This window comes from Bacteroides sp. L008 (assembly GCF_040812255.1).
GTDB classification, from domain to species: Bacteria; Bacteroidota; Bacteroidia; order Bacteroidales; family Bacteroidaceae; genus Bacteroides; species Bacteroides vicugnae.
The window spans coordinates 1,326,447-1,441,789 of sequence record NZ_JBFNXO010000001.1 but is presented as its reverse complement, the minus strand read 5'-3'; the positions used below and the strand labels follow the sequence as shown (position 1 = coordinate 1,441,789).

The 115,343-nt window shown below is 42.6% G+C and carries 89 protein-coding genes, 6 tRNA genes and 3 pseudogenes (2 of these 98 cut by a window edge); 62 read left to right on the top strand and 36 right to left on the bottom strand.

Going from position 1 to position 115,343, the window contains the following annotated elements; all coding sequences use genetic code 11:
- The 9 genes from AB3G73_RS05850 to AB3G73_RS05810 all read left to right on the top strand — a co-directional run.
- On the top strand, nt 1-622 hold the 3' portion of the coding sequence (locus AB3G73_RS05850; RefSeq protein ID WP_195649591.1) for a DUF1573 domain-containing protein. It extends 254 nt beyond the left edge of the window; 622 of the gene's 876 nt are visible here — the last part of the coding sequence; the start codon falls outside the window, past its left edge; its stop codon occupies nt 620-622.
- Nucleotides 623-628: 6 nt separating this feature from the next.
- A complete protein-coding gene (locus AB3G73_RS05845) occupies nt 629-2,629 on the top strand; it encodes a transglutaminase domain-containing protein (protein WP_195649590.1) in 2,001 nt (666 codons plus the stop codon).
- Nucleotides 2,620-4,500, top strand: coding sequence for a DUF4965 domain-containing protein (locus AB3G73_RS05840; protein ID WP_367743584.1), 1,881 nt, complete (start codon nt 2,620-2,622; stop codon nt 4,498-4,500). Before AB3G73_RS05845 ends, AB3G73_RS05840 begins: the two co-directional genes overlap by 10 nt.
- On the top strand, nt 4,497-5,372 hold the full coding sequence (gene lepB, locus AB3G73_RS05835; protein WP_195649588.1) for a signal peptidase I: 876 nt from the start codon (nt 4,497-4,499) through the stop codon (nt 5,370-5,372). Before AB3G73_RS05840 ends, lepB begins: the two co-directional genes overlap by 4 nt.
- Nucleotides 5,373-5,396: 24 nt before the next feature.
- Nucleotides 5,397-7,022 (top strand): O-antigen ligase family protein, encoded by a 1,626-nt coding sequence (locus AB3G73_RS05830; protein ID WP_367743577.1) that lies wholly within the window; start codon nt 5,397-5,399, stop codon nt 7,020-7,022.
- 14 nt (nt 7,023-7,036) lie between these two features.
- Nucleotides 7,037-8,128, top strand: coding sequence for an efflux RND transporter periplasmic adaptor subunit (locus AB3G73_RS05825; RefSeq protein ID WP_320979802.1), 1,092 nt, complete (start codon nt 7,037-7,039; stop codon nt 8,126-8,128).
- 100 nt (nt 8,129-8,228) lie between these two features.
- Nucleotides 8,229-11,321: an efflux RND transporter permease subunit gene (locus tag AB3G73_RS05820; protein ID WP_367743571.1), complete on the top strand. Its 3,093-nt coding sequence runs from the start codon at nt 8,229-8,231 to the stop codon at nt 11,319-11,321.
- A gap of 23 nt (nt 11,322-11,344) precedes the next feature.
- A complete protein-coding gene (locus tag AB3G73_RS05815) occupies nt 11,345-12,853 on the top strand; it encodes a TolC family protein (RefSeq protein ID WP_217722076.1) in 1,509 nt (502 codons plus the stop codon).
- Between the two features lie 118 nt (nt 12,854-12,971).
- Nucleotides 12,972-16,217 carry an efflux RND transporter permease subunit gene (locus AB3G73_RS05810; protein ID WP_367743569.1) on the top strand — a complete coding sequence of 1,082 codons (3,246 nt, stop codon included), beginning with the start codon at nt 12,972-12,974 and terminating at the stop codon, nt 16,215-16,217.
- A gap of 50 nt (nt 16,218-16,267) precedes the next feature.
- On the opposite strand, the gene AB3G73_RS05805 is transcribed toward AB3G73_RS05810, so the two are convergent.
- Nucleotides 16,268-16,825, bottom strand: coding sequence for an NAD(P)H-dependent oxidoreductase (locus AB3G73_RS05805; RefSeq protein ID WP_148366951.1), 558 nt, complete (start codon nt 16,823-16,825; stop codon nt 16,268-16,270).
- A 176-nt stretch (nt 16,826-17,001) separates the two neighbouring features.
- On the opposite strand from AB3G73_RS05805, the gene nspC reads away from it, so the two are divergent.
- The 9 genes from nspC to nagA (AB3G73_RS05760) all read left to right on the top strand — a co-directional run bounded on the left by nspC (nt 17,002) and on the right by nagA (AB3G73_RS05760) (nt 21,427).
- Nucleotides 17,002-18,141, top strand: a complete 1,140-nt coding sequence (gene nspC, locus AB3G73_RS05800; RefSeq protein ID WP_367743568.1) for a carboxynorspermidine decarboxylase — start codon at nt 17,002-17,004, stop codon at nt 18,139-18,141.
- Between the two features lie 118 nt (nt 18,142-18,259).
- Nucleotides 18,260-18,332: transfer RNA gene (locus AB3G73_RS05795), tRNA-Gly, on the top strand.
- Between the two features lie 34 nt (nt 18,333-18,366).
- Nucleotides 18,367-18,448: transfer RNA gene (locus AB3G73_RS05790), tRNA-Leu, on the top strand.
- 23 nt (nt 18,449-18,471) lie between these two features.
- Nucleotides 18,472-18,555: transfer RNA gene (locus AB3G73_RS05785), tRNA-Leu, on the top strand.
- Nucleotides 18,556-18,574: 19 nt separating this feature from the next.
- Nucleotides 18,575-18,647 (top strand) — tRNA-Gly (locus tag AB3G73_RS05780).
- 32 nt (nt 18,648-18,679) lie between these two features.
- Nucleotides 18,680-18,761, top strand: a tRNA-Leu gene (locus AB3G73_RS05775).
- A 37-nt stretch (nt 18,762-18,798) separates the two neighbouring features.
- Nucleotides 18,799-18,874: transfer RNA gene (locus AB3G73_RS05770), tRNA-Gly, on the top strand.
- 189 nt (nt 18,875-19,063) lie between these two features.
- Complete coding sequence (gene nagA, locus AB3G73_RS05765; RefSeq protein WP_008648092.1) at nt 19,064-20,230, top strand: N-acetylglucosamine-6-phosphate deacetylase; 1,167 nt, start codon at nt 19,064-19,066, stop codon at nt 20,228-20,230.
- Between the two features lie 21 nt (nt 20,231-20,251).
- The gene (gene nagA / locus AB3G73_RS05760) at nt 20,252-21,427 is read left to right on the top strand and encodes an N-acetylglucosamine-6-phosphate deacetylase (protein ID WP_367743566.1); all 1,176 of its coding nucleotides are present in this window, start codon (nt 20,252-20,254) and stop codon (nt 21,425-21,427) included.
- 240 nt (nt 21,428-21,667) lie between these two features.
- Here nagA (AB3G73_RS05760) and AB3G73_RS05755 read toward each other — a convergent pair whose 3' ends face one another.
- Nucleotides 21,668-22,030, bottom strand: coding sequence for a co-chaperone YbbN (locus AB3G73_RS05755; protein WP_004295721.1), 363 nt, complete (start codon nt 22,028-22,030; stop codon nt 21,668-21,670).
- 235 nt (nt 22,031-22,265) lie between these two features.
- On the opposite strand from AB3G73_RS05755, the gene AB3G73_RS05750 reads away from it, so the two are divergent.
- From AB3G73_RS05750 to AB3G73_RS05740, 3 genes are read left to right on the top strand one after another with little or no spacing between them, the layout of a single operon-like run.
- Nucleotides 22,266-23,531, top strand: a complete 1,266-nt coding sequence (locus tag AB3G73_RS05750; RefSeq protein WP_148366948.1) for a TolC family protein — start codon at nt 22,266-22,268, stop codon at nt 23,529-23,531.
- A 22-nt stretch (nt 23,532-23,553) separates the two neighbouring features.
- Entirely contained in the window at nt 23,554-24,648 is a 1,095-nt protein-coding gene (locus tag AB3G73_RS05745) for an efflux RND transporter periplasmic adaptor subunit (RefSeq protein ID WP_367743564.1), read from the top strand.
- Nucleotides 24,649-24,662: 14 nt separating this feature from the next.
- Nucleotides 24,663-27,788, top strand: coding sequence for an efflux RND transporter permease subunit (locus AB3G73_RS05740; protein ID WP_217723211.1), 3,126 nt, complete (start codon nt 24,663-24,665; stop codon nt 27,786-27,788).
- An 89-nt stretch (nt 27,789-27,877) separates the two neighbouring features.
- Here AB3G73_RS05740 and AB3G73_RS05735 read toward each other — a convergent pair whose 3' ends face one another.
- Complete coding sequence (locus AB3G73_RS05735) at nt 27,878-29,209, bottom strand: ATP-binding protein (RefSeq protein ID WP_367743562.1); 1,332 nt, start codon at nt 29,207-29,209, stop codon at nt 27,878-27,880.
- A gap of 19 nt (nt 29,210-29,228) precedes the next feature.
- Nucleotides 29,229-29,903, bottom strand: a complete 675-nt coding sequence (locus AB3G73_RS05730; protein ID WP_074557019.1) for a response regulator transcription factor — start codon at nt 29,901-29,903, stop codon at nt 29,229-29,231.
- A 118-nt stretch (nt 29,904-30,021) separates the two neighbouring features.
- On the opposite strand from AB3G73_RS05730, the pseudogene AB3G73_RS05725 reads away from it, so the two are divergent.
- A pseudogene (locus AB3G73_RS05725) lies at nt 30,022-30,325 on the top strand (hypothetical protein); the annotation flags it as partial.
- 251 nt (nt 30,326-30,576) lie between these two features.
- Here the strand turns inward: AB3G73_RS05725 and AB3G73_RS05720 are convergent.
- Both AB3G73_RS05720 and AB3G73_RS05715 read right to left on the bottom strand, forming a co-directional pair.
- Entirely contained in the window at nt 30,577-32,241 is a 1,665-nt protein-coding gene (locus tag AB3G73_RS05720) for a long-chain fatty acid--CoA ligase (RefSeq protein WP_074557018.1), read from the bottom strand.
- Between the two features lie 280 nt (nt 32,242-32,521).
- The gene (locus AB3G73_RS05715) at nt 32,522-33,988 is read right to left on the bottom strand and encodes a potassium/proton antiporter (RefSeq protein WP_074557017.1); all 1,467 of its coding nucleotides are present in this window, start codon (nt 33,986-33,988) and stop codon (nt 32,522-32,524) included.
- Nucleotides 33,989-34,154: 166 nt separating this feature from the next.
- Here AB3G73_RS05715 and AB3G73_RS05710 point away from each other — a divergent pair, with 166 nt between their 5' ends.
- Nucleotides 34,155-35,339 (top strand): uracil-xanthine permease family protein, encoded by a 1,185-nt coding sequence (locus AB3G73_RS05710; protein WP_148366944.1) that lies wholly within the window; start codon nt 34,155-34,157, stop codon nt 35,337-35,339.
- Between the two features lie 172 nt (nt 35,340-35,511).
- Here AB3G73_RS05710 and hcp read toward each other — a convergent pair whose 3' ends face one another.
- From hcp to AB3G73_RS05680, 6 genes are all read right to left on the bottom strand, one after another.
- Complete coding sequence (gene hcp / locus AB3G73_RS05705; RefSeq protein ID WP_234133603.1) at nt 35,512-37,143, bottom strand: hydroxylamine reductase; 1,632 nt, start codon at nt 37,141-37,143, stop codon at nt 35,512-35,514.
- 174 nt (nt 37,144-37,317) lie between these two features.
- The gene (locus AB3G73_RS05700; RefSeq protein WP_148366943.1) at nt 37,318-37,986 is read right to left on the bottom strand and encodes a Crp/Fnr family transcriptional regulator; all 669 of its coding nucleotides are present in this window, start codon (nt 37,984-37,986) and stop codon (nt 37,318-37,320) included.
- A gap of 10 nt (nt 37,987-37,996) precedes the next feature.
- Complete coding sequence (locus AB3G73_RS05695) at nt 37,997-39,310, bottom strand: PAS domain-containing sensor histidine kinase (RefSeq protein ID WP_148366942.1); 1,314 nt, start codon at nt 39,308-39,310, stop codon at nt 37,997-37,999.
- Nucleotides 39,307-40,647, bottom strand: coding sequence for a sigma-54 dependent transcriptional regulator (locus AB3G73_RS05690; RefSeq protein ID WP_234133602.1), 1,341 nt, complete (start codon nt 40,645-40,647; stop codon nt 39,307-39,309). The genes AB3G73_RS05695 and AB3G73_RS05690 overlap by 4 nt, the downstream gene beginning before the upstream one ends.
- A 97-nt stretch (nt 40,648-40,744) precedes the next feature.
- Nucleotides 40,745-41,425 carry a hypothetical protein gene (locus tag AB3G73_RS05685; RefSeq protein WP_148366940.1) on the bottom strand — a complete coding sequence of 227 codons (681 nt, stop codon included), beginning with the start codon at nt 41,423-41,425 and terminating at the stop codon, nt 40,745-40,747.
- Nucleotides 41,406-42,209, bottom strand: a complete 804-nt coding sequence (locus tag AB3G73_RS05680) for a metallophosphoesterase (protein WP_074557058.1) — start codon at nt 42,207-42,209, stop codon at nt 41,406-41,408. The genes AB3G73_RS05685 and AB3G73_RS05680 overlap by 20 nt, the downstream gene beginning before the upstream one ends.
- A 267-nt stretch (nt 42,210-42,476) precedes the next feature.
- Between AB3G73_RS05680 and AB3G73_RS05675 the strand changes: the two genes are divergently transcribed.
- From AB3G73_RS05675 to AB3G73_RS05665, 3 genes are read left to right on the top strand one after another with little or no spacing between them, the layout of a single operon-like run.
- Nucleotides 42,477-44,786, top strand: a complete 2,310-nt coding sequence (locus tag AB3G73_RS05675; RefSeq protein ID WP_367743542.1) for an ABC transporter permease — start codon at nt 42,477-42,479, stop codon at nt 44,784-44,786.
- A gap of 23 nt (nt 44,787-44,809) precedes the next feature.
- Entirely contained in the window at nt 44,810-45,484 is a 675-nt protein-coding gene (locus AB3G73_RS05670) for an ABC transporter ATP-binding protein (protein WP_004303508.1), read from the top strand.
- 18 nt (nt 45,485-45,502) lie between these two features.
- Nucleotides 45,503-47,821, top strand: coding sequence for an ABC transporter permease (locus AB3G73_RS05665; RefSeq protein WP_367743539.1), 2,319 nt, complete (start codon nt 45,503-45,505; stop codon nt 47,819-47,821).
- A gap of 39 nt (nt 47,822-47,860) precedes the next feature.
- Here the strand turns inward: AB3G73_RS05665 and AB3G73_RS05660 are convergent, their stop codons facing one another.
- Nucleotides 47,861-49,225: an MATE family efflux transporter gene (locus AB3G73_RS05660; RefSeq protein ID WP_148366937.1), complete on the bottom strand. Its 1,365-nt coding sequence runs from the start codon at nt 49,223-49,225 to the stop codon at nt 47,861-47,863.
- 150 nt (nt 49,226-49,375) lie between these two features.
- Here AB3G73_RS05660 and AB3G73_RS05655 point away from each other — a divergent pair, with 150 nt between their 5' ends.
- The 3 genes from AB3G73_RS05655 to AB3G73_RS05645 all read left to right on the top strand — a co-directional run bounded on the left by AB3G73_RS05655 (nt 49,376) and on the right by AB3G73_RS05645 (nt 52,257).
- Nucleotides 49,376-50,023, top strand: a complete 648-nt coding sequence (locus AB3G73_RS05655) for an HAD family phosphatase (protein ID WP_298045457.1) — start codon at nt 49,376-49,378, stop codon at nt 50,021-50,023.
- A 245-nt stretch (nt 50,024-50,268) separates the two neighbouring features.
- Entirely contained in the window at nt 50,269-51,090 is an 822-nt protein-coding gene (panB, locus tag AB3G73_RS05650) for a 3-methyl-2-oxobutanoate hydroxymethyltransferase (RefSeq protein ID WP_148366935.1), read from the top strand.
- A gap of 9 nt (nt 51,091-51,099) precedes the next feature.
- A complete protein-coding gene (locus AB3G73_RS05645) occupies nt 51,100-52,257 on the top strand; it encodes an MFS transporter (protein WP_367743534.1) in 1,158 nt (385 codons plus the stop codon).
- A 14-nt stretch (nt 52,258-52,271) separates the two neighbouring features.
- Here the strand turns inward: AB3G73_RS05645 and AB3G73_RS05640 are convergent, their stop codons facing one another.
- A complete protein-coding gene (locus AB3G73_RS05640; protein WP_367743532.1) occupies nt 52,272-54,488 on the bottom strand; it encodes a bifunctional (p)ppGpp synthetase/guanosine-3',5'-bis(diphosphate) 3'-pyrophosphohydrolase in 2,217 nt (738 codons plus the stop codon).
- A 106-nt stretch (nt 54,489-54,594) separates the two neighbouring features.
- Between AB3G73_RS05640 and AB3G73_RS05635 the strand changes: the two genes are divergently transcribed.
- From AB3G73_RS05635 to AB3G73_RS05615, 5 genes are all read left to right on the top strand, one after another.
- Nucleotides 54,595-56,112 carry a DUF4301 family protein gene (locus tag AB3G73_RS05635; protein ID WP_367743529.1) on the top strand — a complete coding sequence of 506 codons (1,518 nt, stop codon included), beginning with the start codon at nt 54,595-54,597 and terminating at the stop codon, nt 56,110-56,112.
- A 167-nt stretch (nt 56,113-56,279) separates the two neighbouring features.
- Nucleotides 56,280-56,903 (top strand): chloramphenicol acetyltransferase, encoded by a 624-nt coding sequence (locus AB3G73_RS05630; protein ID WP_217723226.1) that lies wholly within the window; start codon nt 56,280-56,282, stop codon nt 56,901-56,903.
- Between the two features lie 33 nt (nt 56,904-56,936).
- A complete protein-coding gene (locus AB3G73_RS05625) occupies nt 56,937-58,331 on the top strand; it encodes an acyloxyacyl hydrolase (RefSeq protein WP_367743525.1) in 1,395 nt (464 codons plus the stop codon).
- 23 nt (nt 58,332-58,354) lie between these two features.
- Nucleotides 58,355-58,918, top strand: coding sequence for a Crp/Fnr family transcriptional regulator (locus AB3G73_RS05620; protein WP_148366929.1), 564 nt, complete (start codon nt 58,355-58,357; stop codon nt 58,916-58,918).
- Between the two features lie 97 nt (nt 58,919-59,015).
- The gene (locus AB3G73_RS05615; protein WP_074557004.1) at nt 59,016-60,170 is read left to right on the top strand and encodes an acyltransferase; all 1,155 of its coding nucleotides are present in this window, start codon (nt 59,016-59,018) and stop codon (nt 60,168-60,170) included.
- A 117-nt stretch (nt 60,171-60,287) separates the two neighbouring features.
- Here the strand turns inward: AB3G73_RS05615 and AB3G73_RS05610 are convergent, their stop codons facing one another.
- Complete coding sequence (locus AB3G73_RS05610; RefSeq protein ID WP_074557003.1) at nt 60,288-61,160, bottom strand: Rpn family recombination-promoting nuclease/putative transposase; 873 nt, start codon at nt 61,158-61,160, stop codon at nt 60,288-60,290.
- Nucleotides 61,161-61,417: 257 nt separating this feature from the next.
- A pseudogene (locus AB3G73_RS05605) lies at nt 61,418-61,570 on the bottom strand (phage integrase SAM-like domain-containing protein); the annotation flags it as partial.
- An 11-nt stretch (nt 61,571-61,581) separates the two neighbouring features.
- On the opposite strand from AB3G73_RS05605, the pseudogene AB3G73_RS05600 reads away from it, so the two are divergent.
- Nucleotides 61,582-61,806 (top strand): annotated as a pseudogene (locus tag AB3G73_RS05600) (N-acetylmuramoyl-L-alanine amidase); the annotation flags it as partial.
- Between the two features lie 240 nt (nt 61,807-62,046).
- A complete protein-coding gene (locus AB3G73_RS05595) occupies nt 62,047-65,181 on the top strand; it encodes an ATP-binding protein (RefSeq protein WP_367743520.1) in 3,135 nt (1,044 codons plus the stop codon).
- Between the two features lie 141 nt (nt 65,182-65,322).
- Here the strand turns inward: AB3G73_RS05595 and purT are convergent, their stop codons facing one another.
- The gene (gene purT, locus AB3G73_RS05590) at nt 65,323-66,489 is read right to left on the bottom strand and encodes a formate-dependent phosphoribosylglycinamide formyltransferase (RefSeq protein ID WP_217723261.1); all 1,167 of its coding nucleotides are present in this window, start codon (nt 66,487-66,489) and stop codon (nt 65,323-65,325) included.
- Nucleotides 66,490-67,162: 673 nt separating this feature from the next.
- Between purT and atpD the strand changes: the two genes are divergently transcribed.
- The 10 genes from atpD (at nt 67,163) to AB3G73_RS05540 (ending at nt 78,109) form a co-directional block, all read left to right on the top strand.
- A complete protein-coding gene (atpD, locus tag AB3G73_RS05585) occupies nt 67,163-68,680 on the top strand; it encodes a F0F1 ATP synthase subunit beta (protein WP_074557001.1) in 1,518 nt (505 codons plus the stop codon).
- A 12-nt stretch (nt 68,681-68,692) separates the two neighbouring features.
- Nucleotides 68,693-68,938, top strand: coding sequence for an ATP synthase F1 subunit epsilon (gene atpC / locus AB3G73_RS05580; RefSeq protein WP_074557056.1), 246 nt, complete (start codon nt 68,693-68,695; stop codon nt 68,936-68,938).
- A gap of 83 nt (nt 68,939-69,021) precedes the next feature.
- Entirely contained in the window at nt 69,022-69,456 is a 435-nt protein-coding gene (locus tag AB3G73_RS05575) for a hypothetical protein (RefSeq protein ID WP_074557000.1), read from the top strand.
- Nucleotides 69,440-70,582, top strand: a complete 1,143-nt coding sequence (atpB, locus tag AB3G73_RS05570) for a F0F1 ATP synthase subunit A (protein WP_367743511.1) — start codon at nt 69,440-69,442, stop codon at nt 70,580-70,582. The genes AB3G73_RS05575 and atpB overlap by 17 nt, the downstream gene beginning before the upstream one ends.
- A 108-nt stretch (nt 70,583-70,690) precedes the next feature.
- Nucleotides 70,691-70,948: an ATP synthase F0 subunit C gene (atpE, locus tag AB3G73_RS05565; RefSeq protein WP_004295758.1), complete on the top strand. Its 258-nt coding sequence runs from the start codon at nt 70,691-70,693 to the stop codon at nt 70,946-70,948.
- A gap of 102 nt (nt 70,949-71,050) precedes the next feature.
- Complete coding sequence (gene atpF / locus AB3G73_RS05560; protein WP_004295759.1) at nt 71,051-71,554, top strand: F0F1 ATP synthase subunit B; 504 nt, start codon at nt 71,051-71,053, stop codon at nt 71,552-71,554.
- Between the two features lie 5 nt (nt 71,555-71,559).
- Nucleotides 71,560-72,120: a F0F1 ATP synthase subunit delta gene (locus AB3G73_RS05555; RefSeq protein WP_148366925.1), complete on the top strand. Its 561-nt coding sequence runs from the start codon at nt 71,560-71,562 to the stop codon at nt 72,118-72,120.
- A complete protein-coding gene (atpA, locus tag AB3G73_RS05550) occupies nt 72,120-73,703 on the top strand; it encodes a F0F1 ATP synthase subunit alpha (RefSeq protein ID WP_148366924.1) in 1,584 nt (527 codons plus the stop codon). Before AB3G73_RS05555 ends, atpA begins: the two co-directional genes overlap by 1 nt.
- 39 nt (nt 73,704-73,742) lie before the next feature.
- Entirely contained in the window at nt 73,743-74,654 is a 912-nt protein-coding gene (locus tag AB3G73_RS05545) for a F0F1 ATP synthase subunit gamma (protein WP_217723235.1), read from the top strand.
- 857 nt (nt 74,655-75,511) lie between these two features.
- Nucleotides 75,512-78,109, top strand: coding sequence for a helix-turn-helix domain-containing protein (locus tag AB3G73_RS05540; protein WP_367743488.1), 2,598 nt, complete (start codon nt 75,512-75,514; stop codon nt 78,107-78,109).
- A gap of 27 nt (nt 78,110-78,136) precedes the next feature.
- On the opposite strand, the gene AB3G73_RS05535 is transcribed toward AB3G73_RS05540, so the two are convergent.
- The 3 genes from AB3G73_RS05535 to AB3G73_RS05525 all read right to left on the bottom strand — a co-directional run bounded on the left by AB3G73_RS05535 (nt 78,137) and on the right by AB3G73_RS05525 (nt 80,354).
- Nucleotides 78,137-78,757 (bottom strand): lysine exporter LysO family protein, encoded by a 621-nt coding sequence (locus AB3G73_RS05535; protein ID WP_148366921.1) that lies wholly within the window; start codon nt 78,755-78,757, stop codon nt 78,137-78,139.
- Nucleotides 78,754-79,032, bottom strand: coding sequence for a LysO family transporter (locus tag AB3G73_RS05530; protein ID WP_004303461.1), 279 nt, complete (start codon nt 79,030-79,032; stop codon nt 78,754-78,756). Before AB3G73_RS05530 ends, AB3G73_RS05535 begins: the two co-directional genes overlap by 4 nt.
- 410 nt (nt 79,033-79,442) lie before the next feature.
- Nucleotides 79,443-80,354 carry an NAD(P)-dependent oxidoreductase gene (locus AB3G73_RS05525; protein WP_367743477.1) on the bottom strand — a complete coding sequence of 304 codons (912 nt, stop codon included), beginning with the start codon at nt 80,352-80,354 and terminating at the stop codon, nt 79,443-79,445.
- A 138-nt stretch (nt 80,355-80,492) separates the two neighbouring features.
- On the opposite strand from AB3G73_RS05525, the gene AB3G73_RS05520 reads away from it, so the two are divergent.
- Entirely contained in the window at nt 80,493-81,662 is a 1,170-nt protein-coding gene (locus tag AB3G73_RS05520; RefSeq protein ID WP_367743473.1) for an RtcB family protein, read from the top strand.
- A gap of 255 nt (nt 81,663-81,917) precedes the next feature.
- Here AB3G73_RS05520 and AB3G73_RS05515 read toward each other — a convergent pair whose 3' ends face one another.
- Complete coding sequence (locus AB3G73_RS05515; protein ID WP_367743469.1) at nt 81,918-82,817, bottom strand: helix-turn-helix domain-containing protein; 900 nt, start codon at nt 82,815-82,817, stop codon at nt 81,918-81,920.
- A gap of 30 nt (nt 82,818-82,847) precedes the next feature.
- Nucleotides 82,848-83,750, bottom strand: a complete 903-nt coding sequence (locus AB3G73_RS05510) for an AraC family transcriptional regulator (RefSeq protein WP_004295775.1) — start codon at nt 83,748-83,750, stop codon at nt 82,848-82,850.
- Between the two features lie 203 nt (nt 83,751-83,953).
- Between AB3G73_RS05510 and AB3G73_RS05505 the strand changes: the two genes are divergently transcribed.
- A complete protein-coding gene (locus tag AB3G73_RS05505) occupies nt 83,954-84,961 on the top strand; it encodes an SDR family oxidoreductase (RefSeq protein WP_320978981.1) in 1,008 nt (335 codons plus the stop codon).
- Nucleotides 84,962-85,101: 140 nt separating this feature from the next.
- On the opposite strand, the gene AB3G73_RS05500 is transcribed toward AB3G73_RS05505, so the two are convergent.
- The 4 genes from AB3G73_RS05500 to AB3G73_RS05485 all read right to left on the bottom strand — a co-directional run bounded on the left by AB3G73_RS05500 (nt 85,102) and on the right by AB3G73_RS05485 (nt 88,754).
- Complete coding sequence (locus AB3G73_RS05500) at nt 85,102-85,650, bottom strand: occludin (RefSeq protein ID WP_234133589.1); 549 nt, start codon at nt 85,648-85,650, stop codon at nt 85,102-85,104.
- Between the two features lie 81 nt (nt 85,651-85,731).
- Nucleotides 85,732-86,505 carry a hypothetical protein gene (locus tag AB3G73_RS05495; RefSeq protein ID WP_367743458.1) on the bottom strand — a complete coding sequence of 258 codons (774 nt, stop codon included), beginning with the start codon at nt 86,503-86,505 and terminating at the stop codon, nt 85,732-85,734.
- A 23-nt stretch (nt 86,506-86,528) separates the two neighbouring features.
- Nucleotides 86,529-87,224 (bottom strand): response regulator transcription factor, encoded by a 696-nt coding sequence (locus AB3G73_RS05490; protein ID WP_004295780.1) that lies wholly within the window; start codon nt 87,222-87,224, stop codon nt 86,529-86,531.
- A gap of 12 nt (nt 87,225-87,236) precedes the next feature.
- On the bottom strand, nt 87,237-88,754 hold the full coding sequence (locus AB3G73_RS05485; protein ID WP_259023038.1) for a sensor histidine kinase KdpD: 1,518 nt from the start codon (nt 88,752-88,754) through the stop codon (nt 87,237-87,239).
- A gap of 132 nt (nt 88,755-88,886) precedes the next feature.
- Between AB3G73_RS05485 and AB3G73_RS05480 the strand changes: the two genes are divergently transcribed.
- The gene (locus AB3G73_RS05480; RefSeq protein ID WP_367743454.1) at nt 88,887-90,995 is read left to right on the top strand and encodes an outer membrane beta-barrel family protein; all 2,109 of its coding nucleotides are present in this window, start codon (nt 88,887-88,889) and stop codon (nt 90,993-90,995) included.
- 9 nt (nt 90,996-91,004) lie between these two features.
- Here AB3G73_RS05480 and aspD read toward each other — a convergent pair whose 3' ends face one another.
- Nucleotides 91,005-92,639 carry an aspartate 4-decarboxylase gene (aspD, locus tag AB3G73_RS05475; protein ID WP_217723257.1) on the bottom strand — a complete coding sequence of 545 codons (1,635 nt, stop codon included), beginning with the start codon at nt 92,637-92,639 and terminating at the stop codon, nt 91,005-91,007.
- 22 nt (nt 92,640-92,661) lie between these two features.
- Nucleotides 92,662-94,356, bottom strand: coding sequence for an aspartate-alanine antiporter (gene aspT / locus AB3G73_RS05470; RefSeq protein WP_367743445.1), 1,695 nt, complete (start codon nt 94,354-94,356; stop codon nt 92,662-92,664).
- A gap of 168 nt (nt 94,357-94,524) precedes the next feature.
- On the opposite strand from aspT, the gene AB3G73_RS05465 reads away from it, so the two are divergent.
- Complete coding sequence (locus tag AB3G73_RS05465) at nt 94,525-96,192, top strand: formate--tetrahydrofolate ligase (protein WP_367743442.1); 1,668 nt, start codon at nt 94,525-94,527, stop codon at nt 96,190-96,192.
- Between the two features lie 336 nt (nt 96,193-96,528).
- On the opposite strand, the gene glyA is transcribed toward AB3G73_RS05465, so the two are convergent.
- From glyA to AB3G73_RS05425, 8 genes are all read right to left on the bottom strand, one after another.
- Nucleotides 96,529-97,809 (bottom strand): serine hydroxymethyltransferase, encoded by a 1,281-nt coding sequence (gene glyA, locus AB3G73_RS05460; RefSeq protein ID WP_122137591.1) that lies wholly within the window; start codon nt 97,807-97,809, stop codon nt 96,529-96,531.
- A gap of 175 nt (nt 97,810-97,984) precedes the next feature.
- Nucleotides 97,985-98,722 carry a porin family protein gene (locus tag AB3G73_RS05455; RefSeq protein WP_367743434.1) on the bottom strand — a complete coding sequence of 246 codons (738 nt, stop codon included), beginning with the start codon at nt 98,720-98,722 and terminating at the stop codon, nt 97,985-97,987.
- A 16-nt stretch (nt 98,723-98,738) separates the two neighbouring features.
- On the bottom strand, nt 98,739-99,308 hold the full coding sequence (locus AB3G73_RS05450; RefSeq protein WP_367743432.1) for a flavin reductase family protein: 570 nt from the start codon (nt 99,306-99,308) through the stop codon (nt 98,739-98,741).
- A gap of 131 nt (nt 99,309-99,439) precedes the next feature.
- A complete protein-coding gene (gene pyrI, locus AB3G73_RS05445) occupies nt 99,440-99,901 on the bottom strand; it encodes an aspartate carbamoyltransferase regulatory subunit (protein ID WP_032843517.1) in 462 nt (153 codons plus the stop codon).
- A complete protein-coding gene (gene pyrB, locus AB3G73_RS05440) occupies nt 99,898-100,839 on the bottom strand; it encodes an aspartate carbamoyltransferase (protein ID WP_122137587.1) in 942 nt (313 codons plus the stop codon). The genes pyrI and pyrB overlap by 4 nt, the downstream gene beginning before the upstream one ends.
- Before the next feature lie 112 nt (nt 100,840-100,951).
- Nucleotides 100,952-101,731 carry a DUF4373 domain-containing protein gene (locus AB3G73_RS05435; protein ID WP_320974613.1) on the bottom strand — a complete coding sequence of 260 codons (780 nt, stop codon included), beginning with the start codon at nt 101,729-101,731 and terminating at the stop codon, nt 100,952-100,954.
- A 23-nt stretch (nt 101,732-101,754) separates the two neighbouring features.
- Entirely contained in the window at nt 101,755-102,099 is a 345-nt protein-coding gene (locus AB3G73_RS05430; RefSeq protein WP_008648001.1) for an SH3 beta-barrel fold-containing protein, read from the bottom strand.
- A 228-nt stretch (nt 102,100-102,327) separates the two neighbouring features.
- Nucleotides 102,328-102,738 (bottom strand): DUF4119 family protein, encoded by a 411-nt coding sequence (locus AB3G73_RS05425; RefSeq protein WP_004295796.1) that lies wholly within the window; start codon nt 102,736-102,738, stop codon nt 102,328-102,330.
- A gap of 131 nt (nt 102,739-102,869) precedes the next feature.
- Here AB3G73_RS05425 and AB3G73_RS05420 point away from each other — a divergent pair, with 131 nt between their 5' ends.
- The 12 genes from AB3G73_RS05420 to AB3G73_RS05365 form a co-directional block, all read left to right on the top strand.
- Nucleotides 102,870-103,823 carry a tyrosine-type DNA invertase cluster 3b gene (locus tag AB3G73_RS05420; protein ID WP_032851914.1) on the top strand — a complete coding sequence of 318 codons (954 nt, stop codon included), beginning with the start codon at nt 102,870-102,872 and terminating at the stop codon, nt 103,821-103,823.
- A 354-nt stretch (nt 103,824-104,177) separates the two neighbouring features.
- The gene (locus tag AB3G73_RS05415) at nt 104,178-104,753 is read left to right on the top strand and encodes a UpxY family transcription antiterminator (RefSeq protein ID WP_004295799.1); all 576 of its coding nucleotides are present in this window, start codon (nt 104,178-104,180) and stop codon (nt 104,751-104,753) included.
- A gap of 80 nt (nt 104,754-104,833) precedes the next feature.
- Nucleotides 104,834-106,369: an oligosaccharide flippase family protein gene (locus AB3G73_RS05410; RefSeq protein ID WP_217723480.1), complete on the top strand. Its 1,536-nt coding sequence runs from the start codon at nt 104,834-104,836 to the stop codon at nt 106,367-106,369.
- Nucleotides 106,348-107,340: an acyltransferase gene (locus AB3G73_RS05405; protein ID WP_004295801.1), complete on the top strand. Its 993-nt coding sequence runs from the start codon at nt 106,348-106,350 to the stop codon at nt 107,338-107,340. The genes AB3G73_RS05410 and AB3G73_RS05405 overlap by 22 nt, the downstream gene beginning before the upstream one ends.
- Nucleotides 107,337-108,485 (top strand): Coenzyme F420 hydrogenase/dehydrogenase, beta subunit C-terminal domain, encoded by a 1,149-nt coding sequence (locus AB3G73_RS05400; RefSeq protein ID WP_004295802.1) that lies wholly within the window; start codon nt 107,337-107,339, stop codon nt 108,483-108,485. Before AB3G73_RS05405 ends, AB3G73_RS05400 begins: the two co-directional genes overlap by 4 nt.
- 1 nt (nt 108,486) lies before the next feature.
- Nucleotides 108,487-109,569 (top strand): polysaccharide pyruvyl transferase family protein, encoded by a 1,083-nt coding sequence (locus AB3G73_RS05395; RefSeq protein WP_367743426.1) that lies wholly within the window; start codon nt 108,487-108,489, stop codon nt 109,567-109,569.
- Nucleotides 109,570-110,198: 629 nt separating this feature from the next.
- A complete protein-coding gene (locus AB3G73_RS05390; protein ID WP_229095204.1) occupies nt 110,199-110,765 on the top strand; it encodes a hypothetical protein in 567 nt (188 codons plus the stop codon).
- Complete coding sequence (locus tag AB3G73_RS05385; protein WP_367743425.1) at nt 110,740-111,957, top strand: glycosyltransferase family 4 protein; 1,218 nt, start codon at nt 110,740-110,742, stop codon at nt 111,955-111,957. Before AB3G73_RS05390 ends, AB3G73_RS05385 begins: the two co-directional genes overlap by 26 nt.
- Nucleotides 111,958-111,960: 3 nt before the next feature.
- Entirely contained in the window at nt 111,961-113,097 is a 1,137-nt protein-coding gene (locus AB3G73_RS05380) for a glycosyltransferase (protein ID WP_004295806.1), read from the top strand.
- Nucleotides 113,098-113,108: 11 nt separating this feature from the next.
- Nucleotides 113,109-113,657, top strand: coding sequence for a DapH/DapD/GlmU-related protein (locus AB3G73_RS05375; protein ID WP_004295807.1), 549 nt, complete (start codon nt 113,109-113,111; stop codon nt 113,655-113,657).
- A 109-nt stretch (nt 113,658-113,766) separates the two neighbouring features.
- A complete protein-coding gene (locus AB3G73_RS05370; protein ID WP_004295808.1) occupies nt 113,767-114,888 on the top strand; it encodes a glycosyltransferase family 4 protein in 1,122 nt (373 codons plus the stop codon).
- Between the two features lie 18 nt (nt 114,889-114,906).
- On the top strand, nt 114,907-115,343 hold the beginning of the coding sequence (locus tag AB3G73_RS05365) for a nitroreductase family protein (protein ID WP_004295809.1). The gene runs 550 nt beyond the window's last position; 437 of the gene's 987 nt are visible here — the first part of the coding sequence; the start codon lies at nt 114,907-114,909; its stop codon lies beyond the right edge, outside the window.

The window sequence follows — 115,343 nt, the reverse complement described above, 5'->3', positions numbered from 1 at the left end:
CAATTATATTAATAATATTGATTCTATTTATCCTAATAAAGTTCAGTTTTTATTTTTCTTTTTTCCAAAAAATGGACGTGATATATATCTTACCTTAAGAGTGGAAAGATTCGTATATCCAATTTGTATTGATACATTAGATGTCTTAAATAAAATAAACCACTTTCCTTCTGATATGCAATACCAAACTTTTTTATTAGATAAAAATAATAAAGTTATGGCAATTGGTAATCCGATGCAGAATCCGCGTATTAAAGAACTTTATTGGAATATAATCTCAGGTAGACAAGACTCATCTATGTTGGATAATCAACCGCTAACTACAGTTTCACTTTCTTCGTCTCAAATAGAAATGGGTAATTTTTCTTGGGAGCAGAAGCAAGAAGTAGAATTCGAAATCTGCAATACTGGAAAAATCCCATTAGTAATTAATGATGTGATTACATCTTGTGGTTGTATTACTGCAAAATACGTTAAGAAACCACTTAACCCTCATGAAACATCAAAGGTGAAAATAATTTATAAATCAGAGCGCCCGGAACGTTTTGATAAGACTATTACAGTTTATTGTAATGCATCTAATGCACCATTACGAGTGAAAGTTACTGGAAATGCTCATTAAAAATGTATGAACAGGAATTTTAAATATACTTTAGTTATTGTACTTGTTATCATGTTAATTGGAAAAGTAATAATAAACTCTCTTAGAAAAGAGTATGTTACTTCTTTGGAAACAGTATTACAAGTGGCTGGTGAAAATAGAAAAGAATTAGAAAAGGTGCTTCATTATTATCGAATAAATTTGGCAGACAGCCTAAAATATAAAGCAGCTTGTTTCCTTATAGAAAATATTCCTTTTTATACTTATTCCGATAGTGAACAATTTGAAAATTATAAATCTTACTATACATGGCTGAAGAAAAGTAAAGGAAAAACTCCGCAACAAGTAGCTGATTCTATTAAGAAGATATATGGTCCTATGAAGGAGCCCAGCAAGAAACGAGATATTATGGAAATAGATTCTGCCTACCTATGCCATAATATTGACTGGGCATTTAAGGTTTGGCAGGAACAACCTTGGGGAAAGAATATCTCATTTGAAATGTTTTGTGAGTACTTATTGCCTTACCGAATAGGTGATGAACCATTAACTTATTGGCGTGAAATGTATTATGACAAATATAATTCGTTACTGGATTCATTACGTATGTCTGATTCATTGGATATTGAAGACCCGGTGGTTGCCGCTAATTATCTAATAAGTAAATTGCCTGATAAGAGCTATTATTATACTTCTGTAACGCCCTATCCATTTGGACATATAGGGCCGGAATATGTACAATACTTATCCGGTACATGTAGGGAAGTGACCGATTTTGCTGTGTATCTATTCCGTGCTTTGGGCATTCCTTGTGCCATAGATTTTGTTCCTGTACGAAGTTACATAAATGCCGGGCATTTTTGGTTGACAACATGGAATAAGGATGGAGAGGAATATATGACTGATTTCCCGCAAAAATTGCGACCTGTACGGAAGAACTGGTGGTATCGGTGGGATGACAGTTCCAAAGTGTATAGATATACTTTTAGTGTGAATAGAGACCTGTATGAGCAAATGGCAAAGTATGGTGAAGAAGTATATCCTTTTTGGCGTTTGCCGAAATTTACAGACGTAACTTATGGATATGGCTATAATTTTAAGAAAGAATTGGTTATCCCTTTAGAAAAACAGTATAAAACGAAACGGAGCGGGAAAATGGCTTATCTATGTGTCAGTGACAGGGATCGTTGGACTCCTGTTGACTGGACTGCATATGATGCGGGGCATTTGGCATTTCAGTATGTACGGAATGGTTCGTTTATGAGAGTGGCTACTTATGAGGATGGAACATTATGCTTTCTGACCGATCCTTTTTATGTTGATAAACAGAGTAATGAGAACTGTTATTATCCTGCAGGAAAGGGGAAGGAAGATGTAGTATTATATGCCAAGTGTGATATTGGGAGAGAAAATATGTTCAGAGACCGGATGATAGGCGGTGTTTTTGAAGGGAGCAACCATCCTGATTTTTTGGAAAAAGACACTTTGTTCATAATACAGGGCAGACCTAATCGTTTGAATACAACTGTAAAGAGTTGGTCTGATAAAAAATATCGTTATCTAAGATATTTTGGTCCACCCAGAAGCGCATGTAATATTTCAGAAGTCGCTTTTTATGAGAAGAATGATACTGTTGCTCTGTCAGGGAAAGTGATAGGGACTCCCGGATGCTATCAACATGACGGAACGCATGAATATACCAATGTGTTTGACGGGAAAACATGGACTTCTTTCGACTATTTTAAGCCTACCGGAGGATGGGCAGGACTTGATTTAGGCAGAAAAGTCTGCGTAGACCGTATTGTCTATACTCCGCGCAATAGGGATAATTATGTTCGTCCTGATGATGTATATGAGTTATTTTATTGTGACCGGGATTGGAAGTCTGCCGGAAAAATAAAAGCAACTGCCGATTCACTGGTATTTCGGGATATTCCCGTAAATACACTGTTACTTCTGAGAAATCATACGCGCGGACTGGACGAGAGAATCTTTATTTATGAAAACGGAACTCAGCTATGGAAATAAGAACTCATATCAGGCTTGTCGTGGCATGGAGAATAATTATAATCTCGGGTATTATTTCTCTAATATATGCTTGTTCTTATTCGGATAAGAAGATTTCGCATCTTTCCGGTATTGCTCCTTCTGAACATACATTATTGGCGATTACTCCCGATGTTAGTATCAAAGTAATAGGTGATTCGCTAAATAAAAGTTATCCGCAGTTGAGAACCGGGAAAGTATTCCCGATAACAGGTCTTTTGCGTGTAGACGGTAAAGCTTATCGTTTCATGGGAGACGATTCTTTGCGTATATCTCCTTTAGCTCCTCTTTCAGAGGATACTATCGGATGGATGGGGAAATATTCTTTTTTGTATCCGGGAAAAGGATGGGAATTGAGAGAATATGATGATTCTTTGTGGAATGAAGGTAACGGAGCTTTTGGTCCGACAAAGGGATATTATTATCCGGCTCATACTCTGTGGGGAGCGGAAAATTTTTATGTTCGCAGGCATATCAAGGTGGACAATAAAGATGTTTTGAAGAATCATAAGGTGTATGCCCGTTATGTATGTGACGATCAAATAAAGCTTTTTTGTAATGGGGGATTTCTGTTAGAGAATGGATTTACGCATCGAACGAAATGTCAACGCTTGACTGATGAAGCTGTTAGTCAAATAGTTGATGGAGATAATGTTCTGGCTGCATACTGTCGTAATACGGGTGGTGCCGGCTTGTTGGATTTTGGCTTGTATATAGAAAATAAAACATATGCTGATGCAGAACCGGCAACTTTGAAAGAAATGGAAGTGCAAGCTACGCAGACTCAATTTATTTTCCAATGTGGAGATGTGGAACTTCAGATTGACTTTGTTTCCTCTTCCTTATCGGAAAAGTGGAATATGACAGGATGGCCTGTCGGTTTTCTGACCTATCAGGTTCGTACGAAAAGCGAAAAGGAACATACGGTGGAAGTTTTGTTCGACGTGGACACTGAATGGATGTTTGGCAAAAGGAAAATTGATAGTTGGGTCGATAAGGATTGGTGTTTTGTGAAGTCCGACAGTTTGTATTTGGCTATGGCAGCAGATGAAACAACCTTTTCGTGTGAAGATAATCATATCATTCTATCTCAAAAATTGTGTGCGGGAAATGAAAATAGGGGGGTATTGCTTCTCGGATATGAAGAAGGGAAAACTTTCCAGTATAGTGGTGAGAGTTTACGCCCACTTTGGAATAAGGATGGAACAAGAGAAATAAAAGAATTGATGATGTCTGTAGGAAACAGGTATCAGGAGTTGAAAGCAGAATGTAATAAATTGGATTATCGGTGGAATATCAAGGCGTTTCAAGCAGGGAATAAAGCTTTTGCCGAACAAATGCTTCCTGCTTATCGTAATTTTATATCCTCTCATAGGTTTGTGTTATCCTCGGATAATAAGCTTTTTTGTTTTGGTGATACTTTGAGTAATGTCAGAGAAGCTTATGAAAATTTTCCAACGTTGTTGTTTTTTAACTGTACTGACTGGATGAAAGGCTTGTTGAATCCAATATTTGCATATTGTGAAGATATTTATTGGGTGAAGAAGTATCCACCTTACGATATAGGTTTGTATCCTATTGCTAGTAAACAAGTAAAATTGGAAGACTGTGCTGTAGAAGCGGCGTCTAATATGTTGATGATGACAACTGCTATTGTAGAAGCGGAACAGGATTTCGGTTACGCTGATATGCATTGGAAACAGTTGTGCTTGTGGGCGGATTATTTGCAGGAAAGAATGAAGAAAATGACTTTTCCATCTGTTGGATTATTGGATAATGATGACGAACGTGTGAAATGTGTGTTAGGACTGATGGCTTATCACAAATTGGTTCAATTAAAGGGAAACTTATGAGTAAAGTAAAGAGAATTTGGGCGATACTGGAGAATTTAGCATTCTTCATATTCTGTATGGTAGTAGTTCTATTCTTGATGCAACTGTTCTGCTTTACTTCATTCAGGATACCTTCGGATTCTATGGAACCGGCGTTGAAGGATGGCGACCGGATATTAGTTAATAAGATGATAAAGGGGGCTCGTTTGTTCGATGTGTTTGCAGCTTTGAATAATGAGGATGTTGTTATTCACCGAACGCCCGGATTTGGGAATTTCAAGAGAAATGATATACTGGTTTTTAATTTCCCATATCAAATGAATCGTTGGGATAGTGTACGGATGGATGTAATGCAATATTATGTAAAGCGTTGTATTGCTTTGCCGGGAGATACATTAGAGATTCGGGGAGGATTTTATAAAATACGTGGTTGTGATGAACAGTTGGGAAACTATAAGGCTCAACAATATCTCGCTGGATTACAGTATCCGAAACAGCATGGCATTGTAGTAGGTACATTTCCGTATGACAAACAAATTGGATGGACTATTTGTGAGTTCGGACCTTTGCCGATTCCCAAGAAAGGTCAGATAGTAATGATGAACCGTACGAATTGCCTTTTGTACAGGCAGTTGATAGGTTGGGAACAGAAGAAGAAACTACGTATAAAAGACGGACAGATAGTATTGGGGGACAGCGTGATTATCCAGTATCGCTTTAAAAAGAACTATTATTTTGTTTCCGGTGATAATATGGCAAATTCACAAGATTCAAGATACTGGGGGATGTTGCCTGAAGAATATATTGTAGGTAAGGCTACCCGTATTTGGTATTCGGAAGATAAATTTACGGAGAAACCCCGTTGGGACAGAATTATGAAGAAAATCAAATAAAGAACGAAAATAAAGTTGGAATTGATGCGGATGACACAGAAGAATATGGCGGATGTAATAACTCTTACAGGAGTTGCGGCAATCTTGAGCGTAGTAGTTTTTGCTACTTCGAATGATATTCCTGTCGGTGAAATGGCATATCAAATACTATGGTTGGGACGCATGACTTTTGTTTTTGTCGTTTGCTGTCTATTATCCTTTTGTCTGAATAGAAAAAACTATTTGTCTTTTCCAACCATCGTGACATGGGTATTGATTATATTGGGAGGAATGGAAGCTATCTGGGGATTGAGGCAGATATATGGCTTGGCTGTTTCCAATCACTCTTTATATGCACTTACGGGCTCTTTCTATAATCCGGGACCTTATTCGGGATATTTGGCGATGATATTCCCGCTTTGCCTGTATGAATGGCTAAATTTGAAAGAAAAAACAGAACGTACATGGGGAGAACAGGGGGAATATTATATGGCATTGGGAGTGATGCTGTTGATTCTTTGTGTACTACCTGCCGGAATGAGCCGTTCGGCTTGGATTGCTGCCATTATATCGGGTGTATGGGTATATGGGATGCACGCTTCATGGGGAAGCAAATTAAAGGAGATTAGAGAGAGAGATAAAAGAAAGGTAGGACTGGTTTGTATCGCAGGCGGTGTTATAATCATAATGATTGGTTACGCACTTTTCCAACTGAAAGCCACTTCCGCCAACGGACGCTTGTTCATGTGGAAAGTCAGCACTCTTACTATTGCCGAAAGTCCCGTTATCGGACATGGAACTGGGAATTTTGTTTCGGCCTATGGCAGAGCGCAGGAAGATTATTTCGCCAACGGAGAATATTCGGAAACGGAAGAATTGGTGGCAGGAAGTCCGGAATATGCTTTTAATGAATATCTGCAAGTAGCAGTGGAATATGGGATTCCTTTCTTATTAGTTGTCTCTTTAGTTATTGGATTTTGTCTTTGGAAGGGGAGCAGTGAAGGAAGAATAGGTCTTTGTGGGAGTGTAATTTCTGTTATGGTATTTGCCTTTTCCTCTTATCCGATACAGATTCCTGGATTTGCAGTGACATTTTATTTTTTATTGGCGGCTTGTGTTATCGGGCGTTCAAAGATAATACTATTATTTTTTGTTTCGCTGATGGTCCTATTGGGAGCGTATTATTGGAAAAACAACCAATATGATGCGTGTAAGGACTGGCATCGTGGTAAGATGCTCTATAATATAGGGGCTTACCAGTCAGCTAAAGAAGACTACGAGAAGTTATATCCCGAATTAGCAAATCGTGGAGCATTTCTTTTTGAATACGGATATTCTCTGCATAAATTGAAAGAATATGATAACTCGACAAGGATATTGGAGGAAGCGATGACACACAGTAATGATCCCATGATTCTGAATATTATCGGCAAGAATTATCAGGCATCAGGAGATTATGAGCAAGCGGAAGAATACCTGATTCGGTCTACGCACCGGCTTCCGGGGCGGATTTATTCCTATTATCTGTTGGCGAAACTTTATGCGGAGCCAAAATATCGGCAACCTGAAAAATTAAAATATGTTGCTGAAATAGTGTTGACGAAAGAACCGAAAGTGCAGTCTACGGCAGTCAGAGAAATGAGAGAAGAAGTAAAGAAATTATTGAAATAAAAGAACCAATAAATATGAAGAAACACGATTGTATATGGTTACTGTTATGTTTGGCATTAGGAGCAAACACCTCTTGCTCTGGCAAGAAAAATAGTGCTGATGAACAGGAGAAAGGAGTGACTACCGTTCTTCCTGACACAAAGAATGAAGTTACTACCCAAATTCTGAAGAAGCGGAATTTTGACCATGAACTGGTAAGCAACGGAAAGGTGAATGCCCGCAGTAAAGCCGATTTGCGCTTTGAAACGGGCGAAGTCATTGCCCGTATTTATGTGAAGAATGGCGACCGTGTACATAAAGGGCAGAAACTGGCGGAATTGGACAGATTTCGTCTGGAGCAGAAACTGTCCCAGGCGGAAGACGCTCTGTTGAAAGCTGAGCTAGAATTGAAAGATGTACTCATCGGGCAGGGATATACGCCGGATGATTTCAGCAAGGTTCCTGTGGAGACAATGAAGATTGCGAAAGTGAAGAGCGGTTACGAGCAGTCGAAATCCCAGTACGAACTGGCAAAAAGGGAGACGGAGCATGCGACGCTTGCCGCGCCTTTTGACGGGGTGGTGGCTAATCTTTTTTCAAAGCCTTATAATCCGGCCAATACCTCGGAAGTATTCTGTACTATTCTTGATGCCAAAGGAATGGAAGCTGAATTTACCGTATTGGAGAATGAACTTGCCTTTATTAAAAAAGGTGATAAGGTGACGGTCATTCCTTATGCCGGGGGAAGCTCGTTTGAGGGTAGGGTATCTGAAGTCAATCCGTTGGTGGATACCAATGGAATGGTGAAGGTGAAGGCTGACGTAAACGGTGAAGGCAGGCTGTTCAGCGGTATGAATGTGAGGGTCAGTGTCAGGCGGAATCTGGGTGAACAGTTGGTGATTCCCAAGACGGCTGTGGTACTGCGCTCCGGCAAGCAGGTGGTGTTCACATTGAAAGAAGGCAAGGCTATGTGGAACTATGTGCATACGGGACTGGAGAACGCAACGGAATACATCGTTTCTGATAAATCCCAGAAAGGTGTTGAAGACGGTTTATTGGAAGGAGACACGGTTATTGTGACCGGAAACCTGAATCTGGCGCATGAAGCGGAAGTAAATGTAAGATAATCAAAAAGGCACGGATTACACGGATTTCACGGTTTTAGAATTGTGATAGCATAAAGCAACAGCGTAATCCGTGTAATCCGTGACTAAAACTAAAGTAAGTATGATAAAATTTTTAATCCGGCGTCCTATCGCCGTATTGATGGCGTTCACCGCCTGTTTTATAATCGGTCTGGTGACTTATTCCACACTGTCGGTATCGCTGCTTCCGAATATCGCCATTCCGGAGATTACCGTACAAGTGTCTGCCGCGAATACATCCGCCCGCGAACTGGAAAACACGATTGTGAAACCTTTGCGCAGCCAACTGATTCAAGTTTCCACTTTGAAAGACATTCATAGCGAATCAAGGGACGGGGCGGGCATCATCCGCCTGTCTTTTGAGTTCGGCACTAATACGGACCTTGCTTTTATCGAGGTCAATGAGAAGATAGACGCTGCGATGAACTATCTCCCCAAGGAAACGGAACGTCCGAAAGTCATCAAGGCGAGCGCAACGGATATTCCCGTGTTCTACCTGAATCTGACTTTGAAGAATGACAGTGCTTATAGTACTGCTACCACGGGACAGCAATCCTTTCTTGACTTGTGTGAATTTGCCGAATCGGTTATCAAGCGCCGGATAGAGCAGCTTGAAGAAGTGGCTATGGTGGACGTGACCGGACTGGTGGAACGTCAGGTACAGATTGTGCCCGATGAGGACAAGCTTGCCATGATGGGACTTGCCATCGAGGATATTGAGTCCGCCCTGTCGTCCAACAATGTAGAACCGGGCAGTATGACGGTACGTGACGGGTACTATGAATATAATATCAAATTCTCGACATTACTGCGTACGGCGGAAGATGTGGAAAATATCTATCTGCGTAAGGGCGACCGCATTGTGCAGTTAAAGGATTTCTGCAAGGTCAATATCGTGCCTGTGAAAGAGAAGGGCGTGTCCTTATCGAACGGAAAGCGTGCGGTGACACTGGCTGTCATCAAGCAGGCGGATGAGAATATGGACAAGATGAAGAACTCCTTGGTAGGGACGATGGAGCATTTTAGGCGGTTATATCCTGATATTGACTTCAATATCAGTCGCAACCAGACGGAGCTACTGGACTACACCATCTCAAATCTGCAACAGAATCTTACTTTAGGTTTTTTCTTTATCTGTCTGGTAGCTGTCCTGTTTTTGGGAGATGTGAAATCTCCGTTGGTGATCGGACTTAGTATGGTGGTTTCTATCGTGATTAGTTTTGTTTTCTTCTATCTGTGCAATATGTCCCTGAATATCATCTCGCTTGCCGGATTAATTCTGGCATTGGGTATGATGATTGACAGTTCGATCATTGTGACCGAAAATATTTCACAATACCGGGAACGGGGATATTCATTGCGCCGCGCCTGTATAACAGGGACAAGTGAAGTGGTGACACCCATGTTGAGTTCTTCCCTGACTACCATTTCTGTATTTGCTCCCTTGATTTTTATGAGTGGTATTGCCGGAGCTATTTTCTATGATCAGGCCTTTTCGGTTACAGTGGGACTGATGATTTCGTATTTCACAGGTATTATGCTTCTTCCGGTGCTTTATCTGCTGGTTTATCGGACAGGTATTCATACCCGGAAATGGAAATGGCTTTCTTTTAAATTCAATAACCCGATAAAGGATCATACATTGGATCGATTCTATGATGCCGGTGTGGATTGGGTGTTCTGTCACAAAACATTTAGTGTATTGTTTTGTATTATCTCTATTCCGCTTTGTGTATTCTTCTTTTTCTTTATAGACAAGCAGCGGATGCCTGATATAGAAGAGAATGAATTGATCGCCCGAATCGAGTGGAATGAAAATATTCATGTGGATGAAAACAGGCGGCGTGTGGATGAGCTTTTTAAGGATTTAAAAGAACAGGTATTGGAGCACACGGCATCGGTTGGCAGACAGGATTTTCTTCTGAATCGTGAAAGGGAACTTTCTTCTTCCGAAGCAGAACTCTATTTCCGAACGGAGACATCAGAAACAATCAATCCTTTGCAGCAGGAAATATATCATAAACTGAAAGAAGATTATCCGCTTTCCGTTATTTCTTTCTCTCCACCGGAGACGGTATTTGAGAAGCTTTTTGTAACGGGAGAACCGGATATCATAGCCGAATTTTACACCCGTAATAAGGCAAAAGCACCGGAAGCGGGAGATATCCGGATGCTGGAACAGGAGTTATTCCGAAGAACGGGAATCGCTCCTACAGGTATTGCTTTTGAAAATCAGTTGAACCTAAGTATCAATAAGGAAAAGCTACTGCTTTACCGTGTTGCTTACAATGAACTTTATCGAGTCTTGAAAACTGCTTTCCGGGAAAATAGTGTGACTATGCTGCATTCCTACCAGCAATATCTTCCGATTAACGTTGCGGGCAGTGAGAAGACTGTGAATGAAATATTACAGGAAACATTGATACAGACTGAACCGGACAATAAAGGCAACAGAGAGTATATTCCACTCCGGGAGCTGGTGACGGTCACTCCTGCCGAAGACTTGAAGAGTATTGCTGCCGGACGTAACGGGGAATATATCCCTTTTGATTTTTACGGTGTATCGGACGGGAACAAACTCATAAGAGAGGTGAAACAAACAGCGGAAGAAATGAAGGATTGGGATACCGGTTTTTCCGGCAGTTTCTTTTCCAATAGCGAGATGCTGGATGAATTGGTGGTAATCTTATTTATTTCGTTGTTGCTGATGTATTTTATTCTTGCCGCACAGTTTGAAAGTTTTTTGCAGCCTTTGCTTGTTCTGGCGGAGATACCGATTGACCTTGCATTTGCCTTGCTTTTGCTTTGGATTTGTGGACATACGCTGAATTTAATGTCTGCTATCGGACTTATTGTTACCTGTGGTATCGTAATCAATGACTCTATTCTGAAACTGGATGCTATTAATGAATTACGTAAGGAAGGTGTCCCGCTATTAGAAGCTATACATGAAGCTGGCCGAAGACGTTTACGACCGATCATCATGACTTCATTGACTACAATATTCGCAATGGTACCACTGCTTTTTTCTTCGGATATGGGTTCGGAATTGCAAAAACCTCTGTCTATTGCTATGATAGGAACGATGTCGATTGGTACGGCGGTGAGTCTGTTTATCATACCATTGCTTTACTGGTTTATTTACCGGAACAAGAAAATAAATATTAGGTATTAAGTATTAGTCCAAAAATGAGAGTTATGAATAGATTAAAGAAAAGAATTCCCGTTTTCCTCTGTGCCCTCTGTGTCCTCTGTGGTGAATCCCAGCTTCGAGCACAGAAACACCTGGTATTGGATTTGAACCGGACTATTTCTCTTGCCAACGACAGTTCGTTGGAGTCCTTCCGTACGCAGAATATGTATTTATCCGGTTATTGGGAATACAGGACTTACCGGGCAAATCGTTTGCCTAGTCTGACACTGGATGTTACTCCGGCACAATATAACCGGGATATAACGAAACGATACGATTCGGGACAGGATTTGGATGTATATCGTACGCAACAGTCTTACTATGCTTATGGAGGGTTGAGTGTGAAACAGAACTTTGATTTGACTGGAGGTACATTCTATCTGGAATCGAATCTTGCCTATATGCGTAATTTCGGAGGGAACAGTGCGACACAGTTCACGAGTGTCCCTATACGAATTGGATACTCACAAAGTCTGGTGGGATATAATTCCTTTAAATGGGAACGGAAGATAGAGCCGTTAAAATACGAACGCGTAAAAAAGGAATTTCTCTATAATGTGGAAAAGGTGTCGGAAACTGCTACTAATTATTTTTTCTCTCTGGCTATGGCACAGGCGGAATATAATCTAGCCAAAGAAAATCTGGCTTCTACGGATACGTTGTATCGTATAGGGCAACAGCGTCATCGAATTGCGGCTATTTCGCAGGCTGATTTGTTGACGTTGAAGCTGGATCGTGTGAATGCGCAGAATACGTTACAAAATAAAGCGAGTGACCTGAAACGGGCTATGTTCTCACTGGCATCTTTCCTCAATCTGGATAAGAATACGCAAATTGAATTAAAACTTCCTTCCCGTCCGGAAAGGATGGAAATTCCGATAGATGAGGCTTTGAAGTGGGGTAGGAATAATAACCCGCAATTGTTGGGCCTGAAACAGAATGTACTTGAAGCGGAACGAAGTGTGGATAAGACAAAAAAGGAATCTCGCTTTAATGCAAGTGTGAATGCAAGTATTGGCTTCAACCAGGTGGCGGATAACTTCGGGGATGTGTATCATAAGCCGATGCAGCAGGATTTGGTGGCAGTCAGTGTTTCTATTCCGCTACTGGACTGGGGTGTTCGCAAGGGAAAGTATAATATGGCGAGGAATAATCTGAATGTAGTGAAGATATCGGCACGTCAGGATGAGATAAGCATCGAGGAGGAAGTAATCATGACGGTAAGCGATTTTAATATCCAGCAGCAGTTGATAGCCAGTGCGGAAGAAGCGTTGGATCTGTCCATACTTGCTTACAATGAAACAAAACAGCGTTTTATTATCGGTAAAGCAGATATTAATAGTCTGACTCTTTCTCTCAACAGACAGCAACAGGCACAACGCAATTTTATCTCTGCCTTACAGAACTATTGGCTGAATTATTATAAGATACGAAGGCTCACTCTATTTGATTTTGCTTCGAAACTTTCGCTTTCGGACAGGTTTGATTTTAACGGAGGGAAGTTGATCAAATGATAATTTTAATTTAGGCACGGATTACACGGATTTCACGGTTTTCTGATATATGATTGTACAAAGCAACAGCGTAATCCGTGTAATCCGTGCCTAAAAATTCCCATTCATATAAATAATAATGCAAAATATAGATTCTGAAATAAAAAAGTCTTCAAAAGCCTCCGCTTTCACACTGATTGTGGCTTTTGTCTGTGTGGCATTGGTTGGGGTGGCGATTATTCCGTTGCTGCCTGTCAAACTGAATCCGTCACGCACATTACCCGGTTTCACGGTACGTTTCAGTATGCCGGGCACTTCGGCACGTGTGGTGGAAATGACGGCTACCAGTAAATTGGAGGCAATGCTCGCCCGTGTGAAAGGGATTCGGGGAATTTCTTCTACGTCAGGAAATGGATGGGGAAGCGTCAGTGTGAATCTGGATAAACATGTGGATGCGGCGGTTGCCCGTTTTGAGGCTTCTACTATTATTCGCCAGACATGGCCGGAACTGCCGGACGGGGTGAGCTATCCGTATATTCAGATGCATAGTCCGGGGCAGAGTAGTCAGGGACCTTTTATGGCATTTACGATCAATGCGCCCGCTACTCCTATCTTAATTCAGCAATATGCGGAGGAACATATAAAAACACGTCTTGCACAGATTCAGGGAATTTATAGGATTAATCTAAGTGGAGCTACTCCGATGGAGTGGAGATTGGAGTATGATTCAGAACAATTGTGTATACTTGGGGTAAGTACGGATGATATTCGTCAGGCCGTCCGGTTGCATTATCAGAAAGAATTTCTGGGTACTTATGATATGGAACAGGGAACTGCGGGCAGACAATGGATACGTCTGGCATTGGTTCCCGAGAATGAGATTCGGGAGTTTGATGCGGAGCAGATAAAGGTGAGAATGAAGGATGGTAAGATCATAGGTCTGAATGAGTTGGTAAAGGTTTCCCGCATGGAGGAACAACCTCAGAGCTATTACCGGATTAATGGGCTGAATTCGATCTATCTGTCGATTGTTGCAGAGGAAACGGCAAATCAACTGGCATTGAGTGAAAAGGTGAAGGCATCTATGGACGATATCCGGTTGTTACTTCCGGCAGGATATGAAATTCATGCCAGTTATGATGCAACGGAATTTATTCAGGAAGAACTGGGCAAAATCTATTTGCGTACAGGAATGACTGTAGCCATTTTGCTTCTGTTTGTATTGTTGATAACCTTCAGTCCTAAATATCTTTTTTTGATTGTGATTAGCTTGATTGTCAATATGACGATAGCTGTAATCCTTTATTATGTATTCGGATTGGAAATGCAACTGTATTCGTTAGCTGGTATTACGGTCTCATTAAATCTGGTGATAGATAATACAATTGTAATGAGTGATCATTATCTGCGACGCAGAGACCGGAAGGCATTTATGTCTATTCTTGCAGCTACGTTGACAACAATGGGAGCCTTGGTTATCATTTTCTTTTTGGATGAGAAGATACGGCTTAATTTACAGGATTTTGCAGCAGTAGTCATTATAAATCTGGGGGTATCACTGCTGGTTGCCTTATTCTTTGTTCCTTCTCTGATTGATAAAATAGGATTGAAACGAAGAAAGAAGTCTTCTTTTTCAATAGTTAGATGGAGGATTGGGAATATACATTTCTTTGTGTGGATGCGTTCAAGAATACGCCGGATTCCGGTTTATTTTAGCCGTTTTTACAGGTGGTTGATACAAGTTCTTTGCCGTTGGAGGGTGGCAGTGTGTATTTTGTTATTATTGGCATTCGGATTACCGGTATTTCTATTACCGGAAAAGATGAAAGGTGATGATAAATGGGCGATAGCTTATAATAAGACATTGGGTACTTCCACTTATAAGGAAAAGGTGAAACCAATAGTGGATAAGGCATTGGGCGGCACTTTGAGGTTATTTGTGCAAAAGGTGTATGAAGGAAGTTACTTTTCAAATAATGAAGAGGTAGTGCTTCACGCTAATGCCAATTTGCCGAATGGAAGTACACTTGAGCAGATGAATACACTGATTAAACGAATGGAGACTTATTTGAGTGAATTTAAAGAGATCAAGCAGTTCCAGACATCTGTGGAAAGTGCCCGCAGGGCATCTATTCATATCTATTTTACGAAAGAACACCAGAAAAGCGGTTTTCCTTATACATTGAAAGCTAATATGATTAGTAAAGCTCTTCAACTGGGAGGTGGAAATTGGAGCATATATGGCTTGCAGGACCAGGGATTCAGTAATGATGTACGTGAGAATGCGGGGTCTTTCCGGGTGAAGATGTATGGATATAATTATGATGAACTGTATGGTTGGGCTGAAGAGTTAAAAGCAAAGTTGTTGTCTCACCGTCGGATTAGAGAAGTGACAATCGGTTCTGATTTCTCTTGGTGGAAAGATGATTATATGGAATTCTATTTTAATCTGGATAAACAGCGAATGGCAGAGGAGGAGATTGGAGCCGGAAAGTTGTTTGCCGCTATCCATCCGATATATGGACGGAATATGGAAATTGGTTCAGTGATGGCGGAAGAGGGTACTGAAAAGATAAAGCTTTCTTCGCGTCAGTCGGTGGATAGGGATGTGTGGGCGATGCAGTTTTATCCTTTTCAAATAGGAGGGAGAGAATATAAGTTGTCGGAATTGGCAACTGTGGAAAAAGGGCAGATGCCGCAGGAAGTGGCCAAGGAGAATCAGCAGTATCGGTTATGCCTGCAATATGAGTATATCGGCTCTTCGGAACAGGGAAATAAACTACTGAAAAAGGATTTGGAAGAGTTTAATGAGATCCTTCCGATGGGATATACTGCTAAATCGGAAGATAATAACTGGTCATGGGGCGGAAAGGATAATAAACAATATCGCCTGCTTTTGATTGTGATTGCTATTATTTTCTTTATTACGAGTATTTTGTTCAATTCATTGAAACAGCCATTGGCAATAATCTTTGTGATTCCTGTATCTTATATCGGCGTGTTTCTGACATTCTATTGGTTCAAATTGAATTTCGATCAGGGAGGATTTGCTTCCTTTGTTTTGCTTTGTGGAATTACGGTAAATGCGAGCATTTATATCTTGAATGAATATAATTCCGTTCGTAAACGTTTTCCGCGTCTTTCACCGCTTCGGGCTTACGTGAAAGCCTGGAATACGAAAGTGATTCCTATCTTCCTGACGGTGACTTCTACCATTTTAGGATTCATTCCTTTTATGGTAGGTTTGGAGAAAGAAGGCTTTTGGTTTCCATTGGCAGCAGGCACTATCGGAGGATTGATAATGTCTGTAATCGGAGTATTTATTTTCCTGCCGGTGCTGACGTTGAAAAAGAAGTGGTTGATGATACCTAAAGCTAAGCTTTAGCACTTGTAAAGCGTAGCTTTAGATAGGATAAAGCTACGCTTTGTATAGTCTTACCAATTATTCCCGGCATTACTGCTACCGATAAGCATCTCCACACGTTGTTTATACAGGTTTGCTCCTTCAGCAATATTCTTCCCTGCGTCTGCCGTTCCCATTCCGTAAACAACAATAGGAGTTTGCCATGACATTCCCGAATGAATGGCACTAACCTGATAAGGACGTAATAATTCGTCCGTAGTGAAACGGTTTCTGCCGCCACTACGATAGGCTTCGTATTCGGACCCCGTAGTTGTTACTACTGTCAATGTCTTGCCGGCGACTGCCGGAGTCTTGGATAGGAAAGTAAAGACTTCATCCTGCCATTTCTTTAGCAATGACGGCGCAGACATCCAATAGAAAGGAAATTGATAGATGACAGCCGAGGCATCGGAAATGATTTTACTCCATTCATCTACATTGAAAGCGATTTCCTGCGACAGCTCGTAAAGATTGAAAACTGCCACCCCTTCCATGTCACTGACAGCATCAATTAATGCTTTGTTTGCTTGGGATCCCTTTATGTTTGGATGTGCCAGCAGAATCACTACTTTTCTTAAATCTTTATTCATATTCAATCAGGTATTTAGGATGATATAACTACTTATAGATTATAAAGGTGTAAAAATAAGAAAAAGTTCGCGAAAACCAATATCTTAATTAAAAATAAAACAATCCCTCTTTGCTTTTGAATTTGTATTTTTGCATTCACGTTCATAAGGCGTTATTTTAGATAATATTTTTATATATGATAGATTTTAATCAGTTCCCTTCTCCTTGTTACATCATGGAAGAAGAACTTTTAAGAAAGAACCTGTGTTTGATAAAAAGCGTAGCCGACAGGGCGGGAGTGGAGATCATCCTTGCTTTCAAGTCATTTGCCATGTGGCGTTCTTTCCCTATATTCCGTGAATATATAGATCATTCTACGGCAAGTTCGGTGTATGAAGCCCGTTTGGCATTGGATGAGTTCGGCAGTAAGGCGCATACATATTCTCCTGCTTATACGGAACAGGATTTCCCGGAAATCATGCGTTGCAGCAGTCATATCACATTCAACTCAATGCAGCAGTTTGAACGTTTCTATCCGATGGTGGTTGCAGAAGGAAGCGGTATTTCTTGTGGTATCCGCGTAAATCCTGAATATTCGGAAGTGGAAACCGAACTTTATAATCCATGTGCACCCGGCACACGTTTTGGGATAACGGCCGATCTGCTCCCCGAAGCATTACCGCAAGGGATTGAAGGCTTTCATTGCCATTGTCACTGTGAATCTTCTTCTTATGAGTTGGAACGTACATTAGAACATCTCGAAGCTAAATTTGCCCGCTGGTTTTCACAGATCAAATGGTTGAATCTGGGTGGTGGACACCTGATGACCCGCAAAGACTATGATACTGATCATTTGATAAGACTGTTGCAAGGGTTAAAAGCACGTTATCCTCATTTGCGCATTATTCTGGAGCCCGGTTCGGCCTTTACCTGGCAGACGGGAGTGCTGACTTCCGAAGTAGTGGATCTGGTGGAAAGTCGTGGCATCAAGACGGCAATTTTGAATGTCAGTTTCACTTGCCACATGCCTGACTGTCTGGAAATGCCATATCAACCTGCCGTGCGTGGTGCGGAAATGGGAAATGAAGGAAAATATATTTATCGTCTCGGAGGAAATTCCTGTTTGAGCGGTGATTATATGGGGCTGTGGAGCTTCGATCATGAGTTACAAATCGGAGAGCGTATTGTGTTCGAAGATATGATTCATTATACGATGGTCAAGACAAATATGTTTAACGGAATTCATCATCCTGCCATTGCCATCTGGACAAAAGAGGGGAAAGCTGAAATATACAAGCAATTTTCTTATGAAGATTATCGTGACCGAATGAGTTGATAATCAAAATGATTGTTTTGCGGTCGATGCAAAGTGAACAGATTTCTGTGAAAAAAGTAGGCAGAATGTTTGCAGGTTTACGGAAAATCCCTACCTTTGCAACCGCAAACGGAAAAATGCGGAAATAGCTCAGTTGGTAGAGCATAACCTTGCCAAGGTTAGGGTCGCGAGTTCGAGTCTCGTTTTCCGCTCATGTTTCTTTGAAATGTTGGAACAATAATCTTTGCCCAGGTGGCGGAATTGGTAGACGCGCACGTTTCAGGTGCGTGTGTCGAGAGGCATGCAGGTTCGAGTCCTGTTCTGGGCACAAAGGTTAAACTTTAAAATTATGGAGAGGTGGCGGAATTGGTAGACGCGCTACTTTGAGGGGGTAGTGACAGTTATGTCGTGGGAGTTCGAGTCTCCTTCTCTTCACAGTTTATAAAAGTGAAATGCGGAAATAGCTCAGTTGGTAGAGCATAACCTTGCCAAGGTTAGGGTCGCGAGTTCGAGTCTCGTTTTCCGCTCTTGTTTCTTTGAAATAATGGAACTAAGTTTTGCCCAGGTGGCGGAATTGGTAGACGCGCACGTTTCAGGTGCGTGTGTCGAGAGGCATGCAGGTTCGAGTCCTGTTCTGGGCACCCATCTTTCAGATTTCTGAATGACGAAATTTAGTTTGCGGAAATAGCTCAGTTGGTAGAGCATAACCTTGCCAAGGTTAGGGTCGCGAGTTCGAGTCTCGTTTTCCGCTCCATATAGAATGAGGTTGTCAGTCGATAAGATTGGCAACCTTTTTTTGTATAATATTGGAAGTTTACCGGACGATTTTAGCGATAGATTGAACGGAAAAACGTAATTTTGCAAACGAAAAAATCAATGTACTCCCCCCAAAAAGAGCGTCATTGATTCACACAGACCTTTAATTAATTTAACTATTTGTGATATGTTAACACAGATCATTAATGCACGCATCCTCACTCCGCAAGGCTGGTTGAAGGATGGGTCAGTTCTTATTCGTGACAATAAAATTCTGGAAGTAACCAATTGTGACCTTGCAATTATCGGAGCCAAACTGATTGATGCCAAAGGAATGTATATTGTTCCGGGCGGTGTAGAAATCCATGTTCACGGTGGTGGTGGAAGAGACTTTATGGAAGGCACGGAAGAGGCTTTCCGGACAGCAATCAAAGCTCATATGCAGCATGGCACTACCAGTATTTTTCCTACTCTTTCTTCTTCTACCATTCCCATGATCCGTGCAGCTGCGGAAACTACTGAAAAAATGATGGCGGAGCCTAATAGCCCTGTGCTCGGACTTCATCTGGAAGGACATTATTTCAATATGGCGATGGCAGGCGGACAAATTCCGGAAAATATCAAAGATCCCGATCCCGAAGAATATATTCCGTTGTTGGAAGAAACTCATTGTATCAAGCGTTGGGATGCCGCACCGGAACTTCCCGGAGCCATGCAATTTGGTAAATATATCACGGCGAAAGGGGTGTTGGCTTCGGTAGGACATACCCAGGCCGAGTTTGAGGATATACAGACAGCCTACGAGGCGGGATATACACATGCCACTCATTTTTATAATGCGATGCCGGGATTCCATAAACGGAAAGAGTACAAGTATGAAGGTACGGTAGAAAGTATTTATCTGATTGATGATATGACAGTGGAAGTGGTGGCAGACGGAATTCATGTGCCTCCAACAATCTTGCGCCTTGTTTACAAGATAAAAGGAGTGGAACGCACTTGCCTGATAACGGATGCATTGGCTTGTGCGGCCAGCGATAGTCAGGTGGCTTTTGATCCGCGTGTGATTATCGAGGACGGTGTATGTAAGCTGGCAGACCATTCAGCACTGGCGGGAAGTATTGCAACGATGGACCGCCTGATTCGTACCATGGTGCAGAAGGCGGAAATACCTTTGGAGGATGCCGTGCGCATGGCTTCCGAAACCCCTGCCCGGATCATGGGAGTACTCGACCGCAAAGGAACGCTGGAGCGTGGCAAGGATGCCGATATGATTGCTTTAGACAGAGACTTGAATGTGAGAGCTGTATGGGCAATGGGAGAACTGGTGGAAGGCACCAATAAACTGTTTTAAATCTGATAAATAACGAAGACTATGTTGACTCAAATAATAAATGGAAGAATATTGACCCCGCAAGGCTGGTTGAAAGATGGTTCCGTATTGATTTGTGATGGAAAAATATTAGAGGTGACCAACAGTGATTTGGCGGTTATCGGTGCAACGGTTATTGATGCCAGAGGGATGACGATTGTGCCCGGATTTGTAAGTATGCATGCACATGGAGGTGGCGGACATGATTATACGGAAGCAACGGAAGAAGCATTCCGCACGGCAACTACAGCACACTTGAAACATGGTGCTACCGGGATATTTCCTACATTATCATCTACCTCGTTCGAAAGAATCTATCAGGCTGTCGATATCTGTGAAAACCTGATGAAAGAGAAGGATTCTCCTGTTCTCGGCCTGCATATTGAAGGTCCTTACCTGAATCCGAAGATGGCGGGAACACAATATGACGGTTTTCTGAAAACTCCGGATGAAAATGAATATATTCCTTTATTGGAGCATACCTCTTGTATCAGACGTTGGGATATCAGTCCTGAACTGCCCGGCGCGCATGATTTTGCAAAGTACACCCGTTCGAAAGGAATTATGACTGCCGTAACACATACGGAAGCCGAATATGATGATATCAAGGCTGCGTATGCAGTGGGTTTCTCTCATGCTGCCCATTTTTACAATGCGATGCCGGGTTTCCACAAACGTCGTGAATATAAATATGAAGGTACGGTGGAGAGTGTATATTTGACGGATGGGATGACAGTGGAAGTGATTGCAGATGGTATTCACTTGCCTGCCACGATTCTAAAATTAGTTTATAAGTTGAAAGGTGTAGAGAATACGTGCCTCGTTACCGATGCTTTGGCTTATGCTGCTTATGAAGGGAACGAACCGATTGATCCTCGCTATATCATAGAGGACGGCGTATGTAAGATGGCAGATCATTCTGCACTGGCCGGTAGCTTGGCTACGATGGATGTATTGGTTCGCACCATGGTGAAGAAAGCGAATATACCTTTGGAAGATGCCGTGCGCATGGCTTCTGAAACTCCTGCCCGTTTAATTGGAGTGAGTGACCGGAAAGGGGCGTTGGCAAAGGGAAAGGATGCCGATATTGTGATTCTTGATAAGGAGCTGAATGTGCGATGTGTATGGTCGATGGGGAAGATTGTTCCAGGAACTGATATTCTGTTGCATAAAGAATAGTTGAAATAATCCCCAAAGAGGAGGGGCATAATGAATAATAAAACGCAGATTAACGCGAATTATCGCAGAAATAATTTTATAAGTCGTTGATTAATATATCAATATAAATGAAATAATCTGCGATAATTTGCGTTAATCTGCGTTTTGACACACTCCCTATATAAAAGCCAATGTTCTGTATGATATCAAAAGTCCGGCAGTTTATCATCATCAGAAGTTTCCCGGACTTTTAATGTATTTTTATTCTGAAAGTAAACTGGTTTCTATCAGTTCTTTCAATTGGTTTTTATTCATTGTACCTAATTTCATTGTCGGTTTGCCGTTCAGCGGGCAAAGTAACAGATTGGGAATGGTGCGGATTTTAAATGCACTTTCCAATTCCGGTTCCTGATCGACGTCTACTTTATAAATATCTAATTTCCCTTCGTATTCTTTAGCCAGTTGGTCTAATATAGGCGATAACGCTTTGCAATAAACGCACCACGGAGCATGAAAATCGACCAGGCAAGGTTTATTCCCTTTGAAGTTCCAGTTGTCAGGATAAGATTGATAATCAGCTACTTTTTCTACAAAACTATCTTTGGTTAAATCTATTATTTTCATATATTCTATTTTTAATGGTTCATTTCATTTTCTCTTCTGCAAAGATAGGGGAGTTGGGATGAAAGAAGGATAGCCATTTTTCCTGTTGTGTTTACAATTCTTCCTTTATAGCTATTTTCTAATCGAATTCTAATCTGATATGAGAGGCTTATAATCGCTTTTTCCCATCTCTCCGGTTACAGAATTGTAATTTTGCCACGACAACTACAATAAGGTAATAAAGATAAATAGAGTAATGAATAGAGTATTTCTAATTTCTTTTTTTCTTCTGTTGACAGGAGAAGTCTGTGCGCAACAAGTTACCACAGGAACATTAACCCTGAAAGAGGCGGAACAGCGTTTTCTGGAACGTAACTTATCGCTGATAGCTGAACGGTACAACATTGATGTGGCACAGGCACAAGTGCTGCAAGCCAAATTATTTGAGAATCCGGTAATCTCGTTGGAACAGAATGTCTATAACCGACTGAACGGGAAGTATTTTGATTTTGGTAAGGAGGGCGAAGCGGTTGTGGAGATTGAACAGGTGATTCATCTTGCCGGACAGCGAAATAAACAGGTGAAGCTCGAGAAAATCAATAAGGAAATAGCGGAATATCAGTTTGAAGAGGTGATGAGGACACTTCGACAGGAATTGAATGAGAAGTTCGTACAAGTCTATTTTCTTTCGAAATCCATATCTATTTACGAGAAAGAAGTGAACTCTCTGCAAGAGTTACTTGCCGGAATGAAACAGCAACAGGAGAAAGGAAATATTTCGTTGATGGAAATGTCCCGTCTGGAATCTATGCTGTTCTCTTTGAAAAAAGAGAAGAACGAACGGGAAAACGAGTTGCTGACCCTTAGAGGGGAACTCAATGTCTTGTTAAATCTTCCGGGAGATACTGTGATTAAGCTATCGCTGGATGAAGAAGTGTTAAAACAATTGGATCTGTCTCAATTATCGTTTGCCGACTTGAAAGCGATGGTGAATGAGCGTCCGGATCTCAAGATTGCCCGGAGCATGGTAAGTGCTTCCCGTGCGAACTTGAAATTGCAGAAATCGATGGCATTTCCGGAATTCTCGGTGAAAGGTAGTTATGACCGTGTCGGAAACTTTATCAATGACTATTTTGCAATAGGAGTGAGCCTGTCAGTGCCTATTTTCAACCGCAACCAGGGAAATATTAAAGCTGCCCGTTTTAGTATCCGGCAGGCGGGAGCGGAACAAGAAAATGCGGCTAACCATGCGGATATGGAGCTTTATACCGCTTATGCTTCACTGGATAAAGCTGTTCAGCTTTATCAATCTACCCATATGGAACTGGAACGTAACTTCGAAAAACTGATAGAAGGAGTGAATGAAAACTTTAAGAAACGGAATATCAGTTTGTTGGAGTTTATCGATTACTATGACAGCTATAAAGAAACTTGTATTCAGCTACATGAAATAAAGAAAGACGTTTTCCTGGCGATGGAAAACTTGAATACAACTATCGGACAAACCATATTGAACTACTAATATTCATAAATTATCAAAGACTATGAACTGGAATAAATTCCTTCCTTGCATATTGCTTACTACCGTATTGGGAGCATGCTCCGGTAAAGGAGAACAAACGAATGTTGAACCGACTGCCTTATGCCTGACAGATAGCTTGTTGAGAATTGTATCTGTCGATACGGTTCACGTTCAAGAGGTGATTGATGAACTGACATTGAACGGACGGGTGACGTTTAATGAGAATCAGGTGGCACATGTATATCCGATGTTTGGAGGTACGGTAACGGAACTGAAGGTTGAAATAGGAGACTTTGTTCGTAAGGGAGAGGTATTGGCAGTCATCCGCAGTGGAGAAGTGGCAGATTATGAAAAGCAATTGAAGGAGGCGGAACAACAGTTATTGCTGGCACGCAGAAATATGGATGCTACGCAGGATATGTATGCTTCCGGCATGACCTCGGATAAAGATGTACTTCAGGCGAAGCAGGAGTTGACAAGTGCCGAAGCCGAAGAAAGAAGAATAAAGGATGTTTTCTCTATTTATAATTTCTCCGGAAATGCTTATTATCAGCTGAAATCTCCTGTTTCGGGGTTTATTGTGGAGAAACAAATCAGCAGGGATATGCAGTTGCGTCCGGATCAGGGCGAAGAGCTGTTCACGATTTCGGGGTTGTCAGATGTATGGGTGATGGCGGATGTGTATGAAAGCGATATCAGTAAGGTTTCTGAAGGTGCTTCCGTACGCATTTCTACGTTGGCTTATCCGGATAAGATGTTTGCCGGTACGATTGATAAGGTGTATCATTTGCTGAACAGTGAAAGTAAAACGATGAATGTCCGTATCAAATTAAAGAATGAAGAGTATTTGTTGAAACCGGGGATGTTTACGAATGTAAGTGTGAAATGTAAGGCAGATGGAACTTCCATGCCCCGTATCGATGCTCATGCACTGGTATTTGAAGGAGGAAAGAATTATGTGGTCGTGGTGGAGCCGGATGAGCGTTTGCAGGTGAAAGAGGTGGATGTGTACAAGCAGTTGAGCAAGGAGTGCTATATCCGTTCCGGACTTTCCGAGGGAGACAGAGTGCTGAATAATAATGTATTGTTGGTATATAATGCGTTGAATGCAGATTAAAAACAGAAAATAGTATGCACAAATTCATAGATAATATAGTGGCTTTCTCGCTGAAGAATAAATTCTTTATTTTCTTCTGTACAGCGATTGCCGTTATAGCCGGAGCTGTTTCCTTTAAACATACTCCGATAGATGCTTTCCCGGATGTGACGAATACGAAAGTGACGATTATCACGCAATGGCCGGGACGTAGTGCCGAAGAGGTAGAGAAGTTTATCACCATTCCTGTTGAGATTGCGATGAATCCCGTTCAGAAGAAAACGGATATTCGTTCCACCACTCTTTTCGGGCTTTCTGTCATCAATGTAATGTTTGAAGATCGTGTCGATGATTTCACCGCACGTCAACAGGTATATAATTTATTGAATGATGCCGACCTTCCGGACGGGGTGACTCCGGAAGTACAACCTCTGTACGGACCGACGGGAGAAATATTCCGTTATACGCTTCGTAGTGACAAGCGCAGTGTGCGGGAACTGAAAACGATTCAGGATTGGGTGATTGAACGTAATCTTCGTTCGGTGTCCGGTGTGGCGGATATTGTGAGCTTCGGCGGGGAGGTGAAGACGTTTGAGGTAAGTGTGAATCCTCACCAGTTGATTAATTATGGCATTACCTCTTTGGAACTTTATGATGCGATTGCCAAAAGTAATATTAACGTAGGAGGTGATGTCATTACTAAAAGCTCACAGGCATATGTCGTTCGTGGAATCGGTCTGATTAACGATTTGGACGAATTGAGAAATATCGTAGTGAAAAACATCAATGGCACTCCCATTCTGGTGAAGAATCTTGCCGATGTACACGAATCCTGTCTGCCTCGTCTGGGGCAGGTAGGGCGAATGGATGAGGATGATGTTGTTCAGGGCATTGTAGTCATGCGGAAAGGAGAGAATCCGGGTGAGGTGATTGCAAACCTGAAAGATAAAATAGAAGACTTGAATCAGAATGTGCTTCCGAAAGATGTGAAGATAGTGGCGTTCTATGACCGGGAGGACTTGGTGAATCTGGCGGTAAAGACTGTGACGCATAATCTGATCGAAGGAATATTATTGGTTACGTTTATTGTATTGATCTTTATGGCAGATTGGCGGACTACCGTGATTGTTGCTGTCGTTATCCCATTAGCCCTTTTGTTCGCTTTTATCTGTTTACGGGTGATGGGAATGTCCGCCAATCTGCTTTCTATGGGAGCCATAGACTTCGGTATTATTATTGATGGGGCTGTGGTGATGGTGGAAGGAGTGTTTGTGGCTTTGGACAAGAAGGCAAGGGAAGTGGGGATGCCTGCTTTTAATGTGATGTCTAAAATGGGATTGATCCGCAACACGGCAAAAGACAAGGCGAAAGCGGTTTTCTTCTCCAAATTGATTATCATCACTGCATTGATCCCTATTTTCTCTTTCCAGAAGGTGGAAGGAAAAATGTTCTCTCCTTTAGCCTACACACTGGGCTTTGCACTGTTGGGAGCACTGATCTTTACATTGACATTGGTTCCCGTGATGTCTTCCATGTTATTGAAGAAGAATGTCCGTGAGAAGAATAACCGTTTTGTCCATTTTATCAATACGAAGTGTTCGGCTCTTTTTGATTTATTCTATGCGCACAGGAAGCTGACTATCGGGTTGGCAACGGTCATAGCTGGTGTCGGATTATGGCTTTTCTCTTTCCTGGGTACGGAGTTTCTTCCGCAGTTGAATGAGGGATCTATCTATATTCGTGCCACCTTGCCACAAAGTATTTCGTTGGATGAATCGGTGGTTCTCGCCAATAAAATGAGAAGGAAACTTTTGACGTTTCCGGAAGTGCGGCAAGTGCTGTCGCAAACCGGACGGCCGAATGACGGTACAGATGCTACCGGATTCTATAATATCGAGTTCCACGTTGATATCTATCCCGAAAAGGAATGGGAGAGCAAGTTGACAAAACTGGAACTGATTGATAAGATGCAGGAGGATTTATCCATTTATCCCGGCATTGACTTCAATTTCTCACAACCGATTACCGATAATGTGGAGGAAGCTGCTTCCGGTGTGAAAGGATCTATTGCGGTGAAAGTGTTTGGTAAAGACTTGTATGAGTCGGAGAAATATGCGGTTCAGATTGAAAAAATTCTTAGTACGGTTCAGGGAATTGAAGACTTGGGTGTGATTCGGAACATCGGTCAGCCGGAGCTTCGTATAGAGTTGAATGAACGTCAGTTGGCGCGTTATGGGGTTGCCAAGGAGGATGTGCAATCGATTATAGAAATGGCTATTGGCGGAAAATCGGCTTCACTGTTGTATGAGGATGAGCGGAAGTTCAATATCATGGTAAGATACAGCGAACAATTCCGTCAGAATGAAGAGGAGATAGGTAAGATATTGGTTCCGGCGATGGATGGAACGATGGTTCCTATCAAGGAATTGGCAGATATAACGACGATTACGGGACCGTTATTGATATTCCGTGATAATCACGCTCGTTTCTGTGCGGTGAAGTTCTCGGTGAGAGGCCGTGATATGGGTACGGCAGTTGCCGAGGCGCAGAAAAAGGTGAATGCTTCCGTGCATCTGCCGGCAGGCTATTCGCTGAAATGGACGGGGGATTTTGAGAACCAGCAACGTGCCACAAAACGTCTGGCACAGGTTGTTCCTATCAGTATTGCTATCATCTTTATCATCCTGTTTATTCTATTCTCTAATGCGCGGGATGCGGGACTGGTATTGCTGAATGTACCATTTGCCGCCGTGGGGGGTATTGTGGCTCTTCTGATAACGCAGTTCAACTTCTCCATTTCTGCCGGTATCGGTTTCATTGCTTTGTTTGGCATCTGTATTCAGAATGGGGTGATTATGATTTCCGATATAAAGGCGAATCTAAAACTCGGCTCGCCCTTGGAGAAAGCCACTAAGGAAGGAGTGCGCTCGCGTATCCGCCCTGTGATTATGACAGCGGCAATGGCAGCTATCGGTTTGATGCCCGCCGCCATGAGTCATGGAATTGGTTCGGAATCACAGCGTCCGTTGGCGATTGTCATTATCGGTGGATTGATAGGAGCGACTTTCTTTGCGCTGTTTGTCTTTCCTCTTATTGTGGAAGTGGTATATGAACGAATGTTATATGATAAAAATGGAAAGTTATTGCAAAGACGTATTTAGTTCATTTCTATTCTGTGAAAAAAACTCTCATAGATTAAATTTGTAGGTTTTCAGTAGGTAGAGGGAGAAAGGGATAAAAGAAGGGTGAATTAAAAAATCACCCGTACTTTTGTTCCTTTTTCTATTTCTGAAAATATATCCAACTTTGCGTGATAAGCAGAGATGATTTTCAGGGTCAGGCTAAGTCCGATGCCTTGTCCGGCATAGTCCCGGGTATTACTGCCCCGATAGAAAGACTGGAATATGTGTTCTATTTCTTCTTGTGGAATACCGATTCCCCGGTCTTCTATATCAAGAATGATTTGTTGTTGCTCCCGGTAGAGAGTCACATTGACTTCTCTATCAGAGTATTTGCAGGCGTTATCTATTATATTCTTTAATGCTATCTTCAATAGATATGGATTGGCTTTTACGGTCATCTGCCGGTCTGTCTCTTCCAAATGAAGATGGATCCTTTCATCGGAAGCCGTCAACTCTTTTAATAGATCGGCCAGAATAATCTCTTCAATATTGTTTTTCAGGAGTTCTTCTTCTTGTCGTGAAAGAAAAAGAAGGTGCCGGATGAGGCTGGACAATCGTTTGCTTTCCGAAGAGATTCGTTGAAGGGATTCAATGTATTCTCCCGTACTTCTCTCTTTCAGCAGACTGATTTCGCATTCTCCCTGAATGGCGGTAATCGGATTGTTCAACTCATGTGAAGCATGACTGACAAAGGACTTCTCTGCCTTGAATGCACTGTCCAGACGGTCGAGCATACTATTTAATGTCTTTATCATGTCTTCCAGCTCGTCATTATTGCCGGTGGTCTTTAATCGGCGGTTCAGACTGTTGGCACGTATTCTTTTCAGCTCCTTTAATATGTGTTGCAGGGGAACCAGAATACGGCCGGAGTATATTTTTCCGATGAAAAAGATCAGGACGGAACTGGCTAAGATGAGAAATATGGAAAGCAACAATAGGTGTTCCTTGATTTCTGTTCCGTAGGCATTCCGGGACATGACGAGTACGATAAAGTTTCCTTCATTGTCCGGATAATAAAGGGCGGCTCCCAGTTGATCCTTATATTTGAAGGAGAAAGGGATGCTGTCCTGTACTGCCAGCAGAAGAGCCTGCTGGTGTTGCGTGAGGTATTTATTCAGTGTATCACGCACTTCGGAGAGACTATCCATATTTAAAAGAATCTCATGGGCTTCGGGCAGGAGTTCGTCATATTTGCGTTGGATAATCTGGTAGCTCTGTTCGTCTACTTCATCTTTTTCCCAATGCTTCTGTGCGGTCAGGTAGGCTTTTTCACGCAGGTAAGAAGCATAGAGCTTATTGATGTACTGTGTACTGAAAATATAAAATACGGCAATGATAATGACAGTGGTCAGTACACTGATTAATGTATAAAAAAGAGCTATTTTAGAACCTATTTTCATAGCCGGGGTGCTTGGGAGTTTAAGTATTCATGATATATCCTAGTCCTACGACTGTATGGATCAGCTTTTTATCAAAGTCACGATCAATCTTTACCCGGAGATAGTTCACATAAACATCTACGATATTGGTATTGGTGTCAAAGTTCTTGTCCCATACATCTTTGAGCAAGGTGATACGTGAGAGGGCAACCCCTTGATGGGTCATGAAATATTCGAGCAGGCGGTATTCTTTAACGGTGAGGTCGATGTCTGTCTCACCTCTTCTGGCTTTCCGGGTATTGCAGTCCAGCACCAGATCGTCGCAAGTCAATAGATTGGAAGCTGCTTCCTTGTTGCGTCTCAATAGGGCTTTGATGCGCGCTTCCAGCTCCTGAAAACTAAAAGGTTTGACGAGATAATCGTCTGCTCCCGCATCCAGTCCTTTAACAATGTCTTCCGTTGTACCCAAGGCCGTCAGCATAATAACCGGAGTCTGATACCCGAACATCTGGCGGTAAAGGTGGCAAAGTTCCAGACCGTTTATTTTAGGCATGATAATGTCCAGTATCAAAAGGTCGAAAGGCTCGTCCTGAAGGATTTTCCAACCGGCGTTCCCGTCATGGCAGACGCTTACCGAATGCCCGAATTCTTTGAGTCCCCGTTCGATGAAAGAGGCGATATTAATTTCATCTTCAACCAATAGTATCTTTGCCATAATTCAGATTGTTTATGTGCAAAGATACTTTTTTCCTGGCATCCGGAGAAAGAAATCTGCGCTACATTTAAGTGTTTCTTCTTTTTGAGTTGTACTATATACAAACAATAGATATGCTATGAAAATAAATTGTGTCATTGGAGCTTTTCTGTGTGCTGGGATGTTATGGGTGTAGCAGTCCGAAAACAGAAGTGAAATCACCGGACGGTCATATCAAAATGGCTTTAACAGTAGACGACAACGGCAAACCGTTATATAATGTTTTAGTAGGTGACTCATTGTTGATTGAAAATAATGAAGGCCATCCGGTTTTCCAGTTCTTCCGCGACTTCGATCCGGATTGTGACGAATCGAAAGCATTGGCAGGAGAACCGGGTGAATTTGTAGCCATCGTGCGTAAAGCAAAGGGGAACTATTTTCTGAAAATACGTTGAACATACGAATGGCTCCGGAGGCGGACAGGCTATTTCATTTATAGCACTTTAAAAAGACTGATTGATTATAAAGTTAGACTGTTAATAATGGAAATAGGATTCGTTTTTAGGTAGAAAGATAGAAAACAGGTAGTATAAATAAAGTTGGTTAGAGGTTAGAAAAAAACGGTGGACAGTGTTGAGGTTGTTCACCGTTTTTGTTTTTATTTGCGAGAATACTTATCTTATTATTTGAGATATTATCCCTTTGCTTCCTGATACATAAAGCGTTTGATTGACTTTTTCGCAGTCTTTTCAAATTCTTCAAAATGGATTTTAATCTTGCTTATTTGAGAATAGTTAGGAAGCTGTTGATTCAATTCGATACGGTTTTGCTCCATTACTTTCTGAATATCCGTCTGCTGCAATCCATGAGCGAAAGCATCGTCGAAATCCGGGTAGATCAGGGCTACCAGCTTTTCGTGCTGTAAGACGATCAGTGACTCCGAAACATACGGCATGTTGTTCAGCTTGCTTTCGATTTCTTCGGGATAGATATTCTGTCCGCTAGAGGTGAGAAGCAGGTTCTTGCTACGTCCGCGGACTGTCACATAACCCTCTTCATCCAACGTACCGAGGTCACCGGTATGCAGCCAACCGTTAGCATCAATAATTTGTGCCGTAGCTTCCGGATTTTTATAATACCCCAGCATCATATTCATTCCTCTGCATACGATTTCTCCGGCATGCGTTTTCGGGTCCGGTGAGTCTATGCGGACTTCCATCCGGCTGGTTGCCTTTCCGCAGGAAGCAAGTTTCAGTGTTTCCCAACGGCTGGAACAAATAATCGGACCGCATTCCGTCATACCGTAAGCGATGGTGTAGGGGAACCCTATCTTTTTAAGGAAATCCTCTACTTCCGCATTGAAAGGAGCACCTCCGATAATAATCTCGTCAAAGTTTCCACCGAAGATTTCCATGGCAGCCTGTCGTGCCAATGATTTGATTTTATCATTCACAATAGGCACTTTCAGTAATAACTTGCCGATTTTGCTGTCTACTTTAGGAAGAATGTCTTTCTTGATAATCTTTTCCACAATCAACGGTACACAAGAAATCACTCTGGGTTTGATTTCGGAGAAAGATTGGGAAATGATTTTCGGAGACGGCATACGCGTCAGGAAATAGATGTGTGCACCTGCAGAGAATCCGTAAAGGAAATCATATACCATACCGAACACGTGTCCCATAGGCAACATGGAAACGATATGGTCTCCCGGTTTAACGGGAAGCATTTCGAAGCAATAAGCCACGTTCGACCAAAGACTGCGATAGGGGAGCATCACTCCTTTAGAGTAACCTGTGGTACCGGAAGTATAGTTGATGATAGCCAGTTCTTCCGGACGATCTTTCCGGTAACAAATATGTTCCGGGCGAAAGTTCTTGGGATACTGTTGGCCGTAAATAGCGTTCCGGTGTTCAAAAGCGTAAGTGAGTTTTTCGTTCCGGGACACTAATGCCGAGAAATCTGTCAGTGAAGCGATGCCCTCTAACAAAGGCATGGCATCTTCATTCAGATTCTCCCATGCCTGGTCGCCGACGAAAAGTAATTTGGCCTCGGAATGGTTGACGATATTATGAATATTATCTGCCTTGAATTCATGCAAAATGGGAACAATAACAGCTCCGTAAGTGATGGTCGCCAAGAAAGTAACCGCCCAATGAGCACTGTTACGTCCGCAAACGGCTATTTTATCTCCCGGCTGGATGCCGGCACTTTCCAAGACGATGTGAAATTTAGCGATTTTACGCGCTACATCCTTATATTGGAGGGTAATTCCTTTATAGTCAGTTAAGGCATCTTTGTCCCAGTTTTTGATGATGCTTTGCTCAATATAATCAATGAACTGATGTTCTTGTTCCATTCGATTTTTGCACATTTAGTTTAAAACTGCGCAAAATTAATACTTCGTAGATGTAAACCGAATTTTAAATTCAAGTTTTACGGTTAATTAACGGAGGGGAATGAACAATTTTACCAGCCGGATAAAGGTCTTTCGTGTTTCTTCCTTAAAACTAGTTCATTGGCCTGTATAAAACGTTTCGTCTCCATGCATGAAGATGAAACGAATGTCTTGCAAAGGCAAGAGGTTTCATGCGTGGAGACGAATCAATTATGGTGTACTGAATAACTCTTTTCTGATGTTATTCTGAATCAGCATCTTCTTCTTTGGACTTTTCGGAAATAAGTAACAGTTTATCTCCTTCATGCAGTTTCAGCGTTCCGTTGGGAATCAGGAACTCATCTCCGCGCTTCACAATCATTACCAGCGTGCCTTTCGGAAGATTCATATCTTTCAATGTATCTGCTTCTTCCAGCATACTTTTAGTGATAGTCATATCACTAAGGTCAGAGTCAATTTCTTCCGGAAGTTCCACTCCGAAGTCGTTACCGGTTTTTTCCAGCGGTTTGGAAAGATTCAAAATCCGGGCGACGAAAGAAATGGTTGTTCCCTGTACGACCAATGAGACAATGGTAATAAAGAATACAATGTTGAAAATGAGGTTCGAACCTTCTACGCCCGCCACTACCGGATAGGTAGCAAAGATAATAGGAACTGCACCGCGTAATCCTACCCAAGACACGAAAATACGTGATTTCATCGTGATTTTCCGGAATGGAAGCAGACAGAGGAACACGCTTAACGGGCGACCGATAATAATCATGAAGACACCAATCAACAATGCCACGGAAGCTACTTCCAGCATTTCGTGCGGGTTGACAAGCAATCCCAGGCAAAGGAACATGATGATTTGGAACAACCAGGTCAGTCCGTCCATAAAGGTGTAGATGTCTTTACGATGCATGATTTTATTGTTTCCTACCATGATACCCGCAATATATACGGCAAGGTAACCGTTACCTTTCAGTAAGTCGGTGATGGAGAAAGTGAAAAATACAAATGCAAGTAATAAGATAGGATACAAGGCCTGATTATCAATATTGAGCTTATTCAACATTCGGATGGCTAGCTTTCCAAGTATATATCCGGCAGCGGCACCAACGATGAACTGGATAATGAAAGATCCGACGATGGCTCCGACTCCCATACCTGCCGACTGAATGAATTGTATCAGGACAATGGTCAGCATATAGGCCATCGGGTCATTACTTCCGCTCTCCAGTTCCAGCATGGGACGAAGGTTGTGTTTCAAGTTCATCTTCTGTGAGCGGAGGATAGCGAATACTGAAGCCGAGTCGGTAGACGACATGGTAGAAGCCAAAAGCAGGGAAGTAGTGATAGGTAAATAGATATTAGACCAGCTCATACCTGATATCCACCAGATAAAGAGTCCGGTGAAAAGGGCTGTGAGTAGTACTCCGACAGTGGAAAGCACGATACCGGGACCTAGAATAGGTTTGATTTCTCTGAATTTCGTATCCATACCTCCCGAGAAAAGGATAATACTAAGGGCCACCATACCGATAAATTGGGCGTCTTTCGCGTCGTGGAACTGCAGGCCGAGGCCGTCACTTCCAAACAACATTCCTACTACGAGGAACAATAATAAGGTAGGTACTCCAAAGCGGTATCCGGTTTTTCCAACAACGATGCTGACGAAAAGTAAGATAGAACCGATAAGTAGAGTGTTTTCTGCTGTAAATATCATAGGCAATATATTATAAAGTTATAAAATTGTCGTATTAATTCTCACCGTGCGAAGTTACACATTATTAACAACAAATAAAAACCCTTTTTGGATGTATTTTTGTGAAAAAAGGGAGTTAAATTGTCTAAAAAGACTAATTTTGCAAAGAATAATCTACATTATACTTATGGATTCAAATAATCTTACACCTTTGAGGAAAGGGATGGTGGGGGTACAATTCTTATTTGTAGCTTTCGGTGCTACGGTACTCGTGCCGTTATTGGTGGGGCTTGACCCTTCTACAGCTCTGTTTACAGCAGGTATTGGTACGCTTATCTTTCATGCGGTTACGCGTGGAAAGGTTCCTGTCTTTCTGGGGAGTAGTTTCGCATTTATTGCACCTATCATTAAAGCGACAGAACTTTATGGATTGCCCGGCACCTTATCCGGCATGGTTGGAGTAGCGTTAGTTTACTTTGTGATGAGTGCGCTTGTCAAATGGCAGGGAGTGAGGGTGATTGAACGGCTGTTTCCTCCTGTTGTCATAGGGCCTGTCATCATTCTGATAGGTTTGTCATTGGCGGGAACGGGAGTGAATATGGCAAAAGAGAACTGGGTACTGGCACTGCTTTCGTTGGTTACCGCAGTCGTTGTTTCAATGAAGGCCAAGGGGCTTTTGAAACTGATTCCTATCTTCTGTGGGATTGTTGTAGGGTATCTGGCTGCATGGCTTTTCTACGATTTGGATTTGTCCGGTGTCAGAGATGCTGCCTGGATTGGATTGCCGCAGTTTGTCTTTCCTAAATTCTCATGGGAACCTGTGTTGTTTATGATTCCGGTAGCCATTGCTCCGGTGATAGAACATATTGGTGATATCTATGTCGTTAATACGGTCACCGGAAAAGATTTCGTGAAAGATCCGGGGTTGCACCGTACTTTATTGGGGGATGGTCTGGCATGTTTCTGTGCCGGATTATTGGGTGGCCCTCCTGTGACAACTTATTCGGAAGTGACCGGAGCCATGTCTCTGACAAAGATAACCAATCCGCAAGTGATAAGAATAGCTGCCATTTCCGCTATCTTATTTTCTGTTATCGGTAAAATCAGTGCATTATTAAGATCCATTCCTAGTGCGGTACTGGGCGGCATCATGTTATTGCTTTTCGGAACGATTGCTTGCGCGGGAATTGGTAATCTTGTGAATAATTGCATTGATTTGAGTCGTACAAGAAATATAGTCATTGTATCTTTGACACTGACTGTCGGTATTGGCGGCGCTGCTTTTAATTGGGGCGATTTTTCATTGTCCGGCATTGGACTGGCAGCTTTGGTGGGAGTGCTTCTCAATTTAATATTGCCAAAAGAAGATTGATATTCTATTTAAAAAGAAACTATTCAAAAAGATTCCATCGACTATGCGTGCGGGATAAACATAGAAATCCTGTTCAATATAGAAAAAGATAGTGACGGTATTGTTGTCGTATACCGTCACTATTTTGCAGCCGGGAATCTCCAATTGAAATTTCCGGCTATTCCATTGTTGTTTAGGATAGGAACTTCACAATATCCTCATCTACTGTGCTGATGCCTCCGATTCCGAATTGTTCGATCAATACGTTCTTTACGTTCGGTGAAAGGAAAGCGGGGAGAGTAGGACCCAGATGAATATGTTTCACTCCTAAAGCCAGTAATGCCAATAAAACAATGACTGCCTTTTGTTCGTACCAGGCGATGTTGTATACGATAGGCAACTGATTTACATCATCCAGTCCGAAGATTTCTTTCAGTTTTAAAGCGATGACGGCCAGTGAGTAGCTGTCGTTACATTGTCCTGCATCCAACACTCTCGGAATCCCGTTGATATCACCTAAAGCCAGTTTATTATATCTGTATTTGGCACAACCGGCAGTAAGAATCACGGTGTCACCAGGTAATTTTTGAGCAAATTCCGTATAGTATTCACGGCTTTTCATACGTCCGTCGCATCCTGCCATTACAAAGAATTTGCGGATAGCTCCGCTCTTCACGGCGTCCACCACTTTATCTGCCAGGGCTGTCACCTGTGCATGAGCGAATCCTCCGATAATCGTTCCGTTTTCAATGGCTATCGGTGGCTGACATTGTTTGGCGTGAGCAATCAGGGCAGAAAAATCTTTCGGTTTTCCGTCTTTGCGTTCGGGGATGTAATGTGCCCCTTCCAAACCACAGGCTCCTGTGATGTAAATACGATCCTTGTAGCTGGCATTTGCACGTGGCGGAACGATACAGTTACTTGTGAACAAGATAGGACCGTTGAAACTTTCAAATTCCTCTTTCTGCTTCCACCAGGCATTTCCGTAATTTCCTGCCAGATGCTTGTACTTCTTTAGTTGAGGATAATAGTGTGCAGGCAACATTTCGCTGTGAGTATATACATCTACTCCTGTGCCCTCCGTTTGTTCCAATAGCTCTTCCAGGTCTTTCAAATCATGTCCGCTGATTAATATACCCGGATTATTGCGTACACTGAGACTCACTTGTGAGATTTCCGGATTTCCGTAGCTGCTGGTATTCGCTTTATCCAACTGTGCCATTGCTGATACTCCATGCTTTCCTGTTTCCAAAGTCAGCTGAACCAGTTCTTCCACTGTAATATCATTGCGGGTCAGTTCGGACAAGGCATGTTGCATGAAAGCAAATATTTCCGGTGACTCGTAGCCTAGGTTATGTGCATGCTCTACATAGGCAGCCATTCCTTTCAGGCCATAGTGTACAAGTTCTTTCAGTGAGCGGACATCCTCGTTGGGAGTGCGAAGCACACCGACAGTTTTTGATTTTTCTTCAAACTCATCTTCGCTTCCATTCCAAAGACATTCGTCGGGAGCATTTTCAATCTTTACCTTGTTGGCAAGTTCCTTTTTCAGTTTCAGTCCTTCTTTGATTTTTTCAGTGATAGCCGCTTTATCAAAATTGGCGTTGGTGATGGTGATGAACAATGCATCATAGATAAATTTGTCTGCTTGTTCGGAAGGATGTCCATCTTTACGCAGATGTTCGTTGTAGACAGCAATTCCACGTACTACGAAGAGTAGTAAGTCTTGCAGGTTAGCCACTTCAGACGTTTTACCGCACACACCTTTCAAGGTACAACCGGTACCCATTGCGGTTTCTTGACATTGATAACAGAACATACTCATAACTTTTACGTTTTTAATTAGTCCAATAGTTTATTTCTTGAACGCAAAAGTAGAGGAAAGGTTTCAGGTGATTCTGTAACCAATGTTACAACAATGAATATTTTTTATATAGATACTCACTATTTGATTATTATCCGGTCAATATTCAATCCATGAATTTTTAAGTCGATTCCATTATTGGATAAGCCGGACCAGTTCTTCTTTCTGTAAGATAGTGATATGCTTACGATCGGCTATCAATAATCCGTCTTCCTGCATATGCGCCAGTTCACGGGCGAGGGAAGGACGGGATACCCCGAAGTAATCACTCAATTCCTGTTGTGAACGGTCGAGGGTGATATGTGCCTGTTGCTGCTGTTTATGTAGTCGGAGCAAGTACGAAGCAAGTTTCTGACGAATCGTCTTAAATGACATGAAGAAAAGCTTATCCGATAAGGTCCGTGCATAATTGGCAGAAAGATTCATATAGTTTTCCAAAAACTGCTCGTTTTTGCGGAATAAACTCAATACACTTGATTTAGGAAGTTCGATAACCTCTGTCGGTTCGTTGGCCGTCACTTCCACCGGATAGCGGTTCTCCTCACCGAACAGGAACAGAGGGGCAATCGCTCTTGGAGCAGCGATGTCCTCCACTTTGATAAGACGCCCCGAATAATCGATCATCTCTCCACGCACACTTCCTTTGGTCAGGATGACAAGGCGGTTGCACACAGCCCCCTGTTGAGCCAGGATTTCCCCTTTCTTATAAGAACGTGTATGGAAACTGATCTCTTCCAGATCGGCAGAAAGTCTTTCCGGAGTGATTCCCCGGAATAAGGGATTGTTGACGAGTGCAGGTATCATATATCAATAGTTATTTGAATTTTAAAATAAACGTTGTTTCTTTCTCCCGCAGCAAAGTGAGACTTCCTCCCGAAAGACGCATGATCTGGCGTGAAATGCTAAGTCCGATTCCACTACCATTTTCTTTGGTGGTGAAGAAAGGTATAAAGATATGCTCTGCTATCTCCGATGGGATTTCAGGGCCGTTGTTCTTGATCTCGATCCATATTTCTTCCATGTCATTGCAATAAGCCCGGATCTCGATTCTACCATCCGGCTGGCTGCCGATTGCCTGAATGGCATTCTTTAGAAGATTGATAACCACTTGGGCGATGAGGTTTTCATCTGCATACAGGATTAAGTCCGCAGGAGAAATCTCCGTGTGGAAACAAATGTTGTCACACGGATTCTGATGGCGGGCAAGTTCAATCATCCTTTCTATGAACGCTTTCACGTAGAACAGCGACGGTTCCGGTGCAGGTATGCGTGTAAACTGCCGGTAAGATTCTACAAAAGAGAGCAACCCTTTTCCTGTGGTGCTGATGGTCTGCAACCCGTGACTGATCTCTTCATCTTTGCCCTCGGACATGGAAAGAAGAGTGTCACAAAGGGAAGTGATAGGAGTGACCGAATTCATGATTTCATGCGTCAGAACTCGTGTCAGGCGAATCCATGAATCTATTTCCTTTTCATCGAGTTCGGTATTGATATCGTTCAGGGCCAGGATACGCAGATGTTCTTTGCGCACATTGATTTCCGATACACGTATGGATAGATTAACGGTTCCCCGTTCGTTGTGAAACATCACTTGCAGTTTGTCTCCGGGACGGCAGTTCTCTATTTTCTCCATGAGCGTAGTGTCTACTTTACTTAACTGATGGATATGCGTGAATATATTCAGCCCCAAAAGACGGAGTGCTTCCTTGTTCTTCTGATAAACCGCCCCATTGTCATTGAGTACCAGCAATCCTGTACTGACAAAATCCAGAATCAGCTCGTAATATTTCTCTTGCTGGGCGGTTTCCGCTTTTACATTATATAAAATGTGTCCCACCCGGTTGAGTGCCCGGTTGATCTTTAGGCTTTCGGGAGTACCGTTTTCTTCGGGAAAATGAAAGGTGTTATCATTGTTTTCAAGCGCGTTAATCATGAAAAGCACCTGCTTGGTGTGAAGTTGGTACAGGCGGATTTGCCAGATGATGCTAAGCACCAGCAGACAAAGACTGACGCCCAACCAACCGTATGATTGATGAATACCGAACCAGACAGTCGATATACAGAAAAGTACAGTCAGCAAAACTCTGAACCAGTACCGAATCCCCAGTTGTTGGATCTGTGAGTTCATAATCCGAATTTTTTCATCTTGTTATAGAGCGTTTGCCGGGTTATTCCCAGTTGAGCGGCCACTGCCGATAAATTTCCCGCACAGGCATCGAGTGCTTTCCGTATCATCTGCACTTCCATTTCTTCCAGGGTGGAGATGTTTTGTTCCTGAATGGCTATCCGTGGTACGGATAATTGGAATAATTCAGCAGGAATCAGCGGACTGTCATTGATGATAACCGCTTTTTCGATGACGTGCTCCAATTCGCGGATATTCCCATACCAGGGATGCGCAGTCAATTTATCCTCTGCTTCGGGAGTGAACTTCATCAACGACTTGTCATATTGCTTGCAGAAGTGAGACAAAAATCGTTCGGCCAATGGGATAATATCCTCTTTCCGTTCGCGCAGGGGAGGAATTTCCACATGAATGGTATTGATGCGGTAGAGCAAGTCCTCCCGGAATTCGCCTTTCGCTACCATCTCTTGCAAGTTCCGGTTCGTGGCACATATCAGTCGGATATCAATAGGAATTGGCGTGTTACTTCCCACTTTTACAATGCTTCGCCGTTGGATGGCAGTCAGTAGTTTTGCTTGCAGATGGTAGGGCAAGTTTCCTATTTCGTCCAGAAACAGCGTACTCTTTTCGGCAGCCTCGAACTTACCTGTCCGGTCGGTATGTGCATCAGTGAACGACCCTTTTATATGTCCGAAAAGCTCACTCTCGAATAAAGATTCCGTGATGGTTCCCATATCCACAGCAATCATTTCCTTATGTTTGCGGTTGGAAAGCGCATGGATTTCACGTGCCAGCATCTCTTTTCCTGTTCCGTTTTCACCCGTTATCAGGAGGTTGGCATCGGTGATGGCAACCTTTTCAATCAAAACCCGTAACTGTTGCATTACTTTGCTTTCTCCCCAGTACATAGGCGAGTGAGCAGGCTTTTCTTTGCTTGCTGTTTTCCTGTCATTGTGCGTAGAGGTTGCTGCGGTTTGCAGCGTTTCCACTAGTTTCTGGTTGTCCCAGGGTTTAACGATAAAGTCTGTTGCTCCCTCTTTAATCCCCCGGATAGCCAGTTCAATATCGGCATAAGCCGTAAAAAGTACGACCGGAAGATCCGGACGTACTTTTTTTATTTCATGTAACCAGAATAATCCCTCATTGCCGGTATTGATGCCCGATGTGAAATTCATGTCCAGCAATACCACTTCCGGCATTTCCTCCCGCAGGACGCTCGTCAGGGTGACAGGCGAGGAGAGGGCAACGACCTTTGAAAAATAACTTTTTAAAAGGATTTGTATGGCAGTCAGCACTCCTTTATTGTCGTCTACAATGATGATTGTTCCAGATTTACTCATTTTCGTTCAAGTTTGTACAGCGCAAACTTACGAAAAAAGGATGTGATAATTCAAGAATCATAATTCAAAATTGATTTTAGACTCCTTGTGCCCCCAATCAAAACCACTGGAACTTCAATCCGAATGATAAACTAAGGTAATCACGCGGACGGAGATAACTATTGTTTACCGCACTAATCACATAAAGGTCGCACGTACTTATTTCATAGAAAAAGGTTACGGACTTGGCCATAAATCTGCGTTGCGGGTCAATATCATAGGTCAGGCGTTGTCCCATAAAGACATGGAAACGCACTTTGCTTGAGAAACCATAATACCCTTTCGGATAACGTTCCGGCTCATTCACCCAGAACTGATTTCCAAATACGGTATTCACATAAAGACCACAGGTAAGAGGCTCCGTCGAGAATCCTTTTCCAATGTTAATGCTCCAGGGCATATAGTTCTGCTTGAGCGTCATGGTCACTTTTGCTTTCTTCGAAGAATATTTCGGGATGAATCCGAGCAATACATCCGTTTCCCACTGATTACGCTTTCCATAATCCCATCCTGTGCCGAAAGAGAGTAATCCCATATTTCCGGCATATTGTATTTTGGAATGAGTCGGGATAATCCGCTCCCAGTTTCTGCGGAAACGGTGAACCCGATTGTCATAACGGGTATGTTGGGTCTGTTCCGGTGCGTTTGTCTGGCAGGTGGCAGACATCAGACCGGAAAGCAGGAGAAGCACGTACAGTACTCCTGCGCGTAAGATATAATTAGTATTTAACCAGCTCATATTCGTATTTTTCCGGAGTTATTGTAAATACCAGATAAGTACGGTAATCCATACAATCACTGGTAACATAATGTATTCCATCATCAAAAATCACATCGTCCTGATAGTGATGGGTATGGGCGGCCGTGCAGAACTGTATTCCTGCATACTGTTTGACATAGTGCTGGAATACTTTTGCCACATTATCATTGAACACATCCGTATAGGGACGCGCGTGCATACAAATAACTGTCTTTTCAAACTCCTCCCGCCTGTTCGTTATCTCATTTTCCATAAAGGTAAAGTCCGGTACCGGTTCGGAGTAATCATACTCCAAAGCGTTGGTATTCAAGCAGACAAACTTCACATTTCCTGCGATGAAAGAGAAGTTTGTGGAGCCGAATACAGCCTTGTAGGTTTCCGCTCCCGTGCCCAGGCAGTCATGATTTCCGATCAGAGCCACATAAGGAACATGAAGTCCGTTCATGATATCCCTTTGCCAAAGAAATTCCTTGGTCAGTCCGAAGTCACTCATATCCCCTCCGTGGATGACGAAGTCAATATCATTCCGTTGATTGATCGCTTTTACAAAATCTTCCGTTTCGTCATACCATCGTTGTGAGTCGCCCATTGTCACGAACCGTATCGTAGTTTTACCCTGGCAGCTCGCTTCTATTCTTTCGATGTTGTGTGCATTGACCTCTGTTTCTCCGCTGATGCGGACGTCATACGGATGATAGTCTATCATACCGCATCCCGAAAGGAACAGGCACGAACACAGTGCATATAAATTCTTCCTCTTCATCATTACTTTAATAGTTTATAAAACTGAATGCAAAGATAAAGTTTTCTACCGGGATGAACAATCTCCCCATGGATAATAGAGACTGTTGGAACAATTTAAAGGAGAAATGGAATAGTCTCCCGGTTGTCTAAAAATTAGACGGTACTGTCTAATTTTTAGACAATATTCAGAAAGGTTGAAATGATAAACACTTGATAATGAATTGTTATTCTTTTTTGGCATGCTTTCTGCATGATTGAAAATAGAAAAACAAAAATAAAATATAATATGAAACAAATCTATTATGTGATCCGTACTTTATTGCGGGGGCATGGTTCCAACGTTATTAAAATCCTCTCCTTGGCGTTGGGGCTGACGATGAGCATCCTGTTGTTTGCCCGTGTGGCTTTCGAACAGAGCTTTGACAAATGCTTCAAAGATTATGATAACCTGTATCAGATCTTCTCCGTCTTTTCCGCCAATGGCCAAACCTTTGAGCCGCAGGAAATGAACTGCGGACCGGTGGCGGGTGCCATACTGGAGAATTTTCCTAAAGAAGTGGAAGCAGCCACCAGCTATTGCGTCTGGATGAGTGCCCCTCTTTATCATGGAAGTGTCCGTTTTGAAGCTAACAAAGTGACAGCCGATTCACTATTCTTTCAAACTATGGGTATCGACGTTTTGAGCGGTGTTCCGGAAAAAGAACTGATGCAGAAAGATGTTGTCTTTCTTAGTGACCGGTTGGCTCGTAAGATGTTCGATCAAGAAAACCCGATAGGCAAAGTAATCTCCTATAATAAAGAGATAGAACTGACGGTGAAAGGCACATACGCCGACATACCCGAAAATGCCACCGTCAGACCGGATGCAGTGATTTCTCTGCCTACCGTATGGAGCCGTGGATGGGGAAACTACTCCTGGAGAGGAGGCGATAGCTGGATCGCATTTATCCGTTTCCGTCCCGGAGCAGACAAATCCGTGGTGAATGCCCGGTTGAATGACCTGATAAAGAAATATCGTCCTGCGGAAGACCAGAAAGTGGTAGGTTATACCGCTTTTGTAAAGCCGATCCGTGATGTATACAGGGAAGAACCGGACGTGAAGCGGATGCGGAACATCATGTCTATCTTGGGAATAATCATCCTTTTCATCGCTACCTTGAACTACGTACTGATCTCCATTTCTTCACTCTCATACCGCGCCAAAGCCATCGGCGTACATAAGTGCAGCGGTGCAGGCAGCGGCAAAATTCTGGGAATGTTCCTATTGGAAACAGCTATCATTATTCTCTTCGCCTTACTACTGATGGGATTAATCTTACTGAACTTCCGCGACTTTATAGAAGATACAACCGCCGTTGAACTCGGAGCTCTGTTCTCTTTAGACCGTCTTTGGGTACCCCTGCTGACGGTAGCTATCCTGTTCCTCATAGGAGGAGCACTGCCCGGACGCATCTTTGTCAAAATCCCCGTTTCACAAGTCTTCCGCCGCTATACAGAAGGAAAGAAAGGCTGGAAACGCCCGCTATTATTCGTGCAGTTTGCCGGCGTAGCTTTCATCTGCGGACTGATGTATGTGGTGATGCTGCAATACTACTATGTCTTAAACAAAGACCTGGGATACAATCCGAAGCGCGTTGTCGTAGCCAATACCGGTTTCGGCAATAAAGAAAACCAAGACTATGCCCTGACTTTCTTCCGCGGCCTGCCTTATGTAGAGTCCGTGTCCAGTGCCGATTCCCATCCCGTATATAGTTATAGCGGAACGATGATTCAGGATGAAAGTGGACAATCACTTTTCTCTTCCCGTTTTTGTAAAATGATGGAAGACTATCCGAAGATGATGGGTATGGTGATGAAGGAGGGGCGTATGCCACGAAATGAAGACGAAGTAGTCATCAATGAAACATACGGCGAATGGATGCACTGGGGAACCGAACTATTGAACCGTACCGTCTATAATTCAGGCTACGTATGTAAAGTAGTGGGAGTGATTAAAGACTTCCGGATCGGTAATTTCACCAACCCGCAAGCACCTTTCATCCTGATGAGTACCAAGAATTTCGGGAGCTGTGTTCATGTCCGGCTGAAAGAACCTTTTGCGGAGAATCTTCAGAAACTGAATAAAGTATCGGCAGATGCTTTCCCCGATAAAACGGTCGATTTCCGTTCGATGGAGCAGATGATAAAAGAGAGTTATAACTCCATCCGCGTCTTCAGCAATGCTACCATACTGGCAGCGGTTACCATGTTCTTTGTGATGATGATGGGATTGATAGGCTACACAACCGACGAAGTCCGCCGCCGTTCCAAAGAGATTGCCATACGCAAAGTCAATGGCGCCGAAGCCTCCGGTATTTTGGAAATGTTGGTGAAAGATGTGCTCTATGTAGCCGTTGCAGCCGTTGTGATCGGTGTGGCGGCATCATGGTACGTCAATGATATGTGGATGGATATGTTTGCCGAACACGTGCCCGTCAGCTGGGCGGCGTATGTACTGATAGCGATTGTAAATCTTCTCGTTATCGTAGCCTGCGTACTTTGGAAATCGTGGCGGATTGCCAATGAAAATCCCGTGAGTAGCCTTAAAAGTGAATAATTAAAAACATAAATAAAAAGATTATGATTGAAATAAACAACATCAGTAAAGTATTCCGTACTTCCGAAGTGGAGACAGTTGCCTTGAATCACGTAAACCTTGAAGTAAAAGAGGGAGAGTTTGTAGCCATTATGGGGCCCTCCGGTTGTGGTAAATCCACTTTGTTGAACATTCTGGGGTTGCTCGATAACCCTACCGAAGGTTCCTACCGCTTGATGGGTGAAGAAGTGGGCGGATTGAAAGAGAAAGAACGTACCCATGTGCGTAAGGGCAAACTCGGATTCGTATTCCAGAGCTTTAACCTGATCGACGAACTGAATGTTTACGAGAATGTAGAACTTCCTCTGACATATTTGGGCTTTAAAGCATCCGAACGCCGCCGCATGGTAGAAGATATTCTGAAACGGATGAACATCAGTCATCGTGCCAAACACTTTCCGCAACAACTTTCCGGTGGTCAGCAACAACGTGTCGCCATTGCCCGTGCCGTAGTGACCAATCCGAAACTGATTCTCGCCGATGAACCGACCGGTAACCTCGATTCAAAGAATGGGGCAGAAGTGATGAACCTGTTGACCGAACTGAATAAAGAAGGAACAACCATCATCATGGTGACACACTCACAACATGACGCATCCTTTGCCCATCGTACAGTTCATTTGTTCGACGGCAGCGTGGTAGCCAGTGTGATAGCATAAACCAGATCAGAAGCAAGTATGAGACAAATCTATTATAGCATACGTACATTACTGCATGAGCGTACTTTGAATATCGTAAGAGTGCTCTCCCTTTCTTTAGGACTAACAGTTGGCATCTTGCTTTTCTCGCAAATAGCTTTTGAGATGAGCTATGAGAAATGTTACCCGGAAGCGGAGAATCTGATAATGGCGAGAATAGCGGCACAGAATATGACGACCGGCGAAGTGCAGGGCGATGACGGAATGAATTATGACTATACCGTCTGCGATCCGGTAGCTTTTACCCTGGCGCAGGATATGCCTGAAGAAATAGAGTCGGCCACCTGTGTACTTCCTTCCCAGTTTTATCATATTTATAAAGAAGACAAACTGCTGTCAAAAGCAAATTACATGAGGGTTGACACCTGTTTCTTTGAAACGATGGGTATACCCGTACTAAAAGGGAACGCGAAAGATCTCATCATTTCGAATAGCATATTTGTTTCAGAACATTTTGCCCGTGAAACATTCGGCAGTGCAGACCCTATTGGGAAAACCCTTTCGGCGGACAAACAGTTGGAACTGACAATTCGCGGCGTCTATAAAGACATACCCGAAAATTCGATGCTCTCCCGTGACTTTGTGATTACCATTCACCGCGATGGTCACTATGCGAGTGGTAACGGTTGGAATGGGAATGATATCTTTTATGCCTTTGCACGCTTGCGTCATGCGTCGGATATAGACAAGGTGAACAGCAAAATCCAACAAGTAATGGCAAAATACAGCCCCTTGCAATGGGATGACTGGAAGTTGGAATACAGCGTTGTTCCTCTTTCGGAACGTCATCTGGATTCTGCCGATACCCAGAAACGTTTGATGATATTCGGCTTCCTCGGCTTTTCAGTGTTTTTTGTAGCCATCATGAATTATATGTTGATTTCAATAGCCACTATCAGTCGTCGTGCAAAAAGCGTAGGAGTACATAAATGCAGTGGAGCCAGTTCAGGGAACGTCTTTGGTATGTTTCTGGCAGAAACCGGAGTCTTGGTTCTACTATCCATTCTATTTAGCTTCCTGTTGATAATCAACATGGGCGAATTGATCGAAGACCTGCTGGGAACCAGCCTTGCCTCACTGTTTGCCTGGGACATCATTTGGATACCGTTGCTCACTGTAGCAGTCCTTTTCCTCCTGGCAGGAGGCATACCGGGGAAACTGTTTTCACGTATTCCCGTCACGCAAGTATTCCGGCACTACACGGATGGGAAAAGAGGATGGAAACGTTCATTGCTATTTGTCCAGTTCACGGGTACCTCCTTTGTACTCGGACTATTGCTGGTTACCCTGTTACAATATTCTCACCTGATGAATGGAGATATGGGAATCAAGATTCCGGGACTGGTAGAAGCCGAAACCTGGATGTCAGGCGAAACAGTAGAACATGTAAAAGACGAGTTGCTTCGCCAACCGATGGTGGATGGGGTATCGGCATCCACACACAGCGTACTGGGAGAGTACTGGACACGTGGATTGATTGGCAACGACGGCAAACGCATTGCTACCCTTAATTTCAATATGTGCGACTATGATTATCCGAATGTGATGGGAATCAGAATAACAGAAGGCACCACCATCAAGAAAAAAGGCGATCTATTGGTGAATAAAGAACTCGTCCGTTTGATGAAATGGACCGATGGTGCCGTAGGAAAATCCGTGAGTGGGGTAGAAGGTACCATCGTAGGAGTGTTTGATGATATTCGTAATAGAAGTTTCTATTCCAGTCAGTCTCCTATTGCATTGATTGCCGATAAAGAATCGGCCAATCACACCATCAATGTCCGTCTAAAAGAACCCTATGACGAGAACCTGAAACGCTTGAACGAATGTGTGGCAAAAACATTTCCGAATGTAGCTCTGAACTTCAATTCAGTAGACAGCAAGATCCGGGAAGGCTATAAGAGTGTATATCGTTTCCGTAATGCAGTCTGGATTTCGTCCTGCTTCATCCTGCTTATTGTCATCACGGGATTGATTGGCTATGTGAATGGAGAAACTCAACGCCGCAGCAAGGAAATAGCCATACGCAAAGTGAATGGGGCAGAAGCCTCCGGCATCCTGAAATTATTGATATACGACATTCTGAACATCTCCGTAATCTCTGTTCTGATAGGTACTGCCGCTTCCTATTTTACAGGCCAAATATGGTTGGAACAGTTTAGCGAACGAATTGATATGGATCTGTTACTTTTTATAGGAATAGCCCTGCTGGTACTATTGGTTATCGTGGCTTGCGTGGTAGTGAAAGCCTGGCACGTTGCCAATGAAAACCCCGTAAAGAGCATTAAAGCAGAATAAATAATAAAAACCAATAGGCGGAGTAAAGCTGCTAATGCTTTATTCCGCTACCGTTTCCGGATGTTGTTTAGATACTTTCTTAATGTAAATCATCAGACTGACAACCGCCGTAATAAATGCCAGTGCATCCGATACCGGCATACTAATCCAGATACCTTTCAATCCCCACCAGTTGGGAAAGAGTAGCAAGCAAGGCAAAAGATAAAGCAACTGCCGCGTCAGCGAAAGGAAAATACTTATTTTAGCCTTCCCGATACTTTGGAAGAAGTTACCAATCACAATCTGCGCCCCTACAAACGGGAACATCAATACAGCCAGCCGGATACCGTCTACGGCCAAATCAATCAATTCATCGCTATCCGTGAAAAGAGCCGACACAGCATGCGGGAAGAACTCGCAGATAATAAACCCGCTACTGGTAATCACAACCCCGGAGATAATCCCCAGTCGCAACGTCTGTTTCACGCGGTCTATCTTCTGCGCTCCGAAGTTATACCCCACGATAGGCTGCATACCCATCGTCAGACCTAACACAATCATCACATAAAGCGTCAGCAAACGGTTGATGATCCCATAAGCTCCAATCGCCATATCACCTCCGTAATTTTGCAGGCTGTTATTGATGATAATCACAATGGCACACGCACACACATTCATCAGGAAAGGAGACATACCAATGGCGAAGATACTCTCCACAATTCTCCGTTTCATCTTCCAGATATTCCCCTCAAAATGCACCGTACTGTCTTTCTTGACAAAGTGGCTCACCACCCACACCATACCGATCAACTGCGAAATCACCGTTGCCGTAGCAGCTCCCCTCATTCCCCATTCAAAGTGGAAAATAAAGATAGGAGCGAGGATAATGTTCGCCACCACCGTCACCATCGAAGTCAACATCGCCTTTTTCGGGTATCCGGTAGCACGCATCACGTTGTTCAACCCAATCATCGTATAAGTGATAGGAGTACCCAATAAGATCACCTGCATAAAGCTCCGCGCATAAGGAAGCGTCTCGTTACTGGCCCCGAAGAAAACCAATATATCATCCAGAAAGATGAAAGACAAAATACCAAAGAAGAACGAATTAGTGATACAGAGCATCAACGTGTGTGACAAGATTTCCGTAGCCCCCTTCATATCCTTTTGTCCCAGACGGATAGACGCCAGCGTAGAACCGCCCGCCGATACCAATGTACAGAAAGCCACCACCAGATTCATCAGCGGAAAGCTGATGGCCAGTCCGGCAATCGCCATCGGGCCTACGCCATGTCCGATGAAGATACTATCGATAATATTATAGATAGAAGTAATCGTCATTCCTATAATTGCAGGAATGGAATATTGTAACAGCAATTTGCCGATACTTTCTTTGCCTAAGATATGTGGGTCGTTCTTGCTCATGCGCTAGTAGATTTTGTTGGATAAAAACGTATGTTACGTTTTTTTTAGCTTTGCAAAGGTACGAATTATTTGCCTGATTCGATGATTATTCGGAACTTTGCAGCGATGGATACACAAGGTTTAACGTTTAGGTAAAAAGAAAGTTTATATATGAATACAACGAAAACGATTGCGGCACTCTTCGATTTTGATGGTGTCATTATGGATACAGAAACGCAGTACACAGTCTTCTGGGACGAGCAGGGACGGAAATATCTGAACGAAGAAGATTTCGGCCGCCGGATCAAGGGACAGACATTATTGCAAATCTATGAAAAGTATTTCTCGGACAAACCCGAAGCCCAGCTTGAAATAAGCGCTGAACTCTACGTTTACGAGCAAAAGATGTCCTACGAATATATCCCCGGAGTAGAAGCCTTTATAGCCGATCTTCGCCGTAACGGTGCAAAGATAGCCGTAGTCACCAGCTCCAACGAAGAGAAGATGGCCAACGTCTATAATGCCCACCCCGAATTTAAAGGAATGGTAGACCGCATTCTGACCGGAGAGATGTTTGCCCGTTCCAAACCGGCTCCCGACTGCTTCCTGCTCGGAATGGAAATCTTTGAAGCCACTCCCGAAAATACCTATGTCTTTGAAGATTCTTTCCACGGTCTGCAAGCCGGAATGACTTCCGGGGCAACAGTGATCGGACTTGCCACCACCAACTCACGTGAAGCTATTACCGGCAAAGCACATTATATAATAGACGACTTCACCGACATGACCTACGACAAGCTCCTGACTCTGCATCGTTAAGAGAAAGAATAAATCCGAAACGCATTATTGCACTTGATAAATTGCTTCCTTATATCGTTAAGGAGTTTTTATTATACCTCACAGAATCCTTTCAACCGCCTCCCCAGCTACCTAAGCGAGGCGTTTGAAAGGATTTTTTGCATTTCCTTCTCTGTTATGAATTAAATGTTATAACTTTGCCGCGATTTTTGAAGGCGCTTGGCGTCGTTTTAATATTTAATCATTAATTTTTAATTTAAAAAGACATGGCTGGTTATATATCGGATGATACAAGAAAGGTGACTACTCATCGCTTGGTTGAAATGAAACAGAGAGGTGAAAAAATATCTATGCTGACTGCATATGATTACACAATGGCGCAGATTGTAGACGGTGCAGGAATGGATGTAATTCTGGTAGGCGACTCTGCTTCTAATGTAATGGCAGGTAATGTGACTACACTACCTATCACACTCGACCAAATGATTTATCATGCTAAATCCGTGGTACGTGGTGTAAAGCGTGCGATGGTAGTGGTTGATATGCCTTTCGGATCCTATCAGGGCAACGAGATGGAAGGACTTGCTTCTGCCATCCGCATCATGAAAGAAAGCCACGCTGACGCTTTGAAGATGGAAGGTGGTGAAGAAATCATAGACACGGTGAAACGCATCGTATGCGCCGGCATTCCGGTAATGGGACACTTGGGACTCATGCCTCAATCCATCAATAAATACGGTACCTATACCGTGCGTGCCAAGGACGACGCCGAAGCCGAGAAGCTGATTCGCGACGCCCATCTATTGGAAGAAGCAGGCTGTTTTGCCATTGTACTCGAAAAGATTCCCGCAACCCTTGCCGAACGCGTAGCTTCCGAACTGACCATACCTATTATCGGTATCGGTGCCGGTGGACACGTAGACGGTCAAGTATTGGTGATTCAGGATATGCTTGGCATGAACAACGGATTCCGTCCCCGTTTCTTGCGTCGTTACGCTGACTTGTACACGGTGATGACCGATGCCATCAGCCGTTATGTTTCTGACGTGAAGAATTGCTACTTCCCCAACGAGAAGGAACAATATTAAATATAGTATATGGCAGTTAAATTGTGGACAGTTCATTTTATGCGGATATGTGTAGCTAATTTGCTGTTGTTTATATCCTTGTATGTGTTATTTCCGGTGCTTTCCGTAGAGATGGCCGACCGTCTCGGAGTGCCGGCTGCACAGACAGGAGTAATCTTTCTCTTTTTCACCTTGGGGATGTTCCTCATCGGTCCTTTCCATGCCTATCTGGTAGATGCATACAAGCGTAAATACGTGTGTATGTTTGCTGCCGCCCTGATGGTAGTGGCGACCATCGGATACGCCTTTGTCACCAACCTCACAGAACTGATTCTGTTGAGCACCGTGCAAGGGCTTGCCTTTGGCATAGGCACAACAGCCGGCATCACATTGGCCATCGACATCACCAACTCCACGCTGCGCAGTGCGGGAAACGTCAGTTTCTCCTGGATGGCACGTATGGGGATGATCGCAGGCATTATCCTCGGGGTATGGCTTTATCAAAGCCAATCCTTCCAAACCCTGCTCACTGTATCTGTCATAACCGGAGCTGTCGGAATCCTCATTTTATCAGGAGTCTACGTACCTTTCCGTGCGCCGATTGTCACCAAACTCTATTCCTTCGACCGCTTCTTATTGCTTCGTGGATGGGTTCCTGCCATCAATCTGATCCTGATAACCTTCATTCCGGGACTGCTGGTTCCCATGGTACACCCTTTCCTAAACGATTTCGTACTCGGAAACACAGGAATCCCCGTACCGTTCTTTGTAGGAACAGCCCTCGGATACATTGTTTCCCTGTTCTTTGCACGTCTGTTTTTCCTGAAAGAGAAAACCTTGCGACTGGTCATTATGGGAATCGGATTGGAAATGATAGCCATGTCTTTATTGAATACAGACATCTCCATAGGCATTTCCTCCGTACTCTTGGGATTGGGCTTAGGCTTTATCCTGCCGGAATTCCTGGTGATGTTTGTAAAGCTATCCCACCATTGCCAACGCGGAACAGCCAACACTACCCATCTGCTGGCAACCGAAATCGGCATTTCTCTGGGAATCGCTACCGCCTGCTACATGGAACTGGATACAGATAAGATGCTACATACCGGACAGATAGTAGCATCCATTGCTTTACTCTTCTTTGTATTGATTACCTATCCTTATTATATAAAGAAGAAAGTAAGATAGGAGAGTAGCCGGAATTAATTCCGGCTAACTTGTTTTACTCCCTTTATAGTACGTAATTTCTTGATAAGAGCCTCCAAACGTCCCGTATCACCCACCATGACCGTCAGTGTTCCGGAGAACAAACCGTCGTGCGAGTCAATACCGATGGAGCGCAGCGTGATACCATTCTCTTTGGATATAATAGAAGTGATATTAGTCACGATACCAATATCATCGTGTCCTACAACCCGCAGCGTGATAGGATATTGTGTACCCACCGATTTCCCCGCCCAACGAGCCTTCACAATACGATAACCGAAACGCTCACGCATCTGGTTGGCATTCGGACAATCCGCCCGGTGTATCTTGATACCACCGCTTACCGTAACGAAACCAAACACATCGTCCCCGTAAATCGGATTACAACATTTAGCCAACTTGAATTCCAACCCTTTCAGATTCTGGTCGATCACCAGTACATCTTCCTTAGACGTCGTTTCCTCCTGCGTAGCCTGCAAGTTATACCCTTCGGCACTGCGATACACAATTTCGTCGTGCGTATCACTGTCCCGTTTCTGTTGCTCTACGTATTTATCCAGAATCTCGTTAACGTCCAGTCCACCGTCGGCAATCCGCTGATAAAACTCCGTCACATTCTTGAAGCCCAATCGCTTGATGAGGCGCATCATGGTCGCTTCATCATATTCCAGCTTACGGTTCTTGAATTTCCGTTCCAGCGTCTCCTTGGCAAAAGCATGCTGGCGTGCCACCATCTCCTTGAGAGCCTGCCTTATCTTGGTGCGCGCTTTGGAAGTCGTCACGATGTTCAGCCAGTCCTGCTTCGGAGTCTGGGTGTTTGAAGTCATGATTTCCACTTGGTCGCCACTGTTCAGTTTCTGTTTAAGCTGTGCATTTTTGCCGTTCACTTTCGCGCCGATACACTTGCATCCCAACTTACTATGGATATGGAACGCAAAATCCAATACCGTAGCCCCCTTGCCGAGCTTGAACAAATCCCCCTTGGGCGTGAAGACAAACACTTCATCCTCGTAGAGATCCATTTTAAACTGATCCATCACTTTCAGCGAGTCGTTGTCCGCATTCTCCAACGCCTCCCGCACAGAAGTCAACCACTCGTCCAGACCCGTTTCACCCTTGATACCTTTATATCTCCAGTGAGCAGCCAAGCCGCGTTCCGCGATCTCGTCCATGCGGCGGGTACGTATCTGCACTTCCACCCATTTCCCTTCCGGGCCCATCACAGTGATGTGCAACGACTCGTAACCATTGCTTTTCGGAATAGAGAGCCAGTCGCGCAGACGCTTCGGGTTCGGCTGGTACATATCCGTAACAATCGAATAAACCTGCCAGCATTCCTGCTTCTCTTTAGCCGGATCCGGTTCCGAATCGAGGATGATACGGATGGCGAACAAGTCATAAATCCCCTCAAAAGACGTTTTCTGCTTCTGAATCTTGTTCCATATCGAATGAATCGACTTGGTTCGCCCCTTGATGTCGAACTTCAATCCTGCTTCCGACACCTTCTTCTGGATCGGCTCGATAAAAGCAGCGATATACTTGTCGCGGGAAGCCTTCGTCTCATTCAGCTTATCCTTGATAAAATAATACGTTTCCTTCTGCGTATATTTGAGAGACAAATCTTCCAGTTCCGATTTCAGCTTATACAGTCCCAGCTTGTGCGCCAGCGGAGCATACAGATATGCAGCTTCGTTCGCCACTTTGATCCGGTCCCCCTCGTTGCCCGTATCTTTGATTTTGCGCATCACGTTCACGCGGTCCGCAATCATTATCAGGATTACACGCATATCCTCCGCGAAAGAAAGCAGCAGATTACGGAAGTTTTCCGACTCGATAGCCGGACTCTTCGCATAAAGCTCGTTTGTTTTCACCAATCCCTTGATGATACTTGCCACGTCATCCCCATATTCGGCGTTCACCTCGTCGATAGACAAGACATGCCCTTTCACGATTTCGTGCAACATGATACCGATCAGGCACGAACCTTTCATACCGATTTCCTCGGCAACGATCACTGCCGTTTGTAAATCTCTGATGACGGGATTCATCCCGAAGTTATTGCGTTGCAGACCGTTACACTGGGCCGCTTTGATAAGATGTCTCTTTAACTTTAGGCAATCCTTCCAGGAAATACTATCTCCTGCGGAATGCAACAAATGCCGGTAGAGTGAAAAAAGCTCCTTTTTTTCCTCCGATGTAAAAAAGTCGTCCATATTCAATCTTGTTAATTCGATGTAAAATTACTTTTTTTCCCGGTTATTCGGCAAGAAGTAAATAACATTTTGTATTTTTGGGCATCAATTAATAAAATTAGATATTATGATAACGACACAGGACAAAGAGTTGCTTGCCAAGAAAGGCATTACGGAAAAGCAAATTGCAGAACAATTAGCATGCTTCCAGACGGGTTTCCCCTTTTTGAAACTGGATGCAGCCGCTTCCATCGAAAAAGGAATATTGGCTCCCGATGCAGAAGAACAGAAGGCTTATCTGGCCGCTTGGGATGCGTATACAAACACAGGTAAGACTGTTGTGAAGTTCGTGCCCGCTTCCGGTGCAGCGAGTCGTATGTTCAAGAACCTATTCGAGTTCCTGTCCGCCGACTATGACCGGCCGACTACCAAGTTCGAACAGGCATTCTTTGACGGAATCAAGGATTTTGCTTTCTATGACGATCTGAATGTAGCCTGCCAGCGTATCGACGGAAAAGATATTTCCGGACTGATCGAAGAAGGTAACTATAAAGCAGTGGTGTCCGCCCTGCTCGAAACTGCCGGACTGAATTATGGCGCATTGCCGAAAGGTCTGCTCAAATTCCATAAGTACCCTGAAGGTTCACGCACACCGATGGAAGAACATCTCGCCGAAGGAGCCATGTATGCTGCCGGAAAGAGCGGTAAAGTGAATGTGCACTTCACGGTATCTACCGAACATCGCGAACTTTTCAAGAAATTGGTAGCCGAAAAGGTAGACGAATTTTCCAAACGCTATGGAGTGGATTATTACATCACCTTCTCCGAACAGAAGCCGAGTACCGACACGATTGCCGCCGACATGGACAACCAACCTTTCCGCGACAACGGCAAACTGCTGTTCCGTCCCGGTGGCCACGGTGCACTGATTGAGAATCTGAACGACCTCGATGCAGATATTATCTTCATCAAGAACATCGACAATGTAGTGCCCGACAGACTGAAGGCCGACACCGTTACTTATAAGAAACTGATTGCCGGAGTGCTCGTGACTTTGCAAAAACAAGTATTCGAATATCTTACCCTGCTCGACAGCGGTAAATACACCCATGACCAGATGATGGAAATGCTTCAATTCCTGCAAAAGAAACTCTTCTGCAAGAATCCGGAGACGAAAGACCTCGAAGATTCCGTACTCGCCATCTACCTGAAAAACAAGTTCAACCGCCCGATGCGTGTCTGCGGAATGGTGAAGAACGTAGGCGAACCCGGTGGTGGCCCGTTCCTTGCTTACAACAGCGACGGAACCATCTCCCTGCAAATCCTCGAAAGCTCACAGATTGACATGGACGATCCGGAGAAGAAAGAAATGTTCGAGAAAGGCACACACTTCAATCCGGTAGACCTCGTATGTGCTGTGCGCGATTATAAAGGACATAAGTTCGACCTGGTGAAGTACGTAGATAAGGCAACAGGCTTCATCTCCTACAAATCGAAGAACGGCAAAGACCTGAAAGCTCTCGAACTTCCTGGCTTGTGGAACGGTGCGATGAGCGACTGGAATACCGTCTTTGTAGAAGTGCCACTTTCCACCTTCAACCCGGTAAAAACAGTGAACGACCTGTTGCGTGAGCAACATCAGTAATTTATTCACCACAGAGGACACAAAGGACACAGAGATTTTATAGAGCTTTTATAGAACTTTTTCACCGGATTAATGCAATTGATTCCATTACTTCCGGTCTTACCTTACCGAAAAAACTCTGTGTCCTTTGTGTCCTCTGTGGTGAAACTTAAAAAAGAGTGTTTAGAATGAATCAGATAGAGAAGATCATCGATATTGCTACTTGGAACAGAAGAGAACATTACGAACATTTCAGTGCTTTTGACGATCCGTTTTTCGGAGTAACCGTTCAGGTAGACTGTACGCGCGCGTATCAGGAAGCCAAAGCCAAAGGCATATCCTTTTCCCTGTTAGTCCTCCACCGGATAACGACAGCCGCTGCTGCGGTAGAAGAATTCCGTTACCGCATCGAAGGCGATAAGGTGGTGTGTTATGACAGCCTTCTGCCCGAAGCTACCGTAGGCCGTGCCGACCATACCTTTTCTTTTGCCGCCTTTGAATACGATCCGGACGAACTCGTCTTTATCCGTCGGGCAAAAGCAGAGATGGAACGTTTGCAAGCCACTACGGGACTCAACAAAGGAGGCACTTTCCATCCCAATGCCATACATTATTCGGCAGTGCCGTGGCTCTCATTCACCGACATGAAGCACCCCACCAATATGCGTTCGGGCGATAGTGTTCCCAAAATCTCCACCGGAAAGTACTTCCGCGACGGAGAAAGACTGATGATGCCCGTTTCCGTAACCTGCCATCATGGATTGATGGACGGCTATCATGTGGCACAGTTTATTGAGAAGCTCCATTTGTAACTTCCGTTCTGAAAAGACAAACCAGACTATTATATGAGAGTAAAGATACCCAGATGGGAAATTGCCGTAATCTGTTCCGCTTTGCTTTTTCCCGGCACTTCGCTTTGTGCGCAGGAGGTAGGGCAGGAAGAGAAAGAGATGAAGGAAATGCGGCAAGAGGTGAAACAGCTCCGGCAGGACGTCCGCCAACTTCGTGAAGAAGTGCGGAGATTGCAGGAAGAAATTCATGGCTTCCGGCACAACAGTTTCCCGCAATGCGGAGCCGACACCGTAGCTCCCTACGTTCCCCACCATTTCATTCACCGGTTGGGGATAGAGGCGCGGCCGCAATACGTGTTCCCCACCAATCCTTTCCTGCAAGGCGAGAACGAACGGTGGAAACCCATCCAGAGTTCATTTGCCGCTCATCTGAAATACTCTTTCAAGTTTCGTCCCAACACCTGTGCCGACCGCATCTATGGCGGAGCCTATCAAGGTTTCGGCTTGGCCTTCACCACCTTTGGCGATAAAAAGCAGCTGGGTGATCCTGTGACGTTCTATGTCTTTCAAGGTGCACGCATTGCCCGTTTCAATCCCCGCCTTTCGCTCAATTACGAGTGGAATTTCGGTATCTCTGCCGGATGGAAACCTTATGACAACGATTACAACTCTTACAACGGAGCCGTAGGCTCACGGGTGAATGCCTATCTCAACGCAGGTATCTACCTTAACTGGTCGCTTTCCCGTTATTTCGACTTTATCATCGGCGGAGACTTCACGCATTTCTCTAACGGCAACACCAAGTTTCCCAATGCAGGTGTCAACACCATCGGAGCGAAAATCGGACTGGTGTACAACTTCAACCGGGAAGAAGCCGACCTCACTAAATCATTGGTTCATCCCTACGTTCCCCGTTTTCCGCGGCACGTCAGTTATGACCTTGTGTTGTTCGGCTCGTGGCGCCGGAAAGGTGTCTATGTGGGCGAGAAACAGATTGCATCACCGGGCAGCTATCCCGTAGCGGGATTCAACTTTGCTCCGATGTACAATCTCAACTATAAGCTGCGCTTCGGAGTCTCGCTGGATGGTGTCTATGACGGTAGTGCTAATGTGTACACCGAAGATGCGCTGGTGGAGTACGATGGCGGCAGCGGTTCCTCCCGTCGTAAATTTCTCGTGCCGGGCATTCAGCATCAGCTTGCGTTGGGACTTTCCGGACGGGCAGAATACGTGATGCCGTTTTTTACTATCGGTGTCGGCTTGGGAACAAATGTGCTGGGGCGTGGCGATTTGCGCGGACTGTATCAGGTCTTTGCGTTGAAGATAGACGTCACCCGGAGTTCATTCCTTCACATCGGCTACAATCTTCAGGATTTCCAGACTCCTAATTATCTGATGCTCGGTCTTGGTTTCCGTTTTAATAATAAATATCCTAAAGTACGTCATTAACCCCCAATACGCCATTCCCCCAAATGGAAAATATCATTCGTAAAATCAGGCAAATCTATCCGGTTTCCGACGAAGCACTTCAAGCGCTTCAGGCGAATATGGAATTAAGGTATTATCCCAAAGATACCTATATTGTTCAGGCAGGAGTGACAGACCGCTTGGTTTATTTCATTGAAGAGGGCATTGCCCGTTCTATATTCCATCACAACGGAGAGGACACCACTACGTGGTTCAGTCAGGAGGGTGACGTTACGTTCGGCATGGATTCGCTCTACTATCAGCAACCATCGATAGAAAGCGTTGAAACGCTTTCCGCTTGCAAAATCTACGTTATCCACATCGACAAGCTGAATGCCCTCTACGAAACGTATATCGACATAGCCAACTGGGGAAGAATCCTGCATCAGAATGTAAACAAGGAGCTTAGCCACATGTTTGTGGAACGCCTCCAACTTTCGCCCAAAGAACGCTACGAACAGTTCAACCGCCGCTATCCCGGACTGATAAACCGGGTGAAGCTGAAATATGTGGCTGCTTTTTTGGGCATTTCCATCTATACCCTTAGCCGGGTGCGCGCTAAAAAATAGCGATTAGCAGGGCTTTTTTGCTTTAGAGCAAAGAAACTTCGTAGCGCAAACCGTATCTTTGTCCTCTGAAAATACTAACTTACTAATAGAAAAACAAATGTCGAACATTTCTGCTTCAGCCTTTTCAGACACCAAGGCGCATTATGATCTTCTTGACGGACTTCGCGGTGTGGCGGCTCTTATGGTGATCTGGTATCATGTATTCGAGGGCTTCGCTTTTGCCAGTAATAGTGCTATTGAAACTTTGAATCACGGATATTTGGCCGTGGATTTCTTTTTTATCCTTTCGGGTTTTGTGATCGGTTACGCTTACGACGACCGTTGGGGTAAGAGTCTCACTATGAAAGATTTCTTTAAACGCCGGTTGATACGTCTTCATCCCATGGTTGTTCTGGGGGCTGTTCTGGGAGCTATCACGTTCTGCATTCAGGGCTCTGTGCAATGGGATGGAACACACGTTGCCATATCCATGGTGATGTTGTCTCTTCTTTGCACGATATTTTTCATTCCTGCCATGCCGGGGGCGGGCTATGAGGTTCGCGGCAATGGCGAGATGTTCCCGCTGAACGGGCCGTGTTGGTCGTTGTTTTTCGAGTATATAGGCAATATCCTTTATGCGTTGTTCATTCGCCGTCTGTCTAATAAGGCGTTGACTGTGATGGTGGTATTGTTGGGAGTGGCGTTGACGTCATTCGCCATCTTCGATGTCTCCGGTTATGGAAACATGGGGGTAGGATGGACGCTGGATGGCGTAAACTTCTTGGGCGGATCATTGAGAATGCTTTTCCCTTTCTCTTTGGGTATGCTTTTATCCCGCAACTTCAAACCTGTGAAAGTGAAAGGTGCTTTCTGGATATGTACCCTTGTATTGATTGCCCTGTTTTCCGTTCCTTATTTGGAGGGCGCAGAGCCGGTTTGTACGAACGGTGTGTATGAAGCGTTTTGCATTGTCGTAGCTTTCCCTATCCTTGTGTGGCTGGGTGCGTCGGGAAGTACGACGGATAAGCGGTCAACGCAGATATGTAAGTTCTTGGGAGATATATCTTATCCGATCTACGTGATACACTATCCGTTGATGTATCTGTTCTATGCATGGCTGATTAAGAATCAACTCTATACGCTGGGCGAGACTTGGCAGGTAGCTTTATGTGTTTACGCATTATGCATTGTACTGGCTTATCTAAGCTTGAAATTCTATGATGAACCTTTGCGTAAGTATTTGGCAAAGCGTTTCTTGAGCAAGAAACGATAGGTAGTAGTTTTTTTATAGAGAAAGTTCCGTTTTGTTGCAAGACAAAACGGGACTTTTATTTTTCTGATATGTATTCCTGTTTTCCTCCGAGGAGGTACTAATTGTAATAAGTCGATTTTATAGCTTTTCTATTTCTTCTTTTGAAAGTCCGGTGCCTTTGGCAATCATTTCAGTAGTAAATCCCATTTCTTTGAATTTACGAGCGGTCTCGATAAGAACTTCTTGCCGTCCTTCCCGTCGACCTTTCTGTATCCCTTCTTGCAGTCCTTTCTGTATTCCTTTCTTTTCAGCAAAGTCCAACGTATTAAAATAATCGTTGTAAATTTTCCATTCTTCCTCGTACTGCGCTCTTTCTTCCTGGGTCATATTCGCTTTGGAAGCCAACTTCTCCAGTCGTTCAAAAACTGCTTTGCGAGCCTTGAAAGGCATTCTGTCAAGTGTGTCCATATGCTTTAATATATAAATCCAGCGTTCAAAATCGTTTTCACATTCATCCTCTTCTTTGTTGAAGTTCGGCAGTTCGATAAAGATTTGCCGGAACTTGTTGTTGAAGAGCTTCCCAGTATCCCTGTCAGAAAGTATAATATCCGTTCTGATTTTAGCGGGCATATCCTTGTCCATCACGAAATTCATGAAGAACACTCCATACACTGCATCCAACTGGAAGTCCCAAACACCTTTTTTTGCTTGCTGCGTGATGGCTCGTGAGAGATAGAAGAGGGCACGGTCTTTAAAATAAGGCTGTTCCCGGTTCTGCATTTCTACGATAATGCGTTCGCCCGTGTCGGTTACGCAATATATGTCGTAGATAATACCTCGCTCTGTTTTTACTTCCGGCTGCTGTTCGTTGTTGAGGAACTGGATGTCGGTGATTATGTGCTCTCCTACGAGCAAATCATTCAAGAAGTCAATTAATAACTCCTTTTCTACCTCTCTGCCGAATAAAAACTTAAAGCCAAAATCGGTAAAGGGATTGATAAATCTTCCCATTGTATGTTGTGTCTCAATTACAAAACAAAGATAGCGCTTTTTTGTTGAATATGGTCAAGGAGAAGGATAAAATAATCCAAAAGGTGACTATTGTCCGGCTTCTACTTTTCCATCATCCGGCATGTTGACAGTTACAGTATATACATACTCTGTGTCCTTTTTCGTTTCAAATTAAATTTCCGTTACCTACGAAGTAACGTCTTATTTGTCAGGAGATTGCTTTCCCTCTTGACCGCTTCACAAAATCAATAATCTTTCCGCAGATAAGTAGACACCGTGTTCCAACTGCATCCATGTTCCCGTAGACTGTTCTCAAAACGCTTCAACCATTTGGGCGTCAGTTGCCGAAACGGCATCTTGTCCGAACCCAGAAAAGTGCGGATTGCATTCAAACTGCTTCGGTACACATGTCGACCGCACAGGGCAGCCCAAAGACACCCGTACCGAATGGCAGAAGCACTCACTGCGCGTATTGGTTCTCACGTTGTTGCGGGATTACCCGGATTGCAGGGTGTGCGGCCATCGTGATCTTAGTCCCGACCTGAACGGAAATGGTGAAATAGAGCCGGAAGAATGGGTGAAATCGTGTCCCTGTTTTGAGGTAAAAGCCGAATTCGGGTCGCCGGAGAAAGACATAATTATATAAAGTAGGTATGTAGAAATTTTTTTGGACGATGAATCCGGAGTCATTCAAAAGTGTAGTCCCGTTTCAGAGTGTGCGTATGCACTTTCTGGAACGGGATTCGCATAATAACGAAGATAAACTGATATTTTTCGGAAAGTGAGTGAAAATCATTTCTTTTTTTGATGTTTTTACTCAAAATACCAAAAATAAATCATAGATTTGCGAAGTTTATCAATATCACAAATAAAACAACAAGAAAATATGGAAGCACTAAAGTTCCGTAAAGCCATTTTGCTGGTAAGTCTATGCCTTTGGACTCTCACCGTTTTTCCTCAAGTGAAAGAAGATACCATTTTCCAGAGTGATTATCTGCTAATACTTAATACCTATACATCGGATGCTCCTTGGAGTAATGCCATCATTTCCCCTGTTCTGCAATGGCTGAACATGGAAAGAAAAACAGAGGTATATGTGGAAAACATGAATATGCTGATGATTGATGACACCTTGAAACTGGCGGACCTCAAAACGAATATCTTTGCCAAATATGGAAAGAAGAAACCTAAAGCCGTATTGCTGTTGGGCAACTCGATGATGCTCTTCCGCAATGAGATGCGTGAAGCATGGGGGGATGTTCCCCTCATTTTGTGCGGGGAAGAGAGTTACATGGGTCCCGATGACTGCTACATCAAAAAATATCCGGTAGTACCGTCCGAACAGGTTCCGCTTACCAACTTCACCGAAGAGTATAATCTCACACTGCTCCAGACCCGTGTGTTTATTGAGGAAAATGTGAAGCTGCTGCAACATATGATTCCCGGTATGAAGAAGATTATCCTGATCGGAGACGGACGTTATGTGAATCAGCAACTCAATACTGACATGAAACAGTTATTGCAGAAGGCATATCCGGAGCTGGAATATGATTTCTATTCGGCTGCAAACATGACTACGGACAGTTTGCTGTTGAAACTGAACAAAGTGGACAGTGCTACCACGGGAGTACTTCTTTCATCCTGGTTCACCCGTCAGGTGGTAGCCGGAAATGTGCAGTTGCAAGCTAATTCATTCCAGGTAATCTCCAATAGTGTGACTCCGATATTTGCACTTAAAAACTCTCTGGTCGTAAATAGCGGAATGATAGGAGGGTTTATGTATTCACAAACGGATTTCAACGAGCAGTTGCTCAAAACACTCTCCGCTGTACTGTCGGGAGTTGCTCCGCGCACTATCCCGTTTTACATTCCGAAGGGAGAAAATATATTCAATTATCCCGCTTTGTTGCAACGGAATTTCTCGCCGGACAGTTGTCCGTCCGGTTCTGTCTTTTTCAACCGTCCGCAAACTGTATGGCAGCAGTATGGCTATTTATTCATAGCCATTATCGCTTTCTTTGTTATTCTCTTTGTGGTGCTTTATCAATATATAAGAATAAAAGCGTTAGGCAGGGTGCGTGAAGCCCAACAGACGCAATTGGAAACGGCACAAGAGTTGTCGGATTTGTTTGATAATATGCCTATCATCTATGCCCGTGAACGTCTGATACGTGATGATGAGGGCGAAATCGTTGATATGGAAATCTGTTCCATAAACAAGCATTTCCTGAAACAGTATGAATCTAAAGTGGATGTAATCGGCAAGCGGGCCAGTGAATTGTTTGGAACAAACTTCCTTGCCTCTATAAACTATGTGAAGATTCTGGATAAGGGAAAACGTCCGATCACGTATTCATTTTATACCCCACAGACCAATAAGCATCAGGAAATCGTGCTGGCTCTTAGCTCGAAGAAAGATTACATAGATGTGTTTGGTGTGGACAGCACGGATTTGTATCACACCCAGCAAAAACTGAACGCCACAAACCAGAAGTTGATTATGGCTCTCGAAGTGGCCGACATCATTCCTTGGAAGTGGGATCTGGAACGGAGGATGATTCTTTGCGACATAAATCGTCCTATCGAATTGAGCACCGAAGAACAGGATGTTACCGAAGAGCAACTTTCTGTGCCGGATGCACAGTACTTTGCAAAAATATTCAGGGAAGACCGGCCACGCATCGAGAAGGCTTATCAGGATTTGATAACCGGAACTATCAAGAAGGTGAAAGAAGAATACCGGGTGGTTACCCGCACGGCTACGGGACTGCAAACGGACTGGGTGGAAGCACAGGCAACTGTTGCCACCCGTGACGAAAACGGTCGCCCGCTGACGTTGGTAGGTTCTTCATTGGTGATTACCGCCCGCAAGGCTTTGGAAGAGGAATTGGTAAGTGCCAAGGACCGTGCCGAGGAATCGAATCGCCTGAAGAGTGCCTTCCTTGCCAATATGAGCCACGAGATACGCACGCCGCTGAATGCGATTGTCGGTTTCTCCGGACTATTACCTACCGTAGAGGAACCGGAAGAAAAAGAAGAGTATATTACGATCATCGAAAACAACAACAAGCTGCTGTTGCAACTGGTGGGCGACATCCTCGACTTGTCCAAAATAGAATCGGGCACACTTGAGTTTGCTTACCTGCCCAAGCATTTGAGCGAGATTTTGCGGGGTATAAAATGCTCACTGCAAGCCCGAACGGAAGAAAAAGGGCTGGCTTTCAGCCTGATGGAGCCTATGCCGGATTGTTGTATTGAAACAGATGGCAACCGGTTGAACCAAGTGATTACGAATCTTATCACCAATGCAATCAAATTCACCGATAAAGGCGGTAGCATCACTTTCGGATATACACTGGAGAAAGAAGAGAATATGTTGCGCTTTTATGTGACCGACACGGGCTGTGGCATACAGGAGGACAAACTGGGAACGGTGTTCAACCGCTTTGTGAAGCTCAACAGTTTTGCGCAAGGCACAGGACTCGGACTTTCAATCTGCCAGATGATTGTGGAGCACATGGGAGGGAAAATAGGTGTGGAATCGGAGTACGGAAAGGGTTCTACTTTCTGGTTTACGCTGCCTTATCATCCTGTAAAAAAGATGCAGTCGCAGGAACCGAAGTTCGACATGATGCACGTGCATCGCGATGATATCAGTATTTTGATTGCCGAAGATAACGAGAGTAATTATAAATTGTTCGAGAATATCTTGCACAAGGATTTCAATATTATCCATGCCTGGAATGGTCAGGAGGCTGTCGATTTGTTCAAGGAGAAGCATCCGCATATTGTATTGATGGACATCAATATGCCTATAATGAACGGATACGAAGCAACGAAAGAGATACGCAAACTATCTGCCGAAATTCCTATCATCGCTATCACGGCTTATGCTTATGCTTCGGATGAGCAGCGTATTCTTAGCGAAGGGTTCGACGGCTATGCTTCCAAACCGATCAATGCTAATGTGCTAAAAAACAAACTTTTTGAAATTATAAACAAGCGGATGGTGTTCTTCTAAAGAATAAGATGGTGATGAATCGATAGATATTCTCTGAAAAAGTGAGGCGTGTGTCAATAAGTGGTAATCACTAACTTTCGACACACGCCTCGTTTTTTATCTTCTCTATGATTCCTCTAGTTTTCTATGATTCTTTGGATTTTAATAAACCTCTACTTTCCCGGCAATTCTCTTTGCCTTATCACGCAGGGCATCCAAATCGGCATTCAGCGGAGCATAGCAAAGCACTACTCCCATACGGCGGTTGACGCGGGTAAACGGTTTGCCGAATATACGGAGGTAGGTGTCTTCTTCTTTCGTCACTTCTTCCAGTCCGCGATATTGAGGGCGTTCCTGACTGGCAATCGGGGAAAGGATCACAGCGCTTGCACCTATCCGTTCTTGTTTGATGCCGGGAATGGGCAGGCCGAGCACGGCACGTAAGTGGAGTTCGAACTCATTCAGGTTTTGTGTGCCCGCCAGTGTCACCATACCTGTGTCATGCGGACGCGGGGAAAGCTCGGAGAAATAGACTCCGTTTTCGTGGCTTAGGAAGAACTCAACTCCCCAAAGTCCTGCGCCTGTCAGTGCACGGGTTACTTTCTCGGCCATCTCTTCCGCTTCTTTTAAATGGGCGGGATCGATGTGTGCAGGTTGGAAACTTTCACGATAGTCGCCACCTTTCTGCACGTGTCCGATGGGAGGGCAGAAGAGGGTAGGACCGTTCTTTTGAGTAACGGTGAGCAGGGTGATTTCGCTGTCGAACTTGATAAATTCTTCAATGATAAGTTCGCGAATATCGCCACGGCTGCCGCTGCATCCGTATTCCCAAGCGTGTTCGAGTTCGTCGGCACTCTTCACGAGCGATTGTCCTTTGCCGGAAGAAGACATCAACGGCTTAACGACACAAGGGAAACCGATTTTATCGGCAGCTTCTTTCAGTTCTTCCAAGGTTTTGGCATAGAAATATTTGGCCGTTTTTAATCCGAGTTCTTTAGCGGCAAGGTCGCGGATGGCTTTGCGGTTCATGGTGAAGTTCACGGCACGGGCACTGGGAACTACCTGAATGCCTTCTTTTTCGAAGTCGTATAAACGTTCTGTACGGATTGCTTCAATCTCCGGAACGATAATGTCCGGGCGGTGTTTCTTCACCACGCGTTCCAGTTCTTCACCGTTCAACATGTCGAATATTTCAAATTCATCGGCCACTTGCATAGCCGGTGCTCCCGCATAGGAGTCACATGCAATGATGTGCTGGCCTTTACGTTGAGCTGAAATTACAAATTCTTTTCCTAGTTCGCCGGAACCGAGTAATAGTATTTTCTTCATCATTTTGAGTGTTTTATATTAAGTGGTGCAAAATTACAGCAAAAAAATGAGATAATAATTGTATAGAGCGTTATTATATTGCTCTTTTATATAAATCGGGAAGTTTATAAAGATGGATGTGGGTCTTAACGCAGGAATACGGAATATGAAAGAATGAATAGTAGGAAAACAGGGAGTCTGACTTTAAACTTTCTTAAGGAAAGCATGGAAAAACCGTCTTTTCTGTGTTCGAACACAAAACTAGTTGCCTTTGCTACTATTTTCTGTTCTGGCTAATTCATTGATTTTAAACAGGGAGATAGGAAACTGGAGGAGATAATTTAGTTTATTGATAGTTTATTAGTGCTAAACTTGTTTTGCTTTTAATTTATAGCAGAAAACCGCCGGAATTGGTTAATCTGTAGTCTTTGTAGGTCTAATAAGTGTTATCGAACGACAAATAATGAAAAAGGAAGCACAACGACACGGAATTGTTTCTACATTTGCGCAGTTGTTTCTTTAACTATTTCTAAGGACAGAAGTTTATCGAATATAGAAAATAGTTGAACAAAAACTGAACTCAACTGTTTACTATAATAATGAAAATAGGTAAAACGCGAAAAATGTTCATTCCTTGTCATATTATAAAGTCAAAGGGAGAGAAAAGAATAATATAAATAAATTGAGATTGCTTATGTCACAGATTATCGGACATATCTCGCAGGTGATCGGCCCTGTGGTCGATGTGTACTTTGAGGGTACGGATGCAGAATTGGTGCTGCCAAGCATCCACGACGCGCTGGAGATAAAGAGGCCAAACGGCAAAATACTGGTTGTAGAAGTTCAGCAACATATCGGCGAAAATACGGTGCGTACCGTAGCGATGGATAGTACTGACGGACTTCAGAGAGGCATGAAAGTGTATCCCACCGGAGGCCCGATCACGATGCCGATTGGCGAACAGATTAAAGGAAGACTGATGAACGTAGTCGGTGATTCAATCGACGGTATGAAAGGACTCGACCGTAAAGGTGCATATTCTATTCACCGAGAACCCCCTAAGTTTGAGGATTTGACAACTGTGCAAGAGGTGCTCTTCACAGGTATCAAGGTGATCGACCTGCTCGAACCGTATGCCAAAGGTGGTAAGATCGGTTTGTTCGGCGGCGCCGGTGTAGGAAAGACTGTATTGATTCAGGAACTTATCAATAATATCGCCAAGAAACATAACGGATTCTCTGTATTTGCCGGAGTAGGTGAACGTACCCGTGAAGGTAACGACTTGCTGCGCGAAATGATTGAATCCGGTGTAATCCGTTACGGCGAGGCATTCAAGGAAGGAATGGAGAAAGGTCACTGGGATCTTTCGAAAGTGGATTATAACGAACTGGAGAAATCGCAAGTGTCTCTGATTTTCGGTCAGATGAACGAGCCTCCGGGCGCACGTGCTTCTGTGGCATTGTCCGGACTGACAGTGGCGGAATCTTTCCGCGACGCAGGAAAAGAAGGTGAGAAACGCGATATTCTGTTCTTTATTGATAATATCTTCCGTTTCACACAAGCAGGTTCGGAAGTGTCCGCCCTTTTAGGACGTATGCCATCCGCCGTTGGTTACCAGCCTACGCTGGCTACGGAAATGGGTGCGATGCAGGAACGTATCACGTCTACCCGCAAAGGTTCTATCACTTCCGTACAGGCGGTGTATGTGCCTGCCGATGACTTGACCGACCCAGCTCCTGCAACGACTTTCAGCCACTTGGACGCCACTACCGTACTTGATCGTAAGATTACGGAGCTGGGTATTTATCCGGCTGTAGACCCGTTGGCTTCTACGTCACGTATCCTCGATCCGCACATTGTTGGTCAGGAGCACTACGACGTAGCGCAGCAAGTGAAACAAATTCTGCAACGTAACAAGGAATTGCAGGACATTATTTCCATCCTCGGTATGGAAGAGCTTTCGGAAGAAGACAAGATGGTAGTGAACCGCGCCCGCCGTGTGCAGCGTTTCCTTTCGCAACCGTTTGCCGTAGCCGAACAGTTTACAGGCGTTCCGGGCGTGATGGTGGGCATCGAAGACACTATCAAGGGATTCAAGATGATTCTGGAAGGAGAAGTGGATTATCTTCCCGAACAGGCTTTCTTGAATGTCGGAACCATTGAGGAGGCAATAGAGAAAGGTAAGAAATTGCTGGAACAGGCAAAAAAATAAAAAGATAGCATGATGAAAGAACTGCATTTGAGTATAGTATCGCCCGAAAAGAGCATATTCGACGGAAATGTGAAGATTGTCACATTGCCGGGAATGATCGGTTCGTTTTCTATTCTCCCCGGGCATGCGCCCATTGTTTCGTCGTTGAAAGAGGGAACGTTGAGTTACACGACGATGGACGGAGAAGAGCACACGATGGATATTCAGGGCGGTTTTGTCGAAATGAGTGACGGTACGGTTTCCGCGTGTGTTTCCTGACGGAAGTTCCCCACCGGCACAAAGACTAAATATCAAAAGTGTGAAAAAAACGAGATTATAACTTTACAGAAAAACACAGTAACATGGTGAATATAAGTAAAACTAAACGGAATTTTATTTTTTTGCATACCTTATTTGCAGTAATAAGTGCGGCACTCGGAGCTGTCATTCTACACTTCGCTTTGCCAGGACATTATTTCGGAGGGTATCCGTTTATTCCGGTCTATTTTTACTTCTTTGGTCTGTTTAGCATCTATATGTTCGACGCTTGCCGCCGACATGCTCCACAGAGATTGTTACTGTTGTATCTGGCAATAAAGATGATAAAAATGATTCTATCGCTGATTCTGGTATTGATTTATTGTCTTGCCGTTCGCGAAGAAGCCAGAGCCTTTCTGCTGACGTTTATCTCGTTCTATTTGATATATCTGATATTCGAAACCTGGTTCTTCTTCTCTTTTGAGTTGAATCAGAAACGGAAAAAGAAAAATAAGAAGAAAAATGAAACAGTTGCATAACATAGTAGCTCCGTTAATTCTGTTCTGCCTCATGGCAGTGGTCAGCTTGCCGGTTCCTGCACAGGAGCAGGAGGGGGAAGCGGTGTCACAACAGACGCAGGACGAGATTACTCCGAAAGAGGAACAGGAGAACACGGTGGATGTGAAAGAAATTGTGTTCGGTCATATCGGAGACTCCTACGAATGGCATATCACAACGTGGGGTAACACGCACATTACTATATCATTACCTATCATTGTTTATAGTAGTACTACAGGTTGGCACACGTTCCTTTCTTCCCGTCTCGAAGAGAATGGAGGTACTTATGAAGGACTTTCCATCGCTCCCGAAGGAAGCAAGTACGAGGGCAAACTGGTAGAGTATAATGCGGCAGGCGAACAGGTTCGCCCGTGGGATATTTCCATCACAAAAGTGACGTTTGCTTTGCTGTTCAACAGCGTGTTGTTGCTCGTTATCGTATTGAGCGTGTCACACTGGTACAGAAAACGCCCGCAAGGAGCGAAAGCGCCGGGAGGATTTATCGGATTCATGGAGATGTTTATCATGATGGTGAACGATGATATTATCAAGAGTTGTGTAGGACCCAACTACCGGAAGTTTGCACCGTATTTGCTGACAGCGTTCTTTTTCATCTTTATCAATAACATGATGGGATTGATTCCGTTCTTTCCCGGAGGGGCGAACGTGACGGGAAATATCGCTATCACTATGGTGCTTGCAGTCTGCACGTTTCTGGCAGTGAATATCTTCGGTACGAAACATTATTGGAAGGATATTTTCTGGCCCGATGTGCCCTGGTGGTTGAAAGTGCCTATACCGATGATGCCGTTCATCGAGTTCTTCGGAATCTTTACGAAACCGTTTGCTTTGATGATCCGTCTTTTTGCCAATATGCTGGCAGGACACATGGCGATGCTGGTGCTCACCTGCCTGATCTTTATCTCGGCAAGCATGGGGCCTGCACTGAACGGCACGCTGACGGTGGCATCCGTATTGTTCAACATCTTTATGAATGCGCTTGAGTTGTTGGTTGCTTTCATCCAAGCTTACGTATTTACGATGTTGTCGGCAGTGTTTATCGGACTGGCACAGGAAGGTGCCAAAGTGAAAACAGAAGAAGATTGAAATGAAACGCGGTGAAAACGTCGATAAAAAAGATACGGAATAGGCGCGCGGAATGAATGATTAAATAATAAACAAGAGAAAATATAAACCATTTTAAAACTGAAAATTATGTTACTATCAGTATTGTTACAAGCCACTGCAGCAGCAGTAGGAGTTAGTAAATTAGGTGCAGCTATCGGTGCAGGTCTTGCAGTAATCGGAGCTGGTTTGGGTATTGGTAAGATCGGTGGTTCGGCAATGGAAGCAATCGCACGCCAGCCGGAAGCATCAGGGGACATCCGTATGAATATGATTATCGCTGCCGCCTTGATTGAAGGTGTGGCTTTGTTGGCGGTAGTAGTTTGTCTGTTGGTGTTCTTCCTCTAATCAGGCATATAACAAGCGAATTTCGCAGGCGTGAGCCATGTTTCAAATCATGATCAGCCGCGAAATCGTAAATTGTAAATCGTAAAATCGTAAATAAAGATTATGTCATTACTATTACCTGATAGTGGCCTGCTGTTCTGGATGTTTCTCTCATTCGGGATTGTGTTCGTGATATTGGCGAAATACGGCTTCCCCGTCATCATCAAGATGGTGGAGGGTCGCAAGACTTATATCGACCAGTCTTTGGAGGTGGCGAGAGAAGCTAATGCCCAGTTGTCTAAACTGAAAGAAGAAGGCGACGCATTGGTGGCAGCTGCCAACAAAGAACAAGGACGCATCTTGAGGGAAGCAATGGAAGAACGTGACAAGATTGTTCACGAGGCCCGTAAACAAGCCGAAATTGCCGCACAAAAAGAACTGGATGCGGTGAAACAACAAATCCAGATAGAGAAAGACGAAGCCATCCGCGACATCCGTCGCCAGGTAGCCGTGCTTTCTGTGGACATCGCCGAGAAAGTGCTCCGCAAGAGTCTTGAGGACAAGGAAGCACAGATGGGTATGATCGACCGTATGCTGGATGAAGTACTAACCCCGAATAAGAACTAAGGAAGATGGAAGTCGGAATACTCTCAATGCGTTATGCGAAAGCCATCATTGAATACGCACAGGAAAAAGGTATGGAGGATAGGTTGTATCAGGAGTTTTTGACTCTGTCACACAGCTTTTGTGAACTGCCCGGTCTGCGTGAAGCGCTTGATAATCCTGTCATCTCATTCAAGGAGAAGTTGGCGTTAGTCTGCACAGCTGCCGATGGTGACGGAAAATCGACCAGAGAGTTTGTCCGTTTTATCACTTTGGTACTGCGCAACAGGCGTGAAGGCTATCTGCAATTTATCAGCCTGATGTATCTGGATCTTTACCGGAAACTGAAGCACATCGGAATAGGCAAGTTGATTACAGCCGTTCCTGTCAATAAGGAAACGGAAAGCCGGATCCGTTCTGCGGCAGAGCATATCTTGCATGCCCAGATGGAACTGGAAACGGTGGTAGATCCCTCTATTGAAGGCGGATTTATCTTCGATGTCAACGACTACCGGCTGGATGCAAGTGTTGCCACGCAGTTGAAGCGAGTGAAACAACAATTTATTGATAAGAATAGGAGAATTGTATAATGTCTGAAAATATAAAAGTAAGCGAAGTATCTGATATATTGCGCAAGCAGCTCGAAGGAATCAACGCTAATGTGCAACTTGACGAAATTGGTACGGTGCTCCAGGTGAGCGACGGCGTAGTGCGTATCTATGGACTGCGGAATGCCGAAGCCAATGAATTGCTGGAGTTTGACAATGGTATCAAAGCAATTGTGATGAACCTCGAAGAGGACAACGTGGGAGCTGTACTGTTGGGGCCGACGGACAAGATCAAGGAGGGATTTGTTGTAAAGCGTACCAAACGTATCGCCTCCATCCGTGTAGGAGAGAGTATGCTGGGACGTGTGATCGACCCGTTGGGCGAACCGCTCGATGGCAAAGGATTGATCGGCGGCGAACTGTATGATATGCCATTGGAACGGAAAGCTCCGGGGGTAATCTACCGTCAGCCTGTGAACCAACCGTTGCAGACGGGATTGAAGGCGGTAGACGCCATGATTCCTATCGGTCGCGGACAGCGTGAGTTGATTATCGGCGACCGTCAGACGGGAAAGACTGCCATCGCTATTGATACGATTATCAACCAGCGCAGTAACTTCCTGGCAGGTGATCCTGTATATTGTATTTATGTGGCTATCGGTCAGAAGGGTTCTACCGTTGCTTCTATCGTTAATACGCTTCGTGAGTACGGAGCACTGGACTACACGATTGTGGTGGCTGCTACGGCTGGTGATCCGGCTGCATTGCAGTATTATGCTCCTTTTGCGGGTGCTGCCATTGGCGAGTATTTCCGTGATACCGGTCGTCATGCATTGGTGGTTTATGATGACCTTTCCAAGCAGGCGGTAGCTTATCGTGAGGTTTCTCTGATTCTCCGCCGTCCGTCTGGTCGTGAGGCTTATCCGGGTGATATCTTCTATCTGCACTCCCGTCTGTTGGAACGTGCTGCCAAGATTATCAGCCAGGAGGAAGTGGCTCGCGAAATGAACGACCTTCCGGAAAGTCTGAAGGGTATTGTCAAAGGCGGTGGTTCGCTTACGGCATTGCCTATTATCGAAACGCAAGCTGGTGACGTATCGGCTTATATCCCGACGAATGTGATTTCTATCACTGACGGACAGATATTCCTCGAAACTGACTTGTTCAACCAGGGTACGCGTCCGGCTATCAACGTCGGTATCTCTGTATCCCGTGTAGGTGGCAACGCGCAGATTAAGGCCATGAAGAAAGTGGCGGGAACATTGAAGATCGACCAGGCACAGTATCGTGAACTGGAAGCGTTCTCCAAGTTCAGCAGCGACATGGACCCGATTACCGCATTGACCATTGATAAGGGACGTAAGAACGGCCAGCTGTTGATTCAGCCTCAATACAGTCCGATGCCCGTAGAGCAGCAGATTGCTATCCTCTACTGTGGTACACACGGACTGCTCCACGATGTTCCCTTGGATAAGGTGCAGGACTTTGAACGTAGCTTCATCGAATCTTTGCAACTGAATCATCAGGAGGATGTACTGGATGTATTGAAAACGGGTGTGATTGACGATAAGGTGACCAAGGCTATCGAAGAGACTGCTGCCATGGTTGCTAAACAATTTATCTGATCGCCTTTAATTTTTAATTATTAATTTTTAATTATCACTATGGCTTCACTGAAAGAAGTAAAAACCAGAATAAATTCGGTCAAGAGTACCCGAAAAATCACTTCAGCAATGAAGATGGTGGCTTCTGCCAAATTACACAAGGCACAAGGAGCCATTGAGAATATGCTGCCTTATCAGAAGAAGTTGAACAAGATTCTGACTAACTTCCTAAGCGCGGACCTGCCTATCGAATCTCCTTATGTGCAGGAGCGTGAAGTGAAGCGTGTAGCAATCGTTGTTTTTTCTTCGAACACTTCTCTTTGTGGTGCTTTCAACGCCAACGTCATCAAAATGATGATGCAGACTATCGGGGAATTTCGTACTTTAGGACAGGATAATATCTTGATATTCCCGGTAGGTAAGAAGGTGGATGAAGCTGCCAAACGGATGGGTTTCAAACCGCAGGAGGTTTCTCCGACGCTCTCCGACAAACCGACGTATCAGGAGGCTGCCGAACTGGCTCACCGACTGATGGATATGTATGTGGCAGGCGAGGTAGACCGTGTGGAAATAATCTATCATCACTTCAAATCAATGGGGATACAGATTCTTCTCCGTGAGACGTATCTTCCTATTAATCTGACGAATGTGGTTGGCGAAGAGGACGGGAACAAGGAGGGAAACAGAGGTAAGGAAGATATACAGGAGAACGAAATTGCTAATGATTATATCATCGAGCCAAACGCGGAAGAATTAATCGCCAGTTTAATCCCAACTGTATTGAGCCAGAAGATTTTTACCGCTGCTGTCGACTCCAATGCATCGGAACACGCTGCACGTACGCTAGCTATGCAAGTGGCTACGGACAATGCAAACGAGCTGATTCAGGATTTGACGAAGCAGTATAATAAGAGTCGGCAGCAGGCGATTACAAACGAATTGCTGGATATTGTGGGGGGCTCCATGAAGTAATCTTCTTTCTTTTGTCTTGAAACAAAAGAAAGAAGCAAAGAAAAATTCAAGGCTGACTTTTTTCTCCTACTCGCTTCCTTCACTTCGCTAAAGGGCAGAAACTCGCTACGCTCAAACAGTCTGCCCTTCTTAACGCTCCGTTACGGGCGCTCGCCTGACGGAGAAAAAAGTAGGCCGGGGAACCTGGCGGGGTGGGGTGCAGGATAGGTATTGCAGGATGTAGGGTAGGTTTGTGGGGAAGCTGTTTTGGAGGAGTTTGCGGGGGAAGACGTGCGATATGTTTGGTATTGTTTTGGTGAGTCGCTGTTATATCGTTTGTAATTTTATTATATATTGTTCTGCTTTGCTATATTAAGTCGTATAACGTCTGCGGCTTTTATATAGCAAAGCTTTTTTATAAGGGGGGGGAACCTTTTATAAGTCTCTTTATATTACTAGGCTACATTGGTTATCATTCTATTAGCTTTTTATTCTATTAAGCTTTTCATTTGGGACTTTAGCTACATTCACTTTCATTTTGTTAAGTCTTTATTCTATAAATCCTTTTTGCTATATTAGTTTTATTCTATATTCCTCTCTTATATAGTGAGTTTTTAGTAAATAAAGTTTTCCACATTGTAAGGCTTTCACGCCGCAGGTCTTCCGGCCTCGTTTTTCCGGCGTCAAGCGCAGGTGATTTCTCCGGCGTTAAAAAGGGCAGACTGTTTGAGCGTAGCGAGTTTCTGCCCTTTAGCCGGAGGAAGCACCGGAGTAGCCGGAAAAACGCAGCCTTGATTCTTTCTTTTTGGTTCTTTTTCTTTCGTATCAAGACGAAAGAAAAAGAATATTCAGTAACTTTACCGAAAATTGTAAAAAGCATGGAAAATAATCCGGAACTGCAGCTTGCTTGGCAGTTCATTGAAAATACAGGCACACATTTATTTCTTACCGGAAAAGCAGGAACCGGGAAAACGACATTTCTTAGACGATTGAAAGAACATACTCCCAAGCGCATGGTCGTATTGGCTCCGACAGGGATTGCAGCCATCAATGCGGGAGGCGTAACGATTCATTCTTTCTTTCAGTTGTCTTTTGCTCCTTTTGTGCCCGAAACCACCTTTAATTCTTCCCAGACGCATTATCGTTACAGTAAAGAAAAGCGGAATATTATCCGTAGTATGGATTTGCTGGTTATTGATGAGATCAGTATGGTACGTGCCGATTTGTTGGATGCGGTGGATGCAACTCTGCGGAGGTATCGCGATAGAGAGAAACCTTTTGGCGGGGTGCAATTGTTGATGATTGGCGATTTGCAACAGTTGGCGCCTGTCGTGAAAGATAATGAGTGGGAGTTGTTGAGAAAGCATTATGAGACTCCTTATTTCTTTGCAAGTCATGCCTTGAAAGAAACGGCATATATGACGATTGAACTCAAGAAAGTATATCGTCAGAGTGACACGTTCTTCCTTTCCTTATTAAATAAAATCCGGGAGAATAAGGCGGATGATGAAGTGTTGAATGAATTGAACCGTCGTTATCAGCCCGGCTTTCAGCCGCAAAAAGAAGAGGGATATATTCGTCTGACGACGCATAATAATCAGGCACAGAGGGTTAATGATCGCGAACTGGCATCGTTGCCCGGCAAGGCGTATCATTTTAGTGCCGAGATAGAGGGGGATTTTCCTGAATATTCGTATCCTGCGGATAAACTTCTGACAATTAAGGAAGGAGCACAGATTATGTTCCTGAAGAATGATCCATCGTCCGAGAAACGGTATTATAACGGTATGATTGGTGAGGTGGTAGCGGTTAATGAAACGGGTATTGTGGTGCGTGGTAAGGGAGACAGATCCGAATTTCAGTTGTTGCCGGAAGAGTGGGGGAATTATAAGTATGTGTTGAATGAGGAGACAAAGGAAATCACTGAAGTGATAGAAGGGACGTTCCGCCAGTATCCTATTCGTTTGGCGTGGGCTATTACAATACATAAGAGTCAGGGTTTGACGTTTGAACGTGCCATTATTGATGCACGGAATTCCTTTGCGCATGGGCAAACTTATGTGGCTTTGAGTCGTTGCAAGACGCTGGAGGGTATGGTGTTGGAGTCTCCTTTGCGCAGGGAAGCCATAATAAGTGATGCTACGGTGGATAATTTCACCAAAGCGGTGGAGCAGAATAAGCCGGGCAGCCAGCAGTTGAATGATATGCAAAAGGCGTATTTCTTTGATTTGTTGAGTGATTTGTTTAATTTCTATTCAATCGATCAGGCTTATAAACGGTTGCTTCGTCTTATGGATGAGGATTTGTATAAGCTCTTTCCGAAGCAGTTGGCTGAATATAAGGCGTTGGCTCCCCATGTTAAGGAGAAGATTGTGGAGGTGTCCCAACGTTTCCGCAATCAGTATACCCGGTTGATACATGAGAGTGAGGATTATGCGACGAATGAGGAGTTGCAGGAACGGATTCGTTCCGGTGCCGGATATTTTCATAAGGAGTTGGAACCGGTTCGGGCTTTGTACAATAAGACTAATATGCCTCTTGATAATAAAGAGTTGAGAAAGCTGTTGGCAGAACGTATGCAGGCGCTGGATGATGCGTTGTGGATTAAAGAGTCTTTGTTGGAAGCTGTGTCTGCGGGAGGGAAGTTTGCTATCACGGATTATTTGAAGTTGAAGGCTAAAGTAATGTTGAGTCTTGAAGATGATTCTATGTCCTCCGGTTCTTCGAAGGCTTTGAAGGAGAAGAAAGAACGCAAGGAACGGAAAGAGCGTACGCGCAGTGCTGAAAAGGTAAAGGTGGAAGTTCCTACGGATATTCTGCATCCGGAGCTTTATCGCGCCCTGTCTGAATGGAGAACAGCCAAAACAAGGGAGATGAATGTCCCTGCTTATGTGATTATGCAACAGAAAGCATTGATGGGAATTGTGAATCTGCTACCGGATAGTCCAAGAGCTTTGGAGGCGATACCTTATTTTGGAGCCAAAGGAGTAGAGAAATACGGGCTTGAAATTCTGGGTATTATCCGCAAGTATATGGCGGAGAATCAATTGGAGAGGCCGGAGATAACGGATATGTTAATCTCCTCCGGTAATAGCGATGATACGGTAAGGCAACGAAAGACGAAGCTGCAGAAAGAGGCAGAGAAACAGGAGAAAGAGGCGGAGAAGGAGAAAAAGAAGGAGGCGAAGAAAGATACGAAGTTGGTTAGCTATGAAATGTTCCGTCAGGGAATGAATATAGATGAAATAGCCAAGGCTCGTGATTTGGTATCCGGAACCATTGCCGGACATCTGGAGCATTATGTCCGTTCGGGAAAGATCAAAGTGGAGCAGGTGGTGAAAGCTGAAAATATAGCGAAGATTCGCAAGTATTTGGATGAACATGAATACATGGGAATATTCGCTATAAAGGTAGCATTAGGAGACGATGTCTCCTATGCTGATATCAAGTTTGTATTGGCTGTTTCCGGGCATTAATAAATAAAGTTATTATCCCGGACAGGGTTAAAGATTACAGAAGAAAGAAACGAAAACGGGAACGCTGATGTCAATCAGAATACCGTGCAGAATGGCGATGGGAATCATTTCTTTTCCTGAATATCTGGTGATGGAAGGCAGCAGTACATCCATCGAGTTGACTCCTGCTGCTGAAATAGGAGCGAGTTTCCCGAAGTACTTCTTGATGATCGGAGTACCAAGAAGTGCCATCATCTCACGGAAAATATTAGTCAGTAGGGCAATGGTTCCCAGTTCCGTAGCCAGTTGCAGTCCGATGGAGGGTTCTTTGAACTGCGTGATAAGGATGGAAGAAAGTGAATAGTAGGCAAATCCACTTCCCACTGCCATACAGTCGAACACGCTCCATTGACGCAATAGCAAACTTGCCAGAGCGGAGAATAACAGCGTACCGATAATCGTTCCCAATGGAATCAGCAACATTTTAGGGTGTAAATGTGAAACAATGGCTTTCAGGTTCTTATTGGAACCGATGCTGATTCCCACTTGTAGCATTAATGCATAAAGTATATACATGGAAACTGTGTGCGTATCGAACTCGAACTTATTGAAAGCTCCCATGATACAGCCTACAAAAAAGAATACTATAACGATCAGACTTCCTTTCATTGTTCACCTCCTTTCCTGAAAAATAATTGTAGTACCAAACGGGCAGCAATCAGGCTTCCCAATACACCGGACACAGCAAGAACGATGGCTTGCCATCCGAACTTACCAAGATTGTTCACAATCAGACTATTAGAACCGATAGATACACCGAGAATAAAGAGCAACAGGAATATTGTAAGAGAAATTGTCTTTTCTGTCTTCTGCAGAATACTCCAGTTACGCAATACATAGCCGATGCCGATTCCTAAAAACATGGTAGATATAATAGAGAACATAATTGTATATATTTTGGGTTAGGTTAAACTGATGATTGACAACACACAAAGGAATTTTCAAAGAAGATGTTACATCTACTTGAAAATCAGAAAGGAATACTGCTGTGACTAACAAAACAAGTCAGCAGGTAGTTCCTGTAAAGAAATAGTTGGGAAATTTAGATGAATCCACTGAACCAATGCACATGCACGCAACAGGACTTACAGAAAATTGGTATTCCTGCAAGAAAAAGAGTAGCGTTATGTAATTGTAATGTTTGATTCATCATTGGTCTTTTTTGAATTTGGTGCAAAGATAGTTATTTATTGCATATTTTCAAAATAAATATGCAATAAATGAAGAGAAAGAGAGAAAGGAATATCCTGAACGAGATAGATGGTTGTAAAAAGTTGGTTATGTGCTCTTTCCCTTATAGATTATCCCAGTTCGTAAGAATCTCTTTTAACTTTTTGGGCCTGTATCCAAGCATTGTCCGGGCTTTATCAATACTCATGCCACTGAAGCGGGGACGGGGAGTGCTTTCATTCATTTCTTCTGTGGTGGCAGGATGGATAAGAGAACGGTCGAGTTTCATATAATCTGCTATCTGATAGGCAATCTCTGCAATGGTCATACATTCATCTCCACAGATGTGGAAGATGCCATTCGTCGTATGTTCTATTAAACGTAGCACTCCATCCGAAACGTCTCCAACATAGGTTGGTGTCCGCCATTGATCGGACACGACACGTATTTCTTGTCCGGCTTTCAAACGGTTCATTACCAGCTGCACAATATTACCGTGTTGTCCCGGCAGTGCCTTGCCATAAACAATTTCTACACGGACAATGGCATAGCTGCTGCAAGTTTCTGCCACTCTCTCTTCTCCTTTCCATTTGGTATATCCGTAATAGTTGACCGGAGCAGGGAGATCTTCTTCTGTGTATAACAGTCCGGCAGCTTTGTTTATCTTTCCATCAAAAACAAAGTCAGTAGATAAATGAATGAACCGGCTTTTGTATTCTTCGCATAAATCAGCCAGTTGGCCTACTGCAGTAACATTGGTAAGATAGGCTTCTTCGTGATGCGTTTCGCAATAGTCCGGCACGGACAGGGCGGAGCAATTAATGATTACATCGGGTTGAACCTCTTTGAAGAGACGCTTAACGTCCGCTTCATTCCGTATATCTGTTTCGACGAAACGATAATCCTCCGCGTTATTGGGAAGAATATCCGGATGCAGGGAGCAGCCCGTTACCTTATATTGTTTACAAGCAGACAAATCGTTTAAAATCTGGCGTCCGGTGAATCCGTTGGCACCGATAATTAATATCTTCTTCATTAGGTTATATATATAGATGTTATAGATTATTTCTACAAAAATAAAAAATAATATCAACTGCGCAAATAGATTTCGTACTTCCCTTCTTACTTTGCTCCCGATAACGAGATTTATATGAATTGATAAAAAAAAAGATGTATGGAAAAAGTAATTATGGGAACACGTTTACCCGCTAAACTTTGGTTGGATGAAGTAGAGGATTCTTGTATGTCACAGATTATGGATTTGACTTCACTGCCTTTTGCATTTAAACATATTGCCATCATGCCTGATGCGCATGCGGGAAAAGGAATGCCTATTGGCGGTGTGTTGGCTACCAATGGCGTGATTGTTCCCAATGCTGTGGGAGTGGATATCGGTTGTGGTATGTGTGCGATTAAAACGAATCTAAAAGCGGAAGATTTTAGTTATACGGATTTGACTTCCATTATGTCGAAGATTCGTGCAGTTATTCCTTTGGGATTCGATCATCAGAATAAAAAGCAGGATCAGGAATTGCTTCCGCAAGGATTCGACATTGAAGAGATGCCTGTTTTGAAGAATCAGTACGAGGCTTGTTTGAAGCAGATAGGAACCTTGGGAGGAGGAAATCACTTTATTGAGATTCAGAAAGATACAGAGACATCTGACGTCTGGGTGATGATTCATTCCGGAAGCCGTAACATTGGTTTGAAGGTTGCCAATCACTATAATAAGGTTGCACAGTATTGGAATGAGAAATGGTATTCTGCAATGGTACCGGGACTGGCTTACCTGCCAATGGAGACACAGATGGCAAAGGATTATTTCCGTGAAATGAATTATTGTGTGGCTTTTGCCTTTGCCAACCGTCAGTTGATGATGAACCGTATCTGCGAATCTATCCAAGCGGTGAAACCTGAAACAGACTTTGAACCTATGATTAATATTGCCCATAACTATGCCGCTTGGGAGAATCACTTCGATCAGGATGTGATTGTACACCGAAAAGGTGCTACGCGTGCCTATGAGGGTGAGATTGGTATTATCCCCGGATCTATGGGTACTAAATCCTATATTGTTGAGGGACTGGGTAATCCGGAGAGTTTTAAAAGCTGTTCGCATGGTGCAGGTCGATTAATGGGAAGAAAGGATGCCTGTCGCCGTTTGTCACTGGATGAAGAGAAGGAAAGAATGGATCAGCAAGGTATCATTCACGGACTTCGTTCGCAGAACGAACTGGATGAAGCACCGGGAGCTTATAAAGATATTGCGCAAGTGATAGCGAATGAGCGGGACTTGGTGAAACCGTTGGTAGAGCTGGCTCCAATGGCAGTGATTAAGGGATAATGTCATGCCATGTTTAAAGGAGTATCTAGCGTATGGACATAAAAAAAGGAGCAACGCCTTGCTCCAACCTTTGTTAACCTTAAATCTAATACTATGAAAAACACATTGCAAAGGTACATACTTTTGGCAACTTAGCAAATAATCCAAGAAAAAAAGTATGTTTCATAACATAGATTAAGAAATTGATATTCCAATTCAATTTTTATTAAGACTTTTTGATTGCTTTATCCTCCTCTAATCCCTTTACATATACTTTCAATTAGGCATCCTGAAATCATTCGGAGAACAACCTGTGATTTTCTTAAATAACCGGCTGAAATACTGTGGATTCTGAAAACCCAGCTCTTGCGTTATCTGATTGATCGTTTTATCAGTATTTACCAACCAATCTTTGGCAATCTCGAAGCGTTTGAATTCGATATACTCTTTAAATGATTTTCCCGTTTCATACTCCAGTAAGTCGTTGAAATATTCAGGAGACAAATGAAGCAGGTTCGCGCAATACTTATGTGAAAGTATATCAACAGACGGTACCTGTTTCGTTTCGAAATGGTTATTTATGATTTTATCGAATTGTTTGATAATCGTTTTATTCGCTTCATTACGTGTAATGAATTGACGTTCGTAGAAACGGACGCAGTAATCCAGCAATAGTTCTATATACTTGGAAACTATCTTCTTGCTATGGCGGTCAATGCAACGCTCGAGTTCCTGGTTTATTTTATCCATAAACTCCAGGATGATTTGCTTCTCGCGCAAAGATATATGTAATGCTTCTTCAGGCAGATAAGAGAAGAAAGTATAGTTATGTATATGAAGTCCGAGCGGAGTGCCACAAATCAGATCGGGATGAAAAGCCAATATCCATCCTTTAGAGGGAAAATTCTTACTGTTTTCCTTCATATTGATAGACTCTCCGGGACTAAGGCAGAGCAAAGTACCATCCGAAAAATCATAATACTGGTGACCATACATATACGCTTCACATTTACACTCACTCAATAGAATCGTATAAAAGTCGAACTTGATGCCCGTATGAGCTGACAAGTCAGCCTTGGAAAGATCAATGACACTTACCAGCGGGTGTAGTGTCTTACTCCCCAGGCAACAATTGCATTGATGCACGGTTCCTATTTTGAGTACTTTATCTCCCATGATGTTGAGACTCCTGTATCTAAAATACTTCTAGTTTTTTTGTTTATATTCGTTCGGGGTGCAGCCGACATGCTTTTTAAATAACCGGCTGAAGTGCTGTGGATATTGAAATCCCAGTTCATAAGCTACCTGGCTGACAGTTTGAACACCTTCCAGTATTCTTTCTTTGGCCAGTTCGATAATCCGGCACTGGATATATTCCTGTGCAGTTTTTCCGGTTTCCTTCTTTATCAGGTCTCCGAAATAATTAGGAGAGAGGCATGCCTTGTCTGCAAAGTATTTCACGGATGGCAGTCCTTCGGTCATTGCCACCTGATTTTGGAAATATTCGTCCAGTAATTGCTCGAATTTAACGACTATATCTTTATTCGCCTGATTGCGTGTAATGAACTGCCGTTCGTAGAAACGCATACAGTAATCCAATAGCAGTTCGATATTTCGTACAATGAGCTGCTTACTGTGCTTATCGATAGTATGCTCCAGTTCGAGCCGGATTTTATGTATACAATCGGTTACGATTTCTCTTTCCTGGTCTGAAAGATGCAATGCTTCATTGACCTCGTAAGAGAAAAAAGTATAGTTTTTGATATTCTGTCCTAATGAAGTTCCACGGATTAAATCGGGGTGGAATAAAACCCCAATCGACTTGGTACGGGGAGCCGTTCGGTTACGGTTGTCTATTCCGCTCACTTGTCCCGGTGCCATGCAGACAACCGTTCCTTCCTGATAATCGTAATTCTTACGTCCGTATGTGAGATCCCCGCATTTGGCATCTTTCAAGAACAGACAATAGAATCCGATGTTCATACGGATATACTCAACCGACTTGGTAGCTTTTGAGAAGTCGATTACATTAACTAAAGGGTGCAATGTTTCCAGTCCAAACAACTGGTCATACTGATCGACGGTTTCAATTTTTGTTATTTCATCCATATGCTTTGTTATTAATCTGATACAAAGATAAAACATTTGGAGGTATCTTTTTTATTTCATTCTTCAAATCAGTAATAAGGGTACAAGAATCAGTAATCTGTATACTACATAAACTTGCGGACGGAAAAATAAATGGCAATGATTGCTGGAAGTAAGTCATGGAATTGATATATTTGCTACGGAGAATATAAAAAACAGGTTTTATGAAAGCATTATTCATTGGAGGAACGGGTACTATCAGTACAGATGTAGTTGCATTGGCGCAACAGAGAGGGTGGGAGATTACTCTCCTTAACCGCGGCTCAAAAAAAATGCCGGAAGGAATTCACAGTATCATTGCGGATATTAATGATGAAGAAGCTGTGGCAAAAGCCATCGCACTTGAACATTACGATGTGGTTGCACAATTCATCGGTTATACGGCAGAAGACGTAAAGCGTGATATCCGTCTGTTTCAGAATAAAACGCGGCAATACATCTTTATCAGCAGTGCCTCTGCCTATCAAAAGCCATTGACTGATTATCGCATTACCGAAAGCACCCCTCTGGTCAATCCCTACTGGCAGTATTCCAGAAACAAGATAGAAGCGGAAGAAGTATTGATGTCAGCCTACCGGACAAGTGGCTTTCCGGTGACCATCGTTCGTCCCAGCCATACCTATAACGGAACCAAACCTCCCGTAGCCGTACATGGAGATAAGGGAAACTGGCAGATTCTCAAACGGATTCTTGACGGCAAGCCTGTCATTATTCCCGGCGATGGTTCCTCTTTGTGGACACTGACTCACTCCAAAGATTTTGCCAAAGGCTATGTCGGACTGATGGCGAATCCACATGCCATTGGGAACGCTTTTCATATCACTACCGATGAAAGTATGACTTGGAATCAGATTTACCAGACAATCGCCGATGCGTTAGGCAAACCTCTGAACGCATTGCACGTAGCATCCGATTTCCTTGCCAAACATAGCGATCATTATGATTTCAGGGGGGAACTCTTAGGAGATAAAGCAGCTACGGTTGTTTTCGATAATTCGAAGATAAAGCGGTTCGTCCCGGATTTTATATGCCATATCTCCATGGCGGACGGATTGCGGCAAGCTGTACATTATATGCTTTCTCATCCGGAAACTCAAACACCTGACCCGGAATTTGATTCGTGGTGTGACCGTATAGCCAATGCAATCAGTGCGGCAGACAAAGCCTTCTGATTTTCCTGATTTTAATAACTACCTGCCACTAATTAATTGCTATTTTTTTAGGCACGGATTACACGGATTAACGCGGTTGTTTTTCAGCAATGGTAACCCTAAAGACCGTGAAATCCGTGTAATCCGTGCCTAATTATTATTTAATAAGGAGCATTTCTTCCTTGCTGCACCTCAATTCGTATTCCGAAATTACCATTAGCAGATTTCAGTTCGAACGCTCCCCGAAAATTATTTCTTTCCCAAGGCATAGCGCTGCGGTTAGGCACCCGCCAGCCATCCTTGTTGTAATCTCCGTAAGTATTGATTCTCATTCCGTTTTTCAGTTTGAAAGATCCCATCTGCATAAACTGTGGAGAAGAAGACAATCCCCAACCATATCCGTATCCCCAACCGGAAAACCCGGAGTAAGAAGATGAAGAAAAGGAGTCAGTGAATCCTTGAGAATAGGTAATATCCGTGTTTAAACGAAAGAGCTGATTATAATCTTTCGTCATATTAGGCATATCTAAATTAAACTTGGGAAGTTCGGGAGTTGCTACGTTCATTAACCCCATATCCAGCAGAAAACCACCAAACTCTTTGATATTGGTAGATGGAGCACGACGAATACTATCGGAAGGAATTTCCGACTGTGCGGATGCAAAACCGACCGATAATATCAGCGAAAGAAATAGAATCAGTTTTTTCATCTTCGTAAAGGTTGATTTATCACAAAGATAGATAATTTCCACCTGACTATCCGCTTCCGTTATGTTTTCTTAGAAAAAAAATTATCTTTTCAATTTAATAACCGGATAAATGACAGGAGCCGTCTCCCATTTCCTTTTCATCGGGTTGTATGAACGTTCCATGCCTCCATGGAGTTCGATATAATCGTTGAACTTGATTTCAATAATCATGCCATAACCGCTTTGCGGATAGATAGGAGTGAGATACCCCTGCGAAGCATTTCGTTCTCCATTCACAGAATATTCACCAAAAGCCCGTATACGTAGAAAATTATTAATCCGGTAAGCAGCCGAACCGCTAAAACCAAAATCATTTCTGGCGCCATGTTGAAAAGAAGGTATTGTATACTTGGCGCTGAACAGCCCACCTGAAAACTCCCATCGTTCATTAGGGGCATACGTATAAATGGCACCTACCTGAATATGCGTCCCCATGGTAGGATACGTATTATGCAAACTATACGTACTTAAATAGCTGTTAGCATTGATCCCGAAAATATCCGACCGATTATAGTCGCGGCTGAAAGGATCGAAAGAAGTACCCAGTCTGGGAGTAGGCCAGGGAGTATCCATAAATTCGGGAGGAGATATATGAAGCGTCATGCTATCCGTTTGAATGGTTGGCTTCCTGTCGTTCGGCGTTACACTCATATCGGGTAAGATGAATCCCTCCTTATCCATATTTAATGGCTGCTTTTGCTCCGGTGGTAGAAGAACCGCACGGCCGATGCTATCCTTTTTCACTTCCACCTGTTGCGCAAATGCGGTACAGGTACAAAGTAAAAACATAAATCCTGTGAACTGTCTTTTATTCATGGCACTTTGCGGTGTTAAAGAGTTTAGTTGACAATCAGTTTATAACCGATTCCCCGTACATTGACAATACGTATCTGTTCATCTTGCGAGAGTTTATGCCGCAATTTGGTAATGAACACATGCAAGCTTCGGGAATTGAAAAAACTGTCATCTCCCCAAAGTTCGAGCAAGACATCCTGCGTGTTGACCACCTGATTCCGGTTCTCGCAAAGCCGTTTTAGGATTTCCGATTCACGATGAGAGAGTTCCTGTCTCGTTCCTGCGTGTAATAAAGTTTGTGCAACAGGATCAAACAGATAACTTCCTATCTCAAAATGATTGGCAACCTTATTCTCTGTGAAGAGAAAAGCCTTTCCCATCAGTGCTTTGATTCGGATAATCAGCTCTTGTATACCGAAAGGTTTTTTCAGGTAATCATTCGCTCCGAGTTCAAACCCCTCCACCACATCATTGATGGCCGAACGGGCAGTCAGGAATAAGACAGGAGTCTGTTTATCCGTCTGGCGGATGCGACGTACCATTTCAAAACCATCCATTTTCGGCATCATCACATCGGCTACAAGTACATCCGGATGAAGTTCGAAGAAAAGGCTTAGTCCTTCCTCGCCGTCATTCGCCGTATGAATGATAAAATCATTTTCTTCAAGTGTATCTTTGATGATCATGGCGAGCGTCTGTTCGTCTTCTACCAGTAATACGGTAATTTTGTTTTTACTCATGATTTTATGGGTTTATAAAGTAATGGTAAAAGTGCTTCCTTTGTCCGGTTCACTCTTTACGGTGATAGTCCCTCCATGTTTTTCGACCATGCTCTTGACATAGAACAGTCCTAGTCCGTAACCTTTTATATTATGAAGATTGCCCGTCGGGACCCGGTAGAATTTATCAAATATATGCTTTTGTTTATCAAGTGGAATTCCGATTCCCCGGTCGGTAACGCTGATGGTTACTGTTCCCCCTGTCTGTCGGCAGGAAATAGACAATTCGGCTTCCTCTTTCGAGTACTTCACAGCATTATCTATCAAGTTACTGATGATGTTGCTGAAATGCGTACGGTCTGCAACAATAACAAGCGTTTCCGGTTTAATGTCCAATTCGATATGTACAGGCTTGTCCGCTTTTAGCTGGTGCTGCTCCATGAGCGGAGTAATCAGCTCCTTCAGGTTGATTTCCTCCGGATGCAAACGGAACGTTTTGCGACGCTCCATTCCCATGGATAAAATCTGTTCCACCAGCCCGCTAAGCCTTTGCAACTGCTCCTGACTGATGCGTAGATACTGGTCGCGCTTGCTTTTCTCTTCCGCTTGGTTAAAGTTCAGTAATGCGTCATTAGCCGCATAGGCTACGGCAATGGGAGTCTTTAATTCGTGCGTGATATTATTGGTAAAATCACTTTTCATTTCATCCAGTGTTTTCTGTTTCAGGAGCGTCCGGATAAGGAACCAGAAAGAGAATCCGAGAATCAGAAGAATTACAAATGAAGTGACCAGAATACCTGTCATCTGCTTTAATACCAATGAATTGATCGGCTCGAACACCAGTTGGTAGCGTTGGCTGTGATGCATATTAAATTCATAGTCATAGCGAATTGCCTTGGGACTGGGAATATAACTGCTATCTCCCGCAATACCTAATGTATCTGTATATACAATGGAAGAATCGGCACTGGTTCCTGTATAAATCAAAAGAGTGTGATGAGGAATAGAAAGATTATGCTCTTTCATCACATGGGTGAGCAAACTGTCATATCGCTGCAGGTTGACATCTATATAAGTGTCCACACCTGAATGAATGCCCTGCTGAATACTCATTAACAACTCCTTTAGCGAATCTTGCTTTTTCAATAATACATCCAGTCCGCTTTCGCTACTTGCAACAGCTTTGGAATCTTCAGAAGCATTGCCAACGGTTTTTACCGTGTCTGTGGTAGTTTCTGTCCGGGAATGTATCGTATCCTGACGGCTACTATCCGTATAAGAAATCGTTTGTTGGGTCACTAATGAATTGCCGTCCGCATCATATCCGGCCGATACCGTTAGCGAACCGTGTTCCACATTATCTTTTTGCAAATCATTAACCCGGAGCACGACCTCGTTGAAGTCACTCGTCCGCATTGCATCTCTGATATTGCTCTCCATTTCCATTTTCATCGACCGGTAAAGCCCTGTCAACCAATAAGCTTGATAAACAAAAATTCCGATTAGCGAGCAGATAACCAGTATGACGATATGTTTTAGCGGTAATTTCATACTGACAAAGATAATAGGAAACTATTCTTATTCTTCTCTTTGATAAGACTAAATAACACTAGATAAGCCAGTGATAACGCAAATATCCATTTTTTCTACCGTATTTTGTCGTATTCTAAAAATAAAGACGAAATGAAACGGATTAATTTACTATTTATGTCTCTTCTTTGCGTGTGGATATCTGCTACAGCACAAATCGGACAACAGTCACAGGAACCTGTCGACAGTATCAAGAATATAGGTTATATGGATAGCTTGTTTCAGGAATTGCCCGAAGTAATGATTACGGGTGAACGCCCGATAGTGAAAGCCGAACAAGGCAAACTTGTGTATGACGTACCGAGGCTGGTAGGTAACCTGCCTGTGGATAATGCCTATGATGTTGTGAAAAATCTTCCGGGTATAGTAAATATGAATAATAGTCTGATGTTGGGAGGACAGAAAGTTACCGTTGTCATCAACGGAAAAGTTACCACACTGTCCGTCGAGCAATTAGACGCTTTATTAAAATCAATCCCTGTCAGCCGGATCGAGAAGGCGGAGGTGATGTATTCCGCTCCGGCACGCTATCAGGTACGCGGACCGATGATTAACCTGATATTAGCACCCGGCACAGGACAGGCATCTTCCCTTCAAGGAGAACTTTATACAGCTTTGAATCAACATCACTACGAATCTTTGGCAGAACGTGGAAGTCTTCTGTACTCCGGACGTAAATTCTCTGCAGATCTTCTTTACTCTTACTCTTATGATCGCGACCGAAGGATTACGGAGAAAGAAGCACTTCACACGTTGGCCGATGGTTCGGTGCATCAGATGGATATGGATGAAATCATGACTTCCCGTACCAACACTCATCAGATGCGCCTCGGAATGGACTACTCTTTCGCTGAAAATCATCTGTTAAGCTTGGTCTATACAACAGCCTTTACCGATTCCAAGCATTATTCCATAGCTACCGGTGCACAGAATTCCGTTACCGATTCACAGGGAGACAGCCAGCTCCATAATGCAAAATTAGATTATCAAACCCCTTTCGGACTGAAAGCAGGCGTAGCATTTACATCCTATCATTCTCCCGGTAGCGAACTATTACATAGCACGATGGGAGCAGAGACGATGAACTTCCTAAGCCGGGATAAGCAGCAAATCAATCAATGGCGTTTCTATGCCGGACAAGAACATACTTTGGGCAAAGGCTGGGGATTGAATTATGGCATAACCTATACGACCGCTTTAGACCATAGTTATCAAAGGTATTATGACCCGGAAACAGACAACCTGTTACCGGATAATAACATGACCTCCCGCCGTCGCGAGCAAACCCTGAATGTGTATGCCGGACTAAGTAAAAGCTTCGGTGAAAAACTCTCGGCCGATGTTTCTCTGGCAGCGGAGCAATATCATACAAATATCTGGAATGAATGGAGCCTGTACCCGGTAGCTAATCTAACTTATATACCCGCTGCCGGACATGTCCTCCAGCTCTCATTGAGTAGTGACAAGGAATATCCCGAATACTGGAGCGTACAGAATGCAATCTCTTACATGGGAGCATATTCTGAAATTCAAGGAAATCCTTATCTCAAACCTGCCACGAATTATGAAACCAGCCTTAATTATATATTAAAAGGCAAGTATGTTTTTACCGCCTTTTATAGCTATACAAAAGACAATCAAATGCAAACCCTCTACCAATCACCGGAACGCTTGGTAGAGATTTACAAATTCTTCAATTTTGATTTTTCATCACAGGCCGGATTGGTAATGACAGTTCCCTTTAAGGTGAAAAAATGGCTGGACTCCCGTTTCACCGCTATCGGTTTTCGTTATCGCCAGAAAGACAGTGATTTCTGGGATATCCCGTTTGACCGCAAACTATATACATTCGTCTTGACGATGAACAACACATTCACCCTTTCCACCAAGCCCGACTTAAAGTTTACCTTGACCGGATTTTATCAAAATAAAGCCATACAGGGAATTTTCGATCTTCCCCGTTCGGGAAATCTGGATGCAGCGCTTCGTTACACCTTTGCAAAAGGAAAAGCACAATTGACGTTGAAGTGTGACGACCTGTTCAATACCTCCACCATTTCGACACAAGTCCGTTACGGATTGCAGAATGTGAAAAACCACTATATGCGGACCACCCGTACATTCGGCATTTCGTTTAACTATAAATTCGGAGGGTACAAAGAGAAGAAGCGGGAAGAGGTCGATACTTCCCGCTTTAAATAAGTGGTGATTTTATGCCTTCCATGCTTTGGCATATTCTTCCAAGACGCACTTGATACTTTGTCCGATTTTCACATAATCGGCTTCATTTAAGTTGGCTAGTGACACACGCACACTCCATTTCGGTCCGGCAAATCCACCACCATTCAACAGAACGAGTGAAGTTTCGTTTGCCAGGCGGAAAACCACGTCCAATGGATTGTAGGTCTTTTGCAGATAAGCAACGAAGTCATCTCCATAGAATTTCTTTGCCCATACCAGCATATCGATCTCCGAATAATATCCGGCACGTAACGGATCTTCCACCAGTGTGAAACCTGTGTTATCCCACAACGCATGCAGACGACGATGAATAATTTCCTGCATCTTTTTCTTATAACTGTCTTCTTTATCCAGAAGCGAGAAAATGGCAAACAAACTCATCTGCATTTGTTGAGGTAGAGAAAGTCCTGCAGTATGATTCAATGCAATCTGCCGGCTGTCAGCCACCATACGGTCGATAAACTTCATCTTTTCCGGTTGTAGGCTAAGACTGGAATAACGTTTGTTCAATATTGATTTCTGCTCCTCCGACAGGCGGGCAATCATTTTGTCGTAGATGTTGTCCTCGTGTAGAGCGATCACTGCGGTTCTCCATCCCGTAGCTCCAAAATATTTGGAGAACGAATAAACGCAAAGCGTATTATGCGGCAATTCTGCCATTAATGAACGGAAATGAGGAATAAATGTCCCGTACACATCATCCGTGATAATCATCAGGTTCGGATTATCATTCTTCACAATGTTGATGATACGTTCGGTAGTCTCTTTACTAAGCGCATAACTGGGCGGATTACTCGGATTGGTGATAAATAATGCTTTGATCCGCGGATCTTTCAGCTTGTCTATATCTTCATCCTTATACTGCCAGGTATGTAAACCGTCAGGAGTCATCTGGTCAGCAGAAATTTCGGTCACGTCGAACTGATAGCGTCGCAGTTCCGGGATTTCTATATAAGGAGTGAACACTGGAATCATTAAAGCAATGGCATCCCCCTGGTTCAACAGGAAATTCTCCTGCAATGAATCGAACAGATAACACATGGCTGCCGTACCTCCTTCGGTTGCGAAAAGGTCAAAAGTTCCTTTTGGCGGACGGCGGTCACACATCTCTTGTGCCAGGTAATCCTGTACGATTAACTCCGTAAAATGTAAAATACGGTCGGGCACAGGATACTGGTCGCCAATCACCGATTCCGCCCATTCATGAATAAGCGTATCCGGATCGGCAGCATGTTCCATCAGCATATAATTGTAGCCCTCTTTCAACAGGTTAGCACCGGGAGCTTTCTCGTTTTCTTTCAGGAAAGCCTCGAAACGGGCGGCAATTCCCGCCTTTTGCGGAATGCCTGCTATTCCTTCTTCCTGTGAAAACGCATGGCGACATTCGCAAAGGCCGAATTGCCCCAGCAGAAAAAAGGCTTCGCGTGGTTCGGTAGCAATCCAGTTCGGGTTGCCTCTTCCGGCATTCAACATGGTATGTGCTATCTTCTTGATACTTTCATCTGCCATATCGATCAGTTTGTTTTTCAGCTCGAACGGGCTAATTGTTTCCATTTTCTTGGCATAACTTTTGGTAATGGCAGGGTTATTTGTTTTCTTTTCCATAATGATATTTATTTAGTTAGTTTTACATAAGTAGCACGATGACAACTCCCCAGATAATCAGGAGTGTATTGCCGACTGCATACGTCACCGTATATCCTAATGCCGGTGTGTCGCTTTCCACTGCATCCTGAATGGCTCCCAACGCAGCTGTTGTAGTACGTGCTCCTGCCGTACATCCCAATGACAGGGCAGGGTGGAACTTGAACAGGTATCTCGCCATCAGCAATCCGGCGAGGAGAGGGATAGCCGTAGCCAATGCACCGATGATAAACAGGCTGACGCCTACTTCCTTGAATCCGGCAATGAAACTGGGACCTGCAGCGATACCGACCACTGCGATAAACATATTCAGCCCTACATTATTCAATACCCATAAAGAAGGTTCGGGAATACCTCCGAAAGTAGGATGCTTGCTGCGTAGCCAACCGAACAGAAGTCCGGCTATCAATGCGCCTCCACTGGTAGAAAGACTGATAGGAACACCTCCCAGATGAATAGCCAGTGCACCGAAAAGGCCACCGAGCAAAATACCCAATCCAACGAAAATCATATCTGTCTGATTGGTAGGCCGGTCAATATAGCCCATTTGTTTGGCAGCACTTTCCACTTCATGTTTAAGACCGGTAAGTTCGAGAATGTCTCCCGAATCTACGATTGTCTTAGGTAATACCGGAACGTTGATTCCGGCACGCTTTATATTCCGGATGCTGACCCCGTGCATAAACTTCTGCGATCTGATTTTGGAAACTGTTTCTCCGGCAAAAGTCCGGTGGGTCACCATTACAGGAAGAGTTTCTGCCGGGAAGTCAAGTAATTGTGCATCGATCACTTCCGGACCTATCCAGTCTTCTTCTCCAATCACAAATTCACGGCGTCCGCTAAGTACCACTTCGTCGTTCTTGTGAAGAATCAGGTTCGGATCTACTTCCTTCACCATTCTTTTTTGACGAATCCGTTCTACAAACAGACGTTTGTCATTCTTGCATAAATAAGCTTCGAGTTCACTGACTTTCTTTCCTTTGCCAAACCATTCGTTGGTAATTTTATAAGCACGGAACACAACCGGACGAAGAGCCGGGGAAAATCCGGGTTCATCAGCTTCCGATGTTCCCATTTGAGCCTCCAGTTCCTTGCAGTCGGCTTTCACCTTATCCAGTCCCCCCAGCATCTTAGGGCCGAGAGAAGCCAGAATCCATGCCGAACCGGCCGTTCCGAAAATATAAGTTACGGCATAAGCTACCGGAATTGCATTGATGAACGTGGCTTTCTGTGCATCGCTGATTCCCAGCTGGTTGATTGTATCGCTTGCCACGCCGATAACGGCGGATATTGTTTGTGAGCCTGCCAACAGTCCGGCAGCTTCTCCTACATGATATCCCATGATTTTGGCCAATATCCACGGGGCTACCAGACTGACAATACACATCAATACGGCAAATCCTACTTGTGGCAGACCGTCTTTCTTCAATCCGCGGAAAAACTGCGGACCCACCTTATAGCCAACGGCAAATAAGAAAAGCAGAAAGAACACGGCTTTCATCGGACCATCTACAGTGATATTCAGTTGTCCGACCAATACTCCTACCAGAAGAACGCTGGTGACTGTCCCCAAGGAAAATTTTCCTATTTTGAGTCTGCCGAGCCAGAATCCGGCAAAAAGCGTAAGGAAAATAGCAAGTTCAGGATGTACCCTTAGTTGATTAATAATCCATTCCATAATTAAGTTGTTGTTTAGGTTATGCTATCTACAACAGTTGTTGTGTGGAAAGAGTTTATAGTGTTTATGATAAATAGAGATATAAATATCCGATAGACTTTAAATTTCTCTATTTCGCTTTTTTGTTATACTTTTGTTCATTCAAAAATAAAACTAATCATATTCTGTATGAAATCAGACATAGAAATTGCTCGCAACATTGAGCTGAAGAAGATTAAGCAAGTTGCCGAAGGTATCGGAATCCCTCGCGAGGAAGTGGAGAATTATGGCCGCTACATTGCAAAGATCCCCGAACAACTGATTGATGAAGAGAAAGTGAAGAAAAGCAATCTTATTCTGGTAACTGCTATCACAGCAACCAAAGCGGGCATCGGCAAAACTACAGTATCTATCGGTCTCGCTTTGGGACTGAATAAAATTGGAAAAAATGCGATTGTCGCTCTTCGTGAGCCGTCTCTCGGTCCGTGTTTCGGGATGAAGGGGGGAGCAGCCGGTGGAGGATATGCACAAGTGCTTCCGATGGACAAGATTAACCTCCATTTCACTGGTGACTTTCATGCCATCACCTCTGCTCATAACATGATTGCCGCCTTGCTCGACAATTATCTCTACCAGAATCAGTCAAAAGGTTTCGGACTGAAAGAAATCCTTTGGCGGAGAGTGCTCGATGTGAACGACCGTTCATTGCGTAGCATCGTTGTCGGCCTCGGACCTAAATCCAACGGAATTACCCAGGAGTCCGGTTTCGATATTACTCCTGCTTCGGAAATCATGGCAATTCTTTGCCTTTCTAAAGATGTGAGTGATTTGCGTCGCCGTATTGAAAATATCCTGTTGGGCTTCACGTATGACGACCAACCTTTCACAGTGAAAGATTTGGGAGTGGCAGGAGCCATTACCGTCTTATTGAAAGATGCGATTCATCCTAATTTAGTGCAGACTACCGAAGGAACCGCTGCTTTTGTACATGGTGGTCCGTTTGCCAATATTGCCCATGGCTGTAACTCTATCCTTGCCACCAAATTGGCCATGTCTTTCGGTGATTATGTAATCACGGAAGCCGGGTTCGGTGCTGATCTCGGTGCGGAGAAGTTCTACAATATCAAATGTCGTAAGAGCGGGCTTCAACCTCGTCTCACGGTGATTGTCGCTACGGCACAAGGATTGAAGATGCATGGAGGCGTCAGTCTCGACCGTATCAAAGAGCCGAATATGGAAGGACTGAAAGAGGGATTGCGTAATCTCGACAAACACGTTCGTAACCTTCGCTCATTCGGTCAGACAATCATTGTAGCTTTCAATAAGTTTGCATCCGATACGGACGAAGAAATGGAATTGCTGCGCGAACATTGCGAACAGTTGGGAGTGGGCTTTGCCATCAACAATGCGTTCAGTGAAGGAGGAGAGGGAGCAGTAGATATGGCTCGCCTGGTGGTAGATACCATAGAGAACAATCCGTCAGAATCCTTACGCTACACTTATAAAGAAGAAGATAGCATACAGCAGAAGATCGAAAAGGTAGCTACTAATATTTACGGAGCCAGCGTTATTACCTATAGCAGTATCGCCCGCAGTCGTATCAAACTGATTGAGAAAATGGGAATCACTCATTATCCGGTTTGTATTGCTAAAACACAATATTCATTCTCTGCCGATCCGAAGATTTATGGTGCGGTAAACAACTTCGAGTTCCATATTAAAGATATTGTTATCAATAACGGAGCTGAAATGATTGTAGCCATTGCCGGAGAAATTCTTCGTATGCCGGGATTACCCAAGGAACCGCAAGCATTGTACATCGATATTGTGGATGGAGAAATAGAAGGATTGAGTTAATATATCCTCAAGAAAAAAATATTCCGGTATGATGTGCCGATAAAATAAATCCCCGTCTTTCCCTATAAAATAAAATGTGGAAAGACGGGGATGACTGTATATAGAGTCCAGTGCGCTTCTATTTTCTCTTCTTGCACACTGTACGGTTGAATTCGTCCTTGATGTAAGTGATATATAACATCATATATTTCTTTTATAGTAAGAAAAACGAAATTCCGGACAGATGGTTCGGATAGGATTGTTAATAAATAAAAAAGTCTGCTCCTTTTACGAGGAGCAGACCTTAAATGGGAAATAAAGCTGCCAGTTTGTAGCTATTAGCTTTGAAATTGTTTTTTAATAAGCAAAAAGAGGATATTTCTTCATTGTCTCATTGACACGTGCACGTACTTTTGCAATAACTTCCTCATTTTCTACGTTAGACAATACAGTCTCGATCATTTCGGCAATTTCGAGCATCAAGTCTTCTTTTGCACCACGGGTAGTGATAGCAGGAGTACCCAAACGGATACCGGAAGTCTGGAAAGCCGAACGGCTGTCGAACGGAACCATGTTTTTGTTAACGGTAATATCAGCAGAAACCAATGCTTTTTCTGCCACTTTACCTGTCAGTTCAGGATATTTGCTACGCAGGTCGACCAACATAGAGTGGTTGTCTGTACCACCGGAAACGATAGTAAAGCCACGGTCAATCAAAGCCTGTGCAAGTACAGCAGCGTTCTTTTGTACTTGTTTAGCATATTCCTTAAATTCAGGTTGCAGGATTTCACCGAAAGCAACTGCTTTAGCAGCAATTACATGTTCCAACGGTCCACCTTGAACCCCTGGGAATACGGCAGAATCCAGTAATTGAGACATCATCTTGATCTCACCTTTCGGAGTGGTCTTACCCCACGGATTGGGGAAATCCTTACCCATCATGATGACACCACCACGAGGTCCGCGAAGTGTTTTATGTGTAGTAGAAGTGACGATATGTGCATATTTAACCGGATTTTCGAGCACTCCGGCAGCGATCAGACCGGCAGGGTGAGCCATGTCGATCATCAGGATAGCGCCTACTTTGTCAGCGATTTCACGCATACGTTTGTAATCCCATTCACGGGAGTATGCAGAACCACCACCAATAATCATTTTCGGTTTCTCACGCAGAGCGACTTCTTCCATCTGGTCGTAGTCAACGCGTCCGGTTTCCTGATTCAGGTTATATTCGCAAGGAGTATAGATGATACCGGAGGTGTTTACCAGTGAACCATGAGAAAGGTGTCCGCCGTGTGCAAGATTTAATCCCATGAATTTGTCGCCCGGATTCAGAACTGCGAGGAAAACAGCGGCATTAGCTTGTGCTCCCGAGTGTGGCTGTACGTTTGCCCATTCAGCGCCAAAAATTTCTTTCAGGCGGTCGATAGCGATTTGTTCGCTTTGGTCTACTACTTCGCAACCTCCGTAGTAACGTTTGCCGGGATAACCTTCTGCGTACTTGTTAGTCAGACAAGAACCCATTGCCTGCATAACCTGGTCACTCACAAAATTTTCTGATGCAATAAGTTCGATTCCTTTCAACTGACGTTGATGCTCTTTTTCGATAATGTCGAAAATGATGTCGTCTCTTTTCATTCTTTTATAAGTAAGATTAAATTTCTAATTCGAGATACCTATTTTAAGCGCACAAAGTTAATGAAAACAAAGGATAATTGACAATTGCCTCCTGACAATTGACAATCTTTAAACATTCAACCCTTTGAACCGCCACTCTTTATTTTTCAATTCTCAATTTTCAACTCTCAATTTCTTAAAGAATGAATCCCAGCGAAAAACTTAATGCGCTGTCGCGGCGACGGAAAATAATATTGCTCACCCCCGTACTTCCGTCAGAATTGATGTTGTCGTAAATGATGGACTTGGAGATGTTTCCAAGGCCTTGCTCGTAACGGAAATCGAAGAAGATACGGGAGATGTTGACGCCTACGCCGATCACTGCACTGACATTGAACGGATACAGCCTTTCATGAATCCCCTTCTGGTCGAAATTCTTAAAAGTGATTTCATTGTGCTTTCCCCATAAATAGCGAAGTTTGGGACCTACGAAGATAGACATTCCATAAGGTCCTTTTTTCACCACATTATAACCATATAATATGGGAAAATCGATACTGTGCAGCACAGATTGCACCGAAGCATAATCAGGTTCGATGGCAGGATGCTGCGAACCGAGCTTATCGAAAGTGATTTCACATTTGCTTACATTATAGGACACTTCCGGCTGAATGAAATGCTTCTTCATATTGATGCGCATAAAGAGGGCGCCGAAATAACCTATCTTATAGTTGTTCTGCACCTCATCGATAGTCACATCCTTAATTTTCAGTTCAGACACCATGAACATGGAAGAGTTGAATCCCGCCTTGATACCGATATTTATTTTTCTTGTATTGGGGCGCTCCACTCTATCTGCATTATAATTCTGACCGACAGCCGTGCAGGCTATGGCTAACAAACCGGGAAGAATGAATTTACGCAGCATATTCATGGCAATATCGCACTTTTTATGATTTCTTCTTTTCTACACTCCAACCGAACTTACCGATTTTCTCTCCCAGATTATAATATCCTCCGTGCACATATACCAGCGGATTGGCTTCTGCCAGTTCCAGCTTTCCGGTTTCCGGATTCAGGTTCCAGTCGTCTGCACGGACATTTACCACGTCAGCGATAAACATATCGTGTGAGCCGAGAGAGATGATTTCTTTCACACGGCATTCAATGCAAAGAGGAGATTCTTCAATCAACGGAGCACTGACCACCGTACACTGTCCGGGTGTCAGCTTCATCTCATCAAATTTATGATAATCACGTCCCGAACGAACTCCGCACCAGTCGGTGGCAAAAGCCATATCTTTCGTTGTCAGGTTGATGACAAACTCCATGTTTCTTTTGATAATGTCATAAGAATGGCGTTCCGGACGTACGGATATATAACACATGGGCGGGTTTGTACAAATCGTACCCGTCCATGCTACTGTGATAATATTATATTCGCTTTCATCTTTTCCGCAGCTCACCAGTACAGCCGGCAGCGGATAAATCATCGTTCCTGGTTTCCAGTCCTGTTTCATACTACTTATATCTTTTTTCACCACAGAGGACACAGAGGACACAGAGTATATTGAGGTACAGAGAGTAAAAAAACTTTTTTTTCAAAGAAATAAAACTCTGTGTCCTCTGTGTCCTCTGTGGTGAATAGGAGTTAGAGGATTGTAATCTCTTCACGTTTCTGTTCTTTCTCGCAATAATGACATTTAACGATGCAATTATCCTTATCTATCACATGAAAGATAGTGGCCATCGGTTCGTTGTTGGTGATACATTTCGGATTGGCACATTTCACGATGCCCCGAAGTTCATCCGGCATTTTCACCTCTTTCTTTTCCACTACTTCGTAATCGCGGATGATATTCAGCTTGACGTGTGGGGCAACTACTGAAATACGGTTAATCTCTTCGTCGCAGAAGAATTTATCTGCAATCTTGATGATCCCCTTTTTACCCAGCTTCTTGCTGTCGAGGTTGAATCCGATAGTGATATTGCTGGTCATCTGTTCCACACCGAGTAGTTGCACTACGGTAAAGAGCTTTTCGGATGGGATATGGTCAATCACTGTCCCGTTTTTCAGGGCAGCTACTTGCAATTCTTGTTTATTTTCGCTCATAATAAAATATCGTTTTTAACGTCATCTAATGTGATACCTAATACATCGCAAAGGATTGCTTCGCGGGCATACAGACCGTTTTGTGCCTGTTGGAAATAATATGCTTTCGGGTTGTCATCCACATCGTAAGCAATTTCGTTGACGCGGGGAAGCGGGTGCAGGATACGCAGGTTCGGACGTGTGTTCTCCAGCATTTTGTTACGGAGAATATATACATTCTTCACCCGTTCATATTCCATCAAATCGGTGAAACGTTCGCGTTGCACACGGGTCATATACAGAATATCAGCATCAGCGATAATCTCTTCGTTAAATTCCGTATGTTCAACGTATTTTATTTGGTGAGTTTTACAGTAAAGTTTGTATTCCTCCGGCATTTTCAGCTCTTCGGGAGCAATGAAATGGAAAGTCGGATTAAAGTGTCGCATCGCCATCAGCAATGAATGTACGGTGCGACCGTATTTCAAGTCACCCACCAGGAAAATGTTCAGATTTTCCAGCGTACCTTGTGTCTTGTAGATAGAGTAGAGGTCGAGCATCGTTTGCGACGGGTGCTGGTTGGCTCCGTCACCTGCGTTGACAATAGGCACCGGGGCTACTTCGCTGGCATACCGTGCAGCTCCTTCGAGATGATGTCGCATGACGATAATATCTGCATAGTTGCTCACCATCATGATCGTGTCTTTAAGTGTTTCCCCTTTGGCAGAGCTGGTAGCTTTGGGGTCAGAGAATCCGATTACTCGTGCACCGAGACGGTTGGCAGCTGTTTCAAAACTCAAGCGGGTACGGGTGGAAGGTTCAAAGAACAGGGTTGCTACAACCTTTCCTTGTAATAACCGGCGATTGGGGTTCATTTCAAACTGCTTCGCCATTTCGAGCATGTAGAGGATTTTTTCTTTAGAATGTTCGGCAATGGTTACTAAACTTCTGTTTTCCATTTTGTTATCTTTTATGTGGATAGAACTTGTTTTACCGGAGCGTAAAGGTACGAAGAATTTGTGAAAAGCACAGATTTTTCGTACCTTTTTTATCAGCTTTTAATCAGTCGGTTTATTTCCGTCCGCCGGCTAACGCTGCAATGATATATTTCCCCGGTGCTCCGATTTTGCTCCAGGTCGTATTGGAGAGCAGTTTCCACACCTGGGTGCCTTTCCTGCCATAGTCCGATAACCGCAGAATCGTCTGTTTCTCTTTCTGGTCAGTCACTTTATGGTTGTCCAGGCTCTCCATTAATCCTGCAATGTTGTGTGTAGCCAGATTGTAGGCATACCCCGGAATCTCAATCGAAACAATGTTGGTTTCTTCTTCTTCATGATTTAGTTTAGTTTCCTTTAGTTTAGTTTGTCGGAAAATGTCTGCATTTTCTTGACTCACCTCCTCTTGAGTTTCAAAAATGTCTGCATTTTCCGCGTTCAACTCTTCTTTTTGCATCCCTTTTTTCTTCTTGGTCTCTAATAGATAAGGTAGTTGGGAGAAATCTATTTTCCTCCGTGTAGTGGCTTCGAACCACACCCTTTGAATCTGTTCCGAAGTGAGTATGCCGTATTTTTCGTAGGTTTCTTTATGGAAAAATCCTTTCTCCAATAACAGGTCGACAATCTTTTCCATCATGTCCTCTTTGATCCCGCCGCCCACTTTACGGACGAAAATCAGGTTTTGTTCCTTTCCCCAAGAGATATAATATCCCTCTTTATATATTTTACAAAGCAATCGCATGACAATGTAAGAAGCTAATACTCCAAACTTAGCTTCTAATAGTTCCATCACTTCTTCGTCAAAGAAGTTTGCCGGTGTCGGAAAATAAGGTATCCCTTTATTAATCATATTCATTGTTCAATATATTTTAATCTAACTTATACAATAGCTCTCCACTCCATCAGGTTCCCGATCATAAATCTTCTCCATCCTTTTTGTTCTTCACTCCAATAGAGAATAGACTCTTGTTTTGCTGTGATATTGAATTCTCTATGGAAGAATTTTTCATATCCTACCAGTGTTCCTCTTTCCAGACAAAACGTGCCATCCTGCTTGTAAAAAGCTATCACTACATTCCCATACAACATGCGATCTATTAGTTTAATGCACTCTTGTACAATTCTCTCCGCACATTTATCCGAAATCCCCTTTTCAGCAGTAATACGTTTTTTCCATACTAATTTGCAAGCTTCTAACTTGCCTTTCCTGATTTTTTGTCTCATTTTCTTCTGTTTTTAATTTTGAAAAATAAATTTCTGTTTGAGCGTAAATCTTCCCTTATAGATAGTGACGGTATGTTGTTGTCATAGCGTCACTATCCTTTCATTATAGTGACGCTATAACGATAGCATACCGTCACTATTTTTTTAAGGGAAAATCTGTTAGTTTTCGACCGGTTGAAAACGGCGGCGAAGGTAAGCTTTATATTCCAACTGTCCCATTATTTTTTCTTAGTACTTGCTTTTGACCTTTTCAGCCTGTTCTCTTTTTTCCTTTTTTTCTTTCATGTACTCTTCCTCAACAGGTTTTTTCAATGCACCCAATTCAGCATGTATACTGCTAAGTTCCATTAACTTATAGCCGCCATGTTTGTGGATGTATAATACTTTTTGGTCATAGATATATTGGGCTAGATTTATCAGCTTTTTCTTCTTAGGATGGCGGAAATGTCCATCAATAAAGATTTTTAAATACATGGTGAAATAAAGGCGGATATCTCCGTCGATTGCTATTCTGTTATCCAGCTCTTCTTCACTGATGATTTCTTCCTTTGAATGCTTCCCTGGAGCTTTTTTCATTGTTTGGACATTTCTTTTTACCTTGTCGTTTTTACTACCTTTTTTGGCATTTTTACTTTTCATAATCTACTAATTTTAACGTTGGTTAAACATGTGTTAATTCTAAAAATAATATCTGGAAAGTGAAATTGAACCTGCAAAAAGATTTGTTCTTTTGTCGCTTGCCAAATAGTATATATATAAAATAACTAGTGATGCAAATGATGAATAAAAATGGATTCAGTCGATGTGGGGAGAACTACATCAATCGTTTACGAAAGGAGGGGCGCTATTCTACAGCGCATGTCTATAAGAATGCCCTTTATTCTTTCAGTAAGTTTTGTGGTACGTTGAATATGTCGTTCAGGCAGGTCACCAAAGAACGTTTACGACGTTATGGTCAGTATCTTTATGAGTGTGGTTTGAAGCCTAATACGATTTCTACGTATATGCGTATGCTTCGTAGCATTTACAATCGGGGAGTGGAAGCAGGGAGTGCCCCTTATGTTCCCCGATTATTTCATGATGTCTATACAGGTGTGGATGTCCGACAAAAGAAAGCTTTGCCTGCCGGTGAGTTGCACAGACTTCTGTATGAGGATCCCAAATCGGAGCGTTTACGTCGCACACAAACTATTGCTGCTCTGATGTTCCAGTTTTGTGGAATGTCATTCGCTGATTTAGCGCATCTGGAAAAATCGGCTTTAGATCAGAGTGTATTACGCTATAATCGAATCAAGACGAAAACTCCCATGAGCGTGGAAGTGCTTGATACTGCCAGGGGAATGATTAATCAACTCCGAAGTAATCAGGAACCTATTCCTGATTGTCCGGACTATCTGTTCGATATACTTTGCGGTAATAAAAAACGGAAGGATGAAAGGGCATACCGTGAATATCAGTCTGCTCTTCGGAGATTCAATAATCGTTTGAAGGATTTGGCGAGAGCTCTGCGTTTGAATTCTCCCGTTTCTTCTTACACACTCCGTCATTCCTGGGCAACGACAGCCAAGTATCGTGGAGTGCCAATTGAAATGATCAGTGAATCATTGGGACACAAATCAATAAAAACCACACAAATCTATTTAAAGGGGTTTGAGCTAAGAGAACGTACAGAAGTAAATAAAGGGAATTTATCTTACATTAGGAACTATCGTTTAGGTAGGTAATTAACGGTAAAGTGTTAGAAATCAAGGGCGAAATGTTTCTGTTACTTCTTAGGTAACGGATAATTATTCGGTGCAAAGATATGCAAAAATACAAATAGTAAACAAGTAAAATCTTCTTTTTTTTCTGATTTGTTGAAATATGCAACAAAAATATATCAGGACATGATGATTCTGTTTGATCATGCCCGATATTCCTATATTCTGTTTTCAAAGATGCTTTTCCCTTCGCGTAGGTTAGAAAAACATTGCTGTAGGCGGTTCTTGTCCATGTTTTTCTGTTTTCATCTGTTTTCCTGTGAATAAATACCTTATCCGTTACCTAAGAAGTAACGGACACATAAGGGGTAAAAAAGTATGATTCTGACGAAAGAAACTTTAAGTGCTGGGCCTAAAATTGGGACAGGGGAAGGCGTAGCACACTCTAAACGCTGGTATGTTGCTCTGGTTCGTATGCATCATGAGAAGAAAGTAGCCGAACGTTTAGACAAAATGGGGATTGAAAATTTTGTACCGGTCCAGCAAGAAGTACATCAATGGAGCGACCGCCGTAAAGTGGTTGAATCCGTGCTGCTTCCCATGATGGTCTTTGTACATGCTGATCCTAAAGAACGTAAAGAGGTTCTTTCTTTTTCTACAGTTAGTCGGTATATGGTAATGCGCGGTGAGAGCAGTCCGACTATCATTCCTGATGAACAAATGGCCCGTTTCCGTTTTATGCTCGACTATTCCGAAGAGGCAATCTGTATGAATAGTGCTCCTTTGGCACGTGGTGAGAAAGTACGTGTTATTAAAGGTCCTTTGACGGGGCTTGTAGGAGAGCTTGTTACAGTAGATGGTAGAAGTAAGATTGCTGTCCGGTTGAATATGCTGGGGTGTGCTTGTGCGGATATGCCGGTCGGGTATGTAGAGCCGATAGGTGAGAGGCAATAATCAAATTATTAATCAAAAGTATGACATAGGAGGTGCCGAATAACTTTTAAAGGTATTATAGGCATATAGTAAATATTTACATGTCTCAAGCGACAGACAACAATAAACGAATAGCGAAGAATACCTTACTTCTCTATATTCGTATGCTTTTTATGATGATCGTGAGTTTATATACTTCACGTGTCATACTAGATGCTCTAGGAGTTGAAGATTTTGGTATATATAATGTCGTAGGTGGCGTTGTAGCTATGTTTTCGGTAATATCGGGGTCATTATCTGCTTCTATCAGTAGATTTATTACCTTTGAATTGGGGAAAGGTGATCAAAGTAAGCTGAATAAGATATTTTCAGCATCGGTTACTATCCAAATATTGTTGTCTTTAATCGTAGTCATATTAATAGAGATTGTTGGTGTATGGTTTCTTAATTCTAAGATGATTATTCCAGCAGATAGAATACTGGCAGCTAATTGGGTACTCCAATTTTCTGTTGTCACTTTTGTCATAAATCTTATAAGTGTTCCATATAACGCATCTATAATAGCACATGAAAAAATGTCGGCCTTTGCTTATATCAGTATATTGGAAGCTATAGGCAAACTTATTATTGCATATTTGATCGTTATAGCTCCTATGGATAAATTGGTGTTTTATTCAATTTTGATGTGTTCTGTAGCAATAATTATTCGTTTTACTTATGGCTATTATTGTAAAAGGCATTTCAAAGAGTGTACTTATCATTTTTGTTGGGATAAAGAACTTCTAAAGAATATGTTTGGGTTTGCAGGATGGAATTTCATTGGAGCTGCTTCATCCGTGTTAAGAGATCAAGGTGGAAATGTTGTCATTAATTTGTTTTTCGGTCCGTCTGTAAATGCAGCTAAAGGTATTGCTATGCAAGTAAATTCAGCAATTTCAGGATTTGTTAGTAATTTTATGACAGCATTAAATCCGCAAATTACAAAATCTTATGCTTCTGGCAATCAAGACTATATGATGGCACTTATCTTTCAAGGAGCGAAGTTCTCATTTTATATGTTGTTGTTGCTCTCATTGCCGGTGATTATCAATACTCACTATATTCTTGGGCTATGGCTGAAATTGGTGCCGGAACATGCAGTTCTGTTTGTGCGGCTAACGTTGCTTTTTGCCATGAGTGAATCTATTTCAAATCCATTGATTACGGCCATGCTTGCCACGGGTAGAATTCGGAACTATCAGATTATGGTAGGTGGTCTGCAGATGCTGAATCTCCCTATATCATATATCTTTCTTCGTTTGGGGTGTGTACCGGAGTCTGTATTGTTTGTTGCAATATTTATATCTCAATGCTGTTTAGTTGCACGTCTTTATATGCTCAGAGGAATGATTGGATTGTCTTCTGTCAAGTATTTGAAACATGTGTATTTAAAAGTCTTGATGGTAATGTCAACATCAGCGATTCTACCAATATTATTATTAAAGAACATAAATGAAACCTTTTTATCCTTTTTAGTTATATCTGTAGTGTCAATACTTACCACATCAATTTCGATATTTTATATAGGATGTAGTAAAGAAGAAAGAGTTTTTGTCTGGGCAAAGGTCAGTGCTTTATGTGCAAAAATCAGAAGATGATAGAACGTAATTATTCAATAGATATTCTTAAGTTTATATGTGCAATCCTTGTGGTATTCCTTCACACTGATTGTGTATATCATGATTACATCTTGCCACTCACACGTTGCGCAGTGCCTTGCTTTTTTATGATTAGTGGTTATTTGTTATTCAACGATGGCGATATAGAAATATCGAGATTAAAACGCAGTACTAGGAATATTTTGCACATCATCGTATGGTCTACGTTGTTGTTTGCTTGTTATAAAGAAGCTGTGGCAATACATCAAGGGAGTGTTTACATACCATCACTTCGTGAATTATTTAATTTTATAGTTCTTAATGAAAATCCTTTTGGCGGTCATCTTTGGTATTTGGGGGCATATTTATATGTACTATTGATAGCAATGATTATAAGCAAGTATAAGATTTGGAAATATATGTTCTATGCCATTCCTATATTATTGCTGACAGACTTAATATTGGGTAAGTATAGTTTACTTTTTCTCGATAGAGAGTTTCCAGTTATCTATGTACGGAACTTTTTGTTTGTCGGTCTACCATATTTTGCATTGGGGGCATGTCTGAAGAAGTATAGTGACAAGATTAGTAAAATTAAATACTATTATTGGCTTATTGGGGGCATTTTATTCTCATTGACGTCTCTAATGGAAAAATGGGTATTGCTATATTTAGACAAGAATCCCGGACGTGAACATTATTTTAGTAGCACGTTGCTTGCGCTATGTCTATTCTTGTTAGTATTATCATTCAAGAAGAAAGAACCAACTATATATTCGACTATTGGAAATAAAGATTCGCTTTACATATACATCTTTCATCCTCTTTTTATATCAATCATCGGTATGATAGTTGGTAAGATAGCATCAAATTCTATAGTAAATATATACTCATTTACTGCGCCATTTGTAGTGTTCTTATCGACGATGGTCTTTATAATAGTAATAAGAAAAATCCGGTTGATACAATGATAAATATCAATAATCAGGCAGATTGTTGCGGATGTACTGCATGTGCCAGTATTTGCGCTCATGATGCTATCACGATGAAACCAGATGCGCTTGGATTTCTCTATCCGGAAGTGGATCGAAGCAAGTGTGTTGATTGCGGTCTGTGTGAGAAGGTGTGTGCTTTTAATGACGATTACGATAAAAGCTTAAATATAGATAACCCTTTAGCTTATGCGGCAAGGCATAAAAATGAGGAAGAATTAAGATATAGCCGTTCTGGAGCCGTATTTGTTGCTATGTCTGATTATATTCTGGAACATGGTGGCGTTGTGTATGGTGCAGGATATGCTGACCATTTTAGAGTCGTCCATAAACGAGCAACTACAAAAGAAGAATGTAGCGAATTCAAGGGAAGTAAGTATGTACAGAGCGATATGAATACGGTGTTCCGCCAAGTGAAGCAAGATTTGAAGGCAGGTTTGGTTGTTTTATTCTCTGGTACTCCATGTCAAACAGCAGGTTTGAATAGTTATATAGGAAAAGCTCAAAGAAAAAATCTCATTCTTATAGACATTATTTGTCATGCAGTGCCCAGTCCTTCTATATGGAAAGATTATCTTGGCTATACAGAATCAAAATTCAAATCAAACGTTATCAAATTAGAATTTCGAGAAAAATCCATTGGGTGGAACCAACCACACATGGAAAGTTTTACTTTTACAGATAACTCTATTCATAAAGACTTTCTGTTAAGGTATCTTTTTTATTCAGGATTAATTTCCCGGCCCTCTTGTGAGCATTGTAAATATTGCAATCTTTCCAGACCTTCTGATTTGACTATCGGAGACTTTTGGGGATATGAAAAAGTCGTACCGAAAATGAATACAGACAATAAAGGAATCTCGCTCGTTATTTGTAACACGGATAAGGGGTGTAGTTTTTTTAGGGAATGTTCTTATATGCTGCATACAAAGCATGTAGACTTGATGAATTCATTGCAACCCAATCTGCAACATCCTTCGTCTGTAGATCCTCGTTGGCATCAATTTGCAAAGGATTATCAAAAAAGAGGATTTTTGTATGTTGCCAGGAAATATGGAAATGTAGGTTATCGTTACCAACTAAGAATGTTTATGGACAAAATTAAGCGGAAATTATCCATTTAATATGAAGATAGGAATATTGACATTTCATTGTGCTCACAATTATGGGGCCGTGTTGCAGACCTATGCTTTAGTAACGTATTTGCGGAAGAATAACTATGATGCGGAGATAATAGATTATAGACCCAAATCGTTAACTATGTCCCATGGTATTATGCCTTGGCGTAGAATTTCCCGACTTAATATAATACGAAAAGTTATCTTTGTTCTTAGAATATTACCGTTCTTAACGGTAAGAAAAGAACGTTCTGACAAATTTCAATCATTTATAGATAGCTTACCTCTTTCAACTCGGAAATATACGGAAACAGACAGTGAAGTCACAGGCTATGATATAATAATTTGTGGCAGTGACCAAGTTTGGAATCCTAGCATTACCAATGGCTTTGATAAATTCTTTTGTGGAAGTGTCAGTCATAAAGGCAAATTTATATCCTATGCAGCTAGTACTGAAGCCAAACGAATCATCTCCGATGACTATAAAAAATATAAAGAAGTACTCTCCAATTTTGAGAATATTTCAGTTAGAGAGTCAGAGCTTAAAAATATTTTGCAACCACTCATAAATAAAGAAATATCGAAAGTTATAGACCCTGTGTTTTTATTATCTGCCAATGAATGGCAAAAGGTAGCTATCAAACCAACTTTTACCGACAAACCATACCTTCTTGTATATCAGGTAAAGAGAGACGATAGGGTACTGGATATGGCAAATAAATATGCTGCATTACACCACATGAGTGTTGTTGAAGTAACAGCAGAGGCTGAATATAAAAAAATGAAGAATCGAATATTGACAGCATCTCCTTTTGAATTTGTGGGATTGTTTGCCAATGCCTCATGTGTCGTTACAACATCATTTCATGGAACCGCATTTTCTATAATATTCAACAAGCCTTTTAAAACCGTATTGTTCAATGCGCCCGGCGATGGACGGGCTCTGGATGTAATGAATACTTTCGGCATAGAAAATTCGACAGTTAATGTAGATAGCGGGGATATTCAGGAAATGTCTCTTAACACCCCTAATTTAGATATTATAGTCCGGACTTCGGAAACATTTATAAAGCAGGCCATACAACGATGAATAATGCAATAGTCAAAAGATATCCATTGGCAAACTCCTTTCCGATATTATTAATAGTTTGTCTGATATTGGAACAAGGTTACGGTCTTCTTCCAATACCTAGATACTTATTTATCGTGTTGGTGGGTGTTTTCTTCTTTTATTATAAAAAAGGAACATCTTACAGTAAGCCCATTTCCATCTTTGTAGTTAGCTGCTTTCTAAGCATCTTGTCGTGTATGTATTTTAGGAATGAAAGTCCTGTCAGTATTATGGGCGAATATAATATATATCTTATGATTGTATTTTATTTTGTCTTGTGCAAATACAATGTAAGTATTGAAGTTCTTGAAAAGGTATTGTTCTGGGCTTTTATCATATTCTGCTTTTGTTACTTATATCAAGTTTCAGTCTATCCCAAACTTGTATTTCTAGATAAAAACAATCAGTACAATGAAACTATAGATGTGTTGAACCGACGAATTCGAATGGTGGGAATGTCCATTAATTCATTGGGATATTTTTATAGTTTGAATAAAATCTTGGAGAAGAAAATGAACTATACACTTCCCATGTTGCTTTCATTGGTGTGTATGTTGTTATTTGGATTTAGAACTTTACTGTTCTTTTCTGCTGTATTTTCTATAATAATGATTATAAGATTTAACGGCTTTTCAAAGAAACTTGTCTTCTGGTGTGCATTAGGGGGATTAGGTGCTTATCTGCTTTATCTTACTCCCATCTTCCAAACGGTTTTTGAAAGAATGATGGAGAGGCAAGAATCCGACCAGACTTTTGGTAATAAAGATTATATTAGATATGCAACTTTGTTCCATTATTATGGTAATCATTATAAGAGTGCGGTAGAGATGTTTTTGGGTTCTGGATTATGTAACCGGGCATTGAGAACATCTTATTCTTTAGAAATTGTGAGAAATGAATCATACGGCTTGCATTATTACGATTGGGGATTGTTGGGAATTAGTTGGATGACCGGAGTACTTAGCCTGATTGGAATGTTATGGTGGTCACTAAAAGCGGCATTTGCAAAACTTCCCAAGAAATATTTATATCTTTCTGTATGGTTCGGATACATTCTGACTTGTGCATTTACGTCTGCTGAATTTGTCCGTCAAGGATGTTTTCTGATACAAGCAATATGTTTATACCTCATTTATAAAATATCCTTGTATGAAAAGAATCGCTATAATGAATAATGGGACATTACCCATACCGTCAGTTTTGGGAGGTGCAGTAGAAACATTGGTTCAGCTTCTGGTTGATACCAATGAAAAAGAAAAGCAAATGCAGCTTGAAATTCTTTCTATTGATAACGTTAATGCAAGAGAAAAGGCAAAAGAGTATAGATATACCCATTTTCACTTTGTTAGTACTTCGAGTATTTTGAATCGAATGACAGACTTTCTAAAGCGTTGTTATAATTTTATAGCCTTACGGACAGGTCTGCCATTTATTGGATATTGTTATGCAAGCGCGTTGGTTCGTTTCATCAAGAATTGTAACAATATTGATGCTGTTCTTTTGGAAGGTTCTTCAATTAATGCTGATTATATAAAGAGGAAAACCGCATTGCCCGTTATACAACGCATACATAATGTACCGCTCCATAGCTTGCGTCATTGGGATGATTTGAATGCAAAATCAACAGACCTTTATTTGGGGATTAGCAACTATATATGCACTGTGTTGCAGAAAAATGTTGAAGGAAAATATGGTGCTGCCATCAAGCTATTATATAATTCAATCAATTTTAATCAGTTCAATGTAAGGACTACAAATGAAGAAAGACATACATTGAGAAAGTCATTAAATATTCCTGCAAATTCTTTTCTTTTTGTTTTCTCGGGTAGATTGAGAAATTACAAAGGTATAAAAGAATTGCTACTTGCTTTCTTGGAATCTAAAGATAAAATGCCTGATGCCTATTTGCTTATTGTCGGAAGTTTTGCATTTTCTTCTACTTACGTGTCCCTATTCGAAAAAGAACTTGCGTCTATCATTCATCAGTTGGGAGAACGGGTCATATTTACAGGCTTTGTAAAGTATGAAGTCATTCATCGATATTATCAAATTGCAAATGTGGGTGTATTCCCTTCCATATGGGAGGAGCCTTTTGCACTTACCTGCCTTGAGGCAATTGCAAGCTCCTTGCCTGTCATTATAACGAGAAGTGGAGGAATGCCGGAAATCGTTAATGAAGAGTGCGGCATTGTTGTGGAGAATGATGCGAATCTGGTTAATTCATTGGCTGCAGCAATGGAAAATATATATGGTATGGATAAAGCTAAATTAGAAAATATGGCTCAACATTCAGTATTGAGAGCTCAATCATTTGATAATCAACTTCAATACAAACAATTTGTTGAATACATCAATTCTGAAATATAGTATATGAAAAATATACTTATAACGTTTACGAATGCAATAGATCCCACAACTGGAGGAGTCGAAAGGGTATATCATAATCTTGTGCCTTATTTTAGGGAGCATGGATATAATGTGTTTGCTACGTATCAAAGAAAAACTGATTATGATAAAAATTCCGTCTATACCAAAGCGATATTTATGGAGTATTCTATTGATAATGTTGGATATTTTGATAAGTTAGACAAGGTAATGATGGAAATGGCTGTAGATATTGTAATTTGTCCATTTCCAAGTTATCAATTGTTCAATTACTGTTCTCGGTTAATTGATAAAAAGGTTTTCTTTCATGTACACAATGTTCCATCCAAATTGATGTATCCCAGTTCGGCAAAGTTGCCAAATATATTGAAAGAATCTTTTGTTGACAGATGCTTAAAACGTATACGTTTTGATTTGAGATATTTAGCATCATTCAGAAGAATTGAATTAAATAAAATGAAGATAGTCCTTCTTTCTGATTTCTTTAGGGATGACCTAAAAAGTTTTTATGATTTCAACCCTAAATGTATATGTGCTTTGCCCAATCCATTCTGTATTGATGAAGAATATCAATTGGATTATCAGAAGAAAGAGAAAATGATTCTATATGTCGGAAGAATAAATACTAGACAAAAGCGTTTTCAATCTCTTCTTAATATTTGGAAAAGACTGCAAAATGAATTACTCGATTATAGACTTGAAATAGTAGGAGGAGGACCCGAAAAAGAATTGTATGAGAATCTGGCTCATGAAATGCGTCTTAAACGTATCACATTTCATGATTTTCAAAATCCGACGGAATATTATAAAAAAGCCGTATGCAGTTGCATGACAAGTAACTACGAGGGATTTAGTATGGTCTTAATTGAAGCAATGCAGTATGGATGTGTGCCATTTGTTTTTAATTCATTTGCATCTCTACCAGATATAATAGATGATAAGGTCAATGGATATGTCATTACGCCATTCGATGAAGGTGAATATGTACAGAAGATAAAAGAATTTATATTGTTATCAAAAAAGAATAAAGAAATAATCAGCGTTAAAGCCATGGAAAAAAGCCGAGAATTTGATGTCAGACGAGTTGGTCAACGATGGATAGAACTTATTGATAACTATTAAAATAAAAGACCATGAACCATTTGAAAATTATTTTGATGTCTCTAATTGGTTATTTCTATAACAATATAGTTACATATATTCCATCTCACATAATACGTAAATATTGTCTTATAATGTTTGGTGGCAAGATAGGCCATCATACACGAATTGATATGTGTGGATATATAGGCAGAGTAACAAAACTAAATATAGGAAACTATACCCATATTAATAGAGGGTGTATTTTACAAGCATTTGGTGGTATAACTATTGGAAATAGTGTCTCGATTAGTCACCGATGCAACATTATTAGCGGTGGACATGATGTTAACTCTCCCACATTTGAAGGAGATCATCAACCTATTGTTATTGGTGATTATGTCTGGATTGGAGTGGGAGCGACAATATTAAAAGGGGTAACAATAGGTAAGGGGGCGGTAGTGGCAGCAGGAGCTGTAGTGACTAAAGACGTTCCAGATTATGCTATCGTGGGTGGCATTCCTGCAAAAATAATAGGCGAACGAAATCATGACTTAAAGTATCAGTGTATAAGTTCGAGGAGGTGGTTACTCTTACAATAGTAAATCTTCATGGAGATTAGCATCCGATGAAACGGATTATATATACTTCTGTCGATGAATATTGTGAATAACTTTATATCGTTAGTGTTTACCTTATACCCTATTTTGTATGAATAAGAAAAAAATATGTTGGATTACTCCAGATTGCTTCATTGACTGCGATTTGAATTATTTCAATATGCATGAAATTTTAAAGCATTATGATATTCATTGGATCGTACTTTTTAGTAGGAATAATAGGTTCAAAGAGTCAGACTTCGAACAAATAAGGAAAGAAAATATGAATTTGACAATTGAATTTTTTAGGTTCAATTATAAAATGCGCAATCCTAAGAATATTCTAATAAATATACGCCTTGGCAAAGCTATAAAAAGGCAAACTCCTGATATAATTTATATGAATGATAGTATCTATTCACCATGGAAATTGCCAATGTTTTATTTATTACCAAAGAGACATTATATTCAAACAGCACATCAAGGAGAAGTTCATATAGGTATGGGACATAAAAGACTATTAAATATACTGCGTAGATTGGTTTATTCACGAGTGAAATATGTTAATATGTTTTCTAAGTCACAAGCGGAGCTTTTTCAAAAACATTTTCCTAGTTCAAGGGTATTTAAGATTCCATTAGCCTTAAAAGACTTTGGTGTTCCTACCATTGTGAAACCTAAAGATGGTATTATTCGATTCCTTTCATTTGGTACAATTAATTATGCTAAAAATATTGATTTGTTAATAGATGCTGCATGTGTACTTTATGATAAAGGATATCGAAACTTTAGGGTATCGATTAATGGTATGTGTAAAGATTGGAGTTTTTATCAGACAAAAATTAAATATCCAGAGCTTTTTGATATAGATATTCGGTCAATAGATAATTCTGAAATAGCTAATCTATTTGCTTCCACTGACTATTTTGTTCAACCTTATAGAGTAGTGTCTCAAAGTGGCCCTACAAAAATTGCATTTAATTATAATATTCCAATTATAGCATCAAATTTATTAGGCTTTTCTGATGAAATTCTTGAAGGTGTGAATGGATATCTTTTTGAACCAGGGAATGTAAACGATTTAGTTCGTGTAATGGCTAATGCCATAGATAAGTATGCATGTGATTATAGTAAGTTGAAAGCTTTAATGGCAGAGCATACAGAACAATACTATTCGTTTGGAAGAATTGCGTCTCTGTATGTGAAAATGTTTGATGATGTATTGAGTAAATAAATCTTTAGATTGTTTCAAATGAAAGAAAGGTTTAAATCAGCTATTAAAGGAAATAGCTTTATTGTATGGCTACGGATTATATATGAAAAAATAGGAGAATCCTTTTCATTGACTTTGTATAATGGAAGCACAAATCAAACAAAGGATATATATAAGAAACAAGCTGAATTGCAAATCAGAATACATGCCTTGGAAAAGGGAATGTCTATTGGTAGAGTAAGGGTGGGATTTGGAAAAGAAAAGGCATTTTCTCTTATTGAGGATCTTGCGGATTTGCTAAAAAAAGGTGGCTCGAAACAGTTTGTTGTTGAATCTGTCTCCGTCTTACAGAAGTATATCGAATTTAATGAGAATATGGGTGCTGCTATGGCTGATATAGAGATAGCACTCAATAAATTGTGCTCTTGTTACAATATAAAAAGCAATGATGTTGGCGGAATATATAATCTTAGCTT

Bases quoted from the DNA above. Each gene is read 5' to 3' on its own strand.
- AB3G73_RS05645 (WP_367743534.1), top strand. From the start codon at position 51,100: ATGGCAGTTAAATTGTGGACAGTTCATTTTATGCGGATATGTGTAGCT.
- AB3G73_RS05520 (WP_367743473.1), top strand. From the start codon at position 80,493: ATGGAAAAAGTAATTATGGGAACACGTTTACCCGCTAAACTTTGGTTG.
- AB3G73_RS05400 (WP_004295802.1), top strand. From the start codon at position 107,337: ATGATAAATATCAATAATCAGGCAGATTGTTGCGGATGTACTGCATGT.
- AB3G73_RS05825 (WP_320979802.1), top strand. From the start codon at position 7,037: ATGAAGAAACACGATTGTATATGGTTACTGTTATGTTTGGCATTAGGA.
- AB3G73_RS05695 (WP_148366942.1), bottom strand. From the start codon at position 39,310: ATGAACTCACAGATCCAACAACTGGGGATTCGGTACTGGTTCAGAGTT.
- AB3G73_RS05830 (WP_367743577.1), top strand. From the start codon at position 5,397: ATGCGGATGACACAGAAGAATATGGCGGATGTAATAACTCTTACAGGA.
- AB3G73_RS05820 (WP_367743571.1), top strand. From the start codon at position 8,229: ATGATAAAATTTTTAATCCGGCGTCCTATCGCCGTATTGATGGCGTTC.
- atpA (WP_148366924.1), top strand. From the start codon at position 72,120: ATGTCTGAAAATATAAAAGTAAGCGAAGTATCTGATATATTGCGCAAG.
- AB3G73_RS05485 (WP_259023038.1), bottom strand. From the start codon at position 88,754: ATGAAATTACCGCTAAAACATATCGTCATACTGGTTATCTGCTCGCTA.
- AB3G73_RS05730 (WP_074557019.1), bottom strand. From the start codon at position 29,903: ATGGCAAAGATACTATTGGTTGAAGATGAAATTAATATCGCCTCTTTC.
- AB3G73_RS05510 (WP_004295775.1), bottom strand. From the start codon at position 83,750: ATGGATGAAATAACAAAAATTGAAACCGTCGATCAGTATGACCAGTTG.
- AB3G73_RS05525 (WP_367743477.1), bottom strand. From the start codon at position 80,354: ATGAAGAAGATATTAATTATCGGTGCCAACGGATTCACCGGACGCCAG.
- atpB (WP_367743511.1), top strand. From the start codon at position 69,440: ATGAAACAGTTGCATAACATAGTAGCTCCGTTAATTCTGTTCTGCCTC.
- AB3G73_RS05635 (WP_367743529.1), top strand. From the start codon at position 54,595: ATGATAACGACACAGGACAAAGAGTTGCTTGCCAAGAAAGGCATTACG.
- AB3G73_RS05805 (WP_148366951.1), bottom strand. From the start codon at position 16,825: ATGAATAAAGATTTAAGAAAAGTAGTGATTCTGCTGGCACATCCAAAC.
- nagA (WP_008648092.1), top strand. From the start codon at position 19,064: ATGTTAACACAGATCATTAATGCACGCATCCTCACTCCGCAAGGCTGG.
- AB3G73_RS05640 (WP_367743532.1), bottom strand. From the start codon at position 54,488: ATGGACGACTTTTTTACATCGGAGGAAAAAAAGGAGCTTTTTTCACTC.
- AB3G73_RS05495 (WP_367743458.1), bottom strand. From the start codon at position 86,505: ATGAATAAAAGACAGTTCACAGGATTTATGTTTTTACTTTGTACCTGT.
- atpD (WP_074557001.1), top strand. From the start codon at position 67,163: ATGTCACAGATTATCGGACATATCTCGCAGGTGATCGGCCCTGTGGTC.
- AB3G73_RS05660 (WP_148366937.1), bottom strand. From the start codon at position 49,225: ATGAGCAAGAACGACCCACATATCTTAGGCAAAGAAAGTATCGGCAAA.
- AB3G73_RS05375 (WP_004295807.1), top strand. From the start codon at position 113,109: ATGAACCATTTGAAAATTATTTTGATGTCTCTAATTGGTTATTTCTAT.
- AB3G73_RS05535 (WP_148366921.1), bottom strand. From the start codon at position 78,757: ATGAAAGGAAGTCTGATCGTTATAGTATTCTTTTTTGTAGGCTGTATC.
- AB3G73_RS05385 (WP_367743425.1), top strand. From the start codon at position 110,740: ATGAAAAGAATCGCTATAATGAATAATGGGACATTACCCATACCGTCA.
- atpE (WP_004295758.1), top strand. From the start codon at position 70,691: ATGTTACTATCAGTATTGTTACAAGCCACTGCAGCAGCAGTAGGAGTT.
- AB3G73_RS05750 (WP_148366948.1), top strand. From the start codon at position 22,266: ATGAATAGAGTATTTCTAATTTCTTTTTTTCTTCTGTTGACAGGAGAA.
- AB3G73_RS05545 (WP_217723235.1), top strand. From the start codon at position 73,743: ATGGCTTCACTGAAAGAAGTAAAAACCAGAATAAATTCGGTCAAGAGT.
- AB3G73_RS05810 (WP_367743569.1), top strand. From the start codon at position 12,972: ATGCAAAATATAGATTCTGAAATAAAAAAGTCTTCAAAAGCCTCCGCT.
- AB3G73_RS05680 (WP_074557058.1), bottom strand. From the start codon at position 42,209: ATGAAGAGGAAGAATTTATATGCACTGTGTTCGTGCCTGTTCCTTTCG.
- AB3G73_RS05715 (WP_074557017.1), bottom strand. From the start codon at position 33,988: ATGATATTTACAGCAGAAAACACTCTACTTATCGGTTCTATCTTACTT.
- AB3G73_RS05690 (WP_234133602.1), bottom strand. From the start codon at position 40,647: ATGAGTAAATCTGGAACAATCATCATTGTAGACGACAATAAAGGAGTG.
- AB3G73_RS05500 (WP_234133589.1), bottom strand. From the start codon at position 85,650: ATGAAAAAACTGATTCTATTTCTTTCGCTGATATTATCGGTCGGTTTT.
- AB3G73_RS05380 (WP_004295806.1), top strand. From the start codon at position 111,961: ATGAAAAATATACTTATAACGTTTACGAATGCAATAGATCCCACAACT.
- pyrB (WP_122137587.1), bottom strand. From the start codon at position 100,839: ATGGAAAACAGAAGTTTAGTAACCATTGCCGAACATTCTAAAGAAAAA.
- AB3G73_RS05700 (WP_148366943.1), bottom strand. From the start codon at position 37,986: ATGATACCTGCACTCGTCAACAATCCCTTATTCCGGGGAATCACTCCG.
- AB3G73_RS05505 (WP_320978981.1), top strand. From the start codon at position 83,954: ATGAAAGCATTATTCATTGGAGGAACGGGTACTATCAGTACAGATGTA.
- AB3G73_RS05455 (WP_367743434.1), bottom strand. From the start codon at position 98,722: ATGAATATGCTGCGTAAATTCATTCTTCCCGGTTTGTTAGCCATAGCC.
- hcp (WP_234133603.1), bottom strand. From the start codon at position 37,143: ATGAGTATGTTCTGTTATCAATGTCAAGAAACCGCAATGGGTACCGGT.
- AB3G73_RS05845 (WP_195649590.1), top strand. From the start codon at position 629: ATGAACAGGAATTTTAAATATACTTTAGTTATTGTACTTGTTATCATG.
- atpC (WP_074557056.1), top strand. From the start codon at position 68,693: ATGAAAGAACTGCATTTGAGTATAGTATCGCCCGAAAAGAGCATATTC.
- AB3G73_RS05735 (WP_367743562.1), bottom strand. From the start codon at position 29,209: ATGAAAATAGGTTCTAAAATAGCTCTTTTTTATACATTAATCAGTGTA.
- purT (WP_217723261.1), bottom strand. From the start codon at position 66,489: ATGAAGAAAATACTATTACTCGGTTCCGGCGAACTAGGAAAAGAATTT.
- AB3G73_RS05575 (WP_074557000.1), top strand. From the start codon at position 69,022: ATGGTGAATATAAGTAAAACTAAACGGAATTTTATTTTTTTGCATACC.
- panB (WP_148366935.1), top strand. From the start codon at position 50,269: ATGGCTGGTTATATATCGGATGATACAAGAAAGGTGACTACTCATCGC.
- AB3G73_RS05430 (WP_008648001.1), bottom strand. From the start codon at position 102,099: ATGAGACAAAAAATCAGGAAAGGCAAGTTAGAAGCTTGCAAATTAGTA.
- AB3G73_RS05370 (WP_004295808.1), top strand. From the start codon at position 113,767: ATGAATAAGAAAAAAATATGTTGGATTACTCCAGATTGCTTCATTGAC.
- AB3G73_RS05435 (WP_320974613.1), bottom strand. From the start codon at position 101,731: ATGAATATGATTAATAAAGGGATACCTTATTTTCCGACACCGGCAAAC.
- AB3G73_RS05655 (WP_298045457.1), top strand. From the start codon at position 49,376: ATGAATACAACGAAAACGATTGCGGCACTCTTCGATTTTGATGGTGTC.
- nspC (WP_367743568.1), top strand. From the start codon at position 17,002: ATGATAGATTTTAATCAGTTCCCTTCTCCTTGTTACATCATGGAAGAA.
- AB3G73_RS05610 (WP_074557003.1), bottom strand. From the start codon at position 61,160: ATGGGAAGATTTATCAATCCCTTTACCGATTTTGGCTTTAAGTTTTTA.
- aspT (WP_367743445.1), bottom strand. From the start codon at position 94,356: ATGGAATGGATTATTAATCAACTAAGGGTACATCCTGAACTTGCTATT.
- atpF (WP_004295759.1), top strand. From the start codon at position 71,051: ATGTCATTACTATTACCTGATAGTGGCCTGCTGTTCTGGATGTTTCTC.
- AB3G73_RS05740 (WP_217723211.1), top strand. From the start codon at position 24,663: ATGCACAAATTCATAGATAATATAGTGGCTTTCTCGCTGAAGAATAAA.
- AB3G73_RS05670 (WP_004303508.1), top strand. From the start codon at position 44,810: ATGATTGAAATAAACAACATCAGTAAAGTATTCCGTACTTCCGAAGTG.
- AB3G73_RS05410 (WP_217723480.1), top strand. From the start codon at position 104,834: ATGTCTCAAGCGACAGACAACAATAAACGAATAGCGAAGAATACCTTA.
- AB3G73_RS05425 (WP_004295796.1), bottom strand. From the start codon at position 102,738: ATGAAAAGTAAAAATGCCAAAAAAGGTAGTAAAAACGACAAGGTAAAA.
- pyrI (WP_032843517.1), bottom strand. From the start codon at position 99,901: ATGAGCGAAAATAAACAAGAATTGCAAGTAGCTGCCCTGAAAAACGGG.
- AB3G73_RS05515 (WP_367743469.1), bottom strand. From the start codon at position 82,817: ATGGGAGATAAAGTACTCAAAATAGGAACCGTGCATCAATGCAATTGT.
- AB3G73_RS05490 (WP_004295780.1), bottom strand. From the start codon at position 87,224: ATGAGTAAAAACAAAATTACCGTATTACTGGTAGAAGACGAACAGACG.
- AB3G73_RS05840 (WP_367743584.1), top strand. From the start codon at position 2,620: ATGGAAATAAGAACTCATATCAGGCTTGTCGTGGCATGGAGAATAATT.
- AB3G73_RS05615 (WP_074557004.1), top strand. From the start codon at position 59,016: ATGTCGAACATTTCTGCTTCAGCCTTTTCAGACACCAAGGCGCATTAT.
- AB3G73_RS05685 (WP_148366940.1), bottom strand. From the start codon at position 41,425: ATGAGCTGGTTAAATACTAATTATATCTTACGCGCAGGAGTACTGTAC.
- lepB (WP_195649588.1), top strand. From the start codon at position 4,497: ATGAGTAAAGTAAAGAGAATTTGGGCGATACTGGAGAATTTAGCATTC.
- AB3G73_RS05625 (WP_367743525.1), top strand. From the start codon at position 56,937: ATGAGAGTAAAGATACCCAGATGGGAAATTGCCGTAATCTGTTCCGCT.
- AB3G73_RS05720 (WP_074557018.1), bottom strand. From the start codon at position 32,241: ATGGAACAAGAACATCAGTTCATTGATTATATTGAGCAAAGCATCATC.
- AB3G73_RS05630 (WP_217723226.1), top strand. From the start codon at position 56,280: ATGAATCAGATAGAGAAGATCATCGATATTGCTACTTGGAACAGAAGA.
- AB3G73_RS05665 (WP_367743539.1), top strand. From the start codon at position 45,503: ATGAGACAAATCTATTATAGCATACGTACATTACTGCATGAGCGTACT.
- AB3G73_RS05675 (WP_367743542.1), top strand. From the start codon at position 42,477: ATGAAACAAATCTATTATGTGATCCGTACTTTATTGCGGGGGCATGGT.
- AB3G73_RS05415 (WP_004295799.1), top strand. From the start codon at position 104,178: ATGATTCTGACGAAAGAAACTTTAAGTGCTGGGCCTAAAATTGGGACA.
- AB3G73_RS05480 (WP_367743454.1), top strand. From the start codon at position 88,887: ATGAAACGGATTAATTTACTATTTATGTCTCTTCTTTGCGTGTGGATA.
- AB3G73_RS05540 (WP_367743488.1), top strand. From the start codon at position 75,512: ATGGAAAATAATCCGGAACTGCAGCTTGCTTGGCAGTTCATTGAAAAT.
- AB3G73_RS05405 (WP_004295801.1), top strand. From the start codon at position 106,348: ATGTGCAAAAATCAGAAGATGATAGAACGTAATTATTCAATAGATATT.
- nagA (WP_367743566.1), top strand. From the start codon at position 20,252: ATGTTGACTCAAATAATAAATGGAAGAATATTGACCCCGCAAGGCTGG.
- AB3G73_RS05420 (WP_032851914.1), top strand. From the start codon at position 102,870: ATGCAAATGATGAATAAAAATGGATTCAGTCGATGTGGGGAGAACTAC.
- aspD (WP_217723257.1), bottom strand. From the start codon at position 92,639: ATGGAAAAGAAAACAAATAACCCTGCCATTACCAAAAGTTATGCCAAG.
- AB3G73_RS05390 (WP_229095204.1), top strand. From the start codon at position 110,199: ATGATTATAAGATTTAACGGCTTTTCAAAGAAACTTGTCTTCTGGTGT.
- glyA (WP_122137591.1), bottom strand. From the start codon at position 97,809: ATGAAAAGAGACGACATCATTTTCGACATTATCGAAAAAGAGCATCAA.
- AB3G73_RS05465 (WP_367743442.1), top strand. From the start codon at position 94,525: ATGAAATCAGACATAGAAATTGCTCGCAACATTGAGCTGAAGAAGATT.
- AB3G73_RS05710 (WP_148366944.1), top strand. From the start codon at position 34,155: ATGGATTCAAATAATCTTACACCTTTGAGGAAAGGGATGGTGGGGGTA.
- AB3G73_RS05450 (WP_367743432.1), bottom strand. From the start codon at position 99,308: ATGAAACAGGACTGGAAACCAGGAACGATGATTTATCCGCTGCCGGCT.
- AB3G73_RS05745 (WP_367743564.1), top strand. From the start codon at position 23,554: ATGAACTGGAATAAATTCCTTCCTTGCATATTGCTTACTACCGTATTG.
- AB3G73_RS05555 (WP_148366925.1), top strand. From the start codon at position 71,560: ATGGAAGTCGGAATACTCTCAATGCGTTATGCGAAAGCCATCATTGAA.
- AB3G73_RS05620 (WP_148366929.1), top strand. From the start codon at position 58,355: ATGGAAAATATCATTCGTAAAATCAGGCAAATCTATCCGGTTTCCGAC.
- AB3G73_RS05815 (WP_217722076.1), top strand. From the start codon at position 11,345: ATGAATAGATTAAAGAAAAGAATTCCCGTTTTCCTCTGTGCCCTCTGT.
- AB3G73_RS05395 (WP_367743426.1), top strand. From the start codon at position 108,487: ATGAAGATAGGAATATTGACATTTCATTGTGCTCACAATTATGGGGCC.
- AB3G73_RS05595 (WP_367743520.1), top strand. From the start codon at position 62,047: ATGGAAGCACTAAAGTTCCGTAAAGCCATTTTGCTGGTAAGTCTATGC.
- AB3G73_RS05530 (WP_004303461.1), bottom strand. From the start codon at position 79,032: ATGTTCTCTATTATATCTACCATGTTTTTAGGAATCGGCATCGGCTAT.
- AB3G73_RS05755 (WP_004295721.1), bottom strand. From the start codon at position 22,030: ATGAAAATAATAGATTTAACCAAAGATAGTTTTGTAGAAAAAGTAGCT.